Genomic DNA, 115,343 nt, shown 5'->3' with positions numbered 1-115,343 from the left:
GCCGTAGCCCATGCCCATTAACCCAACACCCTCCGGCATTAACCCCAGGAGTTCGCCTGTAGCGTCTGAACGCAGCAGCCGCGCCGCGTGGTTTACATCATCAACCAGATAGGGGGCGTAAAGCGCGCCAAAATCAGGAATACGGTTAGAAATCTCGGCAATGGTCAAGAAGGCCATATCCAGCGCGCCGGTTTGCAGCTGCTGCACCATTTGTGCCTCGTTGCCCAACTGCTGGGCGGGATAAACGCTAACGCTGTGTTCACCGCCAGAGCGCTCGTTAAGCGTTTCGGCAAAGGCTTCTGCTTCAGTAGACCAAAGGTGCTGGGCGGGGGTAATCAAGCCTAAGCGAAAGTCACGCGCCTGAGCACTAAAGGAAGCGGCGGCTAAAGTGGCCGCAGCACAGGCAAGCGTTAGCGTTTTCATTCGGTTCATGCAAAGCCTCATTGAGTCCAGCGCAAGGTGCCTGAGCACCCTGTCATTATAATGGTATCGCTGAGAATACCGCAGTGGCGGCGTTGATGGCACCTGCTAGCGTTAACGGGCTTGCAAATCTTTACCGCGCTTAACGCTGATATTAAAACGCGGCTGCGCTAGGCTATCGACTATAACGATTACGCTCTTAACCACAAGGAGCTATAAACATGAGCGAACGCGTATCCATTGTGATGGTGCCGGTCGATAGTTCGGAAGAAGCCACAGCGGCCACCCATCACGCCGCCCTGCTAGCCAGCCTGTTAGATGCAACATTGCAGCTGGTGCATGTGCTGCCGCTCAAGCCTGCCGAGCTAAGCGACGTGCCCAGCAACCGCAATATCAGCGACGACCACGACCGCGCCCAGCAGGATGCAAAAGCCAGCGATGCATTTCAAGCCGCCCGCCACCAGTTGGCGGCACTGTCTTTTACCCAGGCATTGACCGTAGAAGAGACGCGCTTACACGATGATGGTTTTGTGAGCCACCCGGAACGCGTCATTGTGGAGCACGCCCGTCAGCATCAAAAGACCTTGCTCGTGATGGGCGCTCGTCACTTGAGTGAAGTGGGCAAATGGCTAAAAGGGAGCGTGAGTAATGCAGTGGTTCACCGCGCCCGAGGGCCGGTCACGGTCATCCATGCCGATGCTGGCATTCTAGAATCCACGCGGATTGGACGCATTTTACTACCGGTAGATGGCTCGTCCCACAGCGATGTGGCAGCGCAATTAGCAGGCGACCTGGCACGCAGCGGTCATATCCGCGTTGAGATGCTGTTTTGCCAACCCCCAGGGTCACAGCCCTTACTGGACAGCGGTGAGCGCGAAGAGCAACGAATTTTTCGCAGCACCCGTGAGGCCCTGGGCGAGGTACCAGCAGGCGTGACCGAGCAGCTTATACAGGCTGAGCACTGCGCGGAAGCCATTATTCAGCATGCTAAACAGTGCCCCGACAGCCCCGTGATCATAATGGGCCGACGGGGCTTGGGGTATCTTCAGGAGTCGCTATTAGGCAGCGTGAGCCAAAAAGTCATTGAGCTTGCTCCCTGCCCCGTCACGGTAGTGGCCTAGCCACCCACTGTTTAACAGCGCGCTTAACAACGTTTAGGCGGCTTCGTAGGCCGCCTTTAAACGATAAAATTCGTCCACGATAGCGGACATTTCAGCCGCATCGTAGTCGCACAGCCCGCTAACAACCAGTTTTTTGGAGCCAACACCCACGGCCTCACCCGCCGATTCGATGGAAAACTCCAGCAGCGCATCGGCGCGCTTGCCCTGCACATCTAAGGATGAGCGGGTTAACGCTAGGTCTGGCGCAAAACCGTCTAAGCGCTCTAAGCAAAACCCCATGCTGTCGTAGATAACCAAGGGGCGTTTAGGGTTAAACATCACCCCATGCTGTTCCATCAATGGCTTCAAATAGTGCGGGAAGTTTTTACCTGAAAACGCCACATAGCAGCGAGCAAACGCTTCAACCGCCGCCTTATCCTGGGTAACATCACCGCGACGCACTACTTGGAGATAGCACTTGCCGCTCTCGTCCACGACGTGAATATCGCCATTTTCTACTTCATTAAACATCAGCGGTGTATCGGCACCCACCATATTGGTGAAGCGAAATTCCATTTGTCGCGACAACCCAAACTTCACCAGCACCAGCGTAAACAGCAGGTCACCGGGTACGCAGAAACGCCGCGCATCCGGGTTATGAATCGGGTTGTAATCGCCGGCCACGCCTTTAGCGAAACGGCTGGCCTGCTCAGCAGAGATCACTACATACTCTCCGCGCTGCGCGTAAAAATCCTTGAACATGGCTTTGCTGCCTGCCTAGCGTTGAAATCGAAAACCCATAACTGCCCCACGACGCGCATAATGCCATAAAACATGCGCCAACAGGAGTCATCTGCTAGGAAGCCCGTATGACGAACAGTAAACATGCGCCGCGCCGCCTGCCGCGCCTGCTACTTATCGCCCTGCTAAGCGCCCTGTTGGTCGCCTTAACATGGCTAATAGGCAGTACATGGCTGCTTAATAGCCAGTGGCTACCCCAGCGCATCTCACAGATTGACGGTGTGGAAATCCGCTGGACAGATGCCACTAGCCTTCACCCTGGGCGCTGGGAGGTGGAAAATCTCTACCTAGCACGGAATGACAGCGCGCTCCCCATTACAGTGGAAGCACAGCAGGCGACGCTTTCCCTCTCTCTGCTGGCGCTGCTGCGTGGCGAGCTACATATTCAAGCGCTGGATGCACAGGGCATTCGCCGCCTGACCGTGGGCGATATCGCCCTGGAAGCCGAAGGCCAGCTGCAGGTAAGTAATACCCAATTAAGCCGCGACGCCCTCGCCGTGCCCAACGCATCGTTGGATATCACCCAAGGGCGCTTGCTGCGCCTAAGCGACCAAGCAACGCTGGTGCGTGACATTCATCTTCAGGCAGATGCCACCCTTGAGCCGGTTGTCACTACGCAACAATCCCGAGATGAACTAACGGCTGCGCTGCTGAGCGCCCTTTCGGCAGAGCTTTCCATTAATGCCCAAGCAGACGCTTGGGACGTGTTCATGCCCTATTTAGAAGCGCTGCCTTGGCTAACCCTGAACGGCCGCGGCGCCCTAGCAGGCGAGCTTAGTCTTGCGAATGGTGAATTCCTGCCCGGCAGCCACCTAACACTGGACGCCCCCGCCCTGCATTTAACCTTTGACGAGCAGCGCCTGCGGCCCCCTGAAGAGGATACCCGCCGCTGGCTAATTGCCGACGCCCCCCCGCCACGTCATACGGCCAGCGGTGAAGGACGGGTAAACCTATCCGTAGACGCTGATCAGCTGCATTTTTCAACACAGCTAAACGAGGTCGTACTCGCCGACACCCACCCATACGCTGTCGACACCCAGCTACGTTTAGCCACCCGCGTGCCCAACCAGCGTCTCGACCAGCTAGACCTTCCCACCGGGGTAAGCATGGATCTACAGGGTAACGTCACCCGTTTGGATATGCTGGACCGCTACCTGGCACACACCTTTGATGGCCAAGGAATACAGCTCTCTGGGAGCGGCCACATTGAGGCTAGCGCCACCCTGCGCGATGCGCGGCCTTACCAGGCTTCACTTCAGGTTCAAGCCCCGGCGCTTGGTGCTGAGCTGCTTGATTTTTCCGCCCAGGGCGATGGCTCGCTAACAGCAGTGCTCTCCCCCGATGAATCCCTTACTGCCACGCTCGAACTCAGCGATGCCACGCTCAGCCACCGCCAACAAACCCTGTTGGCAGATGCCGACATCACGCTGGAAGCACGTAGCCCAATTGACCCGGAACACGCGCAAGAGCAAGCTTCTGGCCAACTACATTGGGAGGACGCGCGCCTACCCGATATCAGCGTACTGCAACACTACCTAGATTCCGTGTTGCCTAGCCCTGCACCGCTTCAACTACTTAGCGGCCAAGCGGCTAGCCATGGCGCGCTTGCCTTTACGACGGCCGAGTTAAACGGAGAGATTCACCTAGCAGGCGAGCAGTTAACCACCCAATGGCAGCACGATGAGCGTTCCGGCACGCTTGAAAGCGATGCTCAACTTAGCCTAGTGATCCGTAGGGCAACCACAGAGGGCACCGCGCTGGATATCAGCGGGTCGCGCCTAAGCTGGCAAATAGCCGATGCCCAAGCCCCCAGCGAGCGCTTAGAAAGCACGCTTGTGCTACGTGAAGGGCGTTTTCAGAACCGCGACACCCTTAGCGGTCAGTTTGCGTTAGAAGGCAGCGTACAGCGGCTAGGCTTTTTAAATGCATTTCTTCCCGACGCCCACGGCCTAGCCCTTTCCGGAGACGGGCAGCTATTTGCCCAAGGGGCGTTTCGCGATAACCGCCTACAGGCCCCCACTCGCCTACGGGTGAATGCCAACCAGCTTGAAGTCGCATTTTTAGACTACCTCGCCACCGGACGAGGTGAGTTAACGGCGCAGCTCGACACGGCCGAGCAGGCGCAGCTTTCGCTCGGCATCCCACGCTTTTCACTTCGCCGCCAAGACGACGAGCGCCCCCACCTGGAGGGCCGGCATTTTGCGCTGACCACCCAAACCGAGCGTTTTAGTGAGGTACTAGCGTCCCCTGAACCCCGTTATTTCACTACCCGCATCGCCCTACCTATTACCGATGTCCCCGACTTCACCCGCTATAACCACTACCTGCCTGAAGATGCGGGGATCGAACTACTCGGGGGCCAAGCCAGCCTCTCCAGCGAGTGGTTATTAGAGGGGTTGACTGCCCAGGGAGAGATCAACCTGCGCGCCTTTGGTGCAGAGTTGACGCTGCTCGATCAACAGCTGCGGGGCGATGTGACATTACGTTTACAGCTCACCGAGGGCGACCTTGAAACGCGACGCTTTACCGCCAATGACTCGTTTTTACGCTTGGAAAACGTATTCCGGCAAAGCAAGGCAGGTACGCAGGATGCAGGCTGGTGGGTGCAGCTCGCCATGGACGAAGCGCAGCTTGAGTGGGATGACCCGATTCGATTAACCAGCCAGCTGCGCCTAAGCATGCGCGATTCCGGCCTGTTGGCCAGGCTATTTCTAGCCCGCGCCCGAGAAAGTGACTGGCTAGGCCGGTTGTTAAACGTGCGCCATATTGATGGCACCGCGCAGCTACGCATTAACGGTGAGCAGATTAGCCTACAGGATGTAACGCTCACCGGCGGCCCGCTGCTACTGCTTTCAGATGTGGTATTGGCAGATAAAAGCGCTAATGGCGCACTGTATGCACAGTTGGGGTCAGTCGGCGTTGGCGTCGAATTGGTCGATAGCGAACCCACCCTGCGCATACTGCAGCCAAGGCGCTGGTTTGAGCGCTGGCGGGAAGCGCAGCGCTTTCCCAGGCCCTGAGGGATCAGAGCCTGGGGTAATCTTGAACTACCAACAACTAGCGGCGGGTGCGCTCTCGACGAATAATACGCACCCGCTCTTTGGCTTTTTCGGGGGTGGAGAGTGGCGTGGTGGCATCGGTGGTTTTCGGCGGCAGCGTCACCCAGGCAAATACAGGCAGCGCTAAGTGCCAATGAATGGCGGCTAACCGCAGCCCTAACGTCACCATTAGGGAAGCTGCAATGGTGGCCGTGAGCGGCGCACCAAGCGTATGCAGTGTCACATAGACAACCCCACCCGCCAAAGCGGCGGTGGCATAAATCTCCTCCCGCAGCACCATAGGCACCCGCTGTGCCAGTACATCACGAATCATGCCGCCTGCTACGCCGGTCATCATTCCCATTAGCACCGCCACAACGCCGGGCGACCCCAACAGCAGCGCTTTATGCGTACCTATAACGGTAAACAGCGCCAGCCCAAAGGCATCCGCCACGGGTAAAAAGCCCCGGGACAGGCGGTGGATATAGTGAAACCCAACAAGCGAGACCCCCACCGTGGCTAAGATAACCCACAGGTAGGTAGGGTCTGTCACCCAGAACACTGGCCGCACGCCAAGCACTAAATCACGCAGGGTGCCGCCACCAATACCGGTTACCGCGGCTAACACCAGCATGCCGAACGGATCCATCCGCGAACGACACGCTAAGATTACCCCGGAAAGGGCAAACACAATCACCCCCGCCATATCCAACCAGTAAATAACACCCGACACGCGGCTCTCCTTTATCACCCTCGTTAGAGGGAAAATAGTTAAGCCGGAAGGATAGCACCCTCTTTAGCGTCTTTGTGGGTAGTTGGTGATGGCGGCAGGCGTTTAGGCGCGGCTTAGTGGCCCTGTTGCTCTAACCATTCGCGCAAGAAAGCGATTTCACTCTCTTGGGCATCAATAATTTCTTCAGCCAATTGACGGATCTCCTCGTCCTCGCCGTACTCAAGAACGATTTCCGCCATGGCAATGGCGCCTTCATGGTGAGGAATCATGCCTTTGGCAAAATCCACATCCGGGTCGCCAGTAAATGACATCGACATATCTTCATGCATGCGATCATTGGCGGCTTTGTACGCCGCTACCGCCGGATTGTCGCCGTGGTCTTGGTCACTGCTACCGTGTTGCCCGTGGTCTTCATGGCCATTATCAGCGTTGTGGTGGTGGGCATAGGCCGCGGGAGCAACCAACAACCCCGCTACTGCGCATACGCCTGCCGCCATTTTCCAGCGATTTTGTAACAGTTCAGCCATTTTGGAACGATTAAGCATCATAGCAACTCTCCTGTAGGGAATAGCCTTTAGGGAATAGCCTATAGGCAATGGGTAACGCTTAGAGAAGCCAAAATAGTTATTGACCACAAATAAAGTGTAAAACCTACAGGCAGCCCACAGGTCAAGATGCGCTGAGTGCGTTACCCTGGAGATAGCATCATTCATCAAAGGCATAGGAGCACGCATGGACTGGAACCCTGCTTATAGCTGGTTAGTTGTCGCCCTGCTGTTGAGCTTAGCCGAGCTCAGCTCTGGGGCTATGGTGCTACTCGCACTGGGCATCGCGGCAGCGTTCACCGCCGCCGTTGCGGCACTTGGTTTCACGCTGCCTTGGCAGTTGATCAGCATGGCTGTTTTTGCAGGTGTGTTGGTACCCCTTGGTGTGATGGTGATTCGCCCACGTTTTTCACCCAAGGGTGTGGCTTACGGCACTACCGGTACCGGCGTTGAAAAAGGCAGCCTCTACAGAACGCAACGACGCGATTTTGATAACGCCACGGGCATCAAAGTAAACGGTGATTTTTACCGCTTACGCGTCGTAGAAAGCGGTGAAACAGAACTGTCGCCCGACACCCTAGTGGTGTTCAAACGCTTTGAAGGCACTACCGCCTTAGTTATGCTGCCACAGCCAGAAGACCTAACTCGTCAGGATGATCTTTCCCAACGCAAGGAGCCATAAGCATGAATGACCTCATGGATTTACCCATTAGCCCAGGTTTACTGATTAGCCTGATTATTGTCGTGATCGCAATCGTGATCATTTCTAAAGGGCTGGTGATTATTCGCCAATCCGAAGTGATGGTCGTGGAACGGCTCGGCTCGTTTCACCGCGTGCTGGAAAGCGGTATCAATATTATCATTCCCTTTATTGAACAGCCCCGTGCGATCACCATGATTCGCTATCGCAAAATGGGTGAGGATTACCAGCCCATTATGACCGATGAGTTCCGTATCGACCGCCGTGAAACGGTGATGGATTTCCCCGGCCAGCCAGTGGTGACTACCGATAACGTAACGGTACGGATCAACGGTGCCCTTTACTATCAAATCATCGACCCTAAGCGAGCCGTGTATGAAGTCGAAAACATGAGCCAAGCGGTAGAAGTACTCGCCAAAACCACGCTGCGCTCGGTGGTAGGTAAAATGGAGCTGGATAAATTGTTTGAATCCCGCGCCGAAGTTAATAACGAGATTCAAGCGGCCATGGAAGAGCCCGCATCTAAGTGGGGCGTTAAAATTTCCCGGGTAGAGGTACAGGATATTGCCATGCCCGACGAGGTGGAGTCGGCCATGCGCCTACAGATGGCCGCCGAACGCAAGCGCCGCGCCACAGTAACCGAAGCCGAAGGTGAAAAATCAGCCGCCATTGCTATGGCTCAGGGCCAACGTGAATCCTCTATCCTTAACGCCCAGGGCGACAAAGAGTCGGCCATTCTGCGCGCCCAAGGTGAGCAAGAATCCATCAAACTGGTACTCAACGCCATTGGCGACAGCGAAGAGAACAAGCGCACCGTTGTGGGGTACCTATTGGGGCAAAGCTACATCAAAGGCTTACCCAATATGGCGAAAAACGGCGAACGCGTGTTTGTGCCTTACGAATCATCAGCGCTTCTTGGTTCAATGGGTATGTTCCGCGAAATGGCAGGTTCACCTGAAGATACCGTTGCCAACCACCTTAAAAACCGCTCCAGTAACCCAAGCGACGGCGGCTTTCGCAGCGGCATCGTAGGCGGTGCCGCTGGCGGTAATTAGAAGTTGAATTAATACCTAAACGAAACGCTTAAACCGGGCCAACAGTGCCCGGTTTCTTATTTAGCTTTTTTTAGACTGGCCAACAGCTCGCTCACCATCAGTTGTTATGCGCTACGCTAGATGGAGAGACACTATTAACAGGAGAGACAAATGAACAAGGACGTCATCAGCGCCATTCGTAAAAAAGAGCAGCTACCCGATAGCATGACCGACAATGAAATAGCCCGGGAATATAAAGGAACTTATACCGCCGCCAGAGCAGCTATTAGCTTAGAGCACAAACCCCTTGATCAAGTTATCAATGACGCCATGGCCAAAATTTTTCCCTTTATGCGTAATAAAAAGAAGTGAGGTTTAGCGTTTAAACCCGCTAAAAGAAAGTATTTCAGCAACGCTTCACAGATACGTGTTGAACTAAAGCGGGTAGCTAATCAAGCAGATAGTTTGTGATGGATGGCTTCAGTATTTAGGGAAAGGTCAACTGCAGACCAAGGGACTAATAATCCCCTGCCATGAGGAAACGTCATAGAAATGGTGGGCCCAGTAGGACTTGAACCTACGACCAAGGGATTATGAGTCCCCTGCTCTAACCAACTGAGCTATAGGCCCGAAAAGCGTGCATATAATAGCGAATGTAAGGGGGCTAGGCTACCCCCTAGCGGCGCTATCTTGTGGTGATAGCGGCACTTTTTTGTTGCACTTATTTCAAGCCATGGGGTCTGCTGGTGAGTTCCTAATGCGGAGACGCGCTGTGAAAGCTTTGATTGCTCTTATCCCACTGCTGTTGGCGGTGCCGGTTCATGCGGATTGGCAGCTAGATCCTGCTCAGTCACGGGTGCAGGCGTCGATTACTCAATTAGATGGTGAGGCCCCGCAAACCCATCACCATCAGGTCAATAATTTACAGGGCGATATTGCTGCCGATGGCACGCTGCGCCTGCCGCTGCGCTTGAGCCAAACCGATCTGCTCAATCGCTTTGGGGAGCTGCCGCCGTGGGTGGGCTTGCTGGCGAATACCACGCTGGTGACGCTGGTGGCGCAAATGCCGCCAGAGCGGTTAGACGGCTTGGATATTGGCGAGTCGATGGTGGAAACGCTCACCTTCCGGGTGCAAACCGACCTGATTAACCAAGAAGAAGCCGTGCCGCTGCGCTTTACCCGTGAAGGGTTAAATGAAGTGCGCGTTACCCATGCCGAACCGATGGCCATGGATGGCAGAGCGTTGATGGCAAACGGAACGGTGCGAACCGTGCTCTCAATGCTGGGCTACCAAGAGATTGACGAGCATGTGCCCGTCACCCTAAATGCTCTTTTAGTTAACCGCTAAGGCGCTGAATGGCGCTTTTCGTGGCTGAGTACTTCTACATCCCCTGCTTGGGCATCGCCCGTTTGTACTCGCCACTGCGCGGCGTAGTGGCCGTTAGCTTCCAATAGGATTGAGTGGCTGCCGCGCTCGGCTACTTGGCCCTGCTCAATCACTACGATTTCATCGGCGTGAACGATGGTCGAAAGCCGGTGGGCAATCATAATCACCGTGCGGCCATGGGCGATGCGTTTTAGCGAGCGCTGAATAGCCGCTTCGGTTTCGTTATCCACCGCGCTAGTGGCTTCATCTAGCACTAGAATAGGCGGATCTTTAAGCAGCGCCCTGGCCAGCGAAAGCCGCTGGCGCTGGCCACCAGAAAGCCGCACGCCCCGTTCGCCTACCGGTGTATCCAGTCCTTGAGGCAGCACTTCAATAAAGCTCCACGCCTCGGCAGTTTTTGCGGCATCGATAATGTCTGCATCCTCGGCCTCGGGTTTGCCGTAGGCGATATTGTCACGAATGCTGCCTTCGAACAGGTACACATCTTGGCTGACCAAACCAATCGCTTGGCGCAGCGAATGCATGCTGACCTCAGTGATCGGCTGGCCGTCGACCAGTACGCGACCGTTTTCAGGGTCATAGAAACGCAGCAGTAGTTTAATCAATGTTGATTTACCGGAACCTGTCGCTCCCACCAGCGCCAAGGTATTACCAGCAGGCACGTGCAGGTCAACGCCTTTCACCCCAACTTGGCTTGTTGCGTACTGGAAGCTCACTGCCTCAAATCGCACCTCGCCTTTGATTGGCGCGGCCAGGGCCGTTGTGCTGTCGTCTTTAACCGTAATAGGCACTTCCAGCAGGTCGAGAATCCGTTTGGTGCTGGCCATAGCGCGCTCGAACAGGTCAATCACCTGAGCGAGGCCAGTGAGCGGCCACAGCAGGCGCTGGGTAAGGAACACCAGCACACCGTAAGCGCCGACGTTCAGCGTGCCGTTCAGTGCCATCATGCCGCCGACGGTAAAAGTGGCGAGAAAGCCCGCCAGAATCGCCATGCGGATAACCGGAATAAACGCAGAACTGACTTTAATCGCTCGACGGTTGGCTTCCACATAGGCTTCGCTGGCATCGCGTAGCCGTTCGGCTTCTCGCACTTCGCTGGTAAAGCTTTTAATGGTGGCAATGCCGCTCAGGTTATTAGAAAGACGGCTGGCAAGATCACCGACCTTCTCGCGCACGTCACTGTAAAGTGGCCCGGCTTTGCGCTGGAAGAAGAACGCGCCCCAAATGATCAGCGGAATAGGCGTAAACGCCAGCAGCGCGATGAGCGGCGAGAGCACGAAGAACACCGCGCCCACGGCCACTACCGTGACCACTACTTGAATCAGCGCGTTGGCACCGCCGTCCAGAAAGCGCTCTAGCTGGTTCACGTCATCGTTCATGGTAGCCACTAGCTGGCCGGAGCTTTTCGATTCGAAAAACGCCATATCCAATCGCTGGGCATGCTCGTAGGTGTCCTGGCGCATATCCGCCTGCAGCCGCTGGGCTAGGTTGCGCCAGAGGATTTGGAACAGGTACTCAAACAGCGACTCCCCCGCCCAAATAAAGAAGGTGAGCACCGCCAAAATGGTGATCTGCTCCTGGGGGGATTCAAACCCCAGTCGCGCTACAAAGCTGTTTTCCTGGTTCACCACTACGTCGATGGCCACGCCAATTAGGATTTCCGGGGCGATATCGAACAGCTTGTTGATAATCGAGCACATCGTGGCAGTGATAATCTGCCGCCGATAACCTTTGGCGTAGCGCAGCAGGCGCATTAAGGCGTGGAAGCTTTGATTGACGGACGCTTTGTCGGCGCGGGTCGGGGAAGAAGCCACATCGATTCCTTTTACGTTGTTATCTAGGGTGGTTAACCGTCAACACGTTACGCGGGTTGGCTCGCCCGCCGCACATTGGCGAGCAAAGGGCTGCCGGTATCGGGATCGAGCAGCAGCGTGCACTCCACCTGATACAGCTCCCGCACCAGCGCGGGCGTGACCACCTCTGATGGCGCACCCTGGGCAACAATTTGCCCGTCGCGCATGGCAATCAGGTGGTCGGCGTAGCGGCAGGCGCTGGCCAGGTCGTGCAGCACCATCACCACCGTGCGGCCCTGGCAGGCCAGGCCGCGCACCAGCTCGAACACCTCGATTTGGTGGCCTAAGTCTAACGCGGAGGTGGGCTCGTCGAGTAGTAAAAGCGGCGTTTGCTGGGCGATGGTCATGGCGATCCAGGCGCGCTGGCGTTGGCCGCCGGAAAGCGCTTCCAAAGGCCGGTCGGCAAGCGCTTCCAGCTCGGCAGCGGCAAGCGCATGTTGCACCACCTGTTGATCTTCCGCCGACCACTGGCGTAGCCAGCCTTGGTGGGGCTGGCGACCAAAGCGAATTAACTCAGTCACCGTCAGCCCTTCCGGCGCGACCGCCTCCTGGGGCAGTAGCGCCAGCTTGGTGGCAAGTTGGCGGGCGGGCATCTGGGCGATATCGTGGCCGTTTAACAATACGGCACCGCTATCGGGTTTGTGCAGGCGGGCAAGCCCAGAGAGCAGCGTGGATTTACCACAGCCGTTGGGGCCAACAATGGCGGTCACTTGCCCGCTGGGCAAGCTAACGCCGAGTTCGCGAATCACTTGGCGCTGGCCGTAGCTCATGCTGAGCGCATCGGTGGAAAGCGTGGGTAATGAGGTCATGGGCGACTCCGGTGTGGGCGCATTAGTATCCAGAGTAGCCAGGGGCCACCCACCACGGCGGTAACAATCCCCACGGGGATCTCGATGGGGGCAAACAGCGTGCGGCCTGCTAAATCGGCCAGCACCATCACCAGGGCACCCGCCAGCGTGGCGGCTAGAATGGGTACATGGCGGGCGCTGGAGAGCGAACGGGCAATTTCAGGGCCAATCAGCGCTATCAATCCAACCGGCCCCGCCACGGCAACGGCCAGCGCGGTGAGCACCACTGAAAGTAACAGCACCTGCAACCGCCGCGCTTTCACCGCAGTGCCTAAGCCACTGGCAATGGCATCTTTAAAGCGCAGCAGCGTGAGCGAACGGGCCAGCGCCAGCGCGGCCACCAGCCCTAGCGCCAAGCCAATGCCCAGCAGCTGTACTGCACTTGCCGGGCGAGCATTGAGGGAACCGACGGTCCAGGGGTAGGCGGCGTTGGCGGCATCAATGGCCACCCGCGCCAACATCAGCTGCGTCACCGCGCCAAATACCGCGCCCACGCCGATGCCTGCAACAATAAAGCGGTAGCCCTGAGTGCCGCTGCCTGCGGCTAAGCCAAAGGTGAGCACGGCGGCGGTAGTCGCGCCTGCCAGCGCCATGGCGGGCGGTGCGATGCCTAACCCCAAGCCTACAATCGAAGCCACCGCAAAGGCGGTGGCACCGTTATCAATCCCGATAATGCCAGGCGTCGCCAAACGGTTGCGGGCCAGGGTTTGCATCAGCACCCCGGCCAGCGCAAAGGCGGCGCCGGTGAAACAGGCGGCGATGAGGCGCGGCAGGCGCAGCTGCTGCACCATAAACGTTGTCATGCTATCGCCCTGCCCCACTAAGGAAGCCACCACCGCATTCGGGGAAAGCGTCACGCTCCCCAGGCTTAAATAGAGCACGCAGACGGCCAGCAGCACGGCACTAAGCCCCATATTTACTGCCACGGCGCGCTTTTCCAGCAGTACGCTCACTCCGCGGGGCAGCGCGGCACGCCAGTAGCCCTGCGGAGCCGCGACCGCCTGGGCACTCATGCTTTCATAATAAGCCGTGGAGGTGTGGGGCAGCACCACACCGCTGAGCGACTGTTTTGCCGTGTTTTTCATAGCATCAGATAACCAAAAGGAGCGTTAGAGCATGGGTAGGCGTTTGGCCCGCACCACCGCGATCAGCACCGGCGCGCCGCAGAGCGCGGTGAGCACGCCTAACGGCAGCTCGGAAGGGGCAACCACAACACGGGAGATAATATCGGCGGTGAGTACGATCAGCGGGCCGACAGGCAGGCAGAACCAGAGCGTGCGGCGAATATCCGGCCCGGCGATGGCCCGCGCCACAAAAGGCACCACGAGCCCCACAAACGCAATCGGCCCGGCAATGGCGGTGGCCGCGCCGACTAATAGCGCCACACAACCCACGGCCAGCCAGCGAATCAGCCCAGGGCGGTGCCCTAAACCGCTCGCGGCCCTCTCCCCAAGTGCCAGCGCGGCCAGCGGCCGGGCAATCACAACAACGCCTGCCCCTGCTACTAGCAGGCTGGGCAGCACGGCCCATAAATCATCCAACCGCCTACCCGCCAAGCTGCCTACCACCCAAAAGCGAATCTCATCGGCGGCACTCTGGTCGTAAAGCAGCATCAGAGCGCTGAGTGAACCGAGCAGCCCCGAAAACGCGGCCCCCGCTAACACTAAGCGCACCGGGTCATTCCCCACATCGCGCAGCCGAGCCACGCTGAGCACGCACACACAGCCGATGAGCGCCCCTAACTGGGCTACTGGAATGCGCAAAGTGGCCGCGCTGGCCCCTAACACCAGCGCCAGGGAAACGGCAAATGCAGCGCCTGCGCTCACGCCCAACAAGCCCGGCTCGGCCAGCGGGTTGCGGGAAACGGCCTGTAGCAGCGCCCCCGCCACGCCCAGCGCCACGCCTACCGCAATACCTATCAACGTGCGCGGTGCACGCAGCTCCCACACAATAAAACGCGCTTCCGCGTGATCGCTTCCGCTTAGCAGCCCCAGCACTTGGCGTGGACCAATACTGCCTGCGCCAATCAACAAACTAACGACGCTCACCGCCACAAGGGCGGTGAGCAGAAGGAACATCCAGGAGCGTGGTGAGCAGCGCCTGCCGCTCACGTTGTTAGCAGCAAAGTTAGAAATATCGTTAGCAAAGGACTTCACGGCAGCATCGTTCACGGCATCGTTCACGGCAATAAGGCTTTCTCGATGTCGTCTAGAATCGCTTGGGCAGCCAACGGGCCGTTGGCACTGCTCCAGAGCTGGCCGTTTACCGGCACCACCCGCTCGTTCTGTACCACGTTCAAGCGGTTGAAGGCGGCGCTCTGTTTGGCGCTCTCCAGGGCGGCTTGGCCGTCATCATTGAGCGTAGCTAAGAACAGCCAATCGCCGTCTACCTGAGACAGATTTTCAAGGCTTAATACGTCGCTGTGAGCGCTGTCTGCTTTGATAAGGCCCGCATCTTGAACACCAAGCCCGACCTTTTCTAACAAGCCGGTGGCGATCAGTTGCGTCGACATCACCATCGGGCCACTGGGCATCCAGCGCGCTAAAAAGGCAGTGCCACCGACATCGGCAGCGGCAATCGCTGTCGCCAGTTCAGCGGCACGCAGGTCTACAGCGGCAATGGCGTCTTCAATCGCATCTTCCTGGTTCAAGGCCTGGCCGAACAGACGCGCTTCGGCTTCCCAGTTATCTGCCGCCAGCGGTTGGGTGTGGGGAACCACGGTAGGCGCAATTTGCGATAGCAGCTGATACTGCTCCTGCGGCAGTTGGGCCGCGGCTAAAATAAGGTCCGGCTGCTGGGCCAGCACTGCTTCAATATTAATTTCTCGCACGACGCCTACAATCTCAGGGTGTTCGAGCTCGTTCGCACTGAGGTAGTCGGTCACGTATTCCGCCACGTTGTCGCCGCCACGGGTGGTCACCGCCCCTACCGGGGTTACGCCTGCCGCCAGCGCGGCATCCAGCGCGCCTTCATACAGCGTCACCACACGCTCGGGGGCATCCGCCACCTCGACGTCACCATAAGCGGTCTCCAGCGTGCGCGCCTGAACGGTGCCCACCAGCAAGATGCTTATCAGCATCCCGAGTAAACCGCGCTGCAATAACGTGTGTCGCATGTGTCTCTCCCAGTGAAATGCCCAGTGAAATGCTTTGCTTTAACAAACACTCCAATAATAACGATTCTCAAAAGCACTTGCACTTCTATTCCAACGAATAGCGTGTTGCCGTTTCTGCAACCCTGGCCTTCGGCACCTTCTCAGCAGGGTAAAACGCTGATGGCATTGCGCCTTGAAGCGCCCTGTTCCATTAAGCGCAACACAATGTTCGATGAAACAACCTCGCAAGTGGGAACTTTTCTTCTTAGAATCTGAAACTCATTTGATAATCAATTTCATTGGTAAACAATACTCATATCAGGGGATCGACATGCCACGCTTTACTCGCACCGCCCTCGTAAGCGCCATCGCGCTCAGCGTTACTGCGACGGCTCATGCCCAAGAGGCCTCTCAGAACAGCACTCAGCTTAACAATATGGTGGTCACCGCCGCCGGTTATGAGCAAACGCTGAACAATGCCCCTGCGAGTATTGCCGTAGTCACCCGTGAAGAGCTGGAACAAAAACAGTTCGCAAACATTGCTGAGGCAATTGCCGACGTGCCAGGCGTCGACGTTCGCTCAGGTACGGGCAAAACCGGCGGCCTGAACATATCGATTCGCGGTATGCCTAGCGCCTATACGCTCATCCTGATTGATGGTCGTCGTCAGAATACCTCTGGCAGCGTGACGCCCAACGGCTTTGGTGAAACGTCAACCGGCTTTATGCCGCCGCTTGCCGCGATTGAGCGTATTGAAGTGATCCGTGGGCCGATGTCGACACTTTACGGCTCCGACGCTATGGGTGGTGTCATTAATATTATTACCCGCCGCGTAGGCGAAGAGTGGGTAGGTTCAGTAACGGTTGAGAACACTTTCCAGCAGGATCGCGATGCGGGCAATAGCTCAGCGATCAACTTATACACATCTGGCCCCTTGGTAGAAGATACTGTTGGCCTTCAGTTACGTGGTCGCCTATTCGACCGCGACAGCTCTGAGCGCATGGTTGAAAATAGCGCAGGGCGCGACCCTCGCCCAGTAGAAGCACGCAATTACTCTATCGGTGGGCGCTTAAATGTAACACCAGACGACACCAATGAATTCTGGCTAGACGCCGAGCGCTCGCGTCAAACGTATAGCAACGACGACTGCCGCCTTGGCAGCCTTGATGGATGGGCACGCGACTGCTCAACAGAAGCTCCGGACAGTGCCTGGGGCTATAAAGATGAGTTGCGCTTCAATCGCGATCAGGTCGCTATTGGACACTCGGGGCACTACAGCGCAGGCACCTGGGAAAGCAGCGTTACCCACAGCACCACTGAGACCCTAGGCCGTACGTTGCCTGAAGGTAGCGCACCTGAATATGGTTACGAGGCCCAAGGGGGCGAAGATCGCCTGTTGGAAAACCGCGACATTATTGTTGATACCAAGTTTGTTGCCCCCATTGGCGACCATATTGCGACGATTGGCGGCCAGTACATCGATGCCAAATTAGAAGATGGCGCAGCCGGTAACCAAGCGTTTGAACAAACCAGCTGGGCACTGTTTGCCGAAGATGAGTGGCTGTTGCGAGACGATCTCGCCTTTACCTTTGGCGGACGCTACGAACATCACGACGCTTTCGGCGGCCATTTTAGCCCACGCGGCTACCTGGTGTGGAACACAACCCCCAACTGGACGCTGAAAGGTGGCGTAAGCCGTGGCTATAAGACACCGTCGCTGAACGACCTGCATGACGGCGTGACTGGCTTCATCGCGCAAGGCCGCACCGTCACAATTGGTTCGCCCAACCTGGAGCCAGAAAAGAGCACCAACTATGAAATTGGTGCGATTTACGACAACCAAGACGGCTTTGCAGCGGGGGCTACCGTTTTCTACAATCGTTTTACGGATCGTATTGCCAACAGCACTCCCTTACCTAACTGCCAGTTTATCGATGACAACGGCAACACCCCCAATGCGGGACTCGCCAACTGTGTCAGCGTGGGCAGCTTTACACAGCAAGAAAACTTCCGTCAGCAGATCAATATTGATAAAGCCGAAACCCGTGGCGTCGAGCTAAACGCAAGCTATCAAATCGCCCCGGCGTGGCATGTCAGCGGCGGCTACACATTTACCGACTCTGAAGTGAAGTCCGGTGCTAACGAAGGCCAGCTGTTAACCAACACCCCGAAACATAAGCTCACCGCTGATCTGACCTGGGCGATTAACGACCGCTGGAGCACCACACTGGAGAGCGAGTACTACTCTTCTCGCGAGCGCTTCACTGGCACCCCAAGCGGTCAATCTGCTTCCTTGGTAGAGCAGCTTGGTAATAACCTCGATGGCTATGCACTGTTTAACCTGCGCAACTCCTACCGTTTCAGCGACAACGTGCGAGTAACCGGTACTATTTACAATCTGTTTGATAAAGACTTCACTGGTTCCGATACCTTTGAACACAACGGTGAGACCCTGCGTGCCTACCGCTTTACTCAAACCAGTAGCTTCACCAATGGCGTAGCTCTGGATGGCCGCAGTTTCTGGGTCTCCGCCACTTACGACTTCTAACGCTTGAGGGTTCACTTACTGTTTCAATGCTGGCTTGCTGCCCCGGCCTTGTGCCGGGGTTTTTCGCTTTTGTATAAAGCGACCACTGCAGTCACTTCCCGCTATGGTCGCGATTCAATGGATTAATCTATTTAAACGCATTCGCTTGGGCAGTATGAGCAGTGCGCGTACTCCTTACCGACTGACGCTCTCACGCACCTTCACTTATTTTAAGAAACAGCCTGTTATGACGGTGCCTTTGCTTGCCCGCTGGCCGATATAACAAAATACGGCTACTCGCTGGTGGCCGCCCTCAAGCGACAGCAATATAGGTTCAAAAAACCGGAACACAAATAGCAATTATTTTCATTCAAAAAATTAAGTGGCACAATAGCCGCCTCCGTTTCTCTAGTGGCTCCGACTATGTACGATTTTGATGAACTCGCCGCCTTTAACGACATAATGACCACCGGCAGTTTGACGCGCAGCGCACAGAAGCTCGGGCTTGCAAAATCTACCTTAAGCCGCCGGATTAGCCAGTTAGAGGCTCGTCTCAACCAACCGCTGCTGCGGCGCCAAGCAAATCGTTTGATTCCTACCGAAGCGGGCCTGCTGTTTCACCACTACTGCATCGAGTTACTGGCCATGGCCGCCCACAGCCAAGAGGCCTTAGCAGAGCTGCGCGAGGAGATCAGCGGTAAAGTCACGTTAGAGGTACACGGCGCCCTGGCTCGGGGGTGGATAGCGGGGGTAATAGATGCATTTTTAACCCGTTACCCCAAAATCGAGCTAACGCTGCATACCCGGGAAAGGCCGCCGACGAAGATGCAAAGCAACAGCGTGCACATTTGGCTAGGCGCCCCCCATGAGTGCGGCCTGAATCAAGAGCGTTTAGGCCATCTCACCCGTGGTCTTTACGCCAACCCGCGCTACCTGGGTAATGTAGGAACCCCGCAGCATCCCAACGAGCTTGACGCACACGCCTGGATCGACCTACTGGACACCGCCTCCAGCGGCCTCTTACTGCATCATCCAGAACACGCTGACTACCTCTTTAACGCACCCCGCTCGCGGCTACAGGTAGATCTCACAGCGCTGCACATTGATGCCATTGCTTACGGCCAGGGGATCGGCTTGCTGCCACATTGGTTGGTTGAAGGCCGCGAACGGCACCACCCTGGCGATTTGATAAACTGTTTGCCAGGTTGGGAGCCTGCCCCACTTCCCGTCACGCTACTGTATGCCTATGGGCACCACTCTCGCCGGGTAAACGCTCTACTGGCGTTTCTGCGCGAGCAGGTACCCGCCGCGTGGCAAACCCGTACGGAAGCCGTTCACTCTGGTTAAGAGGTTCGCCTTGCCAGTTAGCCGCCTAATTATCCACAATAGGCAGCCGATGATCGTCAAGGAACCTTAATGCTCGCTGAACTCTTCGCCGTCATGGCACCCGTGCTGGCCGGTGCCGGACTGGGCTTTTTATGGGTTCGTCTCGGCCAACCCTACCCGGTCGATTTTGTGACGCGCCTGGTTTTCAATATTGGCACTCCAGCGTTGGTGCTAGCGTCACTCTCCGGGGCGGCCATCGATGCCAGCACGTTTGGGCAAGTGATGCTGGCCGCGGCCCTCGTCATTATGAGCATGGGCGCCGCCAGCTTTGCTGTCGCAACATTGCTGCGCCGCGATTGGCGGGTGCTGATTGCGCCGATGATGTACCCCAACACCGGCAACATGGGACTGCCGGTGGTGCTGTACGCGTTCGGCAGCGCGGGCTTTGCCTACGGTATTACAGTGATGGTGACGGTTTCACTGTTTCAGTTCACCTTGGGGGCCGTGCTAAGCAGCAGCGGTAGCCCAATCAAAACGCTGCTCAGGACCCCGACGGTGTATGCCATCGTCATTTCCATGGCGCTGCTGCTCACCGATACCTCACTCCCCTTGTGGATGGCCAACACGGTGGACCTTATGTCAGGCTTTACCGTGCCTCTGATGCTCATCACGCTTGGCGTATCGCTGGCCAGTATTCAGGTGAAAAGCCTGCGCTCTGGCGTTGGCTTTAGCCTAATCCGTATTCCGCTGGCAGCCGCCGCTGCTTGGTTCATTGCCGGTTGGCTAGGCCTGCCGCCACTGGCACAGAACATTTTAGTAGTGCAGATGTGTATGCCAGTGGCGGTCTTCAACTACCTGTTTGCCCAACGTGCCCAGCGCGAACCTGCCTATGTGGCAAGCCTCGTCTTCTGCTCAACGCTAATGGCGCTGTTCTACTTACCGGCATTGCTGGCGCTACTGATGTAGCGCCGGGAACCCCCGCCCGTTTAAGGCAGTCACTGCTAGACTACTACCCTGACTCCGCGCTAACCGAGGACAAACGATGCCCATGCACACCATGCCAACGCGACACCTCATATCCGCTCGACCGCAAACGACACCGCGCTGCTTGTTACGTGTACTGGCAGCACGTTGGGTAGCTCCCTCGCTGGCGGGTCTACTCTTCGCCAATGCTGCCCACGCGGAGGTGGTACACAGTGCGCTGGAAACCGATCACTTCGCGATCACCATCGAACGGGTGGCCGAGGGGCTTGAGAATCCCTGGGCGGTGGCGTTTCTTCCCGACGGTCGCTATCTAGTGAGTGAACGCAGCGGCGCGTTAAACCTTGTTCACGGCACTGGCGAATCGCAACGACTGGCAGGCATGCCAGACGTGAGTCAAAACGGCCAAGGGGGGCTGCTTGATGTAGTGCTCCACCCAGATTTTGGTGACGGGGAAAACGACTGGATTTACTTTACCTGGAGCAAACCCGATGGCAACGCTAGCCGCTCAGCACTGTCCCGAGTGAAGTGGCAAGGCGATACGCTTGGTGAAGTAGAGCACTTGTTTGAGCAAGATCGCGCTTCCTCACCCGGACGCCATTACGGCTCACGGTTGGCATGGCTAGAGGACGGCACCCTACTGATGAGCATTGGCGACCGCGGGACCACCTCGCGTGCCCAGCAGAGCGACGATCATGCAGGCACGACGCTACGGCTGACCGATACCGGCGGCGTACCCAGCGATAACCCCTTTGTTGATGACGACAGTACCTTGGATGAAATTTACACCCTGGGTAATCGCAATATTCAGGGCATGACGGTCTTGAGTAATGGGCAAGCCTGGGTCTCTGAACACGGACCTCGCACCGGCGATGAGCTGAATCTTATTGAGCCAGGCAATAATTACGGCTGGCCAAAAGTTAGCCAGGGTAATGATTACGCCACTAACCAGCCAATTGGCGTAGACTCTCTACCCGGCATGGTTGACCCGGTCTATGTATTTGAAGGTCGTTTTGCCCCCTCGGGCTTGGCCGAGGTCACCAGCGCTGCGTTTCATGCTTGGCAAGGGCATTTATTAGCTGGCGGGTTGGCCAGTAATACGCTGCTGCGCCTAGCGTTAGATGAGGGTCACGTGGTCGATGAAGAGCAAATTCTAAAGGGCGAGTTGGGCAGAATCCGCGATGTGCGCCAAGGGCCGGACGATGCCATTTACTTGCTTACCGATAGTAACCAAGGCAGTCTTTATCGCTTGCAGGCGGCGAACTAATCAACTGCTATGTTGCGCTTGGAAAAAGGGCAAGTGTTGTTTATGAGCCCTGTTTTATAACCACCTACACGAACACGGATGCTCGATGCGACTACGTAACTTGATTATCTTAACAGTGATTTTCCCGCTGTTTATCGTATTGGTGGTGTTTAGTCTTGTGGCTATTAAGTCCCTGGAAGATAACGTTCGCTCCAAGCTACAAACGGAAGTCGAAATTATAACCCGAGCGCTGAGTTCCTCATTGAGCTACGCCGTCGCCCGGGATAGCGGGACGCCATTGGAAGAGGCGCTGCAATCCGCCTTCTCTTTCCACCGCATCTACGGCGCTTACGTGTTTGATACCCAAGGTCGGGAGGTCTACGGACTTGGGCTGGGTAAAAACCTGTTTACTCCAGAAGAGATCCGCCAAGTTATCGAGCGAGACGATCTTTACAGTAACTATCGCCAGCATGAAGGGTGGAACTACTACTCCGCATTGACGCCACTACGCAACCAGGACGGCACGGTTCAAGGCGTGCTTCAGGTGAACCGACTCAATACGGGCATCGAGAATTACACCGGCTTTATTAGTATTGTTGCGGTACTGGTGTTTGTCATCGGCGCGGCGGGTATTGTTTTCAGTATTTGGTGGGGGTTTCGCCACTATATCGAGCGGCCACTCAACCGCCTGCTACACGTAATGCTATTAGTAGAAGGTGGCGACCGCAGCCAGCGTGCAACAGAGGATGGCCCATCGGAGTACCGCCGCTTAGCCTCCGGCCTTAACGGTATGTTAGACGCCATGGCAGAAAAAGACCGCGATATTGACGCCCGCCAACGGCGTGAGATTGAGCTGGAAAAACGCCTACGCAAATCTAAAAAGCTTGCCGAACTAGGCGTACTTGCTGCCGGGGTTGCCCATGAAATCGGCGCACCGCTCACCGTTATTAACGGTCAAGCTCAGCGCTTAGCGCGCCGGGATGTCATTGGCGATGACGAACGGGCAAAACTGGGACGCATACGTGGGGAAGTTGAACGGATTGTTGAAATTGTCCGCCAACTGATGGAGTTAGGCCGGCAACATAACGTAGAGAAAGGTAATCAAGCCCTCGATCAGCTTATTCTAAGCGCCAGCGAGTTAGTGGAAGAGGAGCTTGAGCCTAGAAATATTCGCTTAGACATTGATCTTCCTTCCCCTTCACCCCATTTATTGGTTAACGGGCAGCAAATTGTGCAGGTGTTAACCAATTTACTACGCAATGCCGCCCAAGCGCCTGACGTGAGCCGTATTCAGGTGCGTGCAGCACAGCATGGTGAGGAGTTAACGCTGTGGGTAGAAGACGACGGGCCGGGCATCCCCCCATCAGATCACCACAAAGTATTTGACCCTTTCTTCACCACTAAACCAGTGGGCCAAGGAAGCGGGTTGGGGCTTTCGATGGTGCATCGCATTATTAACGACCACGGCGGGACGATTGGTGTATTTAGCAGCGGCCTTGGTGGCGCTGGCTTTGAAATTACACTCCCCCTTAGTGAAACCGCATCCGCTTGAGGACAACGTTTGTGACCCATCAGGAACCCCTTTTACCTTTATTGGTGGTGGAGGATGACGCCGCTATACGTGAGTTATTAGAAGAAGAGCTCAACGACGCGGGCTACGAAACGCTAGGCGTTCCCAGTGCTGAAGACGCCCTGGCACTTCTTAGCCACACACCTGTGGCGATGATGATTACGGATGTACGCCTTCCTGGAATGACCGGCATCCAGCTTCTTCAGCAGCTGCGTAATAGCGGCAGCGAACTTGGCATTATCGTTATAACCGCATTTGGCACGATTGATCAGGCAGTAGAAGCACTTAAGCTGGGTGCAGATGATTTTCTTACCAAACCACTCGATCTAGACGCCATTCGCGAGGCCGTATTTCGTGTACTGGAGCGCCAGCGTTTGTCGCTTTACCATGAAGAGGCCGAGCTTAGCCATTTCCATGGCATTGTAGGCAAAAGCAATGTCATGCAGTCCCTGTTTCACGATGCCTCAAGGCTTGCCAAAAGCGATGCGCCCATTCTGATCCTGGGTGAAAGCGGTACCGGTAAAGAGCTACTTGCCCGCGCCATTCATCAAGAAAGCCCCCGCCACGATGCACCGTTTGTGCCGGTTAACTGCGCCAGCATTCCTGCAGACCTGATGGAAAGCGAGTTTTTTGGTCATGTTAAAGGGGCGTTTACCGGCGCTAACGAAGCCAAGAAAGGGCTTTTCCATAGCGCTCAAGGCGGCAGCCTGTTTCTAGATGAAATTGGTGAAATGCCCATTAACCTACAAGCCAAGTTACTGCGTGCATTACAGGAAAAAACCGTGCGCCCGGTGGGGGGCGAGCGCGAAGAAGCCGTAGATGTGCGCATTATTGCTGCCACGCACCGGAATCTTGAGAAGGAGATCGAGCAAGAGAATTTTCGCAGCGATTTATTCTACCGCCTAGAAACCTTTTCGTTACGCATTCCACCGCTACGAGAGCGTGGTAGCGACATCGAGCATCTGATTTTTGCACTAATTGACAAGCTAGCAGACGCTCAGGGCAAACACATTGAGCAGATCGAATCAGACGCACTTAATAGCCTGTTGAGCTATACCTACCCTGGAAATGTACGCGAGCTTGAAAATGCCATTATGCGTGCTGTCACGTTAAGCGAGGAAGGGGTTCTGCAGCACCAAGACCTACCCGAACGGCTACGTGAACAAACCAGCCAAGAAAGCGTGAGTGAAATGGCACCGACGGTAAGTGGTGAAGTGTTACCCGGCAACCACGTGCCAGCACCGACTCCCACACGCTGGCCCAGCCTGGAAGAGGTGGAGAAACGTTATATTCGAAAAGTGCTTGAAGCTACCGGCGGCAACAAACGTCGCACAGCTGAAGTACTGGGCATTGCTCGTCGAACACTCTACCGTCGCCTGGAAGATGACGGGGAATAGCCTTAATGCCCCTATCCAAAATGCCCCTATCCAACCTATGTCATAAGCAAGACGTCTTTAGCCAGAAAAATGTTATCCCGTAAACGACGATCGCCATAGCTAAGCCCCTGGGCGTCGCTATGGCGGAGTACATTCATCGTGTAGGAAACAAGTGTTCTACTACCCCTGTTACATAACCTTATAGGTCATCGCTTGGCGCTTCACCAGCGTCTTCATTAGACATGGGGCCCTGGCTCATTGGTTGCTCGGGCTCTGGCTGGGCTTCTTCGTTTGGAGGCGAGTCACCGCCACAGCCTGCAAGCCCTAGGGTACCGAGGGCTAACATTGCGCTAAGCAGTAAGGCGCTTATACGGCGACTCGGGTGGGTAGACATCATGTCGTGCTCCTTCCTTTGATTTGAGGGGGTGTGCTAACCGCCTTTTCAACATAGCGGCTTACTGGATCATTTACCAAATTCAACGTCTGTCCCTCAACACTAGTCACTTAATTACAGTTAGCAGGCAGAGCCCCGGCGAAATTGAATCACTAATGAGTGGCTATCACAGCGACAAAAAAACCCCCGCGGGCGCGAGGGAAAAGGATGATAAACCGTGTGGGGCAGCCGCAGGGAACAGACAGCTGTATCGGCTTATCATCGTAGGGAGCGGTAACAATTACTGGCCTTGAGTTAACTCATCGTCATCATCATCTGCACCGGGCATAGGTTCGGCGCCTTCACCAAAACCTGGCTCTTCGTCAGGATCAGTGGTATTCATACCTGGTTCTTCACCTGGCATAGGCTCTTGAGAAGAAGCTGCATTCTCGTCTAGGGCAGGATCATCCATCGTGGGGTCTTGCATGCCTGGATCATCTGTCATGGCAGGTTCATCACCCATGGCAGGTGCTTGACCATTTGTGGTTGCATCCTGCTCCATCGGCTCTGGCTGCTGCGCTGGTGGTAACTCATCATCGTTATTACCACAACCTGCAAGCGCCAAGGTGCTTACGGTAGCCGCCAACATGCAAAGCGTTAATACGCGTGGGCGCTTGATGGCCGATTTCGTTTGCTTATCCATAAGGCTTGCCTCCGTTAAAACTTATATAAATCGCTAATGCAGCGACTGCTTAATTCCACAAATAACACATATCTGCACATGTATTTATTTGCATGCATCGCCTATTGAGAGCTAAGGCAGCGTCCTACATTTTGCGTTAAACAATTAACATTTAAAGATTGCATTAAAACCTAAACACCACCCTTCATATAACATGCCAAAGAACATAAAAAAATAAAAAAATATTTAAAATCAATAATTTATAAAAATAAAAATAAAGAGACAACCTCATGATTTCACTACATGGCTGGGTTAATTTTGACACATGTAGCGTTTGTTGCCCGCCCGCCCTGGGCCTTTGTGACACATGCCCCTCACTTATGTATAATAATTGTTAATACATTTACACAGTTAACATTAACTTATTCTTATGAATCGACGCCTGTGACTGCTTTTAAAAGCAATTGGCGTAAGAGGGTTCATATCCATAAAAGGCATCACTGATGGAAGAGACACGCCCTGTCAAAATTCAAGTGCGCGGCTTGAGCAAAGTATTTGGCAAGCAGCCTCAAAAAGCATTGGAGCTACGTAATCAGGGGTTGAATCGCTCAGATATTCTTGAAAAAACCGGCCAGACCTTGGGCCTATCGAATATCTCCTTCGATGTCTTTGAAGGCGAGCTACTGGTTATCATGGGCTTGTCAGGCTCCGGCAAATCAACCTTAATCCGCTGCCTTAATCGCCTTATTGATACCACCGAAGGCGAGATCATTATTGACGGTGAAAACATTCCTGCGCTGGGGGAAAAAGCGCTGCTGGAGTGCCGCCGTCGCCACTTCTCTATGGTATTTCAGAACTTCGCGCTCTTTCCCCACCGTACCGTGCGGCAAAACGCCGAGTTTGGGCTTGAAATTCGCGGGGTAGATAAAGCAGAGCGTCAGAAAACTGCTCAGACCGCCCTTACCCAGGTGGGGCTTGATGGCTGGGAAGAAGCGTACCCTAATCAACTTTCTGGCGGCATGCAGCAGCGCGTTGGCCTTGCCCGAGCACTAGCGAACGACTCCAGCGTATTGTTGATGGATGAAGCATTTTCAGCACTTGACCCATTAATACGTAAAGACATGCAGCAAGAGCTTATTCAACTGCAGTCTAAAATGCAGAAAACCACGGTCTTCATCACCCACGACTTAGACGAAGCACTCAATATTGGCGACCGCATCGTGCTGTTGAAAGATGGTGAAATCGTCCAGATCGGCACCCCTGAAGAGATTTTAACGAAGCCTGCTGACGACTACGTTCGCCGCTTTATTGAAGGGGTCGACCGCTCAAGAATACTAACTGCTGAAAGCGCCATGCGACCGGTACGCACCACTGCCCGCGACAGCGATGGCCCACGAACCGCTCTACACCGAATGCGTGACCATAGTATTGATTCGATCTATGTCACCGACCGAGATCGACGCCTCATCGGTTTGCTGGAAGCCGAGATGGCCAGTAGTGCCATTGAGGCCAAATCAGAAACCATTACCCATCACCTGACACAGGATTTCCGAAAAGTGCTTCCTGATGAGCCGCTGCATAACCTATTTGCCATGTTCAACGACAAAAGTTTTCCTATTGCCGTCGTTGATGAGCAGCAGCGACTGCTTGGCGTGGTGGTGAAAGGAGCAGTTTTGGATGAACTCGCACGAGCAGGAGAGCAGTAATGGATATTCCACGCATTCCCTTAGGCGCTTGGATTGAGAACGGCCTCAACTGGCTAACCAGTGAGTACTCGCTCGTTACACGCGGCATTGCCCGATTTACCCAAACCGGTATTAATAGCCTCAACGATGGGCTCATGTGGCTGCCCGAGTGGGCATTAATGGCAATGATTGCGCTACTGTGCTGGAAAGTTGCTAGCCTCCGCCTAGCCATTGGCGCTGTTGCGGGCCTGGCCCTTATTTGGAATCTGGGGCTATGGGACCCCATGATTGAAACGCTCACCCTCGTGGTGATCGCCACGTTCGTTGCCGTACTCATCGCCCTTCCGGTAGGTATCGCGGCAGCTCTATCCGAGCGCCTATATCGGCTTATCATGCCGATGCTTGATTTCATGCAGACCATGCCTGCGTTTGTGTACTTAATTCCAGCGATTCCCTTTTTCGGTATTGGCTCGGTGTCGGCGATTTTTGCTACGGTTATCTTTTCTATGCCGCCCGCTATTCGCTTTACCACCCTGGGCATCCGCCAAGTACCGGTAGAACTTATTGAAGCCGCCGATGCTTACGGCGCCACACGGGGCCAGAAGCTTTTCAAAGTTCAGCTACCGCTCTCTTTACCGACGGTGATGGCCGGTATTAACCAAACCATTATGCTGGCTCTTTCTATGGTGGTTATCGCCGCGATGATCGGTGCCGATGGCTTAGGCAGCGAGGTATGGCGCGCCATCCAGCGCTTGCGCCCAGGTGATGGTTTTGAGGCTGGCATTGCGGTAGTGATACTCGCCATGTTGCTGGACCGCCTAACCCAATCACTGCGCAAAACCCGTCGTTAAAAGGCTAGCAATGGCGCGTTATGTAAAAGATGCAAGAACCATGGGGCTACAAGAGCCAAGCGGTTACAAAACCATTGGGCAACGTTACCCCTCCGTTTAACAAGAAGGAGTAAGAATATGAAAACTCGCACACTCAATCAGCGTGTCCGCCTAGCTTCACTGGCCCTTGTCGCCGGCACAGGGCTCGCTGCTGGCAGTATCGCCCAAGCAAACGGCACGATTAACCTTGCCTATGTCGAGTGGTCTTCCGAGGTCGCTTCTACAAACGTTATTGCAGCAGCGCTTGAACAGGCTGGCTTTGACGTTGAATTAACCTCGCTTTCCGCAGCGGCCATGTTCCAAGCGCTCTCTTCAGGCGATGCTGACGCCATTGTGGCTGCTTGGCTCCCCACAACCCACGCAGACTATATGGAACGCCTGGGTGGCAATGTCGAAGATCTGGGCATGAATCTCGACGGCACTAAGCTTGGCTTAGTAGTGCCTGCCTACACAGATGTAGACTCAATTGCTGATTTGAACGATAACGCCGACAGCTTTAACGGCGAGATCATCGGTATTGACCCCGGTGCAGGCTTGATGTCGCTCACCGAAGAGGTCGTGGATACCTATGACCTCGGGCTGAACCTGCGCAGTGGCAGCGGCGCCACAATGACAGCAGCGCTTTCCAGCGCTATCAACAATGAAGAAGACATTGTGGTCACCGGCTGGACGCCACACTGGATGTTTGCGCGCTTTGACCTTAAATACCTTGAAGATCCAGAAGGCGTTTATGGCGGTGCTGAGCAAATTCATACCGTAGTGCGCCAGGGGCTGAAAGACGATATGCCTGAGGCCTATGCCATCTTAGATGCTTTTGCATGGACGCCCGAGCAGATGGGCGAGGTCATGCTTATGAACCAAGAAGATGGTGCCGACCCCTATGAAAGCGCCCAGCAGTGGGTGGAGGATAACCAAGATGTTGTCGCACAGTGGTTGAACAACTAATATCGTCTTGGCTAAATCAAGTTTATTAGTAGAATGATAAATGAGCTGAAGCTGCACTTTGCTTCAGCTCATTTGTTGCATATGCTGCAAGCAACTGTTTTCAACCAACGATATAGCTTTAATTAGTGCGGTAAACCCATGCTAAACGGAGCCATATGAGGAGCATGCTGTGTTTAAGAACATTATGGTACCAGTCGACCTTGCTCACTTAGAGCTACTGGAGCCTGCCTTAAGCGTAGTGGCAGACCTTGCTAAACAGTATGATGCGCATATCACCTATGTCAGCGTCACAGCGAATACGCCCACAAGCATTGCCCGCACGCCTCAAGAGTACGAGCAAAAACTTGAGGCTTTTGCCCAAAAGCGACACCAAGTGCACGGTCAGCCGGTAAGCACCAAGGTTTACAGTTCGACAGACCCTGTTGCTAATGTGGATAAACAGCTCGTCGACGCTGTGAAAGAGATAGGCGCCGATCTGGTGATGATGGCAACGCATCTTCCTCGCCATTTGGACATTATTATGCCCTCCCATGGCGGGAAAGTAGCTACTCACACTGATGCGTCTGTTTTCCTGATTCGAGTGCACCAATAAGCGCGAACTGGTTTTTTTGAGCATTGAGCTTTGATGACACGCGTTTAACGACACGCACGTTAATAATGATGGGAGCAAATTTGTGGATAAAAAGCCGCAAAATCAACCACTTGAAGAGCCAGCCTCGGAGGGCATTCCTGCCCCTGAGGGCGCGGCGAATTTGATCGATACCGATTATGTTATTGGTCAAGACAATATAACCACCAGCACCATGGGCGTTAACCTTGACCTGCATGGCAAGGTATTCACCATTTCGTCCATTTTGGTGCTGCTGTTTGTAATATTAACGCTCGCTTTACAAGGTACGATTGCACCGATCTACGATGCTGTATTTGGCTTTTTGACGGGCAACCTGGCCTGGTTCTTTATTCTGGCCGCTAATGTATTCGTGATTCTCTGCCTTGGCTTGATCGTTTCACCACTGGGCAAAATCCGGATTGGTGGCGCGGATGCCAAACCTGATTTCACCTATACGGGTTGGTTTTCAATGCTGTTCGCTGCGGGCATGGGCATTGGCCTGATGTTCTTCGGCGTTAACGAGCCATTAGCCCACTTCAGTTCTTCGCTGGATGGTGGTAGCTGGGCACCGCTTGCAGGTGCTGAAGGCGATACTGCAGGTGCTGCCGCGCTGGGCATGGCCGCTACGATATTCCATTGGGGTTTACACCCTTGGGCCATTTACGCAGTCGTCGCCCTTTCCCTGGCGCTATTCTCGTTTAATAAGGGCCTTCCTCTCTCAATGCGCTCAGTCTTTTACCCAATACTGGGTGAGCGCGTATGGGGCTGGCCGGGTCACCTCATTGATATCCTGGCAGTGTTCGCCACGCTGTTTGGTTTGGCAACCTCGTTGGGGCTAGGGGCTACCCAGGCAGCCGCGGGCTTAAGCTACTTGTTTGGCGCACCTGAAACCGACATCACGATGATCCTATTAATCATCGGCATCACGATTATTGCTATCGGCTCCATTATGGCGGGTGTCGACAAGGGCGTGCAGTTGCTCTCGAAAATCAACATTGCGATGGCGGCACTGCTGCTGTTTTTTGTGATTGCCGTTGGTCCAACACTGCTAATTGCGACCGGCTTCTTTGAAAACCTGATCAACTATGCTGTACACCTGCCCGCACTTTCCAACCCATTTGGCCGCGAAGACGCGAACTTTAGCCAAGGCTGGACTGCATTCTATTGGGCGTGGTGGATTTCCTGGTCCCCGTACGTCGGTATGTTTATTGCCCGTGTTTCCCGTGGCCGCACCGTGCGCGAGTTCTTAATTTCGGTGTTACTGGTGCCTTCGTTGGTATCGGTATTGTGGATGACCACCTTTGGTGGCACTGCGATTGACCAATACGTGAGCCAGGGCATTGAAGCCGTGCGTGATGCAGGCGTCGATTTACAGCTGTTTATTATGCTCGAGCAGCTGCCGCTATCGCAGATCACCTCGTTTGTCGCGATCCTGTTAGTGGTGATTTTCTTTGTCACTTCGTCGGATTCTGGCTCGCTGGTTATCGACTCCATTACCGCCGGCGGTAAAGTAGATGCACCCAAACCGCAGCGGGTATTTTGGGCGATCATTGAAGGCGCTATCGCCATAGCGCTACTGCTTGGCGGTGGCTTAACTGCACTTCAAACAATGGCGGTCTCGACAGGCTTTCCGTTCACGATTATTTTGCTGGTGGCGTGCTATGCCATTATCAAAGGCTTAATGACTGAACCTAAAGCTGCCTAACAGCCGATTATTAGCACAGTAAAATAAGCGGGCAGCCCAAGGGCTGCCCGTTTTGCGTTACTAAGATAAGCATTAGCACCACAGCGTATTCAACGGCGTATCTGGGTCATAGCGATGAGCGATCTGTGCCTGAAATAGCTCTGCTGTCGCTAACGCATCCAACAAAGCATGATGGCCTTGATAAGCAGGCAGCCCATAGCGTGCGCGGCTAGCGTTCAAGCGAATAGAAACAGGCGGCTGGCCTATCCAGCGGCGAAAACGAGCCCATAGCGTTTGACGGTGCAGACGTGCCTCAAGCGACATGGTATCAATCATCGGAAACATCACGCCTTCACCGCGCCTATCTTTTACCGCTGCATCTAAAAATGGCCGCTCTATATTACGAAAGTGGACGACCACTAGCCGCCCTGCCAGCGTTTCTAACACTTCATTCAGCACCACGTCTAAATCAGGTGCATTAGCAATTTCTGAGTGCGTGATATGGTGATAAGCGATAGACGCCTCATCCAGAGGGCGGGGCGGCTTAACCACCCAGTAACGGCGCTCCGTTAACTTAATGCGGTTTAGCGTAAATGGCACAGCCCCTATGCTAATGATGCCATGGCGCCGCTCGTCTAGCCCTGTCGTTTCCATATCCAACGCCACCATCGGTACCTCTGCAATAGGCGTACCCGGATCGGGGAGTGACGTTTCAAAGAACCGCTTTAGCGCACTATCTTGCGATCGCAAGGCGCGCTCAGCCATGTAGCTAATCCAATCGGCTTGAACGACTTTTTGGCGTGGTCGAATTTCATACATATTATCGGCCCTGCCGCTGTGCAGGTACTGGATATCGAAACTTCAAAAACTTTTGTGCATTACTCAGTACCTGAAAAGCATCTTTAAGTGTGTGGCGTTCGCTGTCCTCGACATTTTCAGGCTCGATATTATTGTCTGGGGCGCGATCTTCCTGAAGATCAATCACCTGATGACGAATCCGTGACATACACAAAAACTCAAGGGCATAGCTGAGCTTATCACTGACCCCGGTGGCTAATAGCTGGGTATGGCTAATATCCTCCAAACGCTTAAACGAATTTTGCGCTTTAGAACCACAGGCTAGCGCATGCACCCGAACAAGATCGACCATAGGCGCGGTGCCACGTCGCTTCAAATTAATCGAGTTATTGTGTTTGCCATCTTTTTCCATCACGAAGGTACGGAAAAAGCCTAGCGGCGGCGTGCGATTGAGGGCATTACGGGCCATTGCCGCTAAAAAAAGCGGCGATTGGGGGGCCGTCTCAGCGATTAAGTCCTGTAGCGCCTCTACGAAGTGATCCTCTCCGTAGATACTATCTAAATCAAAGAAAATCGAGCTGTGCAGTAATTTTTCGGGAGTGGGGTTCGCCATCCACTCTTTAAAGTAGCTTTTCCATACGCTCAGTGGCTGACGCCATTGGCGGTTAGTCGCCATCACGTCGCCTTTACAGTAGGTATAACCACAGGCATCCAAGCCATCGCTCACAAACGCTGCCAATGCATGAAAGTATGCGTCATGTTCTGTTGGGTTAAAGTCATCGGATAAAATTAGCGCGTTATCTTGATCGGTCACGATACTTTGTTCGTTTCGTGCCATAGAGCCATTAACCATATAACAGTAAGGAACAGGTGGCGGCCCTAATGCCTCTTCCGCTAGCTCCAAAAGCCGTCGCGTAAAACTGCGCCCGATGGTTGAGAGAGCGCTGCCTACCATTTGTGAGTTAGCACCCTCTTGCACCATACGCACAAAAGCAGCACGTACATCCGGTAAAAGCTTGGCTAATCCTTGGGCGCTGGACTGGTTAAAAATGTTACTGACCAGATAAAGCCCACTGTGGGTTTCATAGCGAATAATATCGGAGAGATGCACCACGCCCACGGGGCGTTGACGATAAAGTACCGGCAAATGGTGCACGTTACTGCGTAGCATAGTCAGCATCGCTTCATAGATCGATGCATCCGACTGAATTGTAATAAGACGCTCAGAAACCACATCACCAATCGGCGTTTGCGGTGACAGACCTTCCGCAACAACGCGAGTGCGAAAGTCACTATCCGTGAGGATGCCGCACATCTGCCAGGTTTTGCCTTCGCTATCTTGAAAGCTATAGCGGGGATGACCGCTGCCTTCATCAATGACCAGAACAGCAGACGCTTGAGCAGCGCCTATTTGTTTGGCAGCTTCCTGCACACTTGTCGTTGACGGCACCATGACGGGATACCGGCTTACCAATTTTCGGATACGCGAAACCATCATGTCGTTAGATTTTTTTTGCTGTTCTGCCGCTGTCTCTAGACGTGGGCGCTCAAGCTCAACAAAGTCGGCAAAATTATCATCCTCCTCGCAGAGGCGTTTAAAAACGGCGCCGGAAATAAAATAAATGAGGGTGTCTTCAATGGCCGTGGCGGGCAAGCGAACTTTATGGTTTCGCAGTAAACTGAAGTGGCCAAAAATATCCCCTTCACCTAAGCGGTTATATAGCTCTCCCTGGCGACGGTACACCTCCACCGCACCGCTGCGAATATAGCAAAGCTCAGTCAGCGATTGATCAAGCTTCAGAATCTCGCTGCCGGTTTTGAAGTAACGAACCTCCACTTCTGCGGCAATACTATCAAGCAGCTTATCGGATAGGCCGTCAAAGGGCGGGAACTGCCCCATATGCTGACGTATTTCTAACAGTTCAACCTCCATGCAGCCTCCTACCCCTATTTGGGCACCATTAAACATTAACCTTGGCCGTATACAGCACCTATGTATGCTTTAAGTCTGGCGGGGCTAGGTGCCAGCGTAAACCCTAAGGTACAAAAAAAGCCCGGCGCTGATGCGCCGGGCTTAGGGTGACACTGAGAATGTAAAAAACAGATACTTCGCTGGTTAAGTAAAATCTGTCACTATCTCTCAATATCGATCGTTACGTTGGTACGAAAACAGTTTGAAGTAATCGCTGCGATTAAGACTGACCGGCCATTTCTTGAACGCGCTGCATCATTTCTGGATCTTGTTGGATAGACTGACCAATGGCGTTGAAGGTATCCACATCCAAGCCGCTGTCTTCAACAATCTCGATCATACGATCATTGGCTTCGGCACGAACTTCCTGTTGTTGAGCTTCACCTTCTGCTTCCTGCAGACGCTGTGTGTACTCTTGCGAGATCACGGCGATTTCTTGAGAAGCATCGGCGAACTGCTGTAGCTGCTGATCAGAAAAGTCCTGAGCTGGGGCTTGCTGGGTAGCCATCGGATCTTGCGCTGGATCTTGGGTTTGCTGGGCGTGAGCAGTACCTGCCAGAAGACCAGTCGCGAGAAGAGCAGCAGAAAACAGAGCAGTTATACGTTGCATAGTTAAGAAACCTCATTGGCGCATTATGAATGTGCCCAGTGTGACGCGCTGCTTGTGCGCAGGTTCAACTTTTTATGTAATTTTAAGTAACAAAAAGAATTTTAAAGTAATAAAACCACCCGTAATTGGGAGCACACCGAGGTCTTATGTTCGATTCTTTAAAAAAATTAAACAGTCTGCATCTGCCTACCCTGGGGCTAGCCGCTATGCCAGTTGTCTTCGTTTTGCTATGGAGCACAGGCTTTATTGGCGCCAAATTTGGCCTGCCCTATGCCGAACCTTTCACTTTCCTGTTTATTCGTTTCGTCCTGACCCTGTTTCTGCTCATCCCTCTTATTAGCTTAATGCGTATTTCTTGGCCTTCTTCACCCAGGTTATGGGTACATATAGGGGTTTCTGGTTTACTGGTGCACGCTACCTATTTAGGCGGTGTGTTTTACGGTATTTACCTGGGTATGCCCGCCGGACTCGCAGCGCTTTTGGTCGGCTTACAGCCTCTACTCACCGCCGCCTGTGCAGGGCCGCTGCTTGGTGAACGTTTAAGCACCCGGCAATGGGTGGGGCTTTTGTTAGGGTTATTAGGGATTAGCTTGGTACTGGGCAGTAAACTGGAGCTTGGCAGTTCGTTATTCGAGGGGTTTGGCCTTGGCGCGCTTTTAAGCGTTATCGCAGCATTGCTGGGCATATCACTTGGCACTCTTTATCAAAAACGCTACTGCACCAGTATGCCGCTACTGTCTGGGGCGGTGGTTCAGTACATGGCTGCTGGCGTTCTGTTGGGCATCGGGGCACTGGTGTTTGAAACCCGAGAAGTACACTGGAGCCCAACGTTTATTCTTACGCTTGGCTGGCTGGTGCTGATCCTCTCAATTGCCGCTATCCTGTTATTGATGGCCTTGATAAAAAAAGGGGAAGCCTCGCGGGTAGCGAGTCTTTTTTATCTGGTACCGCCAGTTACAGCGTTACAAGCGTGGTGGCTATTTGACGAACGCCTGCCACTGCTTGGATTAATAGGGATGCTTGTCGCCATTGCAGGGGTGATTTTGGCAGTGCGGCCAGGCACAAAATAACCAATGAAAATAGTTAAAAAAATTCCAGGGTTTGGATAACGATGACAGTACAACCTCACTGCGCCAGAGTGAATGGTGTCTGCAACCGCTGCGACACCGACGTTCCTTTTGCCTTCACCATGGCATTTCAGCCCATTGTGGATGTGGAAAAACGCCGCATCATTTATTACGAAGCGCTAGTGCGTGGCATCAGCGGCGAGTCGGCCTTTTCGATTCTTGAACAAGTTACCGATGAATTGATGTATCGCTTCGACCAAGCATGCCGTGTTAAAGCTATAGAGCTTGCCAGTGAACTTGGTATGCAGGAGCGGCTATCGATTAACTTTCTACCCAATGCTGTTTATGAGCCGGAGGCCTGTATCCAGGCAACGCTTGAGACGTCAGAGCGGGTAGGTTGGCCCATCGAACGGCTTAACTTTGAGATTACTGAAACAGAGCGAGTGGTTGACCGTGCGCATATGCGCTCGATCATCGAGAGCTACCGCCGCATGGGGTTCACCACGTCGCTGGATGACTTTGGCAACGGCTACGCCAACCTTGACCTACTCACGGATCTTCGCCCTGATACGCTTAAAATCGACCGCGAACTGGTCATGGGCTGCGACTCTAGCCAGCGGCGTCAGGCTATTTTGAAAAGTTTGGTTTCTCTGGCGGATACGCTGGACGTCCACCTAGTGGCCGAAGGCATCGAGACCCGTGAAGAGTCGCGCTGTTTGTTGGCATTAGGGATACCGGTGCAGCAAGGCTATTATTTTGCTCGCCCTCAGATTGAGCAGTTACCTAGAGTGGGCGACGAAAAGTACGATTAAAGCCGCTCCAGATAGCTTGTACCACCCAGATTGCGCATTTGCTGGCGTATCCACTGGCTGCGGCGCTCTACCTGCGCATCGGGCCGCGATGCGCTGCGAGTGCGCGGACTGGGAAGAATCGCAGCTAAAAGGCTTGCCTGTCGCTCGGTTAAAGCGCTACCTGAGGCGCCAAAGTAGTGGTCAGCCGCTGCTTCCAGCCCAAACACCCCGGTGTCCCATTCGGCGACGTTAAGATACACCTCGAGTATGCGCTGCTTACTCCACAGTGTTTCAATCAGCAGTGTGAACCACACCTCCAGCCCTTTTCGTACCCAGCTGCGGCCGCTCCACAAAAACACATTTTTAGCGGTTTGCTGGCTTAACGTACTAGCGCCGCGCAGCCGCGCGCCATCACGACTCGCCTGCCAAGCGCGGCGCAGTTCAACAATATCGAACCCCCGATGAACGGGAAAACGCTGATCCTCAGCCGCAATCACGGCAAGCTTGGCATTGTTGGACAGGTTATCCCAACTGCGCCATTGGCGGTTTATTGTGATCGGTTCGCTGGTTATCCAACTTTGTACTTTACGCTCCACCATCACCATAGAGCCCGGGGGCGGCACAAAGCGAAACAGTAGAACGAGAGCAATGGAAAGCACCACAAACGCAAGCGCGCCACGCCAAACAAGACGCCATAAATGGCGAAGAAAACGGCGCAGCGCGCGATTGAGCATTTCGGTATCCTTAGCGCTTCATGAGATGTTCGGCATGATAACGCATATGATCCTCAATGAACGAGGCGATAAAGAAGTAGCTGTGATCGTAACCAGGCTGGCGACGCAGCGTAAGCGGGTGATCATGCTCTTCACAAACGGCCTCTAAACGCTCGGGCATCAACTGCTCTTCTAAGAATTGGTCGGCTTCACCCTGGTCGATAAACAGCCGTTGTCGGGAAGCACCGTTTGCCACCAGCTCGCAGGCGTCATACTGGCGCCAGCGAGACGAATCATCGCCCAGATAACTGGTAAACGCATTTTGCCCCCAGGGGCAGTTCATGGGGTTAACGACGGGGGCAAACGCAGACACCGAGCGGAACCTGCCCGGGTGGCGCAGCGCGAGAATCAACGCCCCGTGCCCTCCCATGGAGTGACCGCTGATGGATTCGCGCCCATTAACCGGGAAGTGCTGGCGCACTACCGAAGGCAGCTCCTCCACCACATAGTCATACATGCGGTAGTTAGATTTCCACGGTGCCTGGGTAGCGTTAACATAAAAACCAGCGCCAGAGCCCAGGTCATAGCTCTCATGCTCCCCGGGCAAGTCGGTGCCCCGCGGGCTGGTATCGGGGCAAACAATCGCCACACCCAACTCTGCGGCAATGCGGTGGGCGCCTGCCTTTTGCATAAAGTTTTCGTCATTGCAGGTCAGACCCGACAACCACCATAACAGCGGTACCCGCTCGTTTTCTGCCTGGGGCGGCAGGTACACCGCAAACACCATGTCGCAGTCCAGCGCCCGGGAGTAGTGACGGTAACGCTTATGCCAACCACCAAAGCTGCGGTTGGCCGACACCAGTTCTAACGTTTCGCTCATGCTCATGGGCAGCCTCCTTGAGAAGATGAAAGCGCGGCTGGGCTTCCCTGCCGCGCTCTTTTAGCCGATTACCACTGATACTCAGTACCGATAATACTCAGTAATGCAGGACGGTACGAATGCTCTTGCCTTGGTGCAGTAGATCAAACGCTTCGTTAATCTTCTCAAACGGCATATCGTGGGTAATAAAATCGTCGATATTGAGTTCGCCACTCATATAGCGATCAACGTAGCCAGGTAGCTCGCTGCGGCCTTTTACCCCGCCAAAGGCGGATCCTTTCCACACACGCCCGGTGACCAGCTGAAACGGGCGGGTGGATATCTCTTCACCTGCACCTGCTACGCCAATAACAATCGACTCACCCCAGCCTTTATGGCAGCACTCAAGGGCTGAACGCATCACGTTGACGTTGCCAATGCACTCAAAGGAGTAGTCAACGCCACCGTCGGTCATATCAACAATTACCTGCTGAATCGGGTCGCTGAAATCCTTCGGGTTAACAAAATCGGTAGCCCCAAACTGCTTGGCCAGCTCGAATTTATCAGGGTTAACATCGATAGCAATAATCTTCGATGCCTTAGCCATCACTGCGCCTTGAATGACCGCTAGACCAATGGCACCCAAGCCAAACACAGCAATGGTGGAGCCTGGCTCAACCTTGGCAGTGTTAAGCACCGCGCCGATGCCGGTAGTCACACCGCAGCCTAGCAGGCAAATCTTATCCATCGGTGCTTCTTTCGATACGACCGCAAGGGAAACCTCCGGCAGCACGGTGTACTCACTGAAGGTGGACGTTCCCATGTAGTGGTGGAGCATTTTACCGTCCAGCGAAAAACGCGACGTACCGTCGGGCATTACGCCCTTGCCCTGAGTCGCGCGTACGCTGCCACACAGGTTGGTTTTGCCTGACAAACAGAATTTACACTTGCCACACTCAGCGGTGTAGAGCGGGATGACATGATCACCTGGCTTAACGCTGGTGACACCTTCACCCACTTCTTGCACAACACCCGCGCCCTCATGGCCCAGCACTGCCGGGAAGTTACCTTCAGGGTCAGCGCCTGAAAGCGTATAGGCGTCTGTATGGCAAACACTGGTAGCCGCCATTCTGACAAGCACTTCACCCGCTTTCGGACCTTCCACGTCAATTTCGACCAGCTCCAGCGGTTTACCCGCTTCTAATGCAACGGCGGCACGTGATTTCATCGTGTGATCTCCTAAACAGTCTTCACAAAAGGCGAATGTTCGGTTTGGTTAAAACGTCAGTGATTGCAGTGTAGGTCAGCTAGTCGGCTTGGATAAGGCGGGATACACTCATAAGATTATTGCCACTGAGCAACAATCACTCTTTATCAGGAGCGCCTATGCAGCGCTGGGACCGCATTGAAGCGTTTGTAGAAGTGGTGAGGCTCGGCACATTTTCAGCCGCCGCCCGCCACTTAAAGGTATCCACCTCGCATATCAGCCGCTTAGTCAGCCAACTTGAAAACCAGCTGGGTGTGCAGCTTTTATATCGCACCACGCGGCAAATTCGCTTAACCGATGCTGGCGCACTCTACGTAGAGCACTGCCGCCACTTATTTGATGGCCTGCGGGATGCCGAACAAGCTATTAATGAGTTACAGGCAAGACCCCGAGGGCTATTGAAACTGACCTCCGCCACCACGTTTGGCGAGCGCTACATTGCGCCACTGGTCAATGATTTCCAAAGCCTGCACCCTCAGCTAGATGTACACATGCACTTCACCAATCGCCCTGTGGAGCTGATTGAAGAGGGCTACGATATCGCCATTCGCATGGGCGTACTCAAAGACTCAAGCTTAATTGCGCGCAGGCTATGCGAGCGGCGGGAGTATATCGTGGGGTCACGTGCCTATTTTCGCCAGGCGCCACGGCCGCACACGCTTTCAGAGCTTAGCCAGCACCGCTGCTTGATTGGCTCGCGGCCCAACTGGCTATTCGAGGTTAATGGACAGCGTCGCGAGGTGCGGGTGGAAGGCTGCTGGAGCGGCAATTCAGGGCCAGCGCTACTTGATGCTGCGCTAAAGGGGCTAGGGCTTGCCCAACTGCCCGATTACTACGTCATGCCCCACTTGGCTAGCGGCGAGCTAATGTCCGTTTTAGAGCCTTTCCAGCACAACGATACGGCAGTGTGGGCGGTGTACCCTCGCCACCGCCACCTATCGCCCAAAATCCGCCAGCTTGTTGATTATTTGGTGGAAAATATCAATACCACACTGCCCATTAACCCGCTGATTTAACACTCAATGGCATTGACGGCTAAGCCGCCCTTGGAGGTCTCTTTATACTTATCCTGCATGTCGCGGCCAGTATCACGCATGGTGCGTATGACTTTATCCAGCGAGACAAAATGGTCGCCGTCGCCATGCATCGCCATCCGCGCTGCGTTAATTGCTTTTACTGAGGCAATCGCATTACGTTCAATACAGGGCACCTGCACCAGCCCCGCGACCGGGTCACAGGTAAGACCGAGGTTATGTTCAAGGCCAATTTCTGCTGCATTTTCCACCTGCTTCGCAGAGCCTCCCAACACCTCTGCCAACCCTGCCGCCGCCATAGCACAGGCGGAGCCTACTTCCCCTTGGCAGCCAACTTCAGCGCCAGAAATTGAGGCGTTTTTCTTACATAAAATACCGATCGCCCCGGCGGCCAGTAAAAAGTCCACAACGTCCCCGTCGCAGGCGTCTGGTTCAAATTTACGGTAATAAGCCAACACCGCAGGCACAATGCCCGCCGCGCCGTTAGTGGGGGCGGTAACCATACGCCGCCCGGCGGCATTCTCTTCGTTGACGGCAAGGGCAAAGAGATTGACCCAATCCATAACGGTAAAGCTAGATACGATTAGCCGCTGGTGAGCGGGTGGCGAGAGTAGCTGCTGGTGCAGCGACTGAGCGCGTCGCCTGACGTTAAGCCCACCCGGCAGGCATCCTGATGCCTTTAGGCCGTTATCAATACTGTCGCTCATGGCCTGCCAAATCGTCAGTAGTGTTTGGCGAATCTCCTCTTCACTGCGCCAGACTTTCTCGTTTTCCAGCATCAGCTCGCTGATTCGAAGTTGATGTGTTTCGCACAGTTCAAGCAGTTCGTTGCCGGTCTCAAACGGGTAAGGCAATCTTGTTGTGTCTTCTTCAAACCCGCCTTTATCGGCGCTTGCCTGATCAATAAAGAAGCCTCCCCCAAGGGAGTAGTAGGTATTGGTAGCAATGATGTTTTCATCCTGATAAGCCGTCAGCACCATGGCATTAGGGTGAAATGCTAAGCAGGTCTCTTCCCACTCAATATCACGCTGGCGGTCAAACCCCAGTGCTTGTCCACCAGGCAGACGTAACAGTTCGCCTTGGTCAAGCGCGTTCAACCTTGGCTCGATAGTATCGGGGTCTATCGTCTCAGGCGCTTCGCCCAGTAGCCCCATAACGACTGCTCGGTCAGTGCCGTGCCCCACGCCCGTCGACGCTAGTGAACCATGCAGCCTTACCACAAGACGGTTGAGTGACTGTTCCCCTAACGAGCGCGCAAACGCACCGGCGGCGCGCATCGGCCCCACCGTATGGGAGCTGGAAGGCCCGACACCAATTCTGAATAGATCAAACACACTAATAGCCATGCCTATGAAACCTCACAATATTGTTATTCCCTGCCTAGCTAACACTTTGTAGGCTTAGTGCCCAAACGTCGAATTAATAACCACAATATCGACGTGCGAACATATAAGTGTGACGATATAATGAACATTCACACATGCATGTATTTATGCCCGATTAACGATGCCGCCTACACATAAAGGATGTTGGTATGCCTTCTCCCCCTGCCTGGCCGATAGGCTTCCAAACTATCCTAGTGCGCGCAGTGCTATACGTCTTATTTATTGGCGCCATTGCCCAGGGAGCTTATCTTGAAGCACTTTATCTTCCTTCTGTGCGCTTTTCAGAGCTAGGGTTTACGGAGATTACCCAATCCTTGGTATTGGCAACGTGTTGCGCAATGCTGATTTATGTTCGCCATGTTCTCAAGGTCTGGCCTACCGTTACACTGCTATTACTGGCCTTTGTTGCGGCCTCATTAGTACGTGAACAGGATTATTTTCTAGATAACTATGTTGCTCGTCACACCTGGAAGGTACTGGTTGCGCTCATTGTTGTTCCTTCCATTACCTGGGTCATTATCCACTGGCGTCGCTTTTTAGAAGAGTTTACTTACTATAGCAACACCTTCGCCTTCGGCTTGTTCACCGCAGGCTTACTGACTACCTACATATTTTCACGCCTTTATGGTCGGCAAGATTTTTGGCGCGCGGTACTTGAAGAGAGCTACGTAGGGACATTTAAAAGCGCCGCTGAAGAAGTCGTTGAGCTACTCGGGTATAGCCTAATACTATTCGCCACGCTTGAGTTACTCCTCCTCGCCCTACGTATTCATAAAGCACGCCGCACCACTCGCTAGCCCTGTCGCCAACCGCACTAACCGCCGCCTTCGCTCTTCTCACCTGCTTTGTGAAGGCGGTATTTCATTTTTTATATGTCGCTATGCGTAAAGCCATTTGCGCGATTCACTGCTTCAACGTAGTGTCGCGCGCTAGGCCTTCTGGGCTCTTTTGCTAAAAAAACCCACACTGACGACATAAATCATATGACAACTCCACAAAATCGTGAAGAAAACCTAAAAAGAGGAGCGTTTACGCGCTTTCTCGATAGCGTTGAGTGGCTTGGCAATCTACTGCCCCACCCCGTCACCCTGTTTGCCATTCTCTGTGTATTAGTCGTCGTCGCCAGCGGCATTGCTAGCGCGCTAGGGGTTTCTGTGGCCGACCCACGGCCAGCTAATGAGGGAGAGTGGATAGCGGTTAACTCACTGCTAAATGCGGAGGGCCTGCGCCGCTTAGTGACCGAAATGGTTACCAACTTCACCAGCTTTGCACCATTAGGCACCGTGCTAGTGGCCATGTTAGGTGTTGGCGTAGCGGAACATTCAGGTCTCCTGTCGGCCAGCATGCGCGCTCTGGTGCTTAATCGCTCGCCGCGCATTGTGACTTACGCCGTGGTATTTGCGGGCATTATGTCTAACATGGCGGCTGAGCTTGGCTATGTAGTACTTATCCCCTTGGCCGCGATGATCTTTCACTCGCTAGGGCGTCACCCCTTAGCAGGCCTTGCCGCCGCCTTCTGCGGCGTGTCCGGTGGCTACAGCGCTAACCTGCTGATTGGTACTGTTGACCCGCTGCTTTCGGGCATCACCCAGGAGGCCGCGCGCCTTCTCGACCCCGCCTATGTAGTCGGCGCTGAGGCCAACTGGTTCTTTATGTTTGCTAGCACCTTCTTCGTTACCTTGATAGGCGGCTTAGTCACCGAGCGGGTTGTGGAGCCTAAACTGGGTAAATTTGATGCTACTTACGCCGATAGCGATATCGACCAGCAGCGTATGGAAGGCCTAACCAGCACCGAAAAGCGCGCGCTGAAAGGCACTGGCCTAGCTACCTTGGCGCTCATTGCTCTCGTCGCAATTATGGTGGTACCTGAGAACGGTATTTTGCGTAACCCTGAAACCGGCTTAATTAGCGGCTCACCGTTCTTACGCGGCATCGTCGTCATCGTTGCAGTCTCCTTTACAGTATTAGGTTTCACCTATGGCCGCTTAGCAAACACCATGCAAAATGACCGCGACGTGGTCGACGCCATGGCAAAGAGCATGAGCAGCCTAGGCCTCTATATCGTACTGGTGTTCTTTGCGGCTCAGTTTGTGGCGCTGTTTAACTGGAGTAATTTCGGCACGGTAACCGCTGTTGCCGGGGCAGACTTGCTGCAGTCACTAGGATTAAGCGGCCCTGGCCTGTTTGCGCTGTTTATTATCATGTGCGCCTTCGTTAACTTGTCGCTTGGCAGCGCGTCAGCCCAGTGGGCAGTAACGGCACCGATCTTTGTACCCATGCTAATGCTGATGGGGTACGCACCAGAGGTTATCCAAGCGGCTTACCGTATTGGCGATTCGGTGACTAACCTGATCACACCAATGATGAGCTATTTTGGGCTGATTCTTGCCGTGGCGACACGCTACAGAAAGGATATGGGCATAGGTACACTGGTCGCTATTATGCTGCCTTATACGCTGTTTATGCTGGTTGGCTGGACGATACTGTTCTTTATCTGGGTATTTGTCTTCGGCCTGCCGGTTGGCCCTGGCTCTGCCACTTACTACACGTTGTAGGCTCTCTACACGCAGTAAGTGCCTGCAGGGTACAACGCAAAAAAGCCCGCCGTTCTTTGAACGGCGGGCTTTTGGATCTTAGCGGCGACTACTTTCTATTCACCACTTACCACTTACGATTCAGCTTACTGCTTATGCCTACTCGTCGAGGAACGAACGCAACGGCTCAGAGCGGCTAGGATGACGCAACTTACGCAGCGCCTTCGCTTCAATCTGGCGGATCCGCTCGCGGGTAACGTCAAACTGTTTACCCACCTCTTCCAGCGTATGGTCGGTATTCATATCGATACCAAAACGCATGCGCAGCACCTTCGCTTCCCGGGCGGTCAAACCGCCAAGCACGTTACGCGTGGCTTCGATCAAGCCTTCACCGGTGGCCATATCGATTGGCAACAGCATAGTGCCATCTTCAATAAAGTCGCCCAGGTGCGAGTCGTCGTCATCACCAATGGGCGTCTCCATGGAGATCGGCTCTTTGGCGATTTTGAGCACTTTACGCACTTTGTCTTCCGGCATCTCCAGGCGTTCGCCCAGCTCTTCCGGGGTCGGCTCGCGGCCCATTTCCTGCAGCATTTGGCGCGATACGCGATTGAGTTTGTTGATCGTCTCAATCATGTGCACCGGAATACGGATGGTGCGCGCCTGATCCGCAATAGAGCGGGTGATCGCCTGGCGAATCCACCACGTGGCATAGGTCGAGAACTTGTAACCGCGACGGTATTCAAACTTGTCCACCGCCTTCATCAAACCGATGTTACCTTCCTGGATAAGATCCAAGAACTGCAGGCCACGGTTGGTGTACTTCTTAGCAATCGAGATAACCAAGCGCAGGTTCGCCTCAACCATCTCTTTCTTGGCGCGGCGTGCTTTAGCCTCACCAATGGACAGCTTACGGTTAACCTCTTTAAGGTCAGCCACGGTGAGTTGCACCATGTCTTCCTCAAAGGCGATTTTACGCTGAGAGCGGGCGATATCAGCACGCAGCGGCTCTAGGCGGTCGGCATACTTGGGCTGCGCTTCCTGGAAAGCGTCTAACCACTTCGGGTCAGATTCACTACCGGGGAAAGACTTGATAAATGTCTTACGCGGCACCTTCGCTTTCTTAACACACAGCTGCATGACCGCTTTTTCTTGGGCACGCACCTGCTCGACACTGATTCGCACCTGACCCACTAAGCGCTCGAAATGTTTCGGCACTAACTTGATGGGCGAGAAAAGAACCGCCAGACGAGTCTGCTCCGCCTTCAACTCGGCGCTGCCTCGGCCGTACTTAGCAAATGCGGCCTCAACCAAAGCGTTCTGCTCACGAATCTGCTCAAAGCGCGCACGCGCCTCTTCAGGATCCGGGCCGCCTTCGCTAGCGGTGGAGTCTTCGTCCTCGTCGTCGCCGTCATTATCAACGTCGTCGTCAATTTCGGGCTCAGGCTCTGGCTCAGGCACTTCTGCTTCTGCTACCCCAGGAATACCTTCATCGGGATCGATGAAGCCAGAAAACAGGTCCGACAAACGCCCCGGCGCTTCTTCATCCTGGGTGGCATCGTAAGCGTCAAGAATAGACGCGACGGCACCCGGCAAATAGGCCAGAGACGACATTACCTCACGGGTACCCTCTTCAATCCGTTTGGCGATTTCAATCTCGCCTTCACGGGTTAAAAGCTCAACCGTACCCATCTCGCGCATGTACATACGCACGGGATCGGTGGTGCGACCGACGTCGCTTTCCACGGCGGCGAGTGCCGCAACGGCCTCTTCCGCAGCGGACTCGTCCGTGGAGTGATCCGACATCATCAAAGTGTCTTCATCTGGCGCTTCTTCAGCGACACTAATACCCATGTCGTTGATCATGCCAATGATGTCTTCCACTTGATCCGGGTCGGCGATATCCTCGGGTAGATGGTCGTTGACCTCGGCATAGGTCAGGTAGCCCTGTTCCTTGCCGCGCGCGATCAACTCCTTCAGACGCGACTGCTGCTGCGCATTTCCAGCCATAGAAACCCTATCTCGACGAAGAAGAATGAAACACCTGGGAGCGCTGAATCGATTAAACTCAACAAGCCGAACAGTATAGCGTAAATAGCTGGTTTTTTTCCAGCGGAACGTATTTGCGCGGTCTTTCAGGTGTGTTAGGTTATTCGGTTAGGCCAGTGTTTGGCGACTGACCTTTATGTGGTGCCAAAGCAGAGAAATTCAACCCCACTGCCTTAAACACCGCTTAATGACGCTGGGCAAGCTCCATTACCAAACTGGCTAAACGCTGCCGCTGAGCCTTATCGAGCTTTTGCCCTGAGCGCTCTAGATTAAGCAACGCGTCATACTCATCCTGAGGTGAACGCTTGCGCTGTCTATCCAACAGATGCTCAACCAGCCCTTCAAGTTCCGCTTCCCGCGTCGCTTTCGGTATAAGCAGCTCACGTTTCGCTAGCGTTGCTAGCATTTGCCCCTCATGACTTCCCTGAAAATGTGCCAACACCACTTGAGGGCTGCGGTAACGCCCGGCACGCAGTAGCGCGATCAGTTCACGACACAGCGGCGTTTCGTCACTCTCAGGCAGCCAATCCAGTGTATCCGGCAGGGCTGACACCAGCGTTGGCTCATGCAGCAACAGCTGGACAATACGCGCCACCGTGGAAAGCACCTGTGCTGAATGCTGGCTACGTGCACTGACCGTGGGACGACCAGACGCTGCGCGGCCGGTAGAAACTGGCACCTCCGGCATCGGCACTTCTGCGACTGCCTCTACCGGCTCCCAATCTGCTGGCGCTTTTCGCGCAGCCGCTGCACTCACTCGCTTTTCAAGCAGCACATGAAGCTGCGCCTGGGCCAAACCACTGCGCTTTGCCAGCGCCTCAAACAGCAGCGACTTGAGCATGCCCTCGGGCACTTTGCTCAACGCCTCAAGCACCTGGCTGGCAAACCGCTCACGCCCTTCCACCGTATTGAGATCACGCCCTTGGGCGGCTTGCTCAAACAGAAACTCCGAGAGGGGCATCGCACAGGTGACGCGATTTTGAAATGCCTCACTCCCCTCACGACGAACCAGCGTATCTGGATCATCGCCTTCCGGTAAAAACAGAAACCGTGCTTCGCGGCCGTCAATCATTAGCGGCAACGCTGTTTCAAGGGCGCGGCTAGCGGCTTGGCGCCCAGCGCGATCCCCGTCGAAGCAGAACACCACCCGACTAACCACGCGAAACAGGCGGCTAAGGTGATCTTCCGTAGTAGCTGTTCCCAGCGTGGCCACAGCATTGTTTATACCGTATTGAGCCAAAGCCACGACGTCCATGTAGCCCTCGACAATCACCAACTGCTCAAGCTTGCTGGAGGATTGACGCGCTTCATACAAGCCGTAAAGCTCTCGCCCCTTATGAAAGACAGGGGTTTCTGGCGAGTTTAGGTACTTCGGCTGCTCATCGCCCATTACCCGACCACCAAAGGCGATCGTTCGACCACGCAGGTCGCGGATCGGAAACATCACCCGGTCACGAAAGCGGTCATAGGTGCGCCCGGTATCCTCACGATGAATCAGCAGGCCATACTCCACCTGCACCGACTCACCAATACCTTTAGCGCTCAAGTGTTGCTTTAACGCCTCCCAGCCCCCAGGCGCATAGCCAATGCCATAAGTGCTGACTACCTCCGGCGATAAACCGCGACCCTGTAAATAGCGCTGGGCGCTCTGCCCTTCCTGCATTTTTAACCGCTCGCGGTAAAAGCTAGCGGCTACTTCCAGCAGGTTAACCCCCTCTTTACGCTTTTTTTCACGCTGCTGGGCGCGGGGGTCGTCAGCGCCTTCCCGAGGCACTTCGATACCCAACCTGCCAGCCAACTGCTCGACCGCCTCTGGAAACGGCAGCTTGTCGTACTCCATTAAAAAGCGTAGCGCATTACCGTGGGCGCCACAGCCAAAGCAGTGATAAAACTGCTTGTCGGCACTTACGGTAAATGACGGTGTTTTTTCCTGGTGAAAGGGGCATAGACCAGCGTAGTTTCGGCCAGCTTTCTTAAGCTGCACGCGCTCACCAACCACCTCAACCACATCTACGCGGCCAAGCAAGTCGTCAATGAAACGCTGTGGAATCTGGCCAGCCATGAACTGCGGGCATCCTCGCGCGAAGCGCTTGCGGGCGGGTTTAACGTCATCAGGCAGCGCGCCTGATCACCTTAAACAACGCAATACAGAGTAAAGATCACTACCAGCAATGAAAAACAAACGGCCACCTAGTGGCGGCCGCTTGGCATCCCTCTTGAGATAACCCGCTAACAACGCTGGCTATCCCCAGGTACGGATCAATAGAGCCGTTCGAAACGCTTTTGCTCACGCTGGATCTTCTTAGCGTGACGTTTTACGGCAGCTGCCGCTTTGCGCTTACGCTCAGCAGTCGGCTTCTCGTAGTGCTCGCGACGGCGTACTTCAGAGAGAACACCGGCTTTTTCGCAAGAACGCTTGAAGCGACGCAGGGCGACGTCAAACGGCTCGTTATCACGTACTTTTACAGAAGGCATTAAGCACTCACCTACCTTAAGGAGTCTTGATTTCGGATAGTACGCATACTGCAAAATGCGGTATGCGACCCAGTTTTATAGCGCACAGTAGTCTAGTCGTGGTTGACGATCTTTGCAAATGCTAGACTAAGCCGTTTAGCGATTACTTACGCCTTTTCCAACCATCTTATTTCTGACTATCTCAACGGGTTCCATTGTTATGCGCGTACTGGGCATTGAAACGTCTTGCGACGAAACAGGCGTCGCGATCTATGACGCCGCGCAAACGGGCGGCAGCGGTTTGTTGGCCGACGTGCTTTACAGCCAAATTGCGATGCATGCGGAGTACGGTGGCGTCGTCCCCGAGCTTGCCTCCCGCGACCATACACGCAAGCTTCTGCCACTCATTGAGCAGGTACTCCACGACGCTAAGCTCACGCGACAAGACCTCGATGGCATTGCCTATACCGCAGGCCCGGGCTTGGTAGGCGCCCTGATGGTTGGCGCCAGCACCGCCCACGGCATGGCACGAGCGCTAGACATCCCCGTACTGGGGGTTCATCACATGGAAGGCCATCTGCTGGCACCCATGCTTGAGGATGACGCGCCCGATTTTCCATTCGTGGCACTGCTCGTTTCGGGCGGGCATACGCAACTTGTTGAAGTACAGGGCTTAGGCCGCTATCAACTACTGGGCGAGTCCGTGGACGATGCCGCAGGTGAAGCGTTTGATAAAGCCGCCAAAATGCTGGGTCTTGCTTACCCCGGCGGCCCACTAATTGCCAAGCTGGCTGAGCAGGGCGACCCCAAGCGGTTTCGCTTCCCCCGCCCGATGACCGACCGTCCCGGCTTGGACTTCAGCTTTTCTGGCTTAAAAACCCACACCCTCACCGCCATTCGTCAATTAGAAGCAGCCGGCGAGTTAGATAGCCAAGCACGGGCTGATGTGGCGCGGGCGTTCGAAGAAGCCGTGGTAGATACCTTGGTGATTAAATGCCGCCGTGCGCTAGATCAAACAGGCTTAAAGCGCATCGTCATGGCGGGAGGCGTAAGCGCCAATACACGGCTGCGCGAACGATTGGCACTGGAAACTGAGAAACGCAACGCCTGCGCTTACTACCCACGAGGGCGCTTCTGTACCGATAATGGCGCTATGATTGCCTATGTAGGCGCTCAGCGCTTAGCCGCAGGCGAACAAGACACAAACGGGGTAATGCAAGCAACCCCCCGCTGGCCGCTAGATGCATTACTTCCCCCTTCCCCTAACCGCGCAGGTTAGGCTCTTCACCCTGGCGCAAACGGCGAATATTTAACCAGTGGCGGGCCAACACCAACAGGCTGAACCCGCCCACTACGCTCACATATTCTGGGGCTAACCAGTAACAGGCTATAGGAGCGACCAGTGCGCTAACTACCGATGCCGCCGCGGCGGTGCGTAGCCGCCATGCTAATAGCGCCCAACACACCGCACTTAATAACGCCACACTGGGCACTAGCACCAGCAATACACCGAAAGCACTCGCTACCGCTTTACCACCACGAAACTTATGCCATAGCGGGTAGCTATGGCCTAAAAGCACCGCTAACCCCACCGCCCCTTGCAGCCAAATAGGCAGCGCAAGAAGCTTGGCAGCCAATACTGCGGGCACCGCTTTCAGTGCGTCCAGCAGCAGCGTTGCCGCCGCTAGGCGGGGCCCATAAAGGCGTAGCACGTTTGAAAAACCAGGGTTACATGAGCCATGAAACCTTGGGTCTGCCACCTGTGCGAGGCGACAAACGCTAAGCGCTGCCAACCAGCTGCCGCTTAGATAGCCCAGTACTATCAAGATCATGGCCGGCTCGCATTCGTTATGGTGGCCTTTAGATTGACAACGTTAGTTCTGATGACATCCGTGAGTCGCATTAGCTCTGTTCACCTTGTCCATCGCCTTACTGTCGTTTAGCGCCGACCTCAAGTACAATCGCTCGCTTGTTGCCGCTAGGGGAATGCCCGTGGATCATATTTTGATCGAAGGACTCACCGTAGACACCGTCATCGGTGTGTACGACTGGGAGCGCACGATAACGCAATCGCTGAGCTTGGATTTATCGCTAGCAACGGATATTCGACCTGCAGCGGCCACAGACGATTTACGTTTAACGCTCGATTATGCCGCTATTTGTCAACGAATCCAGCAATTCGCCAATGAGCACCAGTTCGCCCTGGTGGAAACGTTTGCTGAGCGTCTCGCGGCGTGTTTACGCAGCGAATTTTCGATTAGCTGGTTACGGCTCACCCTACGCAAACCAGGAGCCGTCCCCCAAGCTTCCAGCGTAGGACTTGAAATTACCCGCGGCAAATTACCGGAGGCCATCGAGGCTACGCATTCATGAGCTTGGTGACCGTCAGTTTAGGCAGCAATATTCACCCCGACAAACATATTCGACTGTGCCTGGATGCGCTTGAGGATACCTTTGGCGACCTGCAAATATCCCGTATATTTGAAAGCGAACCGGTAGGTTTTAAAGATAGCCGCAATTTTTACAACGCCGTGGTTGCCTTCCATAGCAACTGGCCAGCGGGTGAGCTACAGGCCTGGGCCAAACAGCTTGAAATCGCTCACGGGCGCACGCCAGAAATGACAAAATGCAGCCCCAGAGCCCTGGATATAGACCTGCTGACAGTGGGTGACGCCAACGGCATTGTGGACGGCATTCCCCTGCCCCGCGCGGAAATCACCCACAACGCTTTTGTGCTACAACCGCTGGCCGAGCTTCTACCCGCCCAGCGCCACCCTGCCTGCTTAACCCCTTACGCCACCCTGTGGCAGCGCTTCAAGCTGGGCAACCAGCGCTTATGGGCAGTGGATTTTCAGTGGCGTGGCCGCTGGGTTTCCCAGGCAGATCCTCAACTCCGAGCAGCTCAAGCAAGATAATAGCCTAAGCAAGGGCCTTGGCGACCGCCTGTTGGCGCCGTGCCCGCAGCGCCTCACCCAGCGCACCGCCACGCAAGCCTTCGCTCACCAGCGCTTGAGGATCAACCGCCTTAGCTCCCTGCCAAGCGTTACGCAACGGCGCTTCAAGCTCGCTATTAATCCGGCAGATAAGCTGTAGCTGCGCCTTAACCTGCTCGGGCTTTCGCCACCCATCTAAACGTTCCAACCAATGCAGCACGCCCTCGTCAGTTAGCGGTGCCGCCATCAGGTTAAAGCTAAGCGCCACATGGCGAGCAAGCTGGGCCACGGCGTTAGGCAAGCGTAGGCGCTGAGCAAGTGCATCGCGTTGTGGGTCAACCAGCACCGAGACAAGCAGCGCATAGCGCCAATGGGCTAATGGCACGTGTGTCTGCTCTGGCGCGTGCATCAGTCGCGTTAAACCTGCCGACAGGTGGTCGTTTAATTCTGGCCACCAAACGGACAGTGCGCCACAGCGTTGTAGCGTTGTGAAATAGATATCAGGGCTTGGTTCAGCCAGTGCTTTTTCGGTTTCGACCCATACCCGCTCTGCTGCTAGGTGTTCAAGTTCACCGCTATGGCTCACCTGCTGCATTAAATCGAGTGTTTCAGCGGCGATGGTGAACCCCAGGTTGGCATAGCGCGCCAGAAAGCGAGCGGTACGCAGCACCCGCAACGGGTCTTCGCTAAACGCAGGGGAAACATGGCGTAGCAAACGATTTTCAATATCTTGCTGGCCATGAAATGGGTCAGTGAGTTCTCCGTCGGCACGCTGGGCAATGGCATTGATCGTTAAATCCCGCCGCAGTAGGTCCTCTTCTAGGGTGACATCTGGACTCGCGTGCACCTCAAAACCACCGTAGCCATGCCCTGACTTGCGCTCGGTGCGGGCTAATGCATACTCCTCAGATGTCTCTGGGTGCAGGAATACGGGAAAATCACGACCGACAGGCTTGAACCCTCGCTTACGCATCATGTCTGGCGTCGCACCGACCACCACCCAATCGTTATCGTAAACCGGCCAACCCAGAAGTTCATCCCGCACGGCGCCCCCTACCCGATGCACCTCAAGCCCTTTTACTTTAGGGTCTTGCTTAAACACGTTAACGGCCCCTCCGTTGCAGGCTTGGCACGCTGGTACGCTCACCGGTGTCTAGGTTAAGCGCGGTGAGTGAACCGCCCCAGACACAGCCCGTATCGATGGCGCTAGCGTTAACCTTTGAACCCGGCGTTCGGCCTTCTAACGCCGCCCAATGCCCAAACAGCAGTTGAAGCGCGTCGCCTCTTGGGTACTGAAACCAGGGATAAAACCCTTCTGGAGCGCTATCCAGCCCCTCTTTTGCAGCAAAGTCCAGCCGCCCCTGATCATCAATAAAGCGCATGCGCGTTAACACATTGACGATGCAGCGTAGGCGGTCAACACCTTCTAGTGCGTTATCGAAACGGTCTGGCTGATTGCCAAACAGCTGGGTTAAGAAATCCCCAGAGCGCTCGCCCGTCAGCGCTGCTTGCACCTCTTGGCTGAGCGAAAGCGTTTGCTGGGCACTCCAGGTGGGTAAAACGCCGGCATGTGTCATCAGCGTATTGCCGTTCTGGATAGCCAGAGGCTGGCTTTGCAGCCAATCCAGTAGCGCTTCGCGGTCTGGCGCGGTGAGAATATCGCTTAGGGTGTCGTGTTTTTTTAGCGTGCCGCCCCCGCGGGCCACCACCAACAGATGGAAATCGTGGTTACCCAGTACGCACCTACTGCCCAGCGCTTTTGCCTCGCGGAGACAAGCAAGTGAGCCAGGACCTCGGTTGATTAAATCACCTACCAGCCAGAGCGCATCCTTGACTGGATTAAAGTTTAGTTGCTCAAGCAGGCTGACGAACTCGGCATGGCAGCCGTGTAGATCGCCAATCACATAAGTACTCACAGGCGACGTCCCTTAGCAGATAATCAATGCAGCTGACGCGGTACCGCTAGCCGAAAAGGCGCAATAGACACATCAAAAGCACGCTGTGTGTAGGTATCAAGCAGCGTGTAGGCACCTTCCATCACTCCGACAGGAGACTGCAAGATCACCCGACTGGTATAGCGAAAGCGCTGACCTGGGCCAATCAGCGGCTGCTGCCCTACCACGCCCTTACCGCGCACTTCCTGGCTATCGCCATTGCCTTGGGTAATTTTCCAATAGCGCGCCATTAGCTGAACACTGTGGGGGCTTTGGTTATGCACCGTCACGGTGTAGCTGAACACATAGCGCGATTCGGCATCGCTTGATTCGCCAGAACAGTATTCAGGGGTTACGCTGACCTCAATGTCTAGGCCGCTCACATCTCTCCCTCCTCTTGACCGCTGGCTTCATCAGCAGCCACTTGGTTAGCGATGGCGACATACTCCGCCACGCTCAACGTCTGCGGGCGACGGGCAGGATCGATCCCCAACACCTCTAAGGTCGCAGCGCTCACTCGGCCTTTCAAGTTATTGCGCAGCGTTTTACGCCGCTGACCAAAAGCGAGCTTGACCAGCTCGAACAGCAGCGCCGGGTCATCGGCGGTATGGGGCAAACGATCGTGAGGCGTTAGCCTAACAATGGCTGAGTCTACTTTCGGGCGGGGTACGAAGGCTTCCGGAGGCACGATAAACAGCTGATCCACGTGACAGTAATATTGAGCCATCACTGATAGGCGCCCCCAGTCAGTGCTACCCGGCTCAGCCGCCAAGCGCTCAACCACCTCTTTTTGCAGCATAAAATGCATATCGGCAATGGCAGTGCCCATGGTTAACAGATGCACAATCAAGGGGGTCGAGATGTTATAGGGTAGGTTGCCCACTACCCGCAGTGCAGGACCATCCCCTTTAAGCGCGGCAAAATCAAACTTCAGCGCGTCGCCTTCGTGGATGACAAAATCTGGGTAGTTGAAGAACTGCACTCGCAGGCCAGGGATCAAATCGCGGTCTAACTCAACGACCTCCAGCTTGCCGGTCGCCTCCAGCAGCGGTGCGGTAAGCGCCCCTTGGCCAGGGCCAATTTCAACAAGACGATCGCCTTCACGAGGCCCAATCGAGCGGATGATACGCGAGATAATGCCAAGATCGCGAAGAAAGTTCTGGCCAAAGCGTTTACGAGCGCGGTGCTGCTGGGGCACGTGAGACATCTAACAGTGATCCTTGGAAGTATAGTTCGTGAAGCTGCTGTAATAGGGCTGGGCGTATGGGCTTAGTGAACACGCAAGCGGCATGGCTAACGTTATTAAGTCGCCAACTGGCGCTGGTCAGCAAGACGTCGCGCCAGCGTTAGCGCAACCGCAAGGCTACTGGGGTCGGCAACGCCACGTCCGGCAAGATCAAGCGCCGTGCCATGGTCAACCGATGTGCGTACCAACGGCAGCCCAAGGGTAATATTGGCAGCCTGCCCAAAGCCTGCGTATTTTAGCACTGCAAGCCCCTGGTCATGATACATTGCCAATACCGCGTCTACGCCTGCTAAATGCCGGGGCGTAAAGAGCGTATCAGCGGGAAGAGGGCCTTGTATGTCCAAGCCTTCTGCGCGCAGCGCATCAAGCGCGGGCGTGATGATTTCAAGTTCTTCGCGGCCTAGGTGGCCATCCTCCCCGGCATGGGGGTTTAAACCACATACCGCAATACGCGGGGTCGCGATCCCAAACTGACCCTTAAGGTCTTTCGCCAGCAGGCGGCTGATACGTAACACCCGTTCATAGGTAATCGCATCCGCCACGTCACGCAACGGCAAGTGCGTAGTAACCAGCGCTACCCGCAGGTCGCCACTGCCTTGCCAACTCTCGGCCTTGGTATGCAGGGCGGCATCGGTCGCCAGCAGCATCACCACTTCATTCACGCCGCAGGCATCCCGCAACCACTCGGTGTGGCCAGTGAAGTTTTCAAAGCCCCCTTCAATAATCACCCCTTTATGCAGCGGCGCGGTAACCATCGCAGCCGCTCGGCCTTGCTGGCAAGCATCGACCGCGGCCTGGAGGGTATTAAGCACGTAGCGTGCATTGGCAGGGTTGAGCGCACCCGGGCTAGCAGGCGCTTCCAACCAAACCGGCATCACCGCCAAGCGTCCCGCTGATGAGGCAACGCCCTGCTCTGGCACGGCCTCAATAACTTCAACCTCGAGTGCTAGCATAGCTGCCCGTTGGCGCAGCATGTCGGGATCGCCCACGGCAAGTGTACCTTCCGGCAACCGCCCTTGGGCCGCCAGCATAAGCGTTAGCTCCGGGCCAATCCCTGCTGGCTCCCCGGTGGTAATGAGAAGGGGCAAGCTTGGTTGGCCTGGGCCTGTTTGACTAAGCATTAAAGACGGATATCCACAAAGGCCTGCTCACGAATCTCACGCTGCCAGGCTTGCAGCTCTTCATTTGCCCGCCGCTGAAAAATCGCTTGGCGAACCTGCTCGCGGCGACTCTCTTCGGTAACATCTTGGCGACGACGCTCCAGCACCTCAATAACGTGGTAGCCAAACTGTGAGCGCACCGGTTGAGAGGTTTGATTAGCGCCAAGCGAGCCCATTGCTTCTTCAAAGGCAGGTACCGTTTGGCCTGGGCGCACCCAGCCCAGCTCCCCGCCGTTCATAGCACTGCCACGGTCGTCGCTAAACTCTCGGGCGACCGCGGCAAAGTCTTCACCTTGCTGCAGACGCTGGCGCGCTTGCTCTGCCCTGGCGCGTGCTTGATTTTCATCACGGTTGGGCGTCAGTTCAACTAGCACATGGCGAGCTCGTGTCTCTTCGATAAAGGATTGCCCCTGCTGCGTGTCCTGCTGCTGGCTTATAAAACGCTCAACCTCGCGGTCACTTACAGAAACACGCTGGCTAATACGGCGCTGCTGAATTTGGCGCATGAGCATTTCACGACGAACCTCCTCACGCACATCGGCGAGGCTCATACCATCGGCTTCCACGGCGTCGGCAAACTCGTCCAGCGTCATGTCGTTGGACTCTGCAATCGTGCGCAGCTGTCGATTTAGCTCAGTATCATCAACGCTCAAATTAGCCTGGCGCGCCATCTGAAGCTGAATTTCATCCATCACCATACGTTCAAGCACCTGCTGCGCCAGCTGAGAGCGTGGCGGCAAACTACCGCCTTGGGCCTCGGCCTGCTGCTCAACCTGGTTGATGCGGTCGTTAAGTTCGCTGCGCATAATGACGCCATCGTTCACCACGGCAACAACGTTATCCAACATTTGCCGCTGCGTGGACTCAAAATTCTGCGCATGCAGGGTGAGTGGCACAAGCGCTGCGCTGGCCCCGAGGCAGAGTGCCATCATGCTACCCGCAGAGAGCAGTTTTGCCCGTTTTGTTACCACACGGGTTAGCAGGGTGTTTCTGATCGTCATAAAAAGTCTCTTTCACTCGCCAATTAAGGAGGTCGTTAAAGGGGTGTTGGGCGATAGCCAGGGATCGCCCGTTCAAAGTAGCTGTCGGCATCCTGCCCAACGCCACCCAAGCCACGGAACACAAAGCGTAAAAACAGTCCGCGGTCATTGAAATCATCACTCACTCGGGCGGTGTCGTTATCGTCCACCCACTCACGCCACACTAGCTGCACACCATAGCAGCAGTCATTCCACTGCAGCCCCGCTAACTGCTCCAGTGAGCGATCATTAGTCTGATCGTGAAGGTAGCGGCCTATCAAATCAATCCGAGGGCTGGCTTTCCAGGCAAACGAGAGATCCCACTCTTCGCGGTTAAAGTTTCGAAAGCCATCATCCCCGGGAACAACGCCAGGATCGAACCCTTCGATCTCCCAACGGTAGCCAAGGTTCACTATATGCCCCTGCGGATGGCGATAGCGTAGGTCCACACTAGAGCGTTCGGTCTGCTCGCGGTGGTCATCGTAGAGCCATTCGTAGCCGGTGCTCCAGCGGTCATTAATCTGCCAGTCCAGCCGGGTAACCAGCGGTGAGCGGTCTCGGGTGGCCTGGTAACGACGCTGGGGATTGACGCCTGGGTCTTCCTCGGGCCGCGCTGGCAGCGTATCGGGGTCACCCTCGCTATCAATGCGACGTTCAGAAAAATAGAGGCTCTGACCGATGCCAAAGGTCAGCCGATCACGCCCTGTACTGTCTTCAAGCAAACGTGACTGCACGCCAACAGAGACACGGTTAAGATCCCCGACCCGGTCGGTTCCCGAAAAGCGATGTGGCGACCAGAGTTGCTCCCAAGAAAATACCCGCTCTCGGCTATCAAAATCGGGCAGTTGGGTTTGGTTTGTGCGCGGCACGTAGGCGTAGTTCAGGCGCGGCTCCAGCGTTTGGCGATAGTCGCGCCCGCCCAATTCAAGCTCGCGGTCGAAGACTAACCCGCTATCGATGGAGGTAATCGCAATACTACGGCTTGGCGAGGTCTCGCGGTCAGTAACACGCTGACCATAGTCAAGCTCGTAAGCGGTTTGCCATAGCTCGGTGCGCGGTTCGATATACCCCCAGGCCTGCTCTGCCCGCCAGCCAAATGCAGGCGACAAATGCAGACGCGTGCCGGTGGCCGCTTCACGCTCAGGCACTTGCCGCTCATCGACATCCCGCCAGAAATAGGTGGCGTTAGAGCGCCACTGGCTATAGAAGCCGCTGCCAAACTGCCACTCGGCATTGGCCGTTAAGCTAGGCAGCCGATAAAAAGGTTTATCGGTATCGCTCAACGGATCCTCTAAACGCTGGAACCCCTGGGCACGGGCATCCAGCTGCCAGCGCTCGCCGCGGTAATCGACCTGGGCCAGCCGCTCCATACTCACCCGCTCACTATTGCCAAACTCGCCGCCAAAGTCGTCAAAGTAGCGGCCATCGCTGGCGGCGCCATAACGTAAATTGTAGTCGCTGCGCTCATTAATCAGGCCGGTATGGTAGGCGTCAATATACCAGCGATCTTCGCCCTCAAAGCGGTTGCTACCGGTACTGCTTCCCCCATCGTTATTTAAAAAGCCGCCTTCGACAATACCCTGGCTTTCGGCAAACAAATAACGATATTCACCGTTGAGCAGTAAGCCTTGATCCGACATCCAGCGCGGGGTGATGGTGGCATCGTGGTTGGGTGCAATGTTCCAGTAAAACGGCTGGGTATAGTCAAAGCCGTCACTAGAGAAGCCCACGGAAGGTGAAAGCAACCCCGTATGGCGCCGGTCATCAATGGGGAAGCGCAGCCAAGGCCAATAGAATACCGGCACGTCTTTTATTTCTAAACGGGCATGGCGTGCGGTGCCGAAGCCCTCGGCCTGATCCAGCTTGATATCACTTCCCACTAACTGCCAGCTATTGGCACCCGGGTCGCAGGCGGTGAAGGTAGCATTGCGCAAGCGATACTGCTCTTCACCGGTTTGCTCAAGCTGGCTGGCTTGACCGCGCAAGTGCTGCTCATAAAGAACATAGTGACTGTTGCTTAACGAAGCGCGATCTTCATTAAGCATTAGTGTAGCTTGGTCGCCGCGCAACAGTGCTTGGCCGTCGCGCAGGGCTAAGTTGCCCTGAACCTCGACCTGCTGGCGGTCAGCAGGTAAATAAACCTGTTCCGCGGTCAGCTCCGTATTGCCCCGCCGCAATACCACATCGCCCCGCAGAAGCGCTTCGCCGTCTGCAGCATAATCCACCTCTTGGGTTTCAACCGACAGTGTTTCGGGGTTCTGTTCCGCTGGCAAGCGGTAGCCGGGCATTACATAACGCCCACGACACACTTGTAGAGACGCCTCATCCTGCCCATAGGGCTGCCAATCAAGCACCTCAGCAGGCAGCGGTTGGCCTTGGGCCACCGCTGAAAAGGAGGCGCCCGCGAGCAAACTGCCCAACAGCGTGTGCGCGACCGGAGCGGTGCGCGAAAATCGCTTGCCCATGTTCGTTATCCTTGGCATCCAGAATCGGTATTATACAGGCAGCATGATGCCCGACCAGCAAGGAGCTTGCATGTCCTCTTCCAGGATCGACGCCCTCACCCGATGGGCAGCTAACCAAAACGGCCTAGATGTGGCCGCTATTACCATGACACCCGCAGGGGGCGACGCCAGTTTCCGGCGCTATTTTCGGCTAACCCTGCCAGACGGCACCACCCAAGTAGTGATGGACGCACCACCCGCTCAAGAAGACTCTGCCCCTTTTGTAGCAATAGGCCAACGCTGGCATGCCGCTGGGCTGCCCGTGCCTGCTATTCACGCAGCAAATTTAGATAGCGGCTTTTTACTGCTAGATGACCTGGGTAATACGCCGCTGCAAGACTTTTTCACCGATGAGCAGAGCACTCAGCAAAGCCACCTCCAAGCGCTAGATCTAATTGCCCAGCTGCAAAATCGTGCCAACCCACAGGCACTACCCGCCTATGACGCGGCATTACTCGGGCGTGAACTCGACCTCTTTCCCGAGTGGTGCCTGGGCAAGTGGCTTGGGCTAGCTATCCCTGAGAGTTGGAAAGCGCTACATGCAGCGTTAATTGAGCAGGCCCTTGCGCAACCCGTGGTTTGCGTACACCGCGACTTTGATGCAATGAATATTATGGTGCTGAATCAGCAGCTTTATATAATCGACTTTCAAGACGCCGTCGCCGGCCCCATCAGCTACGACGTTATCTCCCTGCTTCGAGGACGCTACTGCCGCTTCTCTAACGAACAGTTTAACCAGTTCGCACGGCGTTTCTACGAAGATGCGCGCAAAGACGGGCGACTATCCCGCCAAACCAGTGAGTCAATGTTTCTCACCCAATGCCACGCCATGGCCGCTCAGCGCTCGTTAAAGGTACTGGGGATTTTCTGCAGGCTGACGCTGCGTGACCAAAAACAGGGTTATTTAGCCCGTCTGCCCCACTTTTTGAATCACCTGGAGGATAGCTTAGCGGCACTTAACCAACATGACGACTTTAGCCAGTGGGTAAGCGCAACGCTTCGCCCAGCGATTATTCAACGTCTAGCGGAAAGCGCTACATGAAAGCGATGATTCTCGCCGCCGGGCTAGGGAAACGGATGCGCCCGCTAACCGACCACTGCCCCAAACCGTTGCTACCTGTGGCGGGCAAACCGTTAATCATTTATCACCTTGAGCGGTTACAGCAAGCCGGGGTTGAAGAAGTAGTGATTAACGTTAGCTACCGGGCTGAGCAAATCATGGCAGCATTAGGCGACGGCTCAGCGTATCAGCTGCGCATCCACTGGAGCCGTGAAACCACCCCGCTAGAAACCGGTGGAGGCATACAAAAAGCGCTGCCGTTACTTGGCGACGCGCCTTTTATGCTCATTAATGGCGACGTCTGGTGTAGCTATTTACCCACTGAAATAGCGCTTAAAAAAGGGGATCTCGCACATTTAGTGTTAGTTGATAACCCTGACCACCACTTAACGGGCGACTTTGCCCTGAATCACGGCCGCGTTACGGCTGACGGTTCGCCGCACTTAACCTTCGCCGGCATTAGCCTGCTGCATCCTGCGCTACTGGAAAGCGAGCCGCCGGGGGCGTTTGCCCTGGCGCCGCTGCTCAAGCAAGCGATGAATGATAACCGAGTAAGCGGCGAGCACTTTACAGGCCACTGGGTGGACGTGGGCACCCCGGAACGATTAACCGCCCTTGAGCACCACCTGATGCAGCCTAGGGAGCGATGAGGCAGTGCGCTACCCGATAGAAATGTTATGCTGCGCGACTTACCTTTCGTCGCCAAGATGAGGAGAGCAACGTGAAAGCACGGGTAAAATGGACGGATGGCCGCCAGTTTGTCGCGGAATCGGGTAGTGGGCACAGCGTTGTCATCGATGGTCCACCTAATCACGGTGGCCGAAATACAGGCCCGCGCCCCATGGAAATGCTGTTGATGGGTATGGGTAGCTGCACGGCGTTCGATGTCCTGAATATCCTCGACAAAGCCCGGGCGGATGTCACCGACTGTGTTGCCGAGCTTGAGGCAGAGCGTGCCGACGACGTGCCCTCCGTGTTCACAAAGATTCACGTTCACTTTTTAGTGACCGGGCGCAGCTTGAAAGAGAAGCAGGTACAGCGTGCCGTTGAGCTTTCCGCTGAAAAATATTGCAGTGCTTCGATTATGCTCGTGAAAGGGGGTGTTGAGATTACCCACTCGTTTGAGATCATCGAAGCTTGAGCTGCCTAGGGGTTAGCCCAGCCCGTGTGAGCCACACCATCGTTCTTAGCGGGCACCTGAAAAGGCCCCTACCAGACACGCTAGCGGCAAAAAAAATTGCCCGTCTGGATGCATACCACGCCATGGGCGGGCATAATACGCCCGCTTGTTTATATCCCTACTGCGTAGCACGTGCTTGCAAGCGCCACCTGACAAGCGCGGTGACAAGTATTTATCGGTTCCGGCGCTGGCTCGTCGGGGTGTCTTCATCTGCCATAGGGAGGTTCGGACGTGTCAGATAATCTCCGACTCCACGGGTTTAACAACCTGACCAGCTCGCTGAGCTTTAATATTTACGACATCTGTTACGCCAAAACCGAAGAGCAGCGTGCGGCTTATATCGACTATATCGATGAGCTTTACAACGCCGAACGTTTGACGCAGATCCTTAAAGACGTCACGAATATCATCGGCGCCCACGTGCTGAATATTTCGCGTCAAGACTATGAGCCGCACGGGGCTAGCGTCACCATCCTAATCGCTGAACACGAACTGGATGAGCCAAGCCTTGAACACACGGAGCCAGGCCCCGGCCCGCTACCCGAAACGGTCGTCGCCCACCTGGATAAAAGCCACGTAACGGTGCATAGCTACCCTGAGTCTCACCCGGACAACGGCATTAGCACCTTCCGCTTGGATATCGATGTCTCTACCTGTGGACATATCAGTCCTCTTAAAGCGCTGAACTATCTGATCCACAGCTTTGATTCCGATATCGTGACCATGGATTATCGCGTACGTGGTTTCACCCGCGATGTGGATGGTAAGAAGCTGTTTATTGATCACGACATTACCTCAATCCAAGACTACTTGGCAGAAGATACCAAGCAGGCTTATCAGATGATCGACGTGAACGTGTATCAAGAAAACATGTTCCACACCAAGATGCTGCTGAAGGATTTCGAACTGGACAACTACCTGTTCGGCACCTCGCGCCGGGACATTACCTTTGAAGAAGCGCGGGATATCGAAAGCCGCTTGCGCAAAGAGATGCTTGAGATTTTTTACTCGCGTAATCTCGATTAAGCATTTTGTTCAATCAGCACGCCACGCTCTCAAACGCTTAAATACCGAAAAGCCGTCCCACGACTCATCGTGGGACGGCTTTTTTACGCTGGGTATACGTCAATAAAGGCTCGACTCGCCTTCTGGGCGCGTTTTAAACCGTCGGTGAAGCCATAGATACTGTTCAGGATGCTTACGAATAGCCCGCTCGATAAATTCATTTACCCGGGTTGCGTCTGCCACCTCGTCCCCACTCGGAAAATCATCAAACGCGGGCAGGCACTCAATGGTATAGGTGCGATTATCCGGGTTGCGGTGGAACATCAGTGGCACCACGGGCGCGCCTGTCATACGGGCAATTTTGCCCGTTAGGCGAATGGTCGCCGCCTGCTGGCCAAATAACGGCGCAAACACGCTGACATCGCGGCCAAAATCTTGATCCGGTGAATACCAAACAATATGCCCCGCTTTAATCCGCCGCACCACGCCACGCAGATCATGACGATCAATCGCCTGACCAAAAATACGCGAGCGGGCGCGGGTCATAAACCGCTCGAAAAGCGGGTTGTTATGTGGCCGGTACACAACATCCGCTGGGAAAAACAGCGAATGTAGCGCCCCACCTAAATCCAGTGTTGAAAAGTGGATACCCACCACCAGCACGCCTTTGCCCTGGGCGTATGCTCGGGCAAGGTGCTCCTGGCCATTATACGCCACGCGGTGACGGAAGCCTTCCGCCTCGCGGCACCAGCCGGTGGCGGTTTCCACTAGACCTATCCCGTTAGCAATAAAGGTTTCTTTAACCAGTTTACGCTGCTGCTCGGCACTTTTTTCTGGAAAACAGAGGGCAATGTTGGCAGCCGTAATTTGCCGGCGTCGTTTAACAAACCGCCACGCCAGCAGGCCCAGCATTTTTCCCACCCCTAGCTTTAATGGCCAGGGGAGCCAGGCAGCAACGTACATCAAGCCGATGGCTAACCAGGTAGGCCAATAACGGGGATGAGCAAATGAGCGTGGGTACGAGTTTTTTGACATACATATAACCGTTTAAACGCCGGCACCGTGGTAGCGGCGCGGGGCTCTTGGCAATACACCCGTTAACAGGGTGTAGCTAATCGTATCGCAATAGCGAGCGACTTCATCAACCGGCAGCACGGCGCCATCGGCTGACGCCCCCCACAGCACCACTTCGCTGCCAATAGCGGCATCTGGAATATCGGTCACATCGACCGTTAACATATCCATCGAGACCTTACCGGCAATCGCGCAGCGCTGACCGTTGACTAGCACGGGGGTGCCATCCACCGCGTGACGGTCGTAACCATCGCCATAACCTGCGGCCACCACCGCAATTTTCGAACGCCGCTCGGCGCGCCATCGGCCACCATAACCAACCGACTCACCCGCTTCGAGTTCGCGCAGGGCGATAATTTCAGAGCGCAGGCTCATCACTGGACGTAATTGCCGGGTAATGTCATTCGCTACTTCTAGCGGGTCACTACCGTAGAGCATGACTCCCGGACGATTCCAGTCACCGCGGGCAGCGGGCCAAGCCAGGGTTGCGGGCGAGTTAGCTAAACAGAGAGGTGCCTTCAGTTGCTCGGCTAGCTCCGTCAATATCGACATCTGCTGGTTAAAGTAGCTGCCTTCATGGGCATCTGCCGTCGCAAAGTGGCTCATTAAATGGAGTGCCGTCACCTGTGGCGCGTTGGCTAACTGCTGCCAAACCGCTGGGGCCTCTTTTGGCGAGAAGCCCAATCGATGCATCCCCGAATCGACCTTGAGCCACACGGGGATAGGCTGGCGGGGTGAAAATGCTAATAACGCGGCGACCTGCCACTCGCTGTGTACGCTGATCCAAAACCCATGCTGGTCGACCAGCGTTAGCTCGTCGGCACTGAAAATCCCCTCCAGCAGAATGATCGGCTTTGTTATACCGCCTGAACGTAGATGAAGAGCCTCTTCGATGCTGGCCACGGCAAACGCGGGCACATCAGCTTCTAAGGCATGCGCGCACTCAAGCGCACCATGGCCATAGGCATCGGCTTTAATTACAGCTACCGAACGACTTTGAGGCGCACAGCTGCATGCCAGCTGGTAATTATGACGCAAAGCGTCTAGGTCAATATGGGCCACTAGCGGGCGCATCACGTTTCTCACTTAGCGATATTCAATCAACATTAATAAAAGCGGGGCCTAAAAATAGCGCACCGAGTGGTCGACTCGGTGCGCTTTTTTTTGCTGGTCTCACCAGCGCAGTTTTATCAGGCGCTATGCTTTTAGCGGTTAGCTCTCGAAAATAGCCTCTAAGGATAAGCCCTGTTTCTCTAGGGTGCGGCGAAGTTTTTTTAGGGCCTCCACCTGAATCTGGCGAACCCGCTCTCGGGTTAACCCTATCTCTGCACCCACCTCTTCCAGCGTTGCGGCTTCGTGGCCACGTAGGCCGAAACGGCGCACAACAACCTCTTGCTGCTTTTCGCTCAACTCATCAAGCCAGTGGTCAACGTGCTCCCGCACATCGCCATCAACTAAACACCCTTCTGGCCCCTGCACATCATCATCGGCCAAGGTGTCGATTAAGGGCTTGTCGCTTTCGCCACCCATAGGGTAGTCCACCGAGGAAACGCGCTCGTTAAGACCCAGCATTTTCTTGACGGTTTCTACCGGTTTATCAAGATGATCGGCGATCTCTTCTGCAGTGGCTTCGTGATCCAGCTTTTGGGTCAACTCCCGGGCCGCACGCAGGTAGATATTGAGCTCTTTCACCACGTGAATCGGCAAACGAATAGTACGCGTTTGGTTCATCAGTGCGCGCTCTATAGTCTGGCGGATCCACCAAGTAGCGTAGGTTGAAAAACGAAAGCCTCGCTCGGGATCAAATTTTTCAACCGCACGAATAAGCCCCAGGTTGCCCTCTTCAATCAGGTCCAACAGCGTTAAGCCGCGATTAAGGTAGCGTCTGGCAATTTTAACCACCAGCCGCAGGTTGGACTCAATCATCCGAGAGCGGCCAAGCGCATCGCCCTTGCGCGCTAAGCGGCCGTAATATACCTCTTCCTCTGGTGTCAACAGCGGCGAAAAGCCGATTTCATTGAGGTAGATTTGTGTTGCATCCAAGCTTTGAGTCGATTGACGGTCTTCACGACCTAGCGCTTTCTCGAAGGCTTCCTCCTCTGCGGTGACATCATCATCGGGATCATCCACCGCCTCTTCCACCGCGTTTAGGTCAATCTCCTGCAGATCCTTCTCCAGCATACTCATAGTCTCACCCCCCGTTGTTACACCTTGCCGCCATTTAAAAAGTGAAAGTGGTTGTACTCCCTGTACGCGTTCACCGTTATTGTTATATGACGCCTGATTTAACTAATCAGGTTTTACCGGTAGGCGCAATCGCCTACCGTTTGCTACGTTTTACGTTATCCATGTTTATACAACGGCTCTGACGTTAACGGAACTGCTTAGTCGCCAACGAGACAAATCCGTGATTAGCGAGACGGCAAATAGTTCATGGGGTCTTGAGGCTGCCCATCGCGGCGCACTTCAAAGTGAAGCTTAACGCTATCCGCATCGCTATCTCCCATCGTGGCAATCACCTCGCCAGCTTCTACAACATCATTCTCTTTGACGCTTAAGCTGTCGTTATGAGCGTAAGCGCTAAGATATTGATCGTTATGCTTAAGTAGAATCAAGTTGCCATAACCACGCACGCCGCTGCCTGCATAAACGATAATACCCGGGCCTGCAGCTCTAACAGGTTGCCCCTTTTGACCGGCGATATCAATCCCGGCAGTAATTGCACCACCCTGACCAAACTCGCCGGTTACCTCGCCTTCGGTCGGCCACCTCCAATTAACCTCATCAACCGGTGTGAAGGTGCGCGAAGAGCGGTCGGTTTGAGCGGTTTGGCTAGGCTGCGCCGCCGCTGGCTCTGGTTCACGTGCGGGTTCTGGCTCGCGCACTTGCTCCGGCTCCGGCTCCGGCTCCGGCTCCGGCTCCGGCTCGGAAGCAGGCGTAGGCTCTGGCTCCCGTTCCTGTACCGAAGTTTGCTCTTGAACGACGGGTTGGGTGACTTCTACGCTTGGTGTTTCTTCTACGGCAGAGCCGCTAGGCTCAGTATCACCCTGCGCGACTTGCTGGGCAGCTTCTACCGCTGAGCGCTCTGCGGTTATGCGTTGGTTGCGTTCAATGGCGCTTTCATCAGGCAGTAGCCAGTCCATATTCTGGTCATTGCTTGCAACGGCGGTGGCTTGAGGCCTCAACCCCGTTGCCACAGCGCCTGATGCTGGACGGCTAGCAGCATCACCCGATGGCTGGCTGGAAGCCGCACCCGCCCCTTCGCGCAGCGCAATGGTTTGCCCTGGGTGAATTTGGTAGGGCGCCGCAATATTATTGAGCGCAGCTAACTGGCGATAATCAAGGTTGTGTTCCCACGCGATACCGTAAAGCGTGTCGCCCGCTTTCACCGTATATTGCGGCGAGCTGTCTACCGCACGGCGCGCGTCGCTTAAATCACGTACTTGGGGGGTGTTTTGGTGTTGGTTTGCACAGCCACTAATAGCCAGCGCCAACACAGACATCATGAAAACCTTACGCATGCAAACCCTACTCCTTTTCAACGCCGCGCGCGTTATCTGTTAAATGATGCCCTGCATCGTTCTTGTCATGCTCACCGACGGGATCCGCTGCGCGGCGATTAAGCAATACCACCAACAGGGCGCCAACGGCCATTAGTGCCACCACGCCCACAAGTTGTGCCGACGCCCCAGTCAGCACGGCGTAATCACTCGGCATTAGATAGCGGTGAGCGAGTGGGATCATTTGCCCTTCAGGGCCAAGTTGGTAACGTACCAGTTCTCTCCAAGGCCAGAGAATGGGTAATGAGCCGATAATAAAGCCCAGCAGCAGCTGCAGCGTAGAGTCGTGGTGACGACTCAACAGCCACGAAAGCAGCCGGGAAAATAGCGCCAGACCAAATACGCAGCCCACGCCAAACAAAACAATGATCACCATATCAAAACTGCGTATGGCGCCCATGATGGTGCCGTAGAGTCCCATCGTGAGCAATAAAAAACTACCTGAAACACCGGGCAGCAGCATGGCGCTAATCGCGATGGCGCCCGCTAACATGACGACCAGCGCTTCATTGCCGACAAGCAGAACCAGCGGCATCATAGCGGGTAGGGCTTGCGCGAGTAGCAAGCCAACCGCTAAAGGCAATAAATACCATATTTTCCAGCCATGCCCGGCTTTGCCGACCACGAGTGCAGAGGCCGCTACTAAGCCAAAAAAGAAGCCATCCAGCAGCAGTGGGTAGGCCTCCATGAGCCAGAGCGCCAAATGCGCAACACTAAAAAGGCTTACCGCGACCCCTAAAAGAAGCGGAACCAAAAACGTGAGGTTCAAGTGCTGGCTCAAGCCCGCTAACCCTTGGCGTCGCCAAACCACTAGCGCACTGGGGCCGAACTGCTTAATCGTATTGATCAGCTCTTCATAAATACCGGTAATAAACGCAATGGTGCCGCCTGAAACACCGGGCACCGCGTCAGCAGCGCCCATTCCAGCGCCTTTAAAAAATAGACCTAAAAATCGCCGCTTCAATCCACCACTCCTTGCAAAAGGGGTACAAAGCGCACGGGTTCAAGCCGCCGCTTTTCAAAGGCGCCACCAATGCGTTTCACTTGGGTAAGCCACTGGCTGCCATCAGGTTCTTCTAACGGGGCAATTAACATTCCGTCGCGGCTCAGCTGCTCAAGCAGCACTTCTGGCAGCGACTGAGCGCAGGCGGTTAATAAAATAACGTCAAACGGTGCTGCCGACGGCCAGCCATCGCCACCATCAGATACGGCTAGCGTTGCCTCAGCGTCTAGCCGCCATAGCCGCTCTGCAGCACGCTCGTGCAGGGCGTAAATACGCTCTATGGAGTAAAGCGATGCGACGAGCCGTGATAAAATAAGCGCTTGGTAGCCAGAGCCGGTGCCCACTTCGAGCACACGGCGCGGCTGCGCGCGCAGGACTAGCTCCGTCATGCGCGCAACGGTAAGCGGCTGCGAGAGGGTCTGACCAAAACCAATGGGCAGCGCGGTGTCCTCATAAGCGCGGTGCGCAAGCGCTTCATCGACAAACAGGTGCCTGGGCTCGCTGGCCATAACATCCAGGACGCGAGTATCACGGATCCCCTGCTGAACAAGCCGTTCAACCATGCGGTCGCGAGTGCGCTGGGAGGTCATCCCTCGCCCGCGAAGCTCGCCGGGTGATAACTCAGGCAAAGGCATCCAACCAATCCTGCACATCACGGCGCGCGGGGTGGCGCGTTAGATCAGTTTGGAGAGGGGTAATCGAAACGTACCCCGCTTCAATCGCTGCAAAGTCGGTATCTTCGCCATCATCGGCATTCGCCGCTACTGGCGCAATCCAGTAGCGGGTACGCCCACGGGGATCTTTCAGCGGCACAGGCTTTTCTGCTGGCCCACGGTAGCCCAAGCGCGTCACTTTAACGCCTTTGATCTCTTCCCATGGCACATCCGGCACGTTTACATTTAACAGCGTGCGCGGCGGCAGTGATAGCTGTTCAGCGGCCCCGATTAAACTGGCCGCTACTTTCGCCGCTGTCTCGAAGTGGCGCTCACCGCATAGCGACATGGCAATGGCCGTCATGCCTAAATTGCGCCCCTCCATCGCCGCAGCTACCGTGCCGGAGTAGAGCACGTCATCGCCCAGGTTGCTGCCGTGGTTAATCCCCGATACCACCAGGTCAGGCTTCTCGTTCCAAACGCCGTTCACGCCAAGGTAAACGCAGTCCGCTGGCGTGCCGTCTACGCTGTAAAAACCGTTATCTAACGCCGTTAATGAGAGTGGTCGTGACAGCGTAAGCGAGTTGCTGGCGCCGCTGCGGTCTCGGTCGGGAGCCACGACGCGCAGGTTAGCATGAGCCGCTAATGCATCGTGCAGAGCCCGCAACCCCGGGGCATGGACACCATCATCGTTGGAAAGCAGCAGTCGCCGCATTAGCGTCTCCTTGAGATAACGCGTATTAAGTTATATCTAGCGTCATGGGTTAAACAAAATCGGGATGCTCAATCAACTCACTAACCACCGCTGTGGCAAAGCTACCCCGCGGCAGCGCAAAAGAGAGCTCCACAGCCTCATGCTCTCTGCGCAGCTGTGGCGCCAACAGCCTAATCCGCAACGCCCGCTGAGCGCGCTTAACGCCGCTCTTTTCTAACCCTTCACATAGCGCTGGGTGTTGTGCCAACAGCCGTAACTCGTAAGCCGCTATCTGCTGTTTTGCTCTTTCGCCAACGCCCCAAAGTACGCCTGTCGGGTGAATATCCAACTCTCCCGCGCGAGCCACTAAGCTATCATCCACCTCATCAACGCTAAACACGCTTTGGGTGCCATCAAGCATTAGCGTATCGCCTGGTAAGGGCTGGCACCAGGAGCCATCGGCTAAACGGGCACTTAGTAACTCGTTAAACAAAAAACTGCGCGCGGTTGATAGCATCATCCCTTGGCGGTCGTCACGCTTGCGCCAACCTTTGGCGAGAACCGCTTCTGCGCGCTGCAAGTTGCGCCCTCCGGGGCCAAAACGCTGGGGACCAAAGTAGTTGGCTACGCCGTGGGTACACAGTGCTTGCCAGCGCTGCTCAAAGTCGTCGGCCTGCACCGCTTCACCGCTCAACCTCAAAGTAAAATGGTTGGTGCGGTGAACGCCGCGTTTAAGCTTTCGGGGGTGGCGCGCTTGCTCTAGCACTTTGATGCCCAGTGCATCTAGCGATGCCGATAACTCAGCGGGCGCCTCTCGCCCGGGTAGATGAACGCTTACCCATTGCCGAGTGACCGCCACACGATCTTTCATACCGGAGTAGCCAATATCTTTTGGCGTTACGTTACATAGCCGACTGACGCTTTTGACCACATCTAACGTGGTTTGGTGCCGCTTTTCAAGCCGTAACCACAGGTGTTCCCCATGGGCTTCAGGGGTAAAGTCGAGCTGCTCGTCGACAATAAAGTCCTCTGGCTGGGCGCGGTACTGACCCGGCTTAGGCGCCCCAAAATGGCCATCTAGCAAGCGCTGCCAGGGCGGTAAGTTAAGCATTCAACGCCTCTAAGCGCTCGACTAACACCACGGCTTCAGCGGCAATCCCTTCGCCACGCCCGGTAAACCCAAGCCGTTCGGTGGTGGTGGCTTTTACGTTTACTTGCCCTACGTCCACGCCTAGGTCTTCGGCAATCACTCTACGCATGGCATCGATATGTGGCGCCATTTTAGGTGCCTGGGCCATCAGCGTGGCATCCAGGTTAACTACACCAAAGCCCTGCTCGCGCACCAGATACACCACGCGGCGCAGTAAGTCCCGGCTATCGGCGCCCTCCCACGTGGGGTCAGTATCGGGGAAGTGGCGACCAATATCGCCTAATGCGCAGGCCCCAAGCAACGCGTCGCTGACCGTATGCAGCAACACATCCCCATCGGAGTGGGCCACAAACCCCTGTTCAAAAGGTAGCTTTACGCCACCAATCATTAAGTGGTCACCAGGCCCAAAACGGTGCACATCAAATCCATGACCAATTCGCATTAAAAGCTCCTTTCAATTACTCAGGCCGACTGCGACGCCATAATCGCTGCGGTAAGGGCGAGATCATCGGGGTGGGTAACTTTTAAATTATCGCGCCGCCCACTCACTAAGCGCGGGGCCTTACCCAGCGCCTCGACGGCGGAAGCCTCATCAGTCACAACACAGCGCGTTTCAACGGCATGCTCAAGGGCAGTGCGTAGCAGGTCATAGCGAAAGCCCTGGGGTGTTAGCGCATGCCACAGCCCGTCGCGCGGTTCGGTGGCCATGCTAAGCTGCTCCGCGTTGGCACGCTTCATGGTGTCCGCCACCGGCATGGCAAGCAGCGCGCCGTCGGGGTGCTCACTGGCTGCCTTGTAGAGCGCCTGCAAATCAGCTGAGGTGATACAGGGCCGCGCTACGTCGTGCACTATTACTAAGTCGCTGGCGTGGGCCGGTATTGCTTGTAACGCGTTTAATACGCTATCCATACGTTCAGCGCCACCGGTCACTCGCTGCCAATGGGTGAACGGCACCCAAGTGGGGTCGAACCAGTGATCATCACTGTCTAGGCAGAGCACTAGCTGCGCCTTGGGAAAAGCCGCGTTTAGGCGGTGAAGGGTATGCGCAAGGATCGATCGCTCGGCAATGGTGAGATACTGCTTGGGCTTATCAGCGCCCATACGCTTGCCCTGACCCGCGGCCGGAACAATCAGCCACAGTGAGTTGCTCATTGGCCTGCCCTTTCATCCGTCAGTTTTGGCTGCACCACTAAACCTGCGTTAAGGCCTATCAACTCGGCTTCAATGGCCACACCTGGCACCCAGAAAAACTGCTCGTCGCTACGTACCATGCCCATGTCACTGCGGGCGCGCTCCTCAATGGCATCCAGGCCGGTTTTAAGATCGGTGACTTCTGCCGCTAGTCGTGCGTTACGATCGCGCAGCGGTACATTGGCAGCTTCTTGCACGGCTACACGCTCTTCTACTTGCTGAAGGTCTTGCCAGCCCCCATTGCCTAGCCACAGCTGGTATTGGAGCAACCCCAACACGGCAAGTAGCGCAACCACTAGCCATTTATGCATCACCGAGTTCCTTTTTGACGGCGTAAACGCCGCGCATTATGCCATTAAGGGGGTCTGCCCAGCGAGCATGCCAGGCGTTTAATAACGGATTGAGGGCATGTTTATCCCACCTGCGCTACTTAAACGGCAGCGCCTGCGCTGCCGCCTGACGATAGGCGTTAATATGCGCGGCTTCTTGTTGACAAAACCGAGCGACGCCCGCAGCCAAACCGGGGTGCACCAAATAGTGCAGCGAGCGCACCCGCTGAGGGGCAAAACCGCGCACCAGCTTATGCTCCCCTTGGGTTCCCGGGTCAAATAGCGTCAAGCCTTGCGCCAAGCAGTACTCGATCCCCTGGTAGTAGCAGGCTTCAAAATGCAGGCAATCAGCCACCACCTCGCTTCCCCAATAGCGGCCATAAAGTGCTGTTTCACCACGAAAACAGAGCGCTGCTGCCACCGGCTGGCCGTCTAAAAGTGCCTGCACTAGCACTAGTGCTTCAGGCATGGTGTGGCGCAAGCGCTCAAAAAACGCCTGGTTTAGATAAGGCGGCCTGCCGCGCTCGTGATAGGTAATGGTGTAGCAGCGGTAAAAATGTGCCATGGCAACCTGGGTAATGTCGTTACCTTCTAAACGCCGCATAGTAAACCCTTGCTCTGCCACCAAGCGGCGTTCTCGCTTGATCATTTTGCGCCGCTTAGAGGTAAGGCTCGCCAGGAAACCATCAAAGTCTTCAAATTGCCGGTCACGCCATTGAAACTGCACCCCTTCTCTGGCAATCAAGCCAGGGAACTGACGCTGCCAGGCAGCCACTTCTTGCTCTTCAGCAAACAGCAGATGCCAGCTTGAAAGCACCAGCTCCTCACACTGCCCTTGCCAAGCAGATGCCAACTGTTCGCGTATCGCATCGGCGTCGACATCCGCGGCTATCAAACTGCGTGGCCCTGGCACCGGCGTAAAAGGGATCGCACTCAGCGCTTTGGGGTAGTAGTGCCCTCCGGCACGCTCTAGCGCCTCAGCCCACCCCCAGTCAAACACATACTCACCGTAAGAGTGATGTTTGCGGTACATGGGCAACGCGCCCACTAGCCGGTCAGCTTGCCAAACGCTTATATGGCATGGCTCCCAACCGGTGGCGCTGCTTACTGAGCCGCTACCCTCCAGCGCTTGCAAAAAAGCGTGGCGTAAAAACGGTTGATCTTTACCCACTAGCGCGTCCCACTGACTTGCCGCGACGGCCTCAATGGCAGGTAGAATAGCAAGTGATAGCGAGCGTGATGGCATGGCGTCCCTCAAGGGCATCGGCTAAACAACCGGTAGTAAAACAAGCGACAGTGTTTAAGCCAACACTCTACCATTACCCCTAACGCTCAACGATGGTGACGACGCCATCGGTTGTTTATTTTCCCTACGGCGTATTTCATCATGCGTTCATCAAGGAGAGGCCATGAAACGCGATCTAACCGGTGTGTTCCACGCTCAGCAGCACGCTGTTGAACAGGCGCCCTACCCTTCGCTCAGCACCCGGCGTGAACGGTTGGGCCGCTTAGCACGCATGACAAAGCGTCACCAGCACGACATTGTCCGCGCTATTCAGGCAGATTTTGGAAAACGTAGTGAAACGGAAATCCGCTTAGCTGAAATTAGCGGCGTGCTACAAGCCATTGGCTATACCCGGCTTCGGCTTTGGCGTTGGATGCGCCCCCGACGCGCAAGCATGCCCTGGCGGCTACTGCCCGCTAAAGCGCATATTGTGCCGCAACCATTAGGCGTCGTCGGGGTGATGGCACCTTGGAACTACCCCTGGAGCCTCGCCATCATGCCCGCCATAGACGCCTTTGCTGCGGGCAATGTGGTGATGCTCAAACCCAGCGAGCATGCGCCAAATACCAGCGCGCTGCTCGCCAAGCTGATTCCTCAATACTTCACAGAAGAAGAGTTTAGCGTCATAGAGGGCGGTGTAGAGGTAGCTGAAGCGTTCAGCGCCCTGCCGTTCGATCACCTGTTGTTTACGGGTTCTTCCCAGGTTGGGCGCAGGGTTGCACTTTCAGCCGCCGCTAATTTAACCCCGGTGACTCTTGAGCTTGGCGGTAAATCGCCCGCGATTGTAGCCGCCGATGCTGATGTTGATCGCGCCGCCGCCGCCATTGTGTTTGGCAAAGGCATGAACGCCGGACAAACCTGCATTGCACCCGACTATGTATTGGTAGAAAGCCGCCGTTTAGACGCCATGATCAAAGCGTTAACCCAAGCCATTGCACACCAGCGGCCTAACGACAAAGACGCAACCTCAGCGATCAACGAACGCCATCAACAGCGCCTTGATAATCTGCTTGAAGAAGCACGGGACCACGGCTGCCGCATTATTGATGCAGGCCCCCATGCGCCCGTGCTCATTATTGACCCCACCCACGACCTAGCGGTGATGCGCGAAGAGATCTTTGGCCGCTGCCTGCCAGTCATTGGCGTTAAAAATATCGATGACGCCATTGCCTATGTGAATGCCCGCCCCCACCCGCTAGCGCTTTATGCGTTCACCGATGATAAAGCGCTTCAGTTAACGTTACGCCAACACACCCATTCTGGGGCGCTGGTGTTTAACGAAACCCTGCTGCATCACGCGGTACCCTCGCTACCTTTTGGCGGTGTCGGCGAGAGCGGCATGGGCAGTTATCACGGGCGTCATGGCTTTGAGCGTTTTAGCCATCTACGCGGTATTTTCTACCAATCTAAACGGCCATCCAGCCGGCTTATTAGGCCGCCTTATCGGCGCTGGTTAATGAAGTTACTGAGGCTTGGTTAACGATAATAGTTAAAGCTAACGGGTAAATTCCCGATAATGATTGGGCAGGGCCATATCTTCATTATATTTTTGGAATCACTATGCAAGCCGCCGATCTACCTGATAACGAAACGCAGCGCCTGACGGCCTTGCATGCGCTCCATGTGCTTGACACACCCATTGATGAAGCATTTGATCGCATTACTCAGCTTGCCCAAGATCTTTTTGACGTGCCTATTGCGCTAGTATCCCTGGTAGATAAAGAGCGTCAGTGGTTTAAATCCCATAGCGGGCTAGATACCTGTGAAACCAGCCGCGAGATCTCGTTTTGCGCCCATGCAGTTGCTAAAAATGCACCGCTAGTGATTGAAAACGCACTAAATGATCCCCGCTTTGTCGATAATCCGCTTGTCGAAAACACCCCCCAAATTCGCTTTTATGCAGGGCACCCACTGCGGCCCAGCGAAGGCTTACCCGTCGGCACGCTGTGCTTGATTGATAGAAAGCCGCGCACTTTTAGCCAGCGAGACCGCCACCTATTAAAAAGCCTCGCGGGCCAAGCAGAAGAGCTGCTGCGCCACCATCAAATGCGCCGCTCCCTGGCGCAAACCACCCGACGCTATGAGGCGCTATTTAATGAGAGTGCTACCGGCATTATTCGTATCGACCGAGCTGGCAAGGTATTAAGCATTAACCCCTTTGCGCTCACCATGCTGGGATATGACCACCACGAAGTCATTGGCCAAAATGTTGCCATGCTAACGCCTGCCGCTATTAGCGCAAGGCACGATAACTTCATTAGTAACTTCTTAGCCGGCGGCGCGCCTAAGGTAATTGGCCGAGGACGAGAAGTGGAGGCACAGCATAAAAAGGGCCACACCATTCCGGTGCATTTAGCCGTCAATGCCATCCATAACGAGCACGGCGACGTTGCTGAGTTTTTAGGTATCTTGACCGATTTAAGCAGCGTCCATGACGCCACGCAGCGCATACAAAAAGAGCAAAGCCTATTAAAAGTACTCCACCAGGGTATTACGGATTACCAAGCACTTATGTCTGGCGAGCGGCTGTGGACATTCTTAATGGAAGCGCTGCGCGAGCTTACCGACAGCGACTATGCGTTGATTGGCGAAGTGCTGCCCACCGATACCACCAATGCGCTTAAAATTCATGCGATTACCGACCTCTCTTGGAACCCGGAGTCGCGCCACTTAATGGAGCAGCTCCGCAGTGGCAATATGATGTTAACCAACCCCCATTCGCTGCTGGGACGTGTTTTCGCTTATGGTGAGGTTATTATCACCGACGATGTTTATAGCCATATCAAGCGCGGCGGCTTCCCTGCTGGCCACCCCCGATTGACCAATTACTTGGGCGCACCAATCTTCAGCGGCGAGCGCTTAATTGGCATGTTTGCCATTGCCAACAGCAAGCAGCCCCTAAACCAAGCGCTGCTGGACTGGCTTCAGCCGTTTACCGACACCTGCGCCTTACTGATTAATCTTTATCGGCAAATGGCCGAACGCGAGCAAGTCACCCGGGATTTAGCTAACGCCCGTGACCAGGCAGAGCAAGCCAATAAAGCCAAGAGTGAGTTTCTCTCCTCTATGAGCCATGAGCTGCGCACGCCCCTCAATGCCATTATTGGTTTTGCACAGCTATTAGCCAAAGGGCGCCGCGAGCCGCTAAGCGACAAACAGCAGCGCCAGGTAGGTCAAATTGAGAAAAGCGGCCAACACCTATTGAGCTTAATTAATGATGTGCTCGACTTAGCCAAAATAGAGGCAGGTCTTACCCCGCTCTCCCTTGAGCCGCTGCTTATTGCCAACGTCCTAGATGATGCCTGTAGCACTCTGGAAGCCAACATTGACGCGGCAGGTATCACCCTAAGCCGCGCCCCATTAGCTTGCTCTTGGCAGGTTATTGCCGACTATACTCGCACCAAACAAATTCTGCTTAACCTGCTCTCCAACGCCATCAAATACAACTGTGTTGATGGCGTGATTACGATTGATGCTGAACAAGATGGCAATATGCTGCGTATTAGCATTACCGATACCGGCTGCGGTATTGCAGTAGCGCGCCAGCACGAACTGTTTGAGCCGTTCAATCGGCTGGATGCCGAGTACAGCACCATTCAAGGCACCGGCATTGGATTGGCCATCACCAAACAGCTTGTGGAGCGCATGGACGGACAAATTGGCTTTAAGAGCCAGCCAGAAAAGGGGTCTTGCTTTTGGTTCACGTTGCCCATTACCGATCAAGCAGCGCAGCCTGCTCACGTGATGGCTAACCACGGCAACGAAACAATCGACAGCAGTGCATCCACTTACACGCTGCTTTATATCGAAGACAACCCCACCAACCAGCGGCTGATGGAAGATATCATCGAGGACTTTAAACAAATCCAGCTGCAAACCGTTACCAACGCAGAGTTGGGACTGGAAATTATGCGCCACTCCCCGCCGGATTTAGTGCTCATGGATATTCATTTACCGGGCATGAACGGCTACCAAGCGCTCAACGCCATGCAGCAAGACACTCAGCTGCAGCACATCAACGTGGTGGCGCTGTCCGCCAACGCCATGGACCGCGACCTAAAATATGGCTTAGCCGCCGGCTTCGCCGACTATCTCACCAAGCCTATTGATATTGAAAAACTAACCGCCACGCTCAAGCGGTTTCTCGCGGTGACGCTCAAGGAGTAGCCATGAACCTCGTTCAGAAACATCTGCTGGTCGTCGATGACAACAGTATTAATGTCGAGCTTCTCCTCGACCTGCTAGACGATCACGGTTTCGCCAACACACACGGCATCAGCGATCCTCGCCAGGTACTTGCCTACTGTCAGCAACAGCTGCCCGACTTAATCCTGCTGGATATTCGCATGCCTTATTTAGACGGCTATGCGGTCATCCACCAGCTACAGAACCATTTTGCCCACAACGCCCCACCGGTTATCGTGCTGACGGCACAGATCGATGACGAGACGCGCCAACGGGCCCTTGATCTTGGCATACGCGACTTTGTGACTAAGCCGTTTAAGCACGATGAAGTCTTACAGCGTATTCGTAATGCCTTGAGCGTCGAACACCGTTATCAAGTACGTGATCAGCAAGCCGAAAACTTAGAGCGCATGGTAGCAAAGCGCACTAAAGAGCTGGAGCGTCAGTCCCGCACCGACCCAATTACCCAGTTTGCTAATCGGCGGGCTTTAACCGAGATGCTGCGCAAAGCCGCTATGAGTGGCAAAGGCACCGGACTACTGTTTATTGCCCTTGATCACCTAGACGACGTAATACGACTGCATGGCTATGGCGTTGCCGACCAGCTAATGGGGCATATTGCCCAACAGCTCTCTGCCCGTTTAACGGCTTCCTGCGAACTGGGACTATGGGGGGGCAGCGAGTTATTAGTGATTGCCGACAGTGCCGAGCTTGATAAGCTGCGTAAGCTAGCGGCAACGCTACTAAGCTGTTTCGACCAGGATCAAGCGCTAGGGGATTTACTGCTACCCCTTAGCGCACGTATTGGCATTAGCTGGGCCGGAGGCCATTTCGATATAGCGCGCCTTGTGCATATGGCAGCCCTGGCGCTCCCCCAAAGCGGCACACTACAGATTCAGTGCTATAACGAAACCTTAGAAGCCAAGCAGCGACATCGGCTGCACCTTCAGCAAGCGATACGCGGTGCCATTGACCGCGGCGAGATGTCCCTCGCTTTTCAGCCTAAGCTCTCGTTAAGCACTCAGCGCATTATTGGCGCCGAAGCGCTGCTCCGCTGGCATCATCCCGAGCTTGGCCAGGTATCCCCCGCCGACTTTATTCCTCTGGCGGAAGCCAGCGGTGATATTCTCGCCATTGGTGAGTGGGTGCTCAACGATGCTATGCGCCATATTGTGAATTGGCGCAAGCATGGCCTCCTAAACGATGATTTTCACATCGCAGTAAACGTGGCAGCCCGCCAGCTAGCGCGGAAAGACTTCGCTGAAAAACTACTCGCCCGACTAGCCGAACATGCGATCCCACAGCGTTTTTTTGCCCTAGAAGTCACTGAGTCGGGCATAATGAGCGATATGCAAAATGCCCGCGCGCAGCTAGCCCAGTTGGCCAGCGTCAATATTGCCGTCGCAATTGATGATTTCGGCACAGGCCACTCATCGCTTGCCTATGTAAAAACGCTACCGTTCAAAACATTAAAGATCGACCGCGCTTTTGTGATGGATCTAGAAGAAGACGCTGTAGATCGCCAGTTGGCGCTAACCATTACCCAACTAGCCCATGCGGTGGGCTGCGATGTAGTGGCAGAAGGCATAGAAACCGCGGCACAAGCAGACTACCTACGCTCAATTGGCTGCGAAGCGGCGCAAGGGTATTACTATGCCCGCCCACTCGCCGCGAACGAATTTTTCACCTGGTGCAAGGCGTGGACACCCCGCCACCACCCGGCTACTGACATGGAGTCTATTAATGGCACATGACCTGCTTGACCGTATACGCGAACGCTTGGAAGACTTGAACCGCTCGGAACGCAAAGTCGCCAACGTTATTCTTGAAGATCCAGCCGCCGCGACCAGCCTGAGCATAGCAAGCCTCGCCCAAGCGGCCAGCGTCAGCGAGCCCACGGTCAACCGGTTTTGCCGCAACTTTGGTGCCAAAGGCTTTCCCGACTTTAAAATCAAGCTCGCCCAAAGCCTTGCCGGTGGCACACCCTACGTTACCCGGGCAGTCGAGCCTGGCGATTCCGCAACCCAGTACACCCATAAAATTTTTGGCGCGACGATCGCAGCGTTAGATGAAGCTCAACGGGAAGTAGATATGGCGGCCATCGAACGTATGGTCGACTACCTCACCCAGGCGAAGCAGGTGCATTTTTTTGGCCTCGGCGCCTCTGGCGCTGTCGCACAAGACGCCCAGCACAAATTTTTCCGCTTCAACCTGCCGGTCATGGCCTATGTCGATGTGTTAATGCAGCGCATGGTAGCCGCTGCCTGCCATACCGGGGACGTAGTGGTGGTGATTTCTTACACAGGCCGTACTCGAGAATTGGTCGATATCGCGCGGGTAGCCCGGGAAGCAGGCGCCGTGGTGCTGGGGATTACCGCTCCTAACTCCCCGCTTTCCCAAGAGTGCACCGCCACCCTAGAAGTTGCCACACCGGAGGACACCGACCACTATATGCCGATGACCTCACGGATGATTCAATTGACGCTCATTGATGCACTGGCAACAGGGGTTACCCTACGGCGCGGCGAAGACTTTCTGCCGCACCTTAAGAAAATCAAAGATAGCCTGCGCGATACCCGTTTTCCTATTGAGAAAACCGGCAAATAAGCGACAGGCCCCTTTCAGAACCCCTTGCCGTTATTCGTTGCTAACAGCTGCGGTGACGGTAATTTCTACTTTAAGCTCATCAGCAGGCAACGGCGCGCATACGCAGGTGCGTGCCGGTGCATAGCCCTCCGGCACCCAGGCGTCCCACACGTCGTTCATGGCAGCAAAATCACTGCCATCTTTAAGGTAAATAGTGGCGCTTAATAGCTGCTCGCGGCTTGAACCAATCTCTTTTAGCAGCGCGTCGACCCGTGCCAGCATGCTCTCGGTTTGCGCTTTAATGTCTTCGTAACGCGCTTCAGGACCTGACACCTGGCCGCACAAGTAGGCCACGCCTTGGTGAATAACAGCGCGACTCATGCGGGCTTTTGTATCATGGCGTTTAATTGTCATGGGGCAATCTCCTAAATATTGAAAAAAAAGCAGTGTAAACCGCCATCGCCTTATTGCCTACGCCTTCATCATCAAGTGTTTTCCGTGGGCACCGGGCGGTGTTCAAATACTCGGCGCAACACAAAGCTGGTATGGGCGCCAGTCACCCCTTCGATACGGTTAATCACGTGCAGTAAAAGGTGCTGATAGTCATCCATATCCCGCACCAGAATCTTGAGCTGGAAATCAGCGGCCTGGCCAGTAATGATCAAACACTCAATCACATTGGGGATTTGTCGAATATGGCGCTCGAAGTTATCAAAACGTTCAGGGGTGTGCTTATCCATGGAGATGTGCAGCAGCACCATAAGCTGGTAACCCAGCTGACGCGCATCCACATCGGCACGATACTGGGTAATTAACCCGTGTTCTTCCAGCGCACGCACGCGGCGTAGGCAGGGCGATGGCGATAAGCCGATCCGCTCAGCCAGTTCCTGGTTGCTGATGCGCCCCTCTTGCTGAAGCACATCAAGAATACGGCGATCAAAACGGTCAAGTTCAAGCGGGACTACCGGCATACAGCAACTCCTGCTAACAAAAATAACATAGCTGATATTATCTGCCTTTTAATGCCTATAAAGCCATATATTCGCAATAACCTTTCGCCACAATTCCCTTAAACTGATGCAACTGCCATAAGCAGCGCCACGCGGTGCTTTACCTGGGCACCATAACAAGCGGCTCACGCCATAAGCGGCCGCCCTTAACAACGCTGACTAACAGGAAGTCCACCATGCCCGCTTTCGATCATCGCAAGTACCGCCCTGCTCCACGTGTTCCCGCGTTTAATCGCCAATGGCCCGACCGCGACCTTACCCAGGCGCCGATTTGGGTCAGTGAAGACCTGCGCGATGGTAACCAGGCACTACTTGAACCGATGACCGTTGAGCAAAAGCAGCGTTTTTGGCATCAGATCATCAAAGTAGGCATTAAAGAGGTGATGGTCGGCTTTCCTTCGGCCAGCCAGCCCGACTACGACTTTGTCCGCTGGCTAATCGAAGAGAATCAAATTCCCGACGACGTAACCATTGCAGTGCTAGTGCAGTGCCGTGAACACCTGATCGAAAAAACTTTTGCCTCATTAGTCGGCGTGAAGCGGGCGATTATTCACCTGTATAACTCCACCTCCACTATCCAGCGTGAGCGGGTATTTGAGATGGATCGCGACGGCATTACCGATATCGCTGTACAGGGTGCTACCTGGGTAAAAACCTATGCCGAGCAATACCCTGACGTTGAGTGGCGTTTTCAATACTCGCCAGAGAGCTTTTCCAGCACTGAAATCGACTTTTCACTCGCTATTTGCGAAGCCGTGATGGATGTGTGGCAGCCTACGCCCGACAACAAATGCATTCTGAACCTGCCCACAACGGTAGAAGTGGCAGGGCCACATCACCATGGGGATCAAATCGAGTATTTTTGTCAGCATATTAGCCGCCGGGACAGCGTGATTGTTTCTGTACACACCCACAACGACCGCGGCGGCGCAGTGGCTTCAGCGGAGCTTGCATTGCTGGCGGGTGCTGACCGTGTCGAAGGCACGCTGTTGGGTAACGGCGAACGTACCGGCAATATGGATATCGTCACCTTGGCCATGAATCTCTATAGCCAAGGCATCGACCCCGAGCTTGACCTCTCAAACCCGGACGAAATTGTCCAGGTCGTCCATGAGTGCACCGGTATCACTGTGCACCCGCGCCACCCCTGGGTGGGCGAAATGGTCTATACCGCGTTTTCCGGCAGCCACCAGGACGCTATTCGTAAATCACTCAAGCATCAAAAACCCGACGAGCCTTGGCAAGTGGCCTATCTGCCCATTGACCCCCACGATATCGGCCGCGACTACCAAGCCGTGATTCGTGTAAACAGCCAGTCGGGCAAAGGCGGCATGGCCTTTTTGCTGGAGCGGGATTACGGCATCAACCTGCCCCGCTGGATGATGCTGGCACTCGCCCCCTATGTGCAAAAAGAGAGCGAGCGGCGCAATAGCGAGCTTTCCAGTGAAATTATACGCCAGGTGATGTTCGATAACTTTGCGTATGATGCGCCTCTCGCCCTGGCTGACTACCAGCTTTCCAAGGGCCAACGGGAGGGTATCGACATTACGCTTTGGCAGGGAACCGAAACGCTGCGGCTTTCAGGCACGGGCAATGGCGCTATGTCTTCGTTCACCGACGCCTGGAAAAAACACTCCGGTAGCCACGTGGCGATTATAGATTACAGCGAGCACTCCCTAGGTGGCGACAGCGAGGCCAATGCCATTGCCTTTGTCCAGCTCAACATCGACGGGCAGCGGGTTTGTGCCGTAGCCGAAGATAGCGATACCGTAAGCGCATCGCTAAAGGCGCTGTTATCAGGGATTAATTCGGTTTACCCCGCGGCTTCTCAGCGCCAGCGTGAAAATGCCACGCTGGAAGCTTAAATAGCGTTTCGTTGAGTGCGTGTTACTCCGCGCACTCGATACACTTCAGCACTACCGGGTCCGAAGTGAGGCGTTTGGTACCAATCCATTCACCACACTCAATGCACTCACCAAAGCTCTCTTGATCAATACGTTGTAACGCGCCGCTAATACGCTTAAGCGTCAATTGGCGGCGCTGCTCCTCAGCTTTGGCCATTGCCTGCCCCTGCAGCGCATCCATTCGCGAAAGCCGCCCCACCGAGGTTTGGTCAAGCACCACCGTCTCTCTTGAAGAAGCGCTCTCAGTGCTCTCTTCTTTTAAAGCAGCCTCCAGCGCCAGCAGTTTTTGCCGTATTGCAGGAATGTCCACCTCAGGGTGATTCATCTGCGCCTCCTCTTGGCTTACAATCATTAACTTATTAATCGTTGATGGGAAGGGACTCTTAGTAATGGGCTATCGTACCCTTCTACGCGATCACCGCAGTGTGCTGGGCATCGCATTTTTAGCCATGTTCAGTTCAAGCCTTGGACAAAGCTACTTTATCGGGCTCTTCCAAGCCCCCCTTTCAGCACACTTAGGTCTTAGCATAGGGCAGTTTGGCACCGCCTATGCGCTGGTTACGCTCATCGCAGGTTTTTTTATGCTGCGCTTTGGGCCATCTATCGACTGGATTAACCCCCGTCGTTTTGCTATCAGCGTGCTTGTGCTGCTGCTCATCGGTGTTATGTTGCTTACCCTATCGCCCTGGTGGTGGCTAGGGGTGGTCGGTTTAGGCATTGTGCGGCTATGCGGCCAAGGGATGCTGACCCATCTAGGTAATACGCTCGCCGCCCGGGAGTTTTCAACACTACGCGGCCGAGCAATGGGGCTTGCAAGCCTTGGCATTCCTCTCGGCGAAGTGCTGTTACCCCCGCTGGTGGCCGTTGCGCTGGTGTGGGCCAGCTGGCAAACGTCATGGTGGCTGCTATGCGGCCTATTAGCGGTTATATGGCTTGGCTTGTTGCTAAAAGCTCCTTGGCCAAGCGCACCGGGAGTTAAACCGACCAAGCTCACCGCCCACGGCCCCCGCCCTTTTCGAGAAAAACGTTTTTGGCTGCTGCTACCGCTATTAATGGCACTGCCTATTACGATGACGGGGTTGTTTATTTATCAAACCCAGCTCACTCAATCACTGGGCAGCTCCCTCGCCGTTTACGCAATGGCGCTCAGCGGCATGGGCATTGCCAAACTACCCGGTGCGCTACTAGGTGGGCGCTGGGTTGATAAACTTGGCCCCGTGCGGCTAGCACGCTTTTACCTGCTGCCCTATGCGCTTGCTATGCTAATGGCAATCACCCTCGGCGGGCATATCAGCGTTTGGGCATTAATGGTAGGCGGCGGTTTAGCCATGGGCGCGCAAGAGCTTATCTCCTCGGGCTTGATGATTAAGCTGTGGGGCGCCGAACACTTTGGCCGCGTGCGTTCAGCCCTTAGCGCTGCCATGGTGTTTTCAACCGGCATTGCCCCAGCGGCATTAGGGTTAGCGCTAAACGTAGGTGTTAGTTTTCAAACGCTACTGCTCGGGATGCTGCTGTTTATCATGACGGGCTGGCTACTGGCCCAGCCCGTGCTAAAAGAAGCGTCGCTTATTCCCCTTGGTCGCTAGCCGCTTTTTACGTCGACATAAAAGTGGCTTAGCTATGCATTAACGTAATATCAGTACCGGCACCTGGGCGTTACGCAGCATTTGGGTGGTGGTACTGCCCACCAGCAGGTGGCGAATACGCGAGTGGCCGTAGGCCCCCATCACCAACAAATCGATACCCTCCTCTTGCTTATAGGCGCGTAGCGTCTCTTCTACCTCGCCAGCACGGATGGCTCCTTTAGCCGTATGGCCCGCTGCTTCAAGGGTTTCGGTGGCCCACGCAAGCTGCGAACGATTTTCGGCGGTTTCAGCGCCCACAATCACCACATGGCAGGTAGCACCTTCAAACAGCGGGCTTTTAGCCAGCATTTCAACGCCTTTGCGGGCGGTTTTGCTGCCATCAAAGGCCATCATCACGTTTTTTGGCTGCGTAAACTGTTTGGGCACCATCAAAATCGGGCGGTGCATTTCACGCACTACGCGCTCAAGATTAGAGCCTAAGTGGCCGCTGGCCTGGTGAGCAGTTTCACCACGTTTGCCTACTACCAACAAACGCACCTCTTTTTCGTTCTCTACCAGCGTTTCTACCAGCGTACCGTTGCGCTGCAAGCAGGGGGGGTCAACAATGCCTAACGCTGCTACCCGTGCCTTGGCAGCATCCAGCATTAAGCGGCCCTGCTCGCGGGAAATTTTAGCGTGCTGCTCTTCGATCTCCGACAGCTTTTCGAGCAGGTGCTCCCGAGTACCTAAGCCTAAGTTTCCGGTAAGATCAGGCTCCGCCACCTGGGCGTGGTTATCAACCGTATGAATAAAACGCAGCGGTGCATCAAGGGCTTTAGCGGCCCAAGCAGCATAATCACAGACGCCTTCTGAAAACTGTGAGCTATCAATTGCCGCAAGAACGCAATCAGACATGTAAGTTTCTCCTAGAGCGGGTGCATCAACGTTATTGTTATTCTCAATCTTTTTTACACGAACTTATTGACCAGTGACACCTATAAGCGTTCTTTCTAATGCCAAGAACGCTATCAAAAGCGCTGCAAACAGCGTGCTACACTCGCCACCTACTCAACAGGCCAGCCAAACGAGGCAAACATGGGGTACGGTTTTACCAGCGTGTTGCTGGTAGCGATAGGTGGGGCACTGGGCGGGATGGGCCGGTTCGCTATTTCCAACTGGATGGCAAAACGTTATGGAAGCCATTTTCCCTGGGGTACCTTGGCTGTTAATACCAGCGGCGCGCTTATTGCAGGCTGGCTTTATGGCCAATTAAATCAACCTGATACGCAGTTCTCTATGCTATGGCTATTTACGGTAATTGGCGTATTGGGCGGCTATACCACGGTCTCCTCATTCAGCTTACAAACCCTTGCGCTATGGCAACGCGGGCAGCTGCTGCGGGCCGCCCTGAATATCGCCGCTACCCTGCTGCTAGGCTTGGCAATGGCTGCGCTGGGCTTTTGGCTCGCTGGGGGCGCACTATGAGCTGGCAGGCGTATCTCGCGGTTGGGATCGGAAGCGGTATCGGCAGTGCGTTGCGCTATAGCGTTTCGTTGGCATCTATGTCAGCTCTGGGCAGTTTTTTCCCCTGGGGCACCCTTCTCGTTAACGTGCTGGGGTCTTGTTTAATTGGGTGGCTTGCTGCGACCGTGGTTAACCACCCCTCTGGCACATTAGCACGCTTGCAGCCTCTGCTCGTGGCGGGTCTCTGCGGCGGTTTTACCACTTTCTCACTGTTCAGCTTAGAAACCCTGCACTTTATTAACCAAGGCCAAGTGGTCATGGCACTTGTGTATATACTGGTTAGCCTGCCGCTGTGGCTATTGGCTGCTGGGTTAGGTGGTCGCCTAGCGCTCTCTAAGGCACCGGATAACTCAGACCGCTGATGCGTGAACAGCTTGAAAAACAGCAATCCTGGCTCTACCTGGGATTTATTAGCTTAGGACTAACGCTGGGGGTTTTAGCTCCCACACGGGTAGCCCCCCTTGAGCAACTGCTATGGCCGCTACTTGGTGTGTTGCTCTACGCTACCTTTACCCAAATACCGCTACTGCATATAAAACAAAGTGTTGCTGATGTGCGCTTTATGACAGCACTGCTGGTCGGCAACTTTGTTGTCATCCCGGCGTTATTAGGGCTTTTGGTGCTGTGGCTACCGCTTTCCCCGCCGGTGATTGCCGGGGTGCTACTGGTGCTACTGGTGCCCTGCACGGATTGGTTTATTACCTTTACGCATTTAGGCAAAGGCGATGCTGCCCGCGCAATTGCGGCAACGCCGCTATTGCTATTGGTACAGATGGCTGCATTACCCGTTTATCTCTGGCTATTTTTGGGCGGCGAGTGGTTTCAGCTAACTTTTTCCACGAACCTACTCAGCGCGTTTGCAGGGGTAATTTTGCTACCCTTGATGTTGGCATGGCTAACCGAGCTTGGCGCCCAACGATACCGCGCCATTGAACGAACCACGCAACAGCTTGGCTACCTGCCGGTGCCGCTGTTGGCATTGGTGGTGTTAGTGATTGCCGCTACGCAGGTTAATAGCGTGCTGGCACTTGCCCACGTGCTGCTTCAAGTCGTGCTTATTTTTGCGGGCTATTTGGTGGTTGCGGCAATGCTAGGCAAACTACTGGGCAAGTTATTTAAGCTCCCCGCCACCAGTGCGCGAACCCTCGTCTTTAGCTTCGGGACGCGCAACTCCTTTGTGATGCTGCCCATTGCGCTAACCCTGCCAAACGGGTGGCAAGCTGCGGTGGTAGTGATTGTGTTTCAATCTTTAGTAGAACTATTTGGCATGGTGGCGTACTTACGCTGGGTGCCGAAGCTGCTGCCCTCTAGCCATTAAAAAGCCGGCACACTCAAATGGTAGAGGGCCGGCTGCGGGAACATGGTGCAAAGCGAGCTAATGTTTACATGCTGATTGTTAACCCTCCGTTAGTAGCGCAAGGATTAACGTAAAATCAGCACCGGTATTTTGCTATTACGCAGCATCGCGGTAGTGGTGCTGCCCACTAGCAGGTGGCGAATACGTGAATGGCCATAGGCCCCCATCACCAGCAGGTCAATACCATGCTCTTTCTCATACGCTTGCAGGGTATCGTCCACCTCACCAGGGCGGATAGCGCCTTCTGCTTTGTGACCAGCATCGCGAAGCGTACTAAGTGCCCAATCAAGCTGAGAATGATGCTCTGCGGTGTCTGAGCCCACAATCAGCACATGACACTCGGCACCTGTAAACAGCGGCGAACGGGCCAGCATTTCCACCCCCTTACGGGCGGTTTTACTGCCATCAAACGCAATCAGCACTTTTTCGGGCTGCTTGAAGGTTTTAGGCACCATAAGTACCGGGCTGTGCATTTCACGCACTACGCGCTCTAGGTTAGAACCAAGGTGCCCACTGGCTTGGTGAGCGGTTTCACCTCGTTTACCCACCACCAGCAAGCGCATATCTTTTTCAAGCGCTACCAGGGTTTCAACGAGTGTGCCATTAAGCTGACGGGTAATGGGGTCGCTCACCCCATCATCTATCGCCCGCGCTTTGGCCGCTTCCAGCATGTGCTTGCCCTGCTCGCGATTTACCTTGGCGCGCCTCTCGTCAAGCTCGGAAAGCTCTTTCATCAGGCGCTCACGGGCACCAAACCGAAGGTTACCCGATAGATTTTGCTCGTCGGGCACTTGAGAGTGGTTATCCACCACGTGCACAAAACTTAATGGAGCACTCAGCGCCAAACTTGCCCAAGCGGCGTAATCACATACGCCTTCTGAGAACTGGGAGCCATCAATTGCGGCAAAAACGTGTTCACTCATTTCGCTCTCCTTGCGGTGGTTAGTGGCCGCCCATCAGTTTTTCAACGGCTGCGGGGTCATTATGAACCGCATAGCGGTCTACCACCGTCGCGCTGGCTTCATTGAGGCCGACTAACTCAACCTCGGTACCTTCACGACGGAACTTAATCACCACGCGATCAAGCGCCTGAACAGCGGTAATATCCCAAAAGTGCGCACGGGAAAGATTAATAGTGACCTTATCGATGCTCTCTTTGAAATCAAAAGCACCAATAAAACGCTCAGAAGAGGCAAAAAATACCTGGCCAACCACTTGATACTCGCGCTCTTTACCAGCATCCACTTCTTTAGAGCCAATGTAGAGAATGTTACCCACTTTGTTGGCAAAGAACATTGCCGCCAGTAGAACACCCACAAAGACACCAATCGCTAGGTTGTGCGTTACTACCGTAACGATAACCGTAGCGACCATGACAAAGTTGGTACTCATGGGGTGCTTTTTCAGATCGCGGATCGATTCCCAGCTAAAGGTACCTATGGCCACCATAATCATTACGGCCACTAACGCCGCCATAGGGATTTGCGATACCCAATCGGAAAGAAATACCACCATCATCAGCAATACGACACCGGCGATAAGCGATGAAAGACGTGTACGGCCACCAGATTTAATGTTGATCACCGACTGACCAATCATCGCGCAACCTGCCATACCGCCCAGTAAGCCTGAACCAATATTGGCAATACCTTGACCTTTACACTCGCGGTTTTTATCGCTGGGGGTATCGGTTAAGTCATCCACAATCGTCGCTGTCATCATCGATTCCAGCAGACCCACCACGGTCAACATTAGCGCTGTGGGGAAAATAATCATTAACGTTTCAAAGTTAAGCGGTACATCCGGCCACAAGAACATTGGCAGGGTATCAGGCAAGTCGCCCATATCGCCGACACTGCGAATCTCCATACCGCTCACCATATACACCACGGTCAGCACCACAATGCACACCAGCGGGGATGGGATCGACTTACCAATCACGGGTAAATAGGGGAACAGATAAATAATGCCCAAGCCTGCAACGGTCATGGCATAGACGTGCCACGTCACGTTGGTTAACTCAGGTAGCTGCGCCATAAAGATCAAAATCGCCAGCGCATTCACAAAACCAGTGACCACCGAGCGAGATATAAAGCGCATTAGCTCAGCAAGCTTTAAGTAGCCTGCAATGATCTGTAAGACACCCGTTAAGAGGGTCGCAGCCAGTAGATACTCAAGGCCGTGATCACGCACCAACGTGATCATCAGCAGCGCCATGGCGCCGGTGGCTGCAGAAATCATGCCCGGGCGACCGCCGGTAAAGGCAATCACTACCGCGATACAGAAAGAAGCATAAAGGCCGACTTTAGGGTCAACACCTGCAATGATTGAGAACGCAATCGCCTCAGGAATTAACGCCAGCGCGACGACAATACCTGAGAGCGTGTCGCCCTTAATGTTAGAAAACCACTCTTGCTTGCTGAAAAGGGTCATTCAGGGAGTCCATGGTTAAGGGTTTAAAGACACTGCACGCCACAGCCGCAAACAAAGGCAGCTAAAAGCGTAGGGTAACGAGATGTCGGAAATAGTATCTATCGAAGACGCAAAAGCGCCGATAGCCAAATAACGGCAACGAGGTGCCACAGCGCCGACATAACGCGAAGAGCGTCATAGCGCTGATAAGGAGGGGAAACCTAGGGTGGAGTCATCAGCCCTGGTATCGGCAGAGCAATGGCTGCCATAGCATTGTTCATAAAAAGGACACCTTACTGTTCTATCGTCGTTATTCAGGCGAGATAACACCTGCTAAGTGCTTTCACATCATCCCGAACGCGGCATTCTACCAGTAAAGCACTCAAGCCGCACCCGTCACCCTAGACGTTTAGACGACGGCTTCGGGATGACCTGTTGCCTTGCCATGGCTTACCATAAGCCACCTTATAGATAGAGAAACGCTCAGCGTTTGGGCGAATGATTTTACGTTAGAGGAGCAGTATATGAGCCAGTCAATTGCAGTGATTAAGGGTGATGGCATTGGTCCCGAGATTATGGATGCAACCCTGCAAGTGCTGGACGCGCTAGATTGCGGCTTAAATTACGAGTTTGTTGATGCTGGCCTAGGCGCGCTTGAAAAGCACGGTACGCTGATTCCTCAAGCGTCACTGGACGCTATTGAAAAATATGGCCTTGCCCTGAAAGGCCCGCTTACCACGCCGATTGGTAAGGGGTTCTCCTCTATTAACGTGCAATTGCGCCGCCATTTTGACCTGTACGCCAATGTGCGCCCCGCCATTAGTTTCCCCGGCACAAAATCGCGCTACGACGATATCGACATGATTACCGTGCGAGAAAATACCGAAGGCGCCTACCTCTCCGACGGCCAGGAGATGATTGACGACGGCAATACCGGCATCTCGGTGATTAAGGTCACTCGCCAAGGCTCTGAACGCATCGTGCGTTACGCCTTTGAGCTGGCCAAAGCCAACGGCCGTAAGAAAGTGACCGCAGTGCATAAAGCCAACATTATTAAAACCAGCTCAGGGCTGTTTTTAGATGTAGCACGGGAAATTGCCAAAGAGTATCCAGAGATCGAATTCCAGGAAATGATCGTGGATAACGCCTGTATGCAGCTGGTGATGAACCCCCATCAGTTTGATGTGGTGGTCACCACTAATCTGTTTGGCGATATTCTTTCTGACCTGTGCGCTGGGCTAGTGGGCGGTTTAGGCTTAGCACCTGGCGCTAACATCGGCGAAAAAGCCGCGATTTTTGAAGCGGTACACGGCTCAGCACCGGATATTGCAGGCCAAAAAATTGCTAACCCTTGCGCCCTGCTCTTGGCTGCAGCACAGATGCTTGATCACTTGGGCATGAACGCAAAAGGCGACGCTATCCGCCAGGGTATTCGCACAGTACTGGAAACCCGTCGTGATATGGTCACCCCTGATATGGGCGGCACCGGCACTACTGATACCTTCGCTCAAGCATTGGTGGAACACGTTAAAGCGTAAGTGCAGCGCACAAAGCACTGCTATCAGCTTTTGAGTCTGATAGCGGTGCTAGCCATTAACGGAAGCAAAGCGCAACGGAAGCAAAGCGCTATTTATAAGCACTATTTCTTAAGTCCTAATCCTGACCTGTGAGCGCTTAAGCACTAAGCCCACGTAAAATATGCGCCACCTGTTGCTCGGCTTGTTGCTGGCTAGCGCCACTTTTTAGCAACATCCGTAGCCCGGACATGGAAAGTGTTAAAAAGTAAGCCAGACTTTGAGCATCGCGCGCTGCGGGAATGGCTCCTTCTTGTTGCGCTTGCTCCACTACGTTGACAAAAAACTGAGTAATCGCCTGCACGCTCTCTACAGCGGCATCCGACACCGCCGTTCCTGTATTACCAAGCTCGGTGGCCGAGTTGAAAATCAAACAGCCAAGCGCTGCCTGCTCACTTTCTGCTTGCTGCGCCGTACGCTCCAGCATGCCTTGAATAAACGCCCAGGCACTCTCTTCTTGGGCAAGCGATTCAGCCAGCCGCTCAAGCAGTGCTTCTCGGTAGCGAGCAAGCACCTGCAAAAACAGCGCCTCTTTATTCCCATAGGCTTGGTAAAGACTGCTACGGGAAATATGCATCGCATCCAACAAATCACGCATAGAAGTATGGTGATACCCCGAACGCCAAAACGCATGCATCGCAGCGGTCAGCGCCACTTCGGGCTCATGCTGTAGTGGTCGACCAAGACGCATTTTCACCACCTCAACATCGGCATTTAAAATTAGCGTGTTAATGTAGCACACCTTTCTCTTGCCAATGCAGCCATCACGCGCCCACCAAAAGGAACGCGATGTGTTGCCATCAGCATATTAATTAAGCAGTTCACGCACCTGCTTTACTCCTTCACGAGCAAACTGCACTGGGCGCGAGTCGCTAATCGTCCAAGCTGCCATTGAACCATCGTACATCGCAATATTGCTAAAATTGGCCACTTCACTTAATACAAACCAGTCTGTCGCCGCCCAGTGTCCCGTGTTGCAGAATGCAATCGTACGCTCACGACTATCTAAATCGGCTGCATTGATACGTGACTGCAGACCATCAATATCTAAATAGTAAGCACCGCTTTGATTGTTTAGATGCGTTTGATGAGGAAGACTACGCGCCCCCGGAATAGTACCTGCCACCCTTACAGCTGGGGATGTTGTGTCGCCTGCAAAATAGTCCGCCGGCCGCGCATCAACCAGCTGTGCCTGAGTGTCGCGGGCGGCTTCCACATCCTCAGTAGAGGCAATCAGCTCCTCACGAAGAGTAATCGCTTTAAACTCAGCCGCGTCAAAACTAGCAGGCTCACCGCTAGCCACCTCAAAGCCTTGCTGCTGCCAGCCAGAGAAACCGCCATTTAAGATGGCAACATTGTCGTGGCCCAGTACTTTAAGCGTCCAGTAAACCCGCGCTGCACTGCCAAAATCGGTGGCACCGGTACCTGCTGGCACAATGACCACCGCGCTATCGTTATCAACCCCCACGCTGCCAATCAGGCTTTCTAGCTTACCCACCTCCGGCATTAACCCGGCGACGCTATCGCGGGTTTCGCGCCAGCCAGCATGGGTATAGCTGGTGTAACGGCTGCCAGGAATACGCGCCTCAATGAAGCTGTCTTCATCGCCACCGTTATCTATCGAAGAGCGTACATCAAGAATTACCAACGCCTCGTTATCAAGATGATCATTAAGCCACTGCGCATCCACCAATGGTGTCATCTCAAGGGCATGCGCCGGGGCCGTAAGCCCCAGGGCGAAAAGGGCACCCACAAAAAATCGAATCATGGTCTTTACTCTCATAGCGTGATGGCAGCACAACATCATTGCCGCCTGAATGCATTATTGCGTTTAAGAATACGCATGGAACGACTGGTACATTAATAGCATGATGCGCTATATAGAGTGTTACTGACAATACGCATTAGGCTAATTCATATAGCCAGGAGGGCGTGCAACACCTGCCGCTAGGGGCTCTAACGACACGTTTTTTTTAAAAACAGAGCAAACCGCTGTAAGTAATCCCCTACTCGTGCCACTGAAGAGTAGAACAACGCCAAAGGAGAGTAACGATGCCCACCTCAGCTTCTAGCCCACCGGCCTCATCGCCTACATTTTGGCTAAGCGGAAAACGCCACGCCGAGCAGGATCACTTTTTTCGCCAAACGCTGGAAGCACATGGCTGGGCAGAAGGTGACGAAAAACACTGGCAAGCCGCCTGGGTAACGGGTATGCCGACCAACACAGCGTTTAAAGCGGCCTCTCCTAGCGCCAAGATAAACCATATTCCTGGCAACGCGTCGTTAACCGTTAAAAGTCGGCTTCACGCTAGCCTCAACGCGCTACGCGAACGGACGCGGTGTCACTTTGGCCATGATCACCCCCTCACCCAACGGCTGGCTTTTTTCCCTCGGGCCTATGAAATGCCCAACGACTACCCAGCTCTAATAGAAGACGCAGCGGCTAACCCGGATAAGCGCTGGATTTTAAAGCCCACCAACGCCTCAAAAGGCCAAGGTGTTCAAGTGCTTAAAGACCCTGCCAAGGCGCCTCTTTTGGCCAACTGGCTAGTGCAGGAGTACGTGGCTAACCCACATACCATTCGCGGGCATAAATACGTATTGCGGCTCTATATGCTGGTTGCCAGTATCGACCCGCTGCGTGTCTACCTGTATAACCAGGGCTTTGCCAAGCTGGCCTCTGAACCATGGGACCCTGACGACGTCGACAACCCGTTTAGCCAGTTAACCAACCCGGATATCAACGCGCTCAACCTGAATGCCGAGATCCCCGTGGAGTTTATTGATCTGAAACGCTACCGCCACTGGCTACGTGAGCAAGGCCATGATGAAAACACGCTGTTTGACCAGCTACATGACTTAGCCACGCTCACCGCCCTTTCTGGGGTGGACGCCATGCGTGCGCGTTCTCAAGCAGTAGGTGCAGACCCCCGCGGCTGCTACGAGCTGATTGGCTTGGACTGCCTGGTAGATGATCAGTTAAAGCCCTGGATTTTGGAGTGCAATCTAAGCCCTTCACTGGGGATATGCGCCAAACTAGAGCACGGTGGCGACATCGAAAAGAGCGTCAAAGGCGGTTTGGTGCGCGATATGATCGAGCTCGTTGGCTTGACGCAACCAGTACATGAAGCTGAATTTGATGCAGTAGCACTAGCCGAAGAGCACCAGCGAGCCGGTGGTTTTGTACCGCTCTACCCAGCACATAACCCGCTGCTTACCCAAGCGTATCTGGCGGTTATCGGACTACCTAGCCTGTTAGATTATCGCTTAGCCCACGCAGCAGCGCGCCAAGCGATGACGTTCCGCGCCAACGACGTCAGTGAACTCATCGACGATGACCGCTTGGCGCTCTACCACCATGCTAGCGGGCTTTATTACCAGCTTAACGACAGCGCGGCGCTTATCTGGCTGTTAGTGAGTGAAGGCGAGCCGATTGACAGTATTGTTAGCCACTTGCATGCCGCCAGTGGCGGCCAAGCTACAACGGCCCAATTGGAAAGCGATCTCTGGGCAACGTTAACACCATGGTGGAAGCACGGGCTGCTGGCACCTAGTCACAGCACTGAAACAGCCGCCCAAAAGCAGCAAGCGCGTGAAATGCCAGCTACCTGGCACGGCCAGCTAACCTTTGACCAACGCCGTTGGCCGATTACCGCACCGACAGGCCCTGTTGCCGAGCGCATCACATCGGCGCTTTCTCCACTGCTTTCTCCATTACTAACCACGACCGATGCCACCCCACTAGGCGAGTCGTTGCACCTTTTAGAGAGCGCTAACGGCTACTGTTTAACCACCGACAGTCATGTAGTTAGCTCACGTTTGTCTATCGATGACATTCTGCCGGCCATCACCCATTTCTGCTTACGTAGCGCCGCACGCCAAGAGCATCTTGTGCTGGATATTGCCCTATTAAGTAGCGACCACCAGCATATCGTCTGCCTGCTACCCGAGGGTAACGCCCACCTCAGGGCCATTAACGCCCTGGGTGAAGCCGCTGAGCAGCAAGGGCTAATACTGTCCCGAGGCGCGCGTTTAGCGCTTAACACCCCTGGCGTTATCGAGCCGCTTAATCTGCCGCTCGCCGATACGCCTTTGACGCCCTCACGCCCCCAGCGCTTTGCGGGCATTCTATGGCTGAACGACGCAGCCGCACCCGGCTCAAACGTGCCCAGCTTCCTTGACCTATTAGGCGCGCTACTGCCCTTTGCACAAGAGCAGCAACAGCGTTTAAGCCCTGCCGCTTTAGAAGCACTGCGACAGCTTTGCCAACAGCCGCAGCGCGCACACTTGGGTAACTCAACGCTCACCATTCGCCAAACATTAACGCCCTGGCTTAATCCATCACCTCATTCAACCCCTTCTCGCGCCGCTGTATAGCGGAGAAGTTGCGCCATTCGGCGCCATCAAACGCCATGATTCAGGAGAAACATCATGTCTCAACAAGAAGCCAAACGTCGTCTACTTAGCCGTTTAAGCCGCCAATTTGGTTACACCGCACCGGCGCTTGCGCTAGTGGCTAGCGGCCTTGCCTTTCAGGCACACGCTGACGAACCCACAGAAGCATTTACCAATATGCAAGAAGCGCCGTTAATGCTGGCTGAAGCCCACCATGCAGAAGGTGAAGCCGAGGGAGAGGGAGAAGGTGAGGCTGAAGGAGAGGCCGAGGGTGAAGGCGGCGCTGAAGCTGGTTAAATACCCCCCTTTTCCTTACACGGCCAAGTGCCCTGTGCCGGTTTAATCGCCGGCACAGCTTAACAGGAGCCCGTTATGCCCTCGCCGACACCGTTAAAGTCAGGTTCAAGCGCCACGGCGCTGCTGGTCGATGAAAACCTGCAAGCGCTGGAACAGCTCGCCAGGTTACTGGAACGCACCCCTGCGCCAACCTACCAACGCCTAGTAGGCAGCAGGCAAACGCAATCGCTGGGTAAGCATGTCCGCCATATATTGGAGCACTATCAGACGCTGATAGATGCGCCAGAACTTTCTCCAGCCCCCTCCCTAGAAACCTCTCAATCCACGGCATCGTTGGATTATGAACATCGCCAGCGGGAAGCTGCTCTGGAAAACAACCCTGTTCAGGCACGACAGCGTCTGCATGAGCTGCAGGCAGGTTTAAAAGCTCTGTCAACAACGCCCCACGATACACTGCTGATACTTTGCTACCCCGTCGAAGAACCAGGGCATGCGCCGCCTGTAAACGCGCTGCCGCTGCCCTCTAGTCTAGGTCGCGAGCTTGCGTTTTTAACCAGCCATAGCATTCACCACATGGCACTGCTGAGCCTGCTCTGTGACCAACTGGATATTGCGCTCCCCAGCAACTTCGGCGTACACCCTTCTACGCTGCGCTTTTGGGAACAGCAGCGCAAAGCGCTTTAGCGATGAAGGCACCACCGTCAAATAGAGACACAGCACTACGTTGTGTTGAATAACGAAAGCACCTCCAAACGCATGAAGGTGCCTACAGTGCTCTCGTTATCTAACTGTTGCCTGGCTTACTCTTTGATAAATATCCATACTTGCCGCTTCGCCTTCGCGTTCATCCGGCGCTTGATGAAATGACGATAACGCTGCTATTTGATCATCCGGCTTATCAAATAGCGCCTGTAACTGACGATCATCCAGCTCAGCAAGGCTGTCCTCAGACGCCAACAGCTGCAAGCGAAGCATCGCTTTCAATGCATCAACGCCGACCTTATCGCTATCAACCGTTTTAAAGACCTGCACATAGGCTTCGCCCTCTTCACTGGCCCCCACTTTGACGGGCTGGTCGATAATGTTGACCTGAGTGCCGCTGGGCACGTTATCGAATATTGAGCTGATATCCTCTGGGTACATGCGTATGCAGCCTCGGCTAGCGCGCATGCCAATACCATCAGGCTGATTAGTGCCATGAATCAAGTAACCAGGAATATCCAATAAAATCGCATGCTCACCTAACGGATTGTCAGGGCCAGGTGGCACCACCGCCGGAGCAGGGTCTCCCCGCTCAGCGGCTTCCTCACGCATAGAGCGGGGCGGATACCACGCTGGATTCTCTAAGCGAATGGTTGTTTTGGTAATGCCAAGTGGCGTGTTGTAGCCTTCACGACCAATCCCAATAGGGTAGGTTTCAACCCAGGGCGTTTCTCCTGGTTTGACCTCAGGATAGTAATATAGCCTGAGCTCTGCGACGTTAATCACAATCCCCGTACGCGCCTCGTTAGGTAAGATATGGCGCCGAGGGATGGTCACAGCGGTCCCCTCTCCCGGCATCCACACACTTACTTCTGGGTTCGCAGAAAGAATCTCCTCATAGCCCACGTTATGTGCACGGGCAATATCAACGAGCGTATCGTCTTGATTGGCTACTACCTGATAATCTTGGCCGATAATATCGCCCTTTTCGGGAAGAGGGTAACGATTGTCAGGCATATCCTCCTCACTGCCTTGTGCTAATAAGGGCCATGTCGACACACTCACGGTGGCCAAACCGCATACAGCGATCACGCTCTTTTTTAAAAAAACACGGCGCGTACTGGTGTTCATTAAGCTCATCATGCTTAAGCTCCTTTAACGCTAGCAACAGGCTGGGAACGCGACCATACGATCAGTGCCGCCCCACCCAGTAACATAGGTAGTGTCAGTAAATGGCCCATCGTGACCCAATCAAAGGCGATAAACCCCAAATGCGCATCGGGGAGGCGAACGAACTCCACGGCAAACCTAAAAACGCCGTAGGCAAGTAAGAAAACACCTGATATAAAGCCTCGTTGCGCAGGTCGGCTTGCTAACCACCAAAGCAAAGCAAACAGCACCACGCCTTCTAAGAAAAACTCATAAAGCGCCGAAGGGTGGCGTGGCTCTGGCCCTAGATGAGGAAACACCAGCGCCCAAGGCACATCGCTGATGCGGCCTGGCAGTTCATGGTTAATAAAGTTGCCTAACCTACCGGCACCTAAACCAATGGGTACCAAAGGCGCAATAAAATCCGTGGTGTCTAAAAAACCCAACTGCTTTTTCCGAGCAAATAGCACCGCTGCGGTTAACACCCCAAGCAGCCCACCGTGGAAGCTCATCCCCCCATCCCACACATGGAATACCCACACCGGATTACTCAGCCACTGCTCCATGCCATAAAACAACGCATAGCCCAAGCGCCCACCGGCCACGACGCCAATAGCGCTATAAAACACCAAATCACCAATGTCTTCGTTGCTAAGCCCTAAATAAGCAGCACGCCGCCGCCCTAACCACCAAGCAGCTAAGAAGCCCACTAAATACATCAGGCCATACCAATGAATCACTAGCGGCCCAATGGCAATGGCCACAGGGTCAATTGCAGGATATTCCATTACCGTTCTCCATCTATCCAACACATACGTCGTGCCCGCACAGATGCCATCAGCACGCTGCGCATTGCGGCGATTTTCAAATAACGACTAGAGAGATAATGAAACGCGGGGAGGTTTATCCAAACGATTAGGCAGGCGTTGTGGGAAGGGCTGAAATGTCAGCCAATGCGGAGAGTGTACAGGAGCAACACCTGCTATTTGCCCAGCCGCTGACTGTGCAAAGGGTGAGCATGAGGCTTCGTGATATTCAGCATTTGTTGTAGGCGTACTGGCTAAGCAGCGTGAATCGTCAGCAGCAACAGGGGGCTCATCGAAAAAGCAGCTGACAGCACTCATGCCGCCAGCGCTAACGCTAGAGGCAGCCAGTAGCACCATCAAAAAAAGTGCGGAGAATTGCTTAATACCCGCGTTACGCATACAGCGCCATTTTATCTAACATCTTGCTCCCTTGGCTTACGCCGATGACGTATGCAGTGCATATTTAACATAACAAAAACGATCAGTCCAAAATGTAGCGGCTTGCACAATACCCCTCCACGTCCATTCAAGCCGCTTGTTGCACTCCAACGGTTGCGCTAAAAAACCTCTGATCAGCTATCGCAGTGGCCGTCCGCTCCTCCCGCAAATGTTTGCTGGGCACTCACAACATAGGCTGCCAGAGCCGCTAACTCGTCCGACTCCCAATCGAGTGGCTCTGCTTCCATGGGCGCCACCATACAAAGCTGCACCATCTCATCGGCATGCACTGTTTCCATACCAAACATATTGGTGCCCATCGCAACGGCATGAGGATAAGGCTGATTAAAGGTGTCCTGATAGCCCGACTGACCATCGGCACCGTGGCAGCTAGCACAGGAAAGACCATTACTGCTCAAGGAAGAATCGTTAAAGAGCGCCTTCCCCCGCTCGACCAATGAGGCGGGGTTATTACCGCTTTCATCGTAACCGGGCACGTAGCTATCCGGCCGCGACACGGCTTGTGTACGCACATTGGCTGGCGCGCCAGCCTCAGCCTCGCCCTCGGCCTGGGATTCCCCTTCTGCCTCACCTTCAGCTTGCGCTTCGCCTTCACCCTCAGCCTGGGCGTCACCTTCTGCCTCTCCCTCTGCTTCCGCCTCGCCTTCAGGTTGGGCTTGGGCCTCCGCGTGATGGCTAGCCAACAGCAGCGTTGTAGGGGCTTCGCCGTAGGCATACACCGCCTGGCTGTTGGCAACGGCTTGTAACGTCACTCCCCCCGCTATCAGTGCTAAAACAGGCGCGGTATAACACATTTTCAGACGCAGTTTACTGAGTAACTTATGGCGTTTTTGCTGTTCTTTAGACATGGCACCCACCTCTTATCACTGTTGTTATTCGAGCGCTGACCCACACCGCAGCCGCTCTATTTATTTTTTGCTTGTCTTTGTTGTGTGTTGTTGTTGAGTAACACCTATTGGTGACGGCCAAGGCAAAACCCTTACACCCCCATGACTTAAAAACTGCCCAATATGAATAAAACGAAAAAATTGACCATTGCTATTTCTGTACTCAACGTTCCATAATCAAGTCAAGCCAAACCGCTGAACAAACCGGGGCATAACCCAACATTCAGAAGGAGATTGAATAAATGACGGATTTCACACTGCACACAACCGATACCGCGCCAGAAGAAGCCAAAGCGAACTTGCAGGCGGCAGAGAAGAAAATGGGCTTTCTGCCCAATATATTCGCCAAAATGGCAGAAGCACCAACGCTGCTAGAAGCCTACTTGGCACTCGACGGGATTTACGCTAAAACCAGCCTTAGCCCGGTAGAGCAACAAGCCGCACTGCTCGCGATCAGCGCTGACAATCACTGTGCTTTTTGCGTTGCTGCCCACACCGGCGGGATCAAAAAAGCCGGTGCCGATGATGCAACTGTTAAAGATTTACGCGCCCGTACGACCCCAAACGATGCTAAGTTGGCAGCGGTAACTCGCTTTGCCCGCCACTTGAATGCTCAGCGCGGCTGGGCCGAACAAGCCGAGTTAGACGCGTTTTTGGAAGCCGGTTTCACGCAACAACAAGTACTCGAACTGGTTATCGCTTGTGCGTTGAAAACGCTTTCAAACTACACTAACCATGTTGCAGGCACCCCGCTCAACGAAGAGCTTAAGCCACTCGCCTGGGAAGCCCCAACGTCATAACGTAAGCGCAGCGTCCGATGGTCGTTAAGGCGGCTATCCGTTGTATTTAAAAACACTCGTCTGAGTGCTCTTCTGGGGACGCATGTGAACACTGACACTCTTTCCATTGAAGGCCATATCGCTGCCCTAAGGCCGAAGCTAATTGCGTTTGCACGGCTGCAGTTGCGAGATAGTGTTGCCGCTGAAGACACGGTTCAAGACACCCTTATCGTCGCACTGGAGAAGCACGACGCTTTCGCTGGGCGTTCAGCGTTTGAAACCTGGGTATTTGGCATTTTAAAAAACAAAATTCTTGAGCGTATACGCTACGAACGACGTTACTGTTCTTGGCAAGATGGTTCTTGGCAAAACAGTGAGCAGAGTGATGAAGATGCTTTCGAGAATTTGTTTCAAGACAATGGGCGTTGGCAACCGGCACATAGGCCTCAATCCTGGGGCAACCCAGATCAAGTTCTTGAAAACGCCTCCTTTTGGAAGTTATTAGACACCTGTTTACTAGTACTACCCGACAGCACAGCCCGCGTATTTACGATGCGTGAACTTATGGGGCTCACCACCCAGGAAATTTGCGACGCACTTTCGCTAAGCGATGCTAACTGCTGGGTGATGCTACACCGCGCTAGGTTGAAGCTACGCGCCTGTATCGAAAAAGGGTGGTTAACATAAAATGAAAAAGAAGACGGCAAAAACTCCGCCTCGCCGCAAGCCAGCAAAGCGTCGGTTAATGAGAGTAGCTCGCAAACTACTGGTAGCGCTTGCATTTCTAGCAGTGCCTATCGCTTGGCTGATCGTAAACGAACGCACTGCCAGCGCCGAATCAGACCTTAGCGTTCTTGGCGGTGGAACGCCGGTCGCCGTGCAAATTCATGATCATAGCTGCCCGCTTTGCCAGCGCTTAAAAGCCAATGCTGAAGACGCATTAGCTCAAATGGATGCTCCGCCCGCTTGGCGTATTGTGGACATTAACACCACAAAAGGCGCTGACTTTGCCAACCAATATGGCGTTGGTCACGTAACGATTCTGCTCTTTGATGGGCAAGGAAATCGCCAGGATACGATTCAAGGGGTCACCAGCACGCCTTCGTTGCGCTCGTCTTTTGAACAGTTAACGGCCTCACGTCGCTAGCGTCATAACGTTTTTCAACCTCAGTGGCTAGCCTTTTTCAGGCCCTTTATCCTTTATATAGTGGCTCGATGTAAGGAAAAGCGCTTAGCAAACACTGAACCCAAAAGATTCAGCGCTGACGGTTAGTATCCACGGCCAGTGCAGAATTTTCGCCTGGTGAAAGGAGAGCCACATTATGATTATGTGCCGTGAGGCGACGCGCTTAATGTCACTCAAACAGGATAAAACGCTTAGTTTCCGTGAGAAGGCATCACTGGGGTTTCATCTCTCTATGTGTGGCGCCTGCCGAGCCTGTGCTCGCCAGTTCGACCTGTTACATAAAATAGGTAGCCACCACCCCGCATCGCCAGACAAGCCAAACAGCGATAGTGATCCTTATGAGCCGCGCTAGTGCCCTAACGGTTCTAACCGCGGCCATAGCGTGCCTGTTCGCCATACCGTTTTCAGCAGCCCATGCCCAAGCGATTCACTTCTCGCCTAACCAGATCATGACCTGGCCTACGCGTAGTTTTTCCGGTGAAACCCATTACGACATTGTTGAAAAATCGGTTCACTGGAGCACGAAGCGTTTCAAGCTCTATTGATCAGTTAGCCCTAGAATCTCCTAACTGATGCATAAAAAAAGCCAGCACCGAAAAGTGCTGGCCTACGATTTTGACACACTCGACCTAGCGCAATGTTGTTTTACGCAGGTAAGGCAGAACCGCATCAAACTCACCAAACTTCTGCTTGGCGTCTTCATCCGACACACTTGGCGGGATAATCACATCTTGGCCGACGGTCCAATCAGCAGGTGTGGCCACACCATGTTTTGCGTTAGTTTGGAGGGCATCAAGGGCACGCAAGATTTCCGCAAAGTTGCGCCCCACGGTCATCGGATACGTCATGGAAAGTTTCAGTTGCTTGTCCGGGCCAATAATAAACACCGAACGCACGGTGGCGCTATCAGCCGGCGTGCGGCCATCGGGCAGATAAGCATCTTCCGGCAGCATGTCGAAGAGTTTAGAAACGTTTAGCCCTTCGTCGGCAATAATCGGGAAGCCCACCGTGCTGCCGCTAAACTTTTCAATATCCCCCGCCCAGCGTTTGTGGTCTTCCACACCATCGACAGAAACGCCAATGACCTTGGTGCCACGTTTTTCCCATTCCGCACTTAACGTAGCAACCGCACCAAACTCGGTAGTGCAGACCGGCGTGAAATCTTTCGGGTGAGAAAACAGGATCGCCCAGCTATCGCCAATCCACTCATGAAAACGGATAGGGCCTTGGCTGGTTTCTGCTTCGAAATCAGGTACGACTGCATTGATACGTAATGACATTATCTCTCCTTAACAGGCTTCACGGCACACTGCTACTTTTCCGATTTTGGTGTTCTTCACTTGTTAAGACAACCCACGTTTATCACTCGTTCACGGCTATTGGGGCTGCATGTCTTTTATTACCAGCGTGAATTACCACTGCCACTCACAGCGTGCCACTGCATCGTGGGCATGCAGGCTCTCAGCATGTACCACCTTAAGCTGGAACCCATCGATATAATCCATTTTTCTAAGCACATTATCCAGGCGCTTAGCGGCGTCTTCGCAAAACATTAGGTTTTGCCCATTCGCAAGCGCAAAGGCTTGCTCATCAATGCGCTTCACCGCGGTTTGCAACGCTGTCCCTAGGGCTTTCTCGATACGTTCCACAACTGCTTCCAGCGGTATATCGGCGTTACCGTTTAACCGCACCGAGCAGTGAGCGTGACTGCGCTGGCTGTGAGGCGTGGCTAAAATCCCTTCCTCGCTGCCTAACCAGGCAAGCACAGCCTGTTTAGAGAGTGGAATATCGTCAAAATCCGCTGTAAAAGCCTGCTGAATTAATTGCCGGGCTAATGCAGCTGAACAGGGGCACGTTGACGAATAGCCAACGGCTACCTCTAATTCCAGTTGAAATCCTAACGGGGTAAGCTGGCCATGCAGCGTAAACGGATAACTCTTCCACCCCGCTAGGGGACTAATAAGGGCCTCCCGCTTAAGTAGCACATCCCCGCTAAACATGAGGTATGCATGTGTTGATAACCCTTGATGGCTCTCTAAAAAAGCACCGAGAACACGCTGAATTGATGCTTGTGAAAGAGGTTGATGCTCTAAGGATTCAAGTGCCGTATAGAGCCGCGACATGTGGATGCCACGCGCCTCGGCTGCCTCAAGACTGACGCCCGCTGAAACCTTGGCATTGACTTGGCTTCCAGCCAACACGACAGGCAGCGCAATGCCCTCCATCCCCACCCAGGAAAGAGTGCCCGGTAATTGGGCAGTTTGTTGGGCAATATCGGGTAACGTAACCGCCGTCATTTTACGACCTCATTAGATGGTGTGAAAAATGAATAAAGCTCGGCCACCGTGGCTGGCGCCACGTTTTGGGTAATAAACACAAACCGTGAAATACGATCGCTCACGCTGTTAAGTGGCAGCGGCGCCGGTGGGTGAAAAATGTGCTGAACGCCATGCAGCGCCAAGGGCGCTTCACGGTCAGTCAGGTGAACTACCGCTTTCATACGCAGCATTTTTTCACCCATTAATGACATCACTATATCCAGCCAATTCTCTAGCACCTCCGGGGTAATACGCGCCTCAACACAAAAGCAAAACGCATTGATATGCTCCCCATGGCGAGTGAGCGTCGGCTGGCTGTTTGGTTGGGTTAACGTAGCAACCGTGCTATTTGGCTTACCCTCACCAGGGGTGTGAGGAGCTGCATAATGCGCGTGATAGCTGGCCGCCTTTAACCACTGGTTCACTTGATAGCCTTGTGACGCCCCACGGTATAACCCGGCACCTACCAGTAAGTCGGGCGCGAGATTGCCATTGATTACCTGCCACTGCTCAGCGGCCGGGTTAATCTTAGCTAGCTGATTGGCTAAATAGCCCAAACGCCCTTCATCGGCTAAGTCCGTCTTGGTAATAAGCAGCCTGTCCGCTACCGCCACCTGCCGCTGTGACTCTCGATGCGCTTGCAGCGTTGCTTCCCCGTTGGCGGCATCCACACAGCACACCACGCTATCTAGCTGAAAACGATGGGCAAGCCAGTGGTCGGTCATTAACAGCTGCAAAATAGGCGCGGGGTCGGCAAGCCCAGTGGTTTCGATCACTACACGGGAGGGTGGCGGCTTACCTTTTGCCAGCAGTTCATCTATCGCCTGTTGTAGCGTACGGCTTAAATCGCCTCGCAATGTGCAGCACAAACAGCCACTACTCATCTCTACGACCGCTTGCTCGTCGCTTTGGGTAATCAACTGGTGGTCTAAGCCAATATCGCCAAACTCATTGATCACCACCAGCGTATTTTGCATAGAAGCTTGGCGAACCCAACGGTTGAGCAGCGTGGTTTTACCGCTCCCTAAGAACCCGGTAAGCACATTCACCGGCGTTAGCGTCGTAAACTGCATTACTCCCCCCGCGCTTTGCGGTAATGGTGCTCTTTTTGCTCTTGGCGCTCTTTTGCTTCTATGCAGAGCTTTGCCGTTGGACGAAACAGCAGCCGTGGAATGCCAATGGGCTCGCCAGTCTCTTCACAGTAGCCGTACTCCCCGCTTTCAATGCGCTTTAGCGCCGCATCAATGTTAATGATTAGCCTGCTTTCTCGGTCGGCTTGGCGCAGCGCTAGACGTAGCTCCTCTTCAAACGACGCCTGGTCTGCCTCATCGCTGTCGCGTTCATGGGAGGCGATAGCCGCTTTGACCTCTCTTAGGTGCGACGTTAGCTCCTCGCGCTCGTCTAATAAACGCTGCTTAAAAAACGCCAGCTGTGCGGCGTTCATATAGTCACTTTCAGGTTGTGCCAAAAGCGCACTCTCCTGCACTTTTTGCATGGAGGCGGGCGTCGCGTTGGTGTCTGATTCACTAGGGGATAGATGAGTATCACGTTGCAATGGGTGGCCTCCTTTTGATAAAAACGTTATAACATAACAAATAAAGTACTTCGACTCATACTTCCCTAGGAGCTTTGCTATGCCTACCCCCTATTCAACGACAGCGACTACCCTAGATGTATACCCAAACGCCGCGATAGATAGTGACATCAGCGTGCTGCCGCGTATTTTTGAAGAACACATTAGCATTGCTATTTTCAAACGCACGCTGCCCGCTGAAATAGCGATAAGCGCAAATGCCCAGTGCCAAACTAGCCGCGATTGGCAGTACGGATGGCTAGGCAGCCCAACAGACGCACTGAGAGAAGACCTCTACCGCAAACTTCCAGAACCCTCAGCAGGGGATGCACTGATTGAGGATATTGCGACGGTTGCCGAAGCCATCGCTTATCTCTTTGATACCGACACCGTCGGCATTCGGCTACGCTTATTAACCGCCGCCATGTGCCCGCGTTTTCACTGCGATAACCTCCCTGTGCGCTTAGTCGCCACCTACGCGGGCCCTGGCAGCGAATGGCTGCCCGAACACGCCGTTAACCGTGCAGGACTAGGCGCCCCTGCGCCCAACCGCCCAGAGATCGTACGCGATAGCCACGCCATTCAGCGTATGCAAGCAGGCGACATTGGATTGATAAAAGGCAGCGGCTGGGAAGGCAGTGAAGAGCGCGGTTTAGTGCACCGCAGCCCAGCACTTAGTGCGGGCCAAAAGCGGTTACTGCTTACTATTGACCCGGCTTAACCTTCTTCCATTATATGGTCCACCCAACGCGCCTTCGCTGCACCACGCGGACATAAAAGAGCGCCGCTAAAGAAGTCGAAAAAATCGCATCAGCACTTAAATCAGCACTTAAACACCACAGCACTTAAACACCACAGCGCTAAGGCCAGGATGGCACGATACTAGCGTCGACTTTCGCCACCCGGTCGCCCTGGTAAAACACGCAGCAAGCGCAGCCCCCATAACAGCATACCCATGGCCACATGGGTTATAATTAGCATCGGCGCGAAGGGCTGGTCCCACCAAAGGCTCAACCACCAAGCGGCCATAAAAGTAATGAGCCCAAGCAATATAGTGCGTTGTATCCAGTGCTGCAGGCAGCGAGCCTGTAGCGCACTCATCCAGGCGGGAAACAGCAGCGTCGATAGCGCCGCAGGAACGCCAAACACCATAGCTCCCATGACAATCACTGCCACCAGCCACCCAGCCTCTAAAAGTCGCGCGGATAAGCTGGGTGTGACCCACGACGCCACGTTAGGCGCTAACTGCCCCCGCAACCATGTCCGCCTAAGTGTCCAGAACAGCAGCAGTGAAACCAGCGTTAAGCCGATGACTGCCCATGTGTCCGAAGGCACCACAAAATAGAGCTGACCCTCCGCCCAACGCGCTGCCGCTAAGCTAGCTTGCGGTGCGTTGGCGGCCAGCAGTGTCACTAGTGCTAAACCAGCCAAAAAGCTCGCTAGCGCTGCATGCTCCGCTTGTCGTTGCACCCGCAGTAGCCACATCATCGCCCCGCTTACCCCTAACGCTATAGGGAGAACCGGCCAAGACAGCGCCGATGCTGCGACACCGCCAACCGCCGCCCACTGGCTGAGCGCCAGCGCCTGCCAAGCAGATCCTTTCAGGAACAGCCCAACACCTGCTAATGCAAGCAACAGCGTCATGCCAACACCTGTCAGCAGCGGCAGCCAGAGCATGTCAGGCAGCATCCAAACACGCCTCCAATGGCAGTGACTTGGCACCACAGGCGTCGATCATGCCACGGTCGTGACCGGTCATGAGCAGCGTGACATTTTGAGAAAGCTCTTTCATCAGCTCAACGGCTATCTGCTTAACCGCCTGATCCAGATGGTTCGCCGGCTCATCCAACATCACTAGATGCGGTACTTTAACGCCTGCGCCTGCAGGGGGTGTTAATGCAGCCGCCAGCCTCAAAAGCTGCCATTGCCCCCCGCTAAGGGAGTCAATCCGCTTCGGCAGCAGTGCCGCTAAACGCGGAAGTTCAGGCGGCACAATGCCCATGGCAGCAAACCAGTCATGACCTGAAAGCGGCCAGGGGTCGCGGCGCATACTCTCCTGAGCCAGCAGCATCAGTGTCAGCTTTGGATAGCGCCAAAAATCGCCGGAAAACACCGCTACTTGACCAGCAATCGCTTTGAGCAGTAGTGACTTACCACTGCCATTCGGCCCAGTAATCGCAAGCCTTGCCCCCATGGGGATGATCAAACTCAACGGCCCTACCAAGGCACGCTCCACACCGAGCGATGCTTGATCTAGCGCCACAATCACATCAGCACTTGGCATTTAGTGCGCCTCCAGCGCGTCGACCCATGTTCGCATCAGGGTGAGATACCCCTCTAGCGTTGGTGTCTGTGGTTCTAAAGGGACGCTTGACGCGGGCCATGCCAGGTAACGTTGCAAAAACTCCGCCCCCCTAGCGGGCTGAAAGTTGGCGTAGAGCACGCGGCCAGCTGTGCCTTGCAACTCGTCAACTAGCTCGCGTAGATGGCGTGCTCCTGGTGGAATACCTGGCGCAGGTTCCAGGTACCCCACTACGTTTACCGGCAACCACTCTTCCAAGTAGTCAAGATCTTCGTGGTAAACCACGATGCGCTGCTCAGCCACGCCCGCTGCGAGCTCTTTCGCTTCATCATGCAGGGCTCTTGCCAAGACGTCCGCGCGGGAACGGTAATCCTCGGCATGCTCTGGATCCAGCTGCGCTAATCGACGTGCCAATGCCTCACCCAGCGTCGCCATGCGCAGTGGGTCGACGTTGAAATGCGGATTCCCTTCAGCGTGCACATGTCCAACGTTCGGACCATCCATGGTGATAGAGCGCCTAAGCGGTAAAATATTGGCGCTAACAAAGTGTGTGTCACGACCACTATTCACCGCTGGGTTCGCAGCACCGCGTTGAGCTGCAGGGAGCCAGCCCTCCTCTAGGCCCGCTCCCACCTCCAGCAGCACATCGGCCCGACGCAGCGCCGCCATAAAGCTGGGGCGCGCGTCCAGGTAGTGGGCATCGCGGTCTGGGGCAGCCAACACGGTCACCGATACCTGATCCCCACCTACTTCGTTAGCTAACATACCGAGACTTGCCGTCGTCGCAACGATATTAAGTGTCGCCAGCGCTGGGAACGGCAGGCTTATTAACAGCGTTAGGGCGAGAGCCCCAACGCTGCGCTTTAGCATAAGTCGCATTTAACGCTCCTTAGAAACGGTGGGCGCCGTGTGCCCCTAGTGCCACATTGACCTGGAACATTAGCTCCAAGCCGCGATCACGCTCGCCATTGTTGGCGGCAAAGTCGTTGTGGCTCAGCTGAGTGCGTAAAAACACCTGCTCAACAGGGCGAAACGTCACTTGGGCACTATGCCGATAAGAGGTGCTAAGCGACTCTACTTCCGTAGGATGAAAGTCGACCACTTTATTGGTCAGACCCAATGCCTCGGTGCGCAAGCCTGCCTGCCAACGGGGCGCTACGCCATAAACAGCTTCTAGGTACATTCCATCCTGGCGCTCACGGTGGCGGTCCCGCTGCTCCCAGTTGCCATGCTCAACGTACTCGTCAAGATTGCGCCAAACGTGGAAGTATTCACTGGTAACACGCCAGTCGCCTTGGCCATAGGAGCGCCCGGCATCGTAACGGTAAGCAAGGTCTAAACCTGCAAACCAAGCATCGCCTTCAAGCGCATGAGCGTGATGGCCGTGATCTTCTACACGAGCTACCTGACGGTTATAACCAGTCGACGCGCCTAATTGCAGGGCGTGGTCTGCTCCAAGATCTGGCCCTGTTTTCACAAAGGCAGTAAATAGCGTTGGCGCACTATACTCTGAATAAGGGGCACCGCCATGGCTGTGTCCGTGCCCGTGATCGTTATGGCCATGCCCGTGATCGTCGTGACCATGCCCGTGATCATCGTGGCCATGCCCGTGATCGTCGTGACCATGCCCGTGATCGTCGTGACCATGCCCGTGATCATCGTGGCCATGCCCGTGATCGCCGTGACCATGCCCGTGATCGCCGTGACCACTGGCGACGGCGACAAAGCGGTTAAAGTGGCCGTTTTCTCCCTGTAACACTTCAATACCGAATCGTGTAAACGTCCGCGTTGGCGCTACCCAGCTCGCCTGTATCCCCGTTTCTTGCAGACCGTGGTCACCAAATAGGAAACGATTCACCAGCGGACGATCAGAAAAGTCCCAGTCATGCGGGTGGCGGCTATTCATGTACCCCACGTCTGACAGAAACTTACCACCCTTAAGCTGAAACCCTGCCGGTAACGCACGCGTAACTAAGTAGGCTTCTTCAACTTCTATGTGATCCTCATCAAACCCTACTAGCAGCGTGCCATCTAATAAGTCGCCCAGCCGCGATTCAATGACCAGTTCGGAATGCCCAAGGTTGAAGCCTTCACTCAGACCGTGGTCATGGCTGTGGCTGTGTCCGTGGTCATGGCCATGATCATGGCCTGAAAAACCAGCCGGCGTCTGATTACCGCTGGATATTTCGTTATAAAAAAATCCTTCCAAAATCAGCGAGACATCAATTTCCAAGCCAGTATCTCTGCTGCCTTCCGCCACCGCGATGGGCGGTATAAAAAGTGCTGCGGTCGTCAGTCCTGCAAGCACACTCTTCAACCCACGTTTACTCATTAATCAATCCCTTACACAATATAGTTATGATATATCATAACTATACGTTAATAGTATAATTATCAGTCGCTTATTAACGGCAGGCGCCCACAGTCACATTTTAGTGGCCGACACCTATTAAAATATTATGTTATAACATAACATAATTCAAGAAGAGCCCCTGTGAAGAGGTCTGCCATAAAAAAACCGGCGCATTACGCGCCGGTCAACAATCGAAACCTAACAGGCAACCTTCATTTAGCAATCAACACTCCGACCACATTCTAACCAGGTTGTTATACGTGCCCGTAAGGGCAACCAACTCATGGTGCGCCTCTCCTTGCTCCGACCTTAGTCGACGCAGCGACGTGTCCATTTCATAAAGTAAACGGCGCTTTTCTGTGTCGCGAATCAGGCTTTGCATGAACATATAGCAGCCCAGTCGCTCACCGCTTGTCACCGCCGTGACTTCATGTAGCGAACCCGACGGATAGGTAATTAAGCTCCCTGCCGATAATTTAACGGTTTGTTCGCCGAAGGTGTCGGTAATTTTCAGCTCGCCCCCTTCGTACTCATCCGGATCAGACAGAAACAGCGTTGCCGACACATCGGTGCGCAAATAGCTGCCGTCTGGCAGTGGACGCAACGTGCTGTCAATGTGCTTACCGTAGTGACTATCTTCCACCGTGTAACGATTGAAGTTAGGTGGAATAATTTTTAAAGGCAGTACAGCGCTCATCACTTCTGGCGTACGGTTTAATGCACGCATCACGATAGTGCGCATATCGCGAAGCACCGGTGACTGCTCTGGGATTTGCAGGTTCTTTTTCACCTGTCGTGCCTGTGGGCCCGCACTAATGCCACGCGCCCACTCGGCCTCTAATAGCTGGCGACGCATGGTCGCCAGCTCTTCAGGTGTCAGAATATTTTCAAAACTGACAATCATAAGTTAGCTCTTAGAAGTCGTAGCGAAGCGTTGCAATGGCATGGCGGCCTGGGCCAGGAATCCCTTGCGCACCGCCTTCCGCTAGCTGAGAAATATAGTCTTTATCCGTCAGGTTAAAGGCATTCACACGAAGCTGTAGTTCATCGGTAAAGCGATAAGCCGTTGACGCATGGAACACCGAGTACCCATCGATTTCAACTTGGCGGCGGCGCGCGTCCGGCTCAGACGCCACGCTGTTGACCTGGCTTGCGACGTACTCCATACCGCCACCAATGCTCCACTGCGGTGTCACCTCGTAGTCAGACCACACGTTAAACGTATGGCGCGGCGTACCGCCCAAACGTGACCCAACTTCCCACGCGTTATTAGAGCTACGCACTTCAGAGTCCATGTACGTGTAGCTGGTATACAAGTCCCAACCCGGGGCTAAGCTACCCATGGCACCAATCTCGAAGCCTTCAACGCGCTGCTTACCGTCTAGCACATCAAGTAGGTCTCCGCCGCCCTGAGCCGGCGTGCGTGCATTGTTCTTATCCGTACGGAACAGTGCAGCACTCAGCAGCAGGTTATCGGCAACGTTCCACTTAGTACCCAGTTCATAGGCAATGGTCCGCTCTGGATCGGTATTGAAGGCAGACTCATCAATAATGTCTTCGCGGCCCCCTTCGGTCGCATCGCCACCACCGGCTAGCTGCACCAGCCCACGATCAAAGGTACCGGTCACATCAAATGATGTGCCTACAGAGGCATACACAGTACCGTTTTCCGTTGGCTTGAAGACCAACCCCAGGTTACCGCTCCATTCGCTATCCGTTCGCGACACTGGGCCAATCGGTTCATCATAGCCAGTATCCGTGGCGGTTGATTTGACATGATCCCAGCGCACGCCGGTATGTAAGTCCCACTGAGGTGCAAGCGCCGCCACGTTCAGCGCATAAAGCCCTACCTGCTCCGACTCTAAGCGGTGACGTGTGCCATCGTAATATGCAACAGGCCTTACCCGACGCTCAGGATCATACAGAGAGGTGCGCGGGCCATTTTGGTCTGGGCGGCGGTCATTTTTAATATCCACATAGCCCACTTCAGCACCGACGACTAAATCATGACCAATCTGGCCCGTATCAAAGGAGAGCAGCAAATCTGTTTGGTTAAAGAACGACGTATCTGTTTGATCACGCGGCTTTAAGTCACCTTGCACCTGCGCCTGAGAGAAGTCACCGCTGCCCCAAGCCGCTTCAGGGATTTTGATTCGCGGTGACGACGTAATGGAATCATTCTCTACCCGGCTAGCGCGGAACTGGTTGCGCACGCTCAAGCCATCGTTGACATAGTGCTCAACGGCGACGCCCAGCTGGTCAACGTTGATCTTTTGATAGTCATCAACATGCCCGTAGAAACTGCTGTAATCAATCCCCGGCGGCAGCTGCCCGGTGTAGTAACCATCGCCTGCGCGCTGACCACCCGGCGTACGGCCACGATCATTTAAGCCCGAAGGGTCACCACTAAATCCTTCCCGATCAAGTGGAATCCCCTGGTCGGGAACGTTATTTTGCCGAGTATGTAAGAAATCAACGTCTACCCGCGTATCTTCTTGCAACCCCCACACGTAAGCGGCATACACGCCTTGGCGGTCATGCTCCACAACGTCTCGCCCATGGCCGTCTTGCGTGTGATGCATCAAGTTGAGACGAAACGCACTGTTATCATCTATACGACGGTTAAAGTCACCGGTTAGACGAAACAACTCATCCGTGCCCACAGAGGTTTCTATTCGGTTGCGGTCTTCCATTAACGGCTGCTTGGTCACAAAGTTAATGGTGCCTCCCGCAGAACCACGGCCAGAGAACGCCGAGTTAGGGCCTTTAACCACCTCGATTTGATCGACATAGAAAGGATCGCGGAAGTAGTTACCCAGGTCGCGGCTACCGTTCACGTTAATATCGTCGCGTGCGTTAAAACCGCGAATTTTAAGCTGGTCGCCACCGGGTGGATTACCTTCACCTGCTTGCAAGCTAATGCCAGAAACATTGCGCAGCGCATCGCGCAGTTCGGTAACGCTCTGGTCTTCCAGTAGGTCACTGGTCAACACCGTTACGATGCGCGGTGTTTCCAATACATCCCGCTGATACTTCACGCTATCCATAAACGTACCGCGGTAGCCTGTCACAGTGACCGTATCAAGCTCAGCTGAGGCCTCTGCGGCGGTTTGTGCGTGAGCATTAACGCCTGCTGTTGCAAGAATGCAGGCGCTAGCGGTAAGCAATGTGCGTGCATAAGAGGATGAGCGAGCGCTCACCGCACTAAAAGTGTGTGAGTTGATTGCGCTGGAAAGCGCTTTTTTCTTCGTTGTTAACATGGTGCATGCTCCCTTGTGTAAGACTTAAAAGCACCGGTAAGACGACCGTGAACTATCATCCCGATCAAAAAATGAGAATGATAATGAGAGTGAGGCGCTTTTTTATTTGGGCCATATTACCCAATAAGAACATTTTCGCAAGTGCAAACAATTATTATTTACACCAATAGCATGCTAACTAAACCGCCTATTTCAACAACTTACATGGGGATTTTGCTCACTGAGCAACGGGGCGCTGTGAGATGTACGCTCTGTCTCAATCAATTAGGAGCCTATAGCTAAAAATTATTGAAATATTTTCTCTACTTCATCACCCCATTCAAAGGCAACAAAGCGTATGCAGACAGACAAGATTGCGCTTATTAAAAGCATCGGATAGGCGGGCTGTGAAGAATAAGGGTTAGTGCATCCCAGCCCTTCTCCTTCCCAGGGGCAAGCTACTCCTATCGTCTAGGTTCACGATAATTTCTAGGCGTACTCCTGCCATCTACCTAGGAGAGTAAATACACGGTGCTTTCTCGAAGATAGCTCTACACCTCCATTGAGTTAGTTATACTTCCCTTGTAAAGCGGCATAAAAGAATACTCGACGAGCGCATTAGCTTTCGTGCTATCATTTATTAACTTTATGATTGTCAATACTATTGGTATAACCGCTCAGTGAGTAGCCCACTATTACTGTCATAAGGATGAAGCACGTATCATTCAAAAAATTAAATTAATCTACATTAAAATTTTCTAATTTATAATTTATAATTTATATTTATGAACATCAAGCAGTGAATTGTTTAAACAACTCT

Annotated in this window: 110 protein-coding genes and 1 tRNA gene (1 of these 111 running past the window's edge); 48 read left to right on the top strand and 63 right to left on the bottom strand. The window is 54.4% G+C overall.

What is annotated here, in order from left to right; genetic code table 11:
- Positions 1–432, bottom strand: partial view of a TRAP transporter substrate-binding protein gene (locus tag MOY_RS12815; protein WP_009100402.1) — the 5' portion only. 555 nt of this gene lie to the left of the window's left edge; only the first 432 of its 987 coding nucleotides appear in the window; it begins with the start codon at positions 430–432; the stop codon falls past the left edge of the window.
- A gap of 209 nt (positions 433–641) precedes the next feature.
- Here MOY_RS12815 and MOY_RS12810 point away from each other — a divergent pair, with 209 nt between their 5' ends.
- Positions 642–1,541, top strand: coding sequence for a universal stress protein (locus MOY_RS12810; protein ID WP_009100400.1), 900 nt, complete (start codon positions 642–644; stop codon positions 1,539–1,541).
- A gap of 33 nt (positions 1,542–1,574) precedes the next feature.
- Here MOY_RS12810 and MOY_RS12805 read toward each other — a convergent pair whose 3' ends face one another.
- Positions 1,575–2,282, bottom strand: a complete 708-nt coding sequence (locus MOY_RS12805; protein ID WP_009100398.1) for a DUF3581 family protein — start codon at positions 2,280–2,282, stop codon at positions 1,575–1,577.
- A gap of 107 nt (positions 2,283–2,389) precedes the next feature.
- On the opposite strand from MOY_RS12805, the gene MOY_RS12800 reads away from it, so the two are divergent.
- Complete coding sequence (locus tag MOY_RS12800) at positions 2,390–5,341, top strand: hypothetical protein (protein WP_009100395.1); 2,952 nt, start codon at positions 2,390–2,392, stop codon at positions 5,339–5,341.
- A 37-nt stretch (positions 5,342–5,378) separates the two neighbouring features.
- Here MOY_RS12800 and MOY_RS12795 read toward each other — a convergent pair whose 3' ends face one another.
- Entirely contained in the window at positions 5,379–6,092 is a 714-nt protein-coding gene (locus MOY_RS12795) for a trimeric intracellular cation channel family protein (protein WP_009100393.1), read from the bottom strand.
- 113 nt (positions 6,093–6,205) lie between these two features.
- The gene (gene copM, locus MOY_RS12790) at positions 6,206–6,640 is read right to left on the bottom strand and encodes a CopM family metallochaperone (protein WP_009100391.1); all 435 of its coding nucleotides are present in this window, start codon (positions 6,638–6,640) and stop codon (positions 6,206–6,208) included.
- Positions 6,641–6,824: 184 nt separating this feature from the next.
- Here copM and MOY_RS12785 point away from each other — a divergent pair, with 184 nt between their 5' ends.
- The 3 genes from MOY_RS12785 (at position 6,825) to MOY_RS12775 (ending at position 8,743) form a co-directional block, all read left to right on the top strand.
- Positions 6,825–7,319 carry a hypothetical protein gene (locus tag MOY_RS12785; RefSeq protein ID WP_009100388.1) on the top strand — a complete coding sequence of 165 codons (495 nt, stop codon included), beginning with the start codon at positions 6,825–6,827 and terminating at the stop codon, positions 7,317–7,319.
- Positions 7,320–7,333: 14 nt separating this feature from the next.
- Positions 7,334–8,392, top strand: coding sequence for an SPFH domain-containing protein (locus tag MOY_RS12780; RefSeq protein ID WP_035540729.1), 1,059 nt, complete (start codon positions 7,334–7,336; stop codon positions 8,390–8,392).
- A 150-nt stretch (positions 8,393–8,542) separates the two neighbouring features.
- On the top strand, positions 8,543–8,743 hold the full coding sequence (locus MOY_RS12775) for a hypothetical protein (RefSeq protein ID WP_009100383.1): 201 nt from the start codon (positions 8,543–8,545) through the stop codon (positions 8,741–8,743).
- A 181-nt stretch (positions 8,744–8,924) separates the two neighbouring features.
- Here the strand turns inward: MOY_RS12775 and MOY_RS12770 are convergent.
- A tRNA-Ile gene (locus MOY_RS12770) sits at positions 8,925–9,001 on the bottom strand.
- Positions 9,002–9,143: 142 nt separating this feature from the next.
- Between MOY_RS12770 and MOY_RS12765 the strand changes: the two genes are divergently transcribed.
- Positions 9,144–9,719: a hypothetical protein gene (locus tag MOY_RS12765; protein WP_009100381.1), complete on the top strand. Its 576-nt coding sequence runs from the start codon at positions 9,144–9,146 to the stop codon at positions 9,717–9,719.
- Here the strand turns inward: MOY_RS12765 and MOY_RS12760 are convergent.
- The 5 genes from MOY_RS12760 to MOY_RS12740 form a co-directional block, all read right to left on the bottom strand.
- The gene (locus MOY_RS12760; protein WP_050949576.1) at positions 9,716–11,512 is read right to left on the bottom strand and encodes an ABC transporter ATP-binding protein; all 1,797 of its coding nucleotides are present in this window, start codon (positions 11,510–11,512) and stop codon (positions 9,716–9,718) included. The genes MOY_RS12765 and MOY_RS12760 overlap by 4 nt on opposite strands.
- 107 nt (positions 11,513–11,619) lie before the next feature.
- Complete coding sequence (locus MOY_RS12755) at positions 11,620–12,420, bottom strand: ABC transporter ATP-binding protein (protein ID WP_009100377.1); 801 nt, start codon at positions 12,418–12,420, stop codon at positions 11,620–11,622.
- Positions 12,417–13,544: a FecCD family ABC transporter permease gene (locus tag MOY_RS12750; protein WP_009100376.1), complete on the bottom strand. Its 1,128-nt coding sequence runs from the start codon at positions 13,542–13,544 to the stop codon at positions 12,417–12,419. The genes MOY_RS12755 and MOY_RS12750 overlap by 4 nt, the downstream gene beginning before the upstream one ends.
- Positions 13,545–13,568: 24 nt before the next feature.
- Complete coding sequence (locus tag MOY_RS12745; protein ID WP_035540726.1) at positions 13,569–14,537, bottom strand: FecCD family ABC transporter permease; 969 nt, start codon at positions 14,535–14,537, stop codon at positions 13,569–13,571.
- A 101-nt stretch (positions 14,538–14,638) separates the two neighbouring features.
- A complete protein-coding gene (locus tag MOY_RS12740) occupies positions 14,639–15,574 on the bottom strand; it encodes an ABC transporter substrate-binding protein (RefSeq protein WP_009100374.1) in 936 nt (311 codons plus the stop codon).
- A gap of 310 nt (positions 15,575–15,884) precedes the next feature.
- Here MOY_RS12740 and MOY_RS12735 point away from each other — a divergent pair, with 310 nt between their 5' ends.
- From MOY_RS12735 to MOY_RS12710, 6 genes are all read left to right on the top strand, one after another.
- On the top strand, positions 15,885–18,101 hold the full coding sequence (locus tag MOY_RS12735) for a TonB-dependent receptor domain-containing protein (protein WP_009100373.1): 2,217 nt from the start codon (positions 15,885–15,887) through the stop codon (positions 18,099–18,101).
- A 402-nt stretch (positions 18,102–18,503) separates the two neighbouring features.
- A complete protein-coding gene (locus MOY_RS12730) occupies positions 18,504–19,427 on the top strand; it encodes a LysR family transcriptional regulator (protein ID WP_009100372.1) in 924 nt (307 codons plus the stop codon).
- A gap of 69 nt (positions 19,428–19,496) precedes the next feature.
- On the top strand, positions 19,497–20,372 hold the full coding sequence (locus MOY_RS12725) for an AEC family transporter (RefSeq protein WP_009100369.1): 876 nt from the start codon (positions 19,497–19,499) through the stop codon (positions 20,370–20,372).
- A gap of 82 nt (positions 20,373–20,454) precedes the next feature.
- On the top strand, positions 20,455–21,654 hold the full coding sequence (locus tag MOY_RS12720) for a PQQ-dependent sugar dehydrogenase (protein ID WP_009100368.1): 1,200 nt from the start codon (positions 20,455–20,457) through the stop codon (positions 21,652–21,654).
- Positions 21,655–21,739: 85 nt separating this feature from the next.
- Positions 21,740–23,185: a sensor histidine kinase gene (locus MOY_RS12715; RefSeq protein WP_009100367.1), complete on the top strand. Its 1,446-nt coding sequence runs from the start codon at positions 21,740–21,742 to the stop codon at positions 23,183–23,185.
- A gap of 11 nt (positions 23,186–23,196) precedes the next feature.
- Positions 23,197–24,600, top strand: a complete 1,404-nt coding sequence (locus MOY_RS12710; RefSeq protein WP_009100366.1) for a sigma-54-dependent transcriptional regulator — start codon at positions 23,197–23,199, stop codon at positions 24,598–24,600.
- Between the two features lie 178 nt (positions 24,601–24,778).
- Here MOY_RS12710 and MOY_RS12705 read toward each other — a convergent pair whose 3' ends face one another.
- Together MOY_RS12705 and MOY_RS12700 are read right to left on the bottom strand one after the other, a co-directional pair.
- The gene (locus MOY_RS12705; protein ID WP_009100365.1) at positions 24,779–24,976 is read right to left on the bottom strand and encodes a hypothetical protein; all 198 of its coding nucleotides are present in this window, start codon (positions 24,974–24,976) and stop codon (positions 24,779–24,781) included.
- Between the two features lie 277 nt (positions 24,977–25,253).
- Positions 25,254–25,655: a hypothetical protein gene (locus MOY_RS12700; protein WP_009100363.1), complete on the bottom strand. Its 402-nt coding sequence runs from the start codon at positions 25,653–25,655 to the stop codon at positions 25,254–25,256.
- A gap of 482 nt (positions 25,656–26,137) precedes the next feature.
- On the opposite strand from MOY_RS12700, the gene MOY_RS12695 reads away from it, so the two are divergent.
- The 5 genes from MOY_RS12695 (at position 26,138) to MOY_RS12675 (ending at position 31,469) form a co-directional block, all read left to right on the top strand.
- The gene (locus MOY_RS12695; RefSeq protein ID WP_009100361.1) at positions 26,138–27,340 is read left to right on the top strand and encodes a quaternary amine ABC transporter ATP-binding protein; all 1,203 of its coding nucleotides are present in this window, start codon (positions 26,138–26,140) and stop codon (positions 27,338–27,340) included.
- On the top strand, positions 27,340–28,170 hold the full coding sequence (locus MOY_RS12690) for an ABC transporter permease (protein ID WP_009100359.1): 831 nt from the start codon (positions 27,340–27,342) through the stop codon (positions 28,168–28,170). Before MOY_RS12695 ends, MOY_RS12690 begins: the two co-directional genes overlap by 1 nt.
- A 117-nt stretch (positions 28,171–28,287) precedes the next feature.
- A complete protein-coding gene (locus MOY_RS12685) occupies positions 28,288–29,154 on the top strand; it encodes a glycine betaine ABC transporter substrate-binding protein (RefSeq protein WP_009100357.1) in 867 nt (288 codons plus the stop codon).
- 169 nt (positions 29,155–29,323) lie between these two features.
- Positions 29,324–29,746 carry a universal stress protein gene (locus tag MOY_RS12680; protein WP_009100356.1) on the top strand — a complete coding sequence of 141 codons (423 nt, stop codon included), beginning with the start codon at positions 29,324–29,326 and terminating at the stop codon, positions 29,744–29,746.
- An 82-nt stretch (positions 29,747–29,828) separates the two neighbouring features.
- On the top strand, positions 29,829–31,469 hold the full coding sequence (locus MOY_RS12675; protein WP_009100354.1) for a BCCT family transporter: 1,641 nt from the start codon (positions 29,829–29,831) through the stop codon (positions 31,467–31,469).
- A gap of 72 nt (positions 31,470–31,541) precedes the next feature.
- Here MOY_RS12675 and MOY_RS12670 read toward each other — a convergent pair whose 3' ends face one another.
- The 3 genes from MOY_RS12670 to MOY_RS12660 all read right to left on the bottom strand — a co-directional run bounded on the left by MOY_RS12670 (position 31,542) and on the right by MOY_RS12660 (position 34,828).
- Positions 31,542–32,267, bottom strand: a complete 726-nt coding sequence (locus tag MOY_RS12670) for a 3'-5' exonuclease (RefSeq protein WP_009100351.1) — start codon at positions 32,265–32,267, stop codon at positions 31,542–31,544.
- A 1-nt stretch (position 32,268) separates the two neighbouring features.
- Positions 32,269–34,179: a DUF294 nucleotidyltransferase-like domain-containing protein gene (locus MOY_RS12665; RefSeq protein ID WP_009100349.1), complete on the bottom strand. Its 1,911-nt coding sequence runs from the start codon at positions 34,177–34,179 to the stop codon at positions 32,269–32,271.
- A 259-nt stretch (positions 34,180–34,438) separates the two neighbouring features.
- Positions 34,439–34,828: a DUF4168 domain-containing protein gene (locus MOY_RS12660; RefSeq protein ID WP_009100347.1), complete on the bottom strand. Its 390-nt coding sequence runs from the start codon at positions 34,826–34,828 to the stop codon at positions 34,439–34,441.
- A gap of 146 nt (positions 34,829–34,974) precedes the next feature.
- Between MOY_RS12660 and MOY_RS12655 the strand changes: the two genes are divergently transcribed.
- Both MOY_RS12655 and MOY_RS12650 read left to right on the top strand, forming a co-directional pair.
- Positions 34,975–35,898: a DMT family transporter gene (locus MOY_RS12655; RefSeq protein ID WP_009100346.1), complete on the top strand. Its 924-nt coding sequence runs from the start codon at positions 34,975–34,977 to the stop codon at positions 35,896–35,898.
- Positions 35,899–35,939: 41 nt separating this feature from the next.
- Positions 35,940–36,707 (top strand): EAL domain-containing protein, encoded by a 768-nt coding sequence (locus tag MOY_RS12650; RefSeq protein ID WP_443134862.1) that lies wholly within the window; start codon positions 35,940–35,942, stop codon positions 36,705–36,707.
- Here the strand turns inward: MOY_RS12650 and mtgA are convergent.
- The 3 genes from mtgA to MOY_RS12635 form a co-directional block, all read right to left on the bottom strand.
- Positions 36,704–37,420, bottom strand: coding sequence for a monofunctional biosynthetic peptidoglycan transglycosylase (gene mtgA, locus MOY_RS12645; RefSeq protein ID WP_009100344.1), 717 nt, complete (start codon positions 37,418–37,420; stop codon positions 36,704–36,706). The genes MOY_RS12650 and mtgA overlap by 4 nt on opposite strands.
- Before the next feature lie 10 nt (positions 37,421–37,430).
- Positions 37,431–38,285 (bottom strand): S-formylglutathione hydrolase, encoded by an 855-nt coding sequence (gene fghA / locus MOY_RS12640; RefSeq protein ID WP_035540706.1) that lies wholly within the window; start codon positions 38,283–38,285, stop codon positions 37,431–37,433.
- 91 nt (positions 38,286–38,376) lie between these two features.
- Positions 38,377–39,486 (bottom strand): S-(hydroxymethyl)glutathione dehydrogenase/class III alcohol dehydrogenase, encoded by a 1,110-nt coding sequence (locus MOY_RS12635; RefSeq protein WP_009100342.1) that lies wholly within the window; start codon positions 39,484–39,486, stop codon positions 38,377–38,379.
- Positions 39,487–39,644: 158 nt separating this feature from the next.
- On the opposite strand from MOY_RS12635, the gene MOY_RS12630 reads away from it, so the two are divergent.
- Entirely contained in the window at positions 39,645–40,541 is an 897-nt protein-coding gene (locus MOY_RS12630; protein WP_009100341.1) for a LysR substrate-binding domain-containing protein, read from the top strand.
- On the opposite strand, the gene MOY_RS12625 is transcribed toward MOY_RS12630, so the two are convergent.
- Complete coding sequence (locus tag MOY_RS12625) at positions 40,538–41,905, bottom strand: L-serine ammonia-lyase (protein WP_009100340.1); 1,368 nt, start codon at positions 41,903–41,905, stop codon at positions 40,538–40,540. The genes MOY_RS12630 and MOY_RS12625 overlap by 4 nt on opposite strands.
- 188 nt (positions 41,906–42,093) lie before the next feature.
- On the opposite strand from MOY_RS12625, the gene MOY_RS12620 reads away from it, so the two are divergent.
- The gene (locus MOY_RS12620; protein ID WP_009100339.1) at positions 42,094–42,741 is read left to right on the top strand and encodes a hypothetical protein; all 648 of its coding nucleotides are present in this window, start codon (positions 42,094–42,096) and stop codon (positions 42,739–42,741) included.
- Between the two features lie 186 nt (positions 42,742–42,927).
- Positions 42,928–44,499: an AbgT family transporter gene (locus MOY_RS12615; RefSeq protein WP_009100338.1), complete on the top strand. Its 1,572-nt coding sequence runs from the start codon at positions 42,928–42,930 to the stop codon at positions 44,497–44,499.
- 138 nt (positions 44,500–44,637) lie between these two features.
- Here the strand turns inward: MOY_RS12615 and rpoD are convergent, their stop codons facing one another.
- From rpoD to rpsU, 3 genes are all read right to left on the bottom strand, one after another.
- The gene (rpoD, locus tag MOY_RS12610) at positions 44,638–46,488 is read right to left on the bottom strand and encodes an RNA polymerase sigma factor RpoD (RefSeq protein ID WP_009100335.1); all 1,851 of its coding nucleotides are present in this window, start codon (positions 46,486–46,488) and stop codon (positions 44,638–44,640) included.
- Between the two features lie 223 nt (positions 46,489–46,711).
- Positions 46,712–48,589 carry a DNA primase gene (gene dnaG / locus MOY_RS12605; protein ID WP_009100333.1) on the bottom strand — a complete coding sequence of 626 codons (1,878 nt, stop codon included), beginning with the start codon at positions 48,587–48,589 and terminating at the stop codon, positions 46,712–46,714.
- 197 nt (positions 48,590–48,786) lie between these two features.
- Complete coding sequence (rpsU, locus tag MOY_RS12600) at positions 48,787–49,002, bottom strand: 30S ribosomal protein S21 (RefSeq protein WP_007113641.1); 216 nt, start codon at positions 49,000–49,002, stop codon at positions 48,787–48,789.
- Between the two features lie 199 nt (positions 49,003–49,201).
- On the opposite strand from rpsU, the gene tsaD reads away from it, so the two are divergent.
- Entirely contained in the window at positions 49,202–50,260 is a 1,059-nt protein-coding gene (tsaD, locus tag MOY_RS12595; protein ID WP_009100329.1) for a tRNA (adenosine(37)-N6)-threonylcarbamoyltransferase complex transferase subunit TsaD, read from the top strand.
- Here tsaD and plsY read toward each other — a convergent pair.
- Complete coding sequence (gene plsY / locus MOY_RS12590) at positions 50,244–50,813, bottom strand: glycerol-3-phosphate 1-O-acyltransferase PlsY (protein WP_009100327.1); 570 nt, start codon at positions 50,811–50,813, stop codon at positions 50,244–50,246. The genes tsaD and plsY overlap by 17 nt on opposite strands.
- Before the next feature lie 160 nt (positions 50,814–50,973).
- Between plsY and folB the strand changes: the two genes are divergently transcribed.
- Both folB and folK read left to right on the top strand, forming a co-directional pair.
- On the top strand, positions 50,974–51,354 hold the full coding sequence (gene folB, locus MOY_RS12585; protein WP_009100325.1) for a dihydroneopterin aldolase: 381 nt from the start codon (positions 50,974–50,976) through the stop codon (positions 51,352–51,354).
- Positions 51,351–51,896: a 2-amino-4-hydroxy-6-hydroxymethyldihydropteridine diphosphokinase gene (gene folK / locus MOY_RS12580; RefSeq protein WP_009100322.1), complete on the top strand. Its 546-nt coding sequence runs from the start codon at positions 51,351–51,353 to the stop codon at positions 51,894–51,896. Before folB ends, folK begins: the two co-directional genes overlap by 4 nt.
- A gap of 4 nt (positions 51,897–51,900) precedes the next feature.
- On the opposite strand, the gene MOY_RS12575 is transcribed toward folK, so the two are convergent.
- From MOY_RS12575 to MOY_RS12545, 7 genes are all read right to left on the bottom strand, one after another.
- Positions 51,901–53,016, bottom strand: coding sequence for a polynucleotide adenylyltransferase (locus tag MOY_RS12575; RefSeq protein ID WP_009100320.1), 1,116 nt, complete (start codon positions 53,014–53,016; stop codon positions 51,901–51,903).
- A 1-nt stretch (position 53,017) separates the two neighbouring features.
- A complete protein-coding gene (locus tag MOY_RS12570) occupies positions 53,018–53,830 on the bottom strand; it encodes a symmetrical bis(5'-nucleosyl)-tetraphosphatase (protein ID WP_009100319.1) in 813 nt (270 codons plus the stop codon).
- A 23-nt stretch (positions 53,831–53,853) separates the two neighbouring features.
- Complete coding sequence (gene apaG / locus MOY_RS12565; protein WP_009100317.1) at positions 53,854–54,231, bottom strand: Co2+/Mg2+ efflux protein ApaG; 378 nt, start codon at positions 54,229–54,231, stop codon at positions 53,854–53,856.
- A complete protein-coding gene (rsmA, locus tag MOY_RS12560) occupies positions 54,228–55,055 on the bottom strand; it encodes a 16S rRNA (adenine(1518)-N(6)/adenine(1519)-N(6))-dimethyltransferase RsmA (protein ID WP_009100314.1) in 828 nt (275 codons plus the stop codon). The genes apaG and rsmA overlap by 4 nt, the downstream gene beginning before the upstream one ends.
- Positions 55,056–55,150: 95 nt before the next feature.
- A complete protein-coding gene (gene pdxA / locus MOY_RS12555; protein WP_009100312.1) occupies positions 55,151–56,215 on the bottom strand; it encodes a 4-hydroxythreonine-4-phosphate dehydrogenase PdxA in 1,065 nt (354 codons plus the stop codon).
- Complete coding sequence (locus MOY_RS12550) at positions 56,215–57,255, bottom strand: peptidylprolyl isomerase (protein ID WP_009100310.1); 1,041 nt, start codon at positions 57,253–57,255, stop codon at positions 56,215–56,217. Before MOY_RS12550 ends, pdxA begins: the two co-directional genes overlap by 1 nt.
- 35 nt (positions 57,256–57,290) lie before the next feature.
- Complete coding sequence (locus MOY_RS12545) at positions 57,291–59,738, bottom strand: LPS-assembly protein LptD (protein ID WP_009100308.1); 2,448 nt, start codon at positions 59,736–59,738, stop codon at positions 57,291–57,293.
- 70 nt (positions 59,739–59,808) lie between these two features.
- On the opposite strand from MOY_RS12545, the gene MOY_RS12540 reads away from it, so the two are divergent.
- The 4 genes from MOY_RS12540 to speD all read left to right on the top strand — a co-directional run bounded on the left by MOY_RS12540 (position 59,809) and on the right by speD (position 63,043).
- Positions 59,809–60,819, top strand: a complete 1,011-nt coding sequence (locus tag MOY_RS12540; protein WP_009100306.1) for an aminoglycoside phosphotransferase family protein — start codon at positions 59,809–59,811, stop codon at positions 60,817–60,819.
- Entirely contained in the window at positions 60,816–61,487 is a 672-nt protein-coding gene (gene murU / locus MOY_RS12535) for an N-acetylmuramate alpha-1-phosphate uridylyltransferase MurU (protein ID WP_009100302.1), read from the top strand. The genes MOY_RS12540 and murU overlap by 4 nt, the downstream gene beginning before the upstream one ends.
- Positions 61,488–61,558: 71 nt before the next feature.
- On the top strand, positions 61,559–61,978 hold the full coding sequence (locus MOY_RS12530; protein WP_009100299.1) for an OsmC family protein: 420 nt from the start codon (positions 61,559–61,561) through the stop codon (positions 61,976–61,978).
- Between the two features lie 270 nt (positions 61,979–62,248).
- Positions 62,249–63,043 carry an adenosylmethionine decarboxylase gene (gene speD, locus MOY_RS12525; protein ID WP_009100296.1) on the top strand — a complete coding sequence of 265 codons (795 nt, stop codon included), beginning with the start codon at positions 62,249–62,251 and terminating at the stop codon, positions 63,041–63,043.
- Positions 63,044–63,142: 99 nt separating this feature from the next.
- Here the strand turns inward: speD and lpxL are convergent, their stop codons facing one another.
- The 12 genes from lpxL to MOY_RS12465 form a co-directional block, all read right to left on the bottom strand.
- Positions 63,143–64,057 carry an LpxL/LpxP family Kdo(2)-lipid IV(A) lauroyl/palmitoleoyl acyltransferase gene (lpxL, locus tag MOY_RS12520; RefSeq protein WP_009100294.1) on the bottom strand — a complete coding sequence of 305 codons (915 nt, stop codon included), beginning with the start codon at positions 64,055–64,057 and terminating at the stop codon, positions 63,143–63,145.
- Between the two features lie 12 nt (positions 64,058–64,069).
- Positions 64,070–65,170: an alanine racemase gene (gene alr / locus MOY_RS12515; protein ID WP_009100292.1), complete on the bottom strand. Its 1,101-nt coding sequence runs from the start codon at positions 65,168–65,170 to the stop codon at positions 64,070–64,072.
- A 138-nt stretch (positions 65,171–65,308) separates the two neighbouring features.
- On the bottom strand, positions 65,309–66,283 hold the full coding sequence (gene rpoS / locus MOY_RS12510; RefSeq protein ID WP_035540704.1) for an RNA polymerase sigma factor RpoS: 975 nt from the start codon (positions 66,281–66,283) through the stop codon (positions 65,309–65,311).
- 224 nt (positions 66,284–66,507) lie between these two features.
- Complete coding sequence (locus MOY_RS12505) at positions 66,508–67,617, bottom strand: peptidoglycan DD-metalloendopeptidase family protein (protein WP_009100287.1); 1,110 nt, start codon at positions 67,615–67,617, stop codon at positions 66,508–66,510.
- A 7-nt stretch (positions 67,618–67,624) separates the two neighbouring features.
- Entirely contained in the window at positions 67,625–68,620 is a 996-nt protein-coding gene (locus MOY_RS12500; RefSeq protein ID WP_009100284.1) for a DUF368 domain-containing protein, read from the bottom strand.
- Entirely contained in the window at positions 68,617–69,294 is a 678-nt protein-coding gene (locus tag MOY_RS12495; RefSeq protein WP_009100281.1) for a protein-L-isoaspartate(D-aspartate) O-methyltransferase, read from the bottom strand. The genes MOY_RS12500 and MOY_RS12495 overlap by 4 nt, the downstream gene beginning before the upstream one ends.
- Positions 69,281–70,027 carry a 5'/3'-nucleotidase SurE gene (surE, locus tag MOY_RS12490; protein ID WP_009100279.1) on the bottom strand — a complete coding sequence of 249 codons (747 nt, stop codon included), beginning with the start codon at positions 70,025–70,027 and terminating at the stop codon, positions 69,281–69,283. The genes MOY_RS12495 and surE overlap by 14 nt, the downstream gene beginning before the upstream one ends.
- A 49-nt stretch (positions 70,028–70,076) precedes the next feature.
- Positions 70,077–71,117: a tRNA pseudouridine(13) synthase TruD gene (truD, locus tag MOY_RS12485; protein WP_009100277.1), complete on the bottom strand. Its 1,041-nt coding sequence runs from the start codon at positions 71,115–71,117 to the stop codon at positions 70,077–70,079.
- The gene (gene ispF, locus MOY_RS12480) at positions 71,110–71,598 is read right to left on the bottom strand and encodes a 2-C-methyl-D-erythritol 2,4-cyclodiphosphate synthase (protein WP_009100276.1); all 489 of its coding nucleotides are present in this window, start codon (positions 71,596–71,598) and stop codon (positions 71,110–71,112) included. Before ispF ends, truD begins: the two co-directional genes overlap by 8 nt.
- Before the next feature lie 20 nt (positions 71,599–71,618).
- Complete coding sequence (gene ispD, locus MOY_RS12475) at positions 71,619–72,308, bottom strand: 2-C-methyl-D-erythritol 4-phosphate cytidylyltransferase (RefSeq protein WP_009100274.1); 690 nt, start codon at positions 72,306–72,308, stop codon at positions 71,619–71,621.
- Positions 72,305–72,658 carry a cell division protein FtsB gene (gene ftsB / locus MOY_RS12470; protein ID WP_009100272.1) on the bottom strand — a complete coding sequence of 118 codons (354 nt, stop codon included), beginning with the start codon at positions 72,656–72,658 and terminating at the stop codon, positions 72,305–72,307. The genes ispD and ftsB overlap by 4 nt, the downstream gene beginning before the upstream one ends.
- Before the next feature lie 115 nt (positions 72,659–72,773).
- Positions 72,774–73,922, bottom strand: a complete 1,149-nt coding sequence (locus tag MOY_RS12465; protein ID WP_009100269.1) for a GNAT family N-acetyltransferase — start codon at positions 73,920–73,922, stop codon at positions 72,774–72,776.
- Between the two features lie 163 nt (positions 73,923–74,085).
- On the opposite strand from MOY_RS12465, the gene MOY_RS12460 reads away from it, so the two are divergent.
- The 4 genes from MOY_RS12460 to MOY_RS12445 all read left to right on the top strand — a co-directional run bounded on the left by MOY_RS12460 (position 74,086) and on the right by MOY_RS12445 (position 80,753).
- The gene (locus MOY_RS12460) at positions 74,086–75,441 is read left to right on the top strand and encodes an aldehyde dehydrogenase family protein (protein WP_009100267.1); all 1,356 of its coding nucleotides are present in this window, start codon (positions 74,086–74,088) and stop codon (positions 75,439–75,441) included.
- Positions 75,442–75,521: 80 nt separating this feature from the next.
- Positions 75,522–78,128, top strand: a complete 2,607-nt coding sequence (locus tag MOY_RS12455; protein ID WP_009100265.1) for a GAF domain-containing protein — start codon at positions 75,522–75,524, stop codon at positions 78,126–78,128.
- Positions 78,129–78,130: 2 nt separating this feature from the next.
- Positions 78,131–79,900, top strand: coding sequence for an EAL domain-containing response regulator (locus MOY_RS12450; protein WP_009100263.1), 1,770 nt, complete (start codon positions 78,131–78,133; stop codon positions 79,898–79,900).
- Complete coding sequence (locus MOY_RS12445) at positions 79,890–80,753, top strand: MurR/RpiR family transcriptional regulator (protein WP_009100261.1); 864 nt, start codon at positions 79,890–79,892, stop codon at positions 80,751–80,753. The genes MOY_RS12450 and MOY_RS12445 overlap by 11 nt, the downstream gene beginning before the upstream one ends.
- Before the next feature lie 30 nt (positions 80,754–80,783).
- Here MOY_RS12445 and MOY_RS12440 read toward each other — a convergent pair whose 3' ends face one another.
- Together MOY_RS12440 and MOY_RS12435 are read right to left on the bottom strand one after the other, a co-directional pair.
- A complete protein-coding gene (locus MOY_RS12440; RefSeq protein ID WP_009100259.1) occupies positions 80,784–81,146 on the bottom strand; it encodes a RidA family protein in 363 nt (120 codons plus the stop codon).
- 71 nt (positions 81,147–81,217) lie between these two features.
- Positions 81,218–81,703 (bottom strand): Lrp/AsnC family transcriptional regulator, encoded by a 486-nt coding sequence (locus MOY_RS12435; protein WP_009100256.1) that lies wholly within the window; start codon positions 81,701–81,703, stop codon positions 81,218–81,220.
- Between the two features lie 215 nt (positions 81,704–81,918).
- Here MOY_RS12435 and MOY_RS12430 point away from each other — a divergent pair, with 215 nt between their 5' ends.
- Positions 81,919–83,607 carry a 2-isopropylmalate synthase gene (locus tag MOY_RS12430; RefSeq protein ID WP_009100254.1) on the top strand — a complete coding sequence of 563 codons (1,689 nt, stop codon included), beginning with the start codon at positions 81,919–81,921 and terminating at the stop codon, positions 83,605–83,607.
- Between the two features lie 22 nt (positions 83,608–83,629).
- On the opposite strand, the gene MOY_RS12425 is transcribed toward MOY_RS12430, so the two are convergent.
- Positions 83,630–83,971 (bottom strand): TraR/DksA family transcriptional regulator, encoded by a 342-nt coding sequence (locus tag MOY_RS12425; RefSeq protein ID WP_009100253.1) that lies wholly within the window; start codon positions 83,969–83,971, stop codon positions 83,630–83,632.
- A 64-nt stretch (positions 83,972–84,035) separates the two neighbouring features.
- Here MOY_RS12425 and MOY_RS12420 point away from each other — a divergent pair, with 64 nt between their 5' ends.
- Positions 84,036–85,232 carry an MFS transporter gene (locus tag MOY_RS12420; RefSeq protein WP_009100251.1) on the top strand — a complete coding sequence of 399 codons (1,197 nt, stop codon included), beginning with the start codon at positions 84,036–84,038 and terminating at the stop codon, positions 85,230–85,232.
- A 39-nt stretch (positions 85,233–85,271) separates the two neighbouring features.
- Here the strand turns inward: MOY_RS12420 and MOY_RS12415 are convergent, their stop codons facing one another.
- On the bottom strand, positions 85,272–86,126 hold the full coding sequence (locus tag MOY_RS12415; RefSeq protein WP_009100249.1) for a universal stress protein: 855 nt from the start codon (positions 86,124–86,126) through the stop codon (positions 85,272–85,274).
- A 180-nt stretch (positions 86,127–86,306) separates the two neighbouring features.
- Between MOY_RS12415 and crcB the strand changes: the two genes are divergently transcribed.
- From crcB to MOY_RS12400, 3 genes are read left to right on the top strand one after another with little or no spacing between them, the layout of a single operon-like run.
- Positions 86,307–86,696 carry a fluoride efflux transporter CrcB gene (crcB, locus tag MOY_RS12410; RefSeq protein WP_009100247.1) on the top strand — a complete coding sequence of 130 codons (390 nt, stop codon included), beginning with the start codon at positions 86,307–86,309 and terminating at the stop codon, positions 86,694–86,696.
- Positions 86,693–87,097 (top strand): fluoride efflux transporter FluC, encoded by a 405-nt coding sequence (locus tag MOY_RS12405; RefSeq protein ID WP_009100246.1) that lies wholly within the window; start codon positions 86,693–86,695, stop codon positions 87,095–87,097. Before crcB ends, MOY_RS12405 begins: the two co-directional genes overlap by 4 nt.
- Entirely contained in the window at positions 87,097–88,053 is a 957-nt protein-coding gene (locus tag MOY_RS12400; protein ID WP_009100243.1) for an arsenic resistance protein, read from the top strand. Before MOY_RS12405 ends, MOY_RS12400 begins: the two co-directional genes overlap by 1 nt.
- 104 nt (positions 88,054–88,157) lie before the next feature.
- Here the strand turns inward: MOY_RS12400 and MOY_RS12395 are convergent, their stop codons facing one another.
- Positions 88,158–89,015: a universal stress protein gene (locus MOY_RS12395; RefSeq protein ID WP_009100241.1), complete on the bottom strand. Its 858-nt coding sequence runs from the start codon at positions 89,013–89,015 to the stop codon at positions 88,158–88,160.
- Positions 89,016–89,034: 19 nt separating this feature from the next.
- Positions 89,035–90,525, bottom strand: a complete 1,491-nt coding sequence (locus tag MOY_RS12390; RefSeq protein WP_009100240.1) for a SulP family inorganic anion transporter — start codon at positions 90,523–90,525, stop codon at positions 89,035–89,037.
- Between the two features lie 503 nt (positions 90,526–91,028).
- Between MOY_RS12390 and MOY_RS12385 the strand changes: the two genes are divergently transcribed.
- Positions 91,029–92,042 (top strand): isocitrate dehydrogenase, encoded by a 1,014-nt coding sequence (locus MOY_RS12385; RefSeq protein WP_009100238.1) that lies wholly within the window; start codon positions 91,029–91,031, stop codon positions 92,040–92,042.
- A gap of 136 nt (positions 92,043–92,178) precedes the next feature.
- On the opposite strand, the gene MOY_RS12380 is transcribed toward MOY_RS12385, so the two are convergent.
- Together MOY_RS12380 and MOY_RS12375 are read right to left on the bottom strand one after the other, a co-directional pair.
- The gene (locus MOY_RS12380; protein ID WP_139029316.1) at positions 92,179–92,769 is read right to left on the bottom strand and encodes a TetR/AcrR family transcriptional regulator; all 591 of its coding nucleotides are present in this window, start codon (positions 92,767–92,769) and stop codon (positions 92,179–92,181) included.
- A gap of 117 nt (positions 92,770–92,886) precedes the next feature.
- Entirely contained in the window at positions 92,887–93,846 is a 960-nt protein-coding gene (locus MOY_RS12375) for a sulfurtransferase (RefSeq protein ID WP_009100235.1), read from the bottom strand.
- A gap of 284 nt (positions 93,847–94,130) precedes the next feature.
- On the opposite strand from MOY_RS12375, the gene MOY_RS16745 reads away from it, so the two are divergent.
- From MOY_RS16745 to MOY_RS16740, 3 genes are all read left to right on the top strand, one after another.
- On the top strand, positions 94,131–96,455 hold the full coding sequence (locus tag MOY_RS16745) for a PqqD family peptide modification chaperone (RefSeq protein WP_009100234.1): 2,325 nt from the start codon (positions 94,131–94,133) through the stop codon (positions 96,453–96,455).
- A 54-nt stretch (positions 96,456–96,509) separates the two neighbouring features.
- Positions 96,510–96,770, top strand: coding sequence for a hypothetical protein (locus tag MOY_RS17270; RefSeq protein WP_009100231.1), 261 nt, complete (start codon positions 96,510–96,512; stop codon positions 96,768–96,770).
- Positions 96,771–96,845: 75 nt separating this feature from the next.
- On the top strand, positions 96,846–97,454 hold the full coding sequence (locus MOY_RS16740; protein WP_009100229.1) for a hypothetical protein: 609 nt from the start codon (positions 96,846–96,848) through the stop codon (positions 97,452–97,454).
- A gap of 96 nt (positions 97,455–97,550) precedes the next feature.
- Here MOY_RS16740 and MOY_RS12355 read toward each other — a convergent pair whose 3' ends face one another.
- From MOY_RS12355 to MOY_RS12340, 3 genes are all read right to left on the bottom strand, one after another.
- Complete coding sequence (locus MOY_RS12355) at positions 97,551–98,615, bottom strand: L,D-transpeptidase family protein (RefSeq protein WP_009100227.1); 1,065 nt, start codon at positions 98,613–98,615, stop codon at positions 97,551–97,553.
- A gap of 2 nt (positions 98,616–98,617) precedes the next feature.
- Positions 98,618–99,409, bottom strand: coding sequence for a prolipoprotein diacylglyceryl transferase (gene lgt, locus MOY_RS12350; protein WP_009100224.1), 792 nt, complete (start codon positions 99,407–99,409; stop codon positions 98,618–98,620).
- Positions 99,410–99,999: 590 nt separating this feature from the next.
- Positions 100,000–100,734: a c-type cytochrome gene (locus MOY_RS12340; RefSeq protein ID WP_009100222.1), complete on the bottom strand. Its 735-nt coding sequence runs from the start codon at positions 100,732–100,734 to the stop codon at positions 100,000–100,002.
- Between the two features lie 281 nt (positions 100,735–101,015).
- Between MOY_RS12340 and MOY_RS12335 the strand changes: the two genes are divergently transcribed.
- The 5 genes from MOY_RS12335 to MOY_RS12315 all read left to right on the top strand — a co-directional run bounded on the left by MOY_RS12335 (position 101,016) and on the right by MOY_RS12315 (position 103,283).
- Complete coding sequence (locus MOY_RS12335; protein WP_009100219.1) at positions 101,016–101,573, top strand: carboxymuconolactone decarboxylase family protein; 558 nt, start codon at positions 101,016–101,018, stop codon at positions 101,571–101,573.
- Positions 101,574–101,657: 84 nt separating this feature from the next.
- Entirely contained in the window at positions 101,658–102,239 is a 582-nt protein-coding gene (locus MOY_RS12330) for a sigma-70 family RNA polymerase sigma factor (RefSeq protein WP_009100217.1), read from the top strand.
- 58 nt (positions 102,240–102,297) lie between these two features.
- Entirely contained in the window at positions 102,298–102,699 is a 402-nt protein-coding gene (locus tag MOY_RS12325; RefSeq protein ID WP_009100215.1) for a hypothetical protein, read from the top strand.
- A 175-nt stretch (positions 102,700–102,874) separates the two neighbouring features.
- Positions 102,875–103,090 carry a zf-HC2 domain-containing protein gene (locus MOY_RS12320; RefSeq protein ID WP_009100213.1) on the top strand — a complete coding sequence of 72 codons (216 nt, stop codon included), beginning with the start codon at positions 102,875–102,877 and terminating at the stop codon, positions 103,088–103,090.
- On the top strand, positions 103,077–103,283 hold the full coding sequence (locus MOY_RS12315; protein ID WP_009100211.1) for a hypothetical protein: 207 nt from the start codon (positions 103,077–103,079) through the stop codon (positions 103,281–103,283). The genes MOY_RS12320 and MOY_RS12315 overlap by 14 nt, the downstream gene beginning before the upstream one ends.
- A gap of 84 nt (positions 103,284–103,367) precedes the next feature.
- On the opposite strand, the gene MOY_RS12310 is transcribed toward MOY_RS12315, so the two are convergent.
- The 4 genes from MOY_RS12310 to dksA all read right to left on the bottom strand — a co-directional run bounded on the left by MOY_RS12310 (position 103,368) and on the right by dksA (position 106,551).
- Entirely contained in the window at positions 103,368–104,018 is a 651-nt protein-coding gene (locus MOY_RS12310) for a peroxiredoxin (protein ID WP_009100208.1), read from the bottom strand.
- A gap of 132 nt (positions 104,019–104,150) precedes the next feature.
- Entirely contained in the window at positions 104,151–105,035 is an 885-nt protein-coding gene (gene folE2 / locus MOY_RS12305) for a GTP cyclohydrolase FolE2 (RefSeq protein WP_009100205.1), read from the bottom strand.
- Complete coding sequence (locus tag MOY_RS12300) at positions 105,032–106,129, bottom strand: CobW family GTP-binding protein (RefSeq protein WP_009100202.1); 1,098 nt, start codon at positions 106,127–106,129, stop codon at positions 105,032–105,034. The genes folE2 and MOY_RS12300 overlap by 4 nt, the downstream gene beginning before the upstream one ends.
- Positions 106,129–106,551: an RNA polymerase-binding protein DksA gene (dksA, locus tag MOY_RS12295; protein ID WP_035540716.1), complete on the bottom strand. Its 423-nt coding sequence runs from the start codon at positions 106,549–106,551 to the stop codon at positions 106,129–106,131. The genes MOY_RS12300 and dksA overlap by 1 nt, the downstream gene beginning before the upstream one ends.
- Positions 106,552–106,690: 139 nt before the next feature.
- Between dksA and MOY_RS12290 the strand changes: the two genes are divergently transcribed.
- Positions 106,691–107,350 (top strand): DUF1826 domain-containing protein, encoded by a 660-nt coding sequence (locus MOY_RS12290; RefSeq protein WP_009100197.1) that lies wholly within the window; start codon positions 106,691–106,693, stop codon positions 107,348–107,350.
- A gap of 161 nt (positions 107,351–107,511) precedes the next feature.
- Here the strand turns inward: MOY_RS12290 and MOY_RS12285 are convergent, their stop codons facing one another.
- The 6 genes from MOY_RS12285 to MOY_RS12260 all read right to left on the bottom strand — a co-directional run bounded on the left by MOY_RS12285 (position 107,512) and on the right by MOY_RS12260 (position 114,544).
- The gene (locus MOY_RS12285) at positions 107,512–108,318 is read right to left on the bottom strand and encodes a metal ABC transporter permease (protein ID WP_009100195.1); all 807 of its coding nucleotides are present in this window, start codon (positions 108,316–108,318) and stop codon (positions 107,512–107,514) included.
- Positions 108,308–108,913: an ATP-binding cassette domain-containing protein gene (locus MOY_RS12280; RefSeq protein ID WP_009100193.1), complete on the bottom strand. Its 606-nt coding sequence runs from the start codon at positions 108,911–108,913 to the stop codon at positions 108,308–108,310. The genes MOY_RS12285 and MOY_RS12280 overlap by 11 nt, the downstream gene beginning before the upstream one ends.
- Positions 108,914–109,810, bottom strand: a complete 897-nt coding sequence (locus MOY_RS12275; RefSeq protein ID WP_009100191.1) for a metal ABC transporter substrate-binding protein — start codon at positions 109,808–109,810, stop codon at positions 108,914–108,916.
- 10 nt (positions 109,811–109,820) lie between these two features.
- The gene (locus MOY_RS17425) at positions 109,821–111,263 is read right to left on the bottom strand and encodes a hypothetical protein (protein ID WP_009100189.1); all 1,443 of its coding nucleotides are present in this window, start codon (positions 111,261–111,263) and stop codon (positions 109,821–109,823) included.
- A 244-nt stretch (positions 111,264–111,507) separates the two neighbouring features.
- Positions 111,508–112,188, bottom strand: a complete 681-nt coding sequence (locus MOY_RS12265) for a Fe2+-dependent dioxygenase (RefSeq protein WP_009100186.1) — start codon at positions 112,186–112,188, stop codon at positions 111,508–111,510.
- 10 nt (positions 112,189–112,198) lie between these two features.
- Entirely contained in the window at positions 112,199–114,544 is a 2,346-nt protein-coding gene (locus tag MOY_RS12260) for a TonB-dependent receptor (protein ID WP_009100184.1), read from the bottom strand.
- Positions 114,545–115,343 lie beyond the last annotated feature (799 nt).

Origin of the sequence: Halomonas sp. GFAJ-1, assembly GCF_000236625.2 — a bacterium.
In the GTDB taxonomy this organism is placed as follows: Bacteria; Pseudomonadota; Gammaproteobacteria; order Pseudomonadales; family Halomonadaceae; genus Vreelandella.
This window is presented reverse-complemented; position numbering and strand designations above follow the sequence as displayed.

Bases quoted from the DNA above. Each gene is read 5' to 3' on its own strand.
- pdxA (WP_009100312.1), bottom strand. From the start codon at position 56,215: ATGCTTAGTCAAACAGGCCCAGGCCAACCAAGCTTGCCCCTTCTCATT.
- fghA (WP_035540706.1), bottom strand. From the start codon at position 38,285: ATGAGCATGAGCGAAACGTTAGAACTGGTGTCGGCCAACCGCAGCTTT.
- MOY_RS12745 (WP_035540726.1), bottom strand. From the start codon at position 14,537: ATGTTCCTTCTGCTCACCGCCCTTGTGGCGGTGAGCGTCGTTAGTTTG.
- MOY_RS12810 (WP_009100400.1), top strand. From the start codon at position 642: ATGAGCGAACGCGTATCCATTGTGATGGTGCCGGTCGATAGTTCGGAA.
- rpoS (WP_035540704.1), bottom strand. From the start codon at position 66,283: ATGAGTATGCTGGAGAAGGATCTGCAGGAGATTGACCTAAACGCGGTG.
- MOY_RS12620 (WP_009100339.1), top strand. From the start codon at position 42,094: ATGCCTTCTCCCCCTGCCTGGCCGATAGGCTTCCAAACTATCCTAGTG.
- MOY_RS12700 (WP_009100363.1), bottom strand. From the start codon at position 25,655: ATGGATAAGCAAACGAAATCGGCCATCAAGCGCCCACGCGTATTAACG.
- MOY_RS12460 (WP_009100267.1), top strand. From the start codon at position 74,086: ATGAAACGCGATCTAACCGGTGTGTTCCACGCTCAGCAGCACGCTGTT.
- mtgA (WP_009100344.1), bottom strand. From the start codon at position 37,420: ATGCTCAATCGCGCGCTGCGCCGTTTTCTTCGCCATTTATGGCGTCTT.
- MOY_RS12720 (WP_009100368.1), top strand. From the start codon at position 20,455: ATGCACACCATGCCAACGCGACACCTCATATCCGCTCGACCGCAAACG.
- MOY_RS12730 (WP_009100372.1), top strand. From the start codon at position 18,504: ATGTACGATTTTGATGAACTCGCCGCCTTTAACGACATAATGACCACC.
- MOY_RS12760 (WP_050949576.1), bottom strand. From the start codon at position 11,512: ATGCGCCTGCTGCGCTACGCCAAAGGTTATCGGCGGCAGATTATCACT.
- MOY_RS12405 (WP_009100246.1), top strand. From the start codon at position 86,693: ATGAGCTGGCAGGCGTATCTCGCGGTTGGGATCGGAAGCGGTATCGGC.
- MOY_RS12540 (WP_009100306.1), top strand. From the start codon at position 59,809: ATGTCCTCTTCCAGGATCGACGCCCTCACCCGATGGGCAGCTAACCAA.
- MOY_RS16745 (WP_009100234.1), top strand. From the start codon at position 94,131: ATGCCCACCTCAGCTTCTAGCCCACCGGCCTCATCGCCTACATTTTGG.
- ispD (WP_009100274.1), bottom strand. From the start codon at position 72,308: ATGAGCAACTCACTGTGGCTGATTGTTCCGGCCGCGGGTCAGGGCAAG.
- MOY_RS12340 (WP_009100222.1), bottom strand. From the start codon at position 100,734: ATGTCTAAAGAACAGCAAAAACGCCATAAGTTACTCAGTAAACTGCGT.
- MOY_RS12280 (WP_009100193.1), bottom strand. From the start codon at position 108,913: ATGCCAAGTGCTGATGTGATTGTGGCGCTAGATCAAGCATCGCTCGGT.
- tsaD (WP_009100329.1), top strand. From the start codon at position 49,202: ATGCGCGTACTGGGCATTGAAACGTCTTGCGACGAAACAGGCGTCGCG.
- MOY_RS12265 (WP_009100186.1), bottom strand. From the start codon at position 112,188: ATGATTGTCAGTTTTGAAAATATTCTGACACCTGAAGAGCTGGCGACC.
- dksA (WP_035540716.1), bottom strand. From the start codon at position 106,551: ATGCAAAAAGTGCAGGAGAGTGCGCTTTTGGCACAACCTGAAAGTGAC.
- rpsU (WP_007113641.1), bottom strand. From the start codon at position 49,002: ATGCCTTCTGTAAAAGTACGTGATAACGAGCCGTTTGACGTCGCCCTG.
- truD (WP_009100277.1), bottom strand. From the start codon at position 71,117: ATGCTTAACTTACCGCCCTGGCAGCGCTTGCTAGATGGCCATTTTGGG.
- MOY_RS12285 (WP_009100195.1), bottom strand. From the start codon at position 108,318: ATGCTGCCTGACATGCTCTGGCTGCCGCTGCTGACAGGTGTTGGCATG.
- MOY_RS12335 (WP_009100219.1), top strand. From the start codon at position 101,016: ATGACGGATTTCACACTGCACACAACCGATACCGCGCCAGAAGAAGCC.
- folK (WP_009100322.1), top strand. From the start codon at position 51,351: ATGAGCTTGGTGACCGTCAGTTTAGGCAGCAATATTCACCCCGACAAA.
- MOY_RS12420 (WP_009100251.1), top strand. From the start codon at position 84,036: ATGGGCTATCGTACCCTTCTACGCGATCACCGCAGTGTGCTGGGCATC.
- MOY_RS12635 (WP_009100342.1), bottom strand. From the start codon at position 39,486: ATGAAATCACGTGCCGCCGTTGCATTAGAAGCGGGTAAACCGCTGGAG.
- folE2 (WP_009100205.1), bottom strand. From the start codon at position 105,035: ATGACGGCGGTTACGTTACCCGATATTGCCCAACAAACTGCCCAATTA.
- MOY_RS12805 (WP_009100398.1), bottom strand. From the start codon at position 2,282: ATGTTCAAGGATTTTTACGCGCAGCGCGGAGAGTATGTAGTGATCTCT.
- MOY_RS12315 (WP_009100211.1), top strand. From the start codon at position 103,077: ATGAGCCGCGCTAGTGCCCTAACGGTTCTAACCGCGGCCATAGCGTGC.
- rpoD (WP_009100335.1), bottom strand. From the start codon at position 46,488: ATGGCTGGAAATGCGCAGCAGCAGTCGCGTCTGAAGGAGTTGATCGCG.
- MOY_RS12780 (WP_035540729.1), top strand. From the start codon at position 7,334: ATGGATTTACCCATTAGCCCAGGTTTACTGATTAGCCTGATTATTGTC.
- MOY_RS12660 (WP_009100347.1), bottom strand. From the start codon at position 34,828: ATGCAACGTATAACTGCTCTGTTTTCTGCTGCTCTTCTCGCGACTGGT.
- MOY_RS12325 (WP_009100215.1), top strand. From the start codon at position 102,298: ATGAGAGTAGCTCGCAAACTACTGGTAGCGCTTGCATTTCTAGCAGTG.
- MOY_RS12750 (WP_009100376.1), bottom strand. From the start codon at position 13,544: ATGAAAAACACGGCAAAACAGTCGCTCAGCGGTGTGGTGCTGCCCCAC.
- MOY_RS12385 (WP_009100238.1), top strand. From the start codon at position 91,029: ATGAGCCAGTCAATTGCAGTGATTAAGGGTGATGGCATTGGTCCCGAG.
- MOY_RS12425 (WP_009100253.1), bottom strand. From the start codon at position 83,971: ATGAATCACCCTGAGGTGGACATTCCTGCAATACGGCAAAAACTGCTG.
- MOY_RS12260 (WP_009100184.1), bottom strand. From the start codon at position 114,544: ATGTTAACAACGAAGAAAAAAGCGCTTTCCAGCGCAATCAACTCACAC.
- MOY_RS12685 (WP_009100357.1), top strand. From the start codon at position 28,288: ATGAAAACTCGCACACTCAATCAGCGTGTCCGCCTAGCTTCACTGGCC.
- MOY_RS12395 (WP_009100241.1), bottom strand. From the start codon at position 89,015: ATGAGTGAACACGTTTTTGCCGCAATTGATGGCTCCCAGTTCTCAGAA.
- copM (WP_009100391.1), bottom strand. From the start codon at position 6,640: ATGATGCTTAATCGTTCCAAAATGGCTGAACTGTTACAAAATCGCTGG.
- MOY_RS12800 (WP_009100395.1), top strand. From the start codon at position 2,390: ATGACGAACAGTAAACATGCGCCGCGCCGCCTGCCGCGCCTGCTACTT.
- MOY_RS12615 (WP_009100338.1), top strand. From the start codon at position 42,928: ATGACAACTCCACAAAATCGTGAAGAAAACCTAAAAAGAGGAGCGTTT.
- lpxL (WP_009100294.1), bottom strand. From the start codon at position 64,057: ATGTCAAAAAACTCGTACCCACGCTCATTTGCTCATCCCCGTTATTGG.
- MOY_RS12355 (WP_009100227.1), bottom strand. From the start codon at position 98,615: ATGATGAGCTTAATGAACACCAGTACGCGCCGTGTTTTTTTAAAAAAG.
- MOY_RS12775 (WP_009100383.1), top strand. From the start codon at position 8,543: ATGAACAAGGACGTCATCAGCGCCATTCGTAAAAAAGAGCAGCTACCC.
- MOY_RS12275 (WP_009100191.1), bottom strand. From the start codon at position 109,810: ATGCGACTTATGCTAAAGCGCAGCGTTGGGGCTCTCGCCCTAACGCTG.
- crcB (WP_009100247.1), top strand. From the start codon at position 86,307: ATGGGGTACGGTTTTACCAGCGTGTTGCTGGTAGCGATAGGTGGGGCA.
- MOY_RS12290 (WP_009100197.1), top strand. From the start codon at position 106,691: ATGCCTACCCCCTATTCAACGACAGCGACTACCCTAGATGTATACCCA.
- MOY_RS12695 (WP_009100361.1), top strand. From the start codon at position 26,138: ATGGAAGAGACACGCCCTGTCAAAATTCAAGTGCGCGGCTTGAGCAAA.
- MOY_RS12310 (WP_009100208.1), bottom strand. From the start codon at position 104,018: ATGTCATTACGTATCAATGCAGTCGTACCTGATTTCGAAGCAGAAACC.
- MOY_RS12380 (WP_139029316.1), bottom strand. From the start codon at position 92,769: ATGCGTCTTGGTCGACCACTACAGCATGAGCCCGAAGTGGCGCTGACC.
- MOY_RS12435 (WP_009100256.1), bottom strand. From the start codon at position 81,703: ATGCCGGTAGTCCCGCTTGAACTTGACCGTTTTGATCGCCGTATTCTT.
- MOY_RS12450 (WP_009100263.1), top strand. From the start codon at position 78,131: ATGAACCTCGTTCAGAAACATCTGCTGGTCGTCGATGACAACAGTATT.
- MOY_RS12445 (WP_009100261.1), top strand. From the start codon at position 79,890: ATGGCACATGACCTGCTTGACCGTATACGCGAACGCTTGGAAGACTTG.
- MOY_RS12665 (WP_009100349.1), bottom strand. From the start codon at position 34,179: ATGGAGGTTGAACTGTTAGAAATACGTCAGCATATGGGGCAGTTCCCG.
- MOY_RS12400 (WP_009100243.1), top strand. From the start codon at position 87,097: ATGCGTGAACAGCTTGAAAAACAGCAATCCTGGCTCTACCTGGGATTT.
- rsmA (WP_009100314.1), bottom strand. From the start codon at position 55,055: ATGTCTCACGTGCCCCAGCAGCACCGCGCTCGTAAACGCTTTGGCCAG.
- MOY_RS12430 (WP_009100254.1), top strand. From the start codon at position 81,919: ATGCCCGCTTTCGATCATCGCAAGTACCGCCCTGCTCCACGTGTTCCC.
- MOY_RS12300 (WP_009100202.1), bottom strand. From the start codon at position 106,129: ATGCAGTTTACGACGCTAACGCCGGTGAATGTGCTTACCGGGTTCTTA.
- lgt (WP_009100224.1), bottom strand. From the start codon at position 99,409: ATGGAATATCCTGCAATTGACCCTGTGGCCATTGCCATTGGGCCGCTA.
- plsY (WP_009100327.1), bottom strand. From the start codon at position 50,813: ATGATCTTGATAGTACTGGGCTATCTAAGCGGCAGCTGGTTGGCAGCG.
- MOY_RS12630 (WP_009100341.1), top strand. From the start codon at position 39,645: ATGCAGCGCTGGGACCGCATTGAAGCGTTTGTAGAAGTGGTGAGGCTC.
- MOY_RS12455 (WP_009100265.1), top strand. From the start codon at position 75,522: ATGCAAGCCGCCGATCTACCTGATAACGAAACGCAGCGCCTGACGGCC.
- MOY_RS12785 (WP_009100388.1), top strand. From the start codon at position 6,825: ATGGACTGGAACCCTGCTTATAGCTGGTTAGTTGTCGCCCTGCTGTTG.
- MOY_RS12390 (WP_009100240.1), bottom strand. From the start codon at position 90,525: ATGACCCTTTTCAGCAAGCAAGAGTGGTTTTCTAACATTAAGGGCGAC.
- ispF (WP_009100276.1), bottom strand. From the start codon at position 71,598: ATGCGAATTGGTCATGGATTTGATGTGCACCGTTTTGGGCCTGGTGAC.
- MOY_RS12375 (WP_009100235.1), bottom strand. From the start codon at position 93,846: ATGATTCGATTTTTTGTGGGTGCCCTTTTCGCCCTGGGGCTTACGGCC.
- surE (WP_009100279.1), bottom strand. From the start codon at position 70,027: ATGCGGCGACTGCTGCTTTCCAACGATGATGGTGTCCATGCCCCGGGG.
- MOY_RS12440 (WP_009100259.1), bottom strand. From the start codon at position 81,146: ATGACAATTAAACGCCATGATACAAAAGCCCGCATGAGTCGCGCTGTT.
- MOY_RS17425 (WP_009100189.1), bottom strand. From the start codon at position 111,263: ATGAGTAAACGTGGGTTGAAGAGTGTGCTTGCAGGACTGACGACCGCA.
- MOY_RS12495 (WP_009100281.1), bottom strand. From the start codon at position 69,294: ATGCCTTTGCCTGAGTTATCACCCGGCGAGCTTCGCGGGCGAGGGATG.
- MOY_RS16740 (WP_009100229.1), top strand. From the start codon at position 96,846: ATGCCCTCGCCGACACCGTTAAAGTCAGGTTCAAGCGCCACGGCGCTG.
- MOY_RS12755 (WP_009100377.1), bottom strand. From the start codon at position 12,420: ATGACCTCATTACCCACGCTTTCCACCGATGCGCTCAGCATGAGCTAC.
- MOY_RS12740 (WP_009100374.1), bottom strand. From the start codon at position 15,574: ATGCGACACACGTTATTGCAGCGCGGTTTACTCGGGATGCTGATAAGC.
- MOY_RS12415 (WP_009100249.1), bottom strand. From the start codon at position 86,126: ATGTCTGATTGCGTTCTTGCGGCAATTGATAGCTCACAGTTTTCAGAA.
- MOY_RS12650 (WP_443134862.1), top strand. From the start codon at position 35,940: ATGACAGTACAACCTCACTGCGCCAGAGTGAATGGTGTCTGCAACCGC.
- MOY_RS12625 (WP_009100340.1), bottom strand. From the start codon at position 41,905: ATGGCTATTAGTGTGTTTGATCTATTCAGAATTGGTGTCGGGCCTTCC.
- MOY_RS12690 (WP_009100359.1), top strand. From the start codon at position 27,340: ATGGATATTCCACGCATTCCCTTAGGCGCTTGGATTGAGAACGGCCTC.
- MOY_RS12670 (WP_009100351.1), bottom strand. From the start codon at position 32,267: ATGTATGAAATTCGACCACGCCAAAAAGTCGTTCAAGCCGATTGGATT.
- MOY_RS12735 (WP_009100373.1), top strand. From the start codon at position 15,885: ATGCCACGCTTTACTCGCACCGCCCTCGTAAGCGCCATCGCGCTCAGC.
- MOY_RS12505 (WP_009100287.1), bottom strand. From the start codon at position 67,617: ATGCGTAAGGTTTTCATGATGTCTGTGTTGGCGCTGGCTATTAGTGGC.
- MOY_RS12545 (WP_009100308.1), bottom strand. From the start codon at position 59,738: ATGGGCAAGCGATTTTCGCGCACCGCTCCGGTCGCGCACACGCTGTTG.
- MOY_RS12655 (WP_009100346.1), top strand. From the start codon at position 34,975: ATGTTCGATTCTTTAAAAAAATTAAACAGTCTGCATCTGCCTACCCTG.
- dnaG (WP_009100333.1), bottom strand. From the start codon at position 48,589: ATGGCTGGCCAGATTCCACAGCGTTTCATTGACGACTTGCTTGGCCGC.
- MOY_RS12715 (WP_009100367.1), top strand. From the start codon at position 21,740: ATGCGACTACGTAACTTGATTATCTTAACAGTGATTTTCCCGCTGTTT.
- MOY_RS12725 (WP_009100369.1), top strand. From the start codon at position 19,497: ATGCTCGCTGAACTCTTCGCCGTCATGGCACCCGTGCTGGCCGGTGCC.
- murU (WP_009100302.1), top strand. From the start codon at position 60,816: ATGAAAGCGATGATTCTCGCCGCCGGGCTAGGGAAACGGATGCGCCCG.
- MOY_RS17270 (WP_009100231.1), top strand. From the start codon at position 96,510: ATGTCTCAACAAGAAGCCAAACGTCGTCTACTTAGCCGTTTAAGCCGC.
- MOY_RS12465 (WP_009100269.1), bottom strand. From the start codon at position 73,922: ATGCCATCACGCTCGCTATCACTTGCTATTCTACCTGCCATTGAGGCC.
- alr (WP_009100292.1), bottom strand. From the start codon at position 65,170: ATGCGCCCGCTAGTGGCCCATATTGACCTAGACGCTTTGCGTCATAAT.
- MOY_RS12705 (WP_009100365.1), bottom strand. From the start codon at position 24,976: ATGATGTCTACCCACCCGAGTCGCCGTATAAGCGCCTTACTGCTTAGC.
- MOY_RS12550 (WP_009100310.1), bottom strand. From the start codon at position 57,255: ATGACGATCAGAAACACCCTGCTAACCCGTGTGGTAACAAAACGGGCA.
- ftsB (WP_009100272.1), bottom strand. From the start codon at position 72,658: ATGCATAAATGGCTAGTGGTTGCGCTACTTGCCGTGTTGGGGTTGCTC.
- MOY_RS12320 (WP_009100213.1), top strand. From the start codon at position 102,875: ATGATTATGTGCCGTGAGGCGACGCGCTTAATGTCACTCAAACAGGAT.